The sequence below is a fragment of the Caldimonas sp. genome, assembly GCF_046291045.1.
Lineage (GTDB): Bacteria > Pseudomonadota > Gammaproteobacteria > Burkholderiales > Burkholderiaceae_C > Caldimonas.
In genome coordinates this window covers 1-103,384 of sequence record NZ_JBKBSL010000007.1, presented here as the reverse complement: position 1 = coordinate 103,384, position 103,384 = coordinate 1, and the positions used below count along the sequence as shown (strand labels likewise).

Annotated in this window: 89 protein-coding genes, 1 tRNA gene, 1 pseudogene and 1 riboswitch; of the genes and pseudogenes, 32 read left to right on the top strand and 59 right to left on the bottom strand. The window is 69.2% G+C overall.

Annotated features, from left to right (window positions below; all coding sequences use genetic code 11):
• From ACK4ZD_RS04255 to ACK4ZD_RS04235, 5 genes are all read left to right on the top strand, one after another.
• Positions 1 to 409, top strand: a 409-nt coding sequence (locus ACK4ZD_RS04255) for a DUF2345 domain-containing protein (RefSeq protein ID WP_409659114.1), incomplete at its 5' end; no start/stop codon positions are given.
• Positions 406 to 1,299: a DUF4123 domain-containing protein gene (locus ACK4ZD_RS04250; protein WP_409659112.1), complete on the top strand. Its 894-nt coding sequence runs from the start codon at positions 406 to 408 to the stop codon at positions 1,297 to 1,299. The genes ACK4ZD_RS04255 and ACK4ZD_RS04250, both read left to right, overlap by 4 nt.
• Positions 1,296 to 1,904 (top strand): DUF3304 domain-containing protein, encoded by a 609-nt coding sequence (locus ACK4ZD_RS04245; RefSeq protein ID WP_409659110.1) that lies wholly within the window; start codon positions 1,296 to 1,298, stop codon positions 1,902 to 1,904. Before ACK4ZD_RS04250 ends, ACK4ZD_RS04245 begins: the two co-directional genes overlap by 4 nt.
• Positions 1,905 to 1,931: 27 nt before the next feature.
• The gene (locus ACK4ZD_RS04240; RefSeq protein WP_409659108.1) at positions 1,932 to 2,549 is read left to right on the top strand and encodes a DUF3304 domain-containing protein; all 618 of its coding nucleotides are present in this window, start codon (positions 1,932 to 1,934) and stop codon (positions 2,547 to 2,549) included.
• A complete protein-coding gene (locus ACK4ZD_RS04235) occupies positions 2,536 to 4,497 on the top strand; it encodes a phospholipase effector Tle1 domain-containing protein (protein WP_409659106.1) in 1,962 nt (653 codons plus the stop codon). The genes ACK4ZD_RS04240 and ACK4ZD_RS04235 overlap by 14 nt, the downstream gene beginning before the upstream one ends.
• A gap of 42 nt (positions 4,498 to 4,539) precedes the next feature.
• Here the strand turns inward: ACK4ZD_RS04235 and ACK4ZD_RS04230 are convergent, their stop codons facing one another.
• From ACK4ZD_RS04230 to ACK4ZD_RS04185, 10 genes are all read right to left on the bottom strand, one after another.
• Positions 4,540 to 5,664 carry an FAD-dependent oxidoreductase gene (locus ACK4ZD_RS04230; protein WP_409659104.1) on the bottom strand — a complete coding sequence of 375 codons (1,125 nt, stop codon included), beginning with the start codon at positions 5,662 to 5,664 and terminating at the stop codon, positions 4,540 to 4,542.
• Positions 5,661 to 6,398 carry a DUF3047 domain-containing protein gene (locus ACK4ZD_RS04225; protein WP_409659102.1) on the bottom strand — a complete coding sequence of 246 codons (738 nt, stop codon included), beginning with the start codon at positions 6,396 to 6,398 and terminating at the stop codon, positions 5,661 to 5,663. Before ACK4ZD_RS04225 ends, ACK4ZD_RS04230 begins: the two co-directional genes overlap by 4 nt.
• Positions 6,399 to 6,444: 46 nt before the next feature.
• On the bottom strand, positions 6,445 to 8,598 hold the full coding sequence (locus ACK4ZD_RS04220; protein ID WP_409659100.1) for an FAD-dependent oxidoreductase: 2,154 nt from the start codon (positions 8,596 to 8,598) through the stop codon (positions 6,445 to 6,447).
• Positions 8,595 to 9,230, bottom strand: coding sequence for a CDP-alcohol phosphatidyltransferase family protein (locus ACK4ZD_RS04215; RefSeq protein WP_409659098.1), 636 nt, complete (start codon positions 9,228 to 9,230; stop codon positions 8,595 to 8,597). The genes ACK4ZD_RS04220 and ACK4ZD_RS04215 overlap by 4 nt, the downstream gene beginning before the upstream one ends.
• Positions 9,223 to 9,867 (bottom strand): ATP-binding cassette domain-containing protein, encoded by a 645-nt coding sequence (locus ACK4ZD_RS04210; protein WP_409659096.1) that lies wholly within the window; start codon positions 9,865 to 9,867, stop codon positions 9,223 to 9,225. Before ACK4ZD_RS04210 ends, ACK4ZD_RS04215 begins: the two co-directional genes overlap by 8 nt.
• Complete coding sequence (locus tag ACK4ZD_RS04205; protein ID WP_409659094.1) at positions 9,864 to 11,540, bottom strand: ABC transporter permease; 1,677 nt, start codon at positions 11,538 to 11,540, stop codon at positions 9,864 to 9,866. The genes ACK4ZD_RS04210 and ACK4ZD_RS04205 overlap by 4 nt, the downstream gene beginning before the upstream one ends.
• Complete coding sequence (locus tag ACK4ZD_RS04200; protein WP_409659092.1) at positions 11,516 to 12,706, bottom strand: ABC transporter substrate-binding protein; 1,191 nt, start codon at positions 12,704 to 12,706, stop codon at positions 11,516 to 11,518. The genes ACK4ZD_RS04205 and ACK4ZD_RS04200 overlap by 25 nt, the downstream gene beginning before the upstream one ends.
• The gene (locus ACK4ZD_RS04195) at positions 12,703 to 13,266 is read right to left on the bottom strand and encodes a DinB family protein (protein ID WP_409659091.1); all 564 of its coding nucleotides are present in this window, start codon (positions 13,264 to 13,266) and stop codon (positions 12,703 to 12,705) included. Before ACK4ZD_RS04195 ends, ACK4ZD_RS04200 begins: the two co-directional genes overlap by 4 nt.
• A gap of 126 nt (positions 13,267 to 13,392) precedes the next feature.
• Positions 13,393 to 14,688: a GGDEF domain-containing protein gene (locus ACK4ZD_RS04190; RefSeq protein WP_409659089.1), complete on the bottom strand. Its 1,296-nt coding sequence runs from the start codon at positions 14,686 to 14,688 to the stop codon at positions 13,393 to 13,395.
• A gap of 4 nt (positions 14,689 to 14,692) precedes the next feature.
• Positions 14,693 to 15,898: a GGDEF domain-containing protein gene (locus tag ACK4ZD_RS04185; RefSeq protein ID WP_409659087.1), complete on the bottom strand. Its 1,206-nt coding sequence runs from the start codon at positions 15,896 to 15,898 to the stop codon at positions 14,693 to 14,695.
• A 226-nt stretch (positions 15,899 to 16,124) separates the two neighbouring features.
• On the opposite strand from ACK4ZD_RS04185, the gene ACK4ZD_RS04180 reads away from it, so the two are divergent.
• The gene (locus tag ACK4ZD_RS04180; protein ID WP_409659085.1) at positions 16,125 to 18,638 is read left to right on the top strand and encodes an ATPase, T2SS/T4P/T4SS family; all 2,514 of its coding nucleotides are present in this window, start codon (positions 16,125 to 16,127) and stop codon (positions 18,636 to 18,638) included.
• 39 nt (positions 18,639 to 18,677) lie between these two features.
• Here the strand turns inward: ACK4ZD_RS04180 and ACK4ZD_RS04175 are convergent, their stop codons facing one another.
• From ACK4ZD_RS04175 to ACK4ZD_RS04150, 6 genes are all read right to left on the bottom strand, one after another.
• Positions 18,678 to 19,298, bottom strand: coding sequence for an ATP-dependent Clp protease proteolytic subunit (locus ACK4ZD_RS04175; protein ID WP_409659083.1), 621 nt, complete (start codon positions 19,296 to 19,298; stop codon positions 18,678 to 18,680).
• A gap of 108 nt (positions 19,299 to 19,406) precedes the next feature.
• Positions 19,407 to 19,706 (bottom strand): hypothetical protein, encoded by a 300-nt coding sequence (locus ACK4ZD_RS04170; RefSeq protein ID WP_409659081.1) that lies wholly within the window; start codon positions 19,704 to 19,706, stop codon positions 19,407 to 19,409.
• A gap of 5 nt (positions 19,707 to 19,711) precedes the next feature.
• Positions 19,712 to 19,966 carry a MoaD/ThiS family protein gene (locus ACK4ZD_RS04165; RefSeq protein WP_409659079.1) on the bottom strand — a complete coding sequence of 85 codons (255 nt, stop codon included), beginning with the start codon at positions 19,964 to 19,966 and terminating at the stop codon, positions 19,712 to 19,714.
• Between the two features lie 7 nt (positions 19,967 to 19,973).
• Positions 19,974 to 21,248, bottom strand: a complete 1,275-nt coding sequence (locus ACK4ZD_RS04160) for an NAD(P)/FAD-dependent oxidoreductase (protein WP_409659077.1) — start codon at positions 21,246 to 21,248, stop codon at positions 19,974 to 19,976.
• 67 nt (positions 21,249 to 21,315) lie between these two features.
• On the bottom strand, positions 21,316 to 23,163 hold the full coding sequence (locus ACK4ZD_RS04155; protein WP_409659075.1) for an aldehyde ferredoxin oxidoreductase family protein: 1,848 nt from the start codon (positions 23,161 to 23,163) through the stop codon (positions 21,316 to 21,318).
• A 12-nt stretch (positions 23,164 to 23,175) separates the two neighbouring features.
• Positions 23,176 to 23,652 carry a 4Fe-4S dicluster domain-containing protein gene (locus tag ACK4ZD_RS04150; protein ID WP_409659074.1) on the bottom strand — a complete coding sequence of 159 codons (477 nt, stop codon included), beginning with the start codon at positions 23,650 to 23,652 and terminating at the stop codon, positions 23,176 to 23,178.
• A gap of 311 nt (positions 23,653 to 23,963) precedes the next feature.
• Between ACK4ZD_RS04150 and ACK4ZD_RS04145 the strand changes: the two genes are divergently transcribed.
• Entirely contained in the window at positions 23,964 to 25,133 is a 1,170-nt protein-coding gene (locus ACK4ZD_RS04145) for a helix-turn-helix domain-containing protein (RefSeq protein ID WP_409659072.1), read from the top strand.
• 19 nt (positions 25,134 to 25,152) lie between these two features.
• On the opposite strand, the gene ACK4ZD_RS04140 is transcribed toward ACK4ZD_RS04145, so the two are convergent.
• From ACK4ZD_RS04140 to ACK4ZD_RS04130, 3 genes are read right to left on the bottom strand one after another with little or no spacing between them, the layout of a single operon-like run.
• Positions 25,153 to 25,929, bottom strand: coding sequence for a substrate-binding domain-containing protein (locus ACK4ZD_RS04140; protein WP_409659123.1), 777 nt, complete (start codon positions 25,927 to 25,929; stop codon positions 25,153 to 25,155).
• 47 nt (positions 25,930 to 25,976) lie between these two features.
• Positions 25,977 to 26,741 (bottom strand): phosphate ABC transporter ATP-binding protein, encoded by a 765-nt coding sequence (locus tag ACK4ZD_RS04135; protein WP_409659070.1) that lies wholly within the window; start codon positions 26,739 to 26,741, stop codon positions 25,977 to 25,979.
• On the bottom strand, positions 26,738 to 27,451 hold the full coding sequence (locus tag ACK4ZD_RS04130; protein WP_409659068.1) for an ABC transporter permease: 714 nt from the start codon (positions 27,449 to 27,451) through the stop codon (positions 26,738 to 26,740). The genes ACK4ZD_RS04135 and ACK4ZD_RS04130 overlap by 4 nt, the downstream gene beginning before the upstream one ends.
• Before the next feature lie 64 nt (positions 27,452 to 27,515).
• Here ACK4ZD_RS04130 and ACK4ZD_RS04125 point away from each other — a divergent pair, with 64 nt between their 5' ends.
• Complete coding sequence (locus ACK4ZD_RS04125; RefSeq protein ID WP_409659066.1) at positions 27,516 to 28,619, top strand: substrate-binding domain-containing protein; 1,104 nt, start codon at positions 27,516 to 27,518, stop codon at positions 28,617 to 28,619.
• Here the strand turns inward: ACK4ZD_RS04125 and senA are convergent, their stop codons facing one another.
• The gene (gene senA, locus ACK4ZD_RS04120) at positions 28,620 to 29,879 is read right to left on the bottom strand and encodes a selenoneine synthase SenA (protein ID WP_409659064.1); all 1,260 of its coding nucleotides are present in this window, start codon (positions 29,877 to 29,879) and stop codon (positions 28,620 to 28,622) included.
• A 215-nt stretch (positions 29,880 to 30,094) separates the two neighbouring features.
• Between senA and selD the strand changes: the two genes are divergently transcribed.
• Positions 30,095 to 31,153 (top strand): selenide, water dikinase SelD, encoded by a 1,059-nt coding sequence (gene selD, locus ACK4ZD_RS04115; RefSeq protein ID WP_409659062.1) that lies wholly within the window; start codon positions 30,095 to 30,097, stop codon positions 31,151 to 31,153.
• Between the two features lie 15 nt (positions 31,154 to 31,168).
• Here the strand turns inward: selD and dxs are convergent, their stop codons facing one another.
• Genes dxs through xseB form a run of 3 tightly spaced genes read right to left on the bottom strand, consistent with a single transcriptional unit; the run spans position 31,169 to position 34,202 of the window.
• Positions 31,169 to 33,064: a 1-deoxy-D-xylulose-5-phosphate synthase gene (gene dxs, locus ACK4ZD_RS04110; RefSeq protein ID WP_409659060.1), complete on the bottom strand. Its 1,896-nt coding sequence runs from the start codon at positions 33,062 to 33,064 to the stop codon at positions 31,169 to 31,171.
• Positions 33,064 to 33,957, bottom strand: a complete 894-nt coding sequence (locus ACK4ZD_RS04105) for a polyprenyl synthetase family protein (RefSeq protein WP_409659058.1) — start codon at positions 33,955 to 33,957, stop codon at positions 33,064 to 33,066. Before ACK4ZD_RS04105 ends, dxs begins: the two co-directional genes overlap by 1 nt.
• Positions 33,954 to 34,202 carry an exodeoxyribonuclease VII small subunit gene (gene xseB / locus ACK4ZD_RS04100; protein ID WP_409659056.1) on the bottom strand — a complete coding sequence of 83 codons (249 nt, stop codon included), beginning with the start codon at positions 34,200 to 34,202 and terminating at the stop codon, positions 33,954 to 33,956. The genes ACK4ZD_RS04105 and xseB overlap by 4 nt, the downstream gene beginning before the upstream one ends.
• A 302-nt stretch (positions 34,203 to 34,504) precedes the next feature.
• Between xseB and ACK4ZD_RS04095 the strand changes: the two genes are divergently transcribed.
• From ACK4ZD_RS04095 to ACK4ZD_RS04075, 5 genes are all read left to right on the top strand, one after another.
• Positions 34,505 to 35,605: an aromatic ring-hydroxylating oxygenase subunit alpha gene (locus ACK4ZD_RS04095; RefSeq protein ID WP_409659055.1), complete on the top strand. Its 1,101-nt coding sequence runs from the start codon at positions 34,505 to 34,507 to the stop codon at positions 35,603 to 35,605.
• Between the two features lie 129 nt (positions 35,606 to 35,734).
• Entirely contained in the window at positions 35,735 to 37,501 is a 1,767-nt protein-coding gene (locus tag ACK4ZD_RS04090) for an adenylate/guanylate cyclase domain-containing protein (RefSeq protein ID WP_409659054.1), read from the top strand.
• Between the two features lie 14 nt (positions 37,502 to 37,515).
• Complete coding sequence (locus ACK4ZD_RS04085) at positions 37,516 to 38,391, top strand: DMT family transporter (RefSeq protein WP_409659121.1); 876 nt, start codon at positions 37,516 to 37,518, stop codon at positions 38,389 to 38,391.
• Between the two features lie 2 nt (positions 38,392 to 38,393).
• A complete protein-coding gene (locus ACK4ZD_RS04080; RefSeq protein WP_409659119.1) occupies positions 38,394 to 39,242 on the top strand; it encodes a sulfurtransferase in 849 nt (282 codons plus the stop codon).
• A 92-nt stretch (positions 39,243 to 39,334) separates the two neighbouring features.
• Complete coding sequence (locus ACK4ZD_RS04075; protein WP_409659052.1) at positions 39,335 to 39,769, top strand: universal stress protein; 435 nt, start codon at positions 39,335 to 39,337, stop codon at positions 39,767 to 39,769.
• 8 nt (positions 39,770 to 39,777) lie between these two features.
• Here the strand turns inward: ACK4ZD_RS04075 and ACK4ZD_RS04070 are convergent, their stop codons facing one another.
• A complete protein-coding gene (locus ACK4ZD_RS04070; RefSeq protein ID WP_409659050.1) occupies positions 39,778 to 40,554 on the bottom strand; it encodes a ZIP family metal transporter in 777 nt (258 codons plus the stop codon).
• A 162-nt stretch (positions 40,555 to 40,716) separates the two neighbouring features.
• Between ACK4ZD_RS04070 and ppx the strand changes: the two genes are divergently transcribed.
• Positions 40,717 to 42,288 carry an exopolyphosphatase gene (ppx, locus tag ACK4ZD_RS04065; protein WP_409659049.1) on the top strand — a complete coding sequence of 524 codons (1,572 nt, stop codon included), beginning with the start codon at positions 40,717 to 40,719 and terminating at the stop codon, positions 42,286 to 42,288.
• 16 nt (positions 42,289 to 42,304) lie between these two features.
• On the opposite strand, the pseudogene ACK4ZD_RS04060 reads toward ppx, so the two are convergent.
• From ACK4ZD_RS04060 to apbC, 14 genes and pseudogenes are all read right to left on the bottom strand, one after another.
• Positions 42,305 to 43,084 (bottom strand): annotated as a pseudogene (locus ACK4ZD_RS04060) (heme ABC transporter ATP-binding protein); the annotation flags it as partial.
• Entirely contained in the window at positions 43,081 to 44,025 is a 945-nt protein-coding gene (locus tag ACK4ZD_RS04055) for a FecCD family ABC transporter permease (RefSeq protein ID WP_409659117.1), read from the bottom strand. The pseudogene ACK4ZD_RS04060 and the gene ACK4ZD_RS04055, both read right to left, overlap by 4 nt.
• An 80-nt stretch (positions 44,026 to 44,105) precedes the next feature.
• Positions 44,106 to 44,942, bottom strand: coding sequence for a hemin ABC transporter substrate-binding protein (locus tag ACK4ZD_RS04050; RefSeq protein ID WP_409659047.1), 837 nt, complete (start codon positions 44,940 to 44,942; stop codon positions 44,106 to 44,108).
• Between the two features lies 1 nt (position 44,943).
• Positions 44,944 to 45,981, bottom strand: a complete 1,038-nt coding sequence (locus tag ACK4ZD_RS04045) for a hemin-degrading factor (RefSeq protein WP_409659045.1) — start codon at positions 45,979 to 45,981, stop codon at positions 44,944 to 44,946.
• 21 nt (positions 45,982 to 46,002) lie between these two features.
• Positions 46,003 to 47,274: an HmuY family protein gene (locus ACK4ZD_RS04040; RefSeq protein WP_409659043.1), complete on the bottom strand. Its 1,272-nt coding sequence runs from the start codon at positions 47,272 to 47,274 to the stop codon at positions 46,003 to 46,005.
• 20 nt (positions 47,275 to 47,294) lie between these two features.
• Entirely contained in the window at positions 47,295 to 49,316 is a 2,022-nt protein-coding gene (locus ACK4ZD_RS04035) for a TonB-dependent receptor plug domain-containing protein (protein ID WP_409659042.1), read from the bottom strand.
• 134 nt (positions 49,317 to 49,450) lie between these two features.
• Positions 49,451 to 49,912: a phosphohistidine phosphatase SixA gene (gene sixA, locus ACK4ZD_RS04030; protein WP_409659040.1), complete on the bottom strand. Its 462-nt coding sequence runs from the start codon at positions 49,910 to 49,912 to the stop codon at positions 49,451 to 49,453.
• Between the two features lie 17 nt (positions 49,913 to 49,929).
• On the bottom strand, positions 49,930 to 52,053 hold the full coding sequence (ppk1, locus tag ACK4ZD_RS04025) for a polyphosphate kinase 1 (RefSeq protein WP_409659038.1): 2,124 nt from the start codon (positions 52,051 to 52,053) through the stop codon (positions 49,930 to 49,932).
• A 71-nt stretch (positions 52,054 to 52,124) separates the two neighbouring features.
• A complete protein-coding gene (locus ACK4ZD_RS04020) occupies positions 52,125 to 53,033 on the bottom strand; it encodes a UDP-2,3-diacylglucosamine diphosphatase (RefSeq protein WP_409659036.1) in 909 nt (302 codons plus the stop codon).
• 67 nt (positions 53,034 to 53,100) lie between these two features.
• On the bottom strand, positions 53,101 to 53,724 hold the full coding sequence (locus ACK4ZD_RS04015) for a molecular chaperone (protein ID WP_409659034.1): 624 nt from the start codon (positions 53,722 to 53,724) through the stop codon (positions 53,101 to 53,103).
• Positions 53,721 to 55,817, bottom strand: coding sequence for a 4Fe-4S binding protein (locus ACK4ZD_RS04010; RefSeq protein WP_409659032.1), 2,097 nt, complete (start codon positions 55,815 to 55,817; stop codon positions 53,721 to 53,723). Before ACK4ZD_RS04010 ends, ACK4ZD_RS04015 begins: the two co-directional genes overlap by 4 nt.
• Positions 55,765 to 56,406, bottom strand: coding sequence for a DUF3306 domain-containing protein (locus ACK4ZD_RS04005; RefSeq protein WP_409659030.1), 642 nt, complete (start codon positions 56,404 to 56,406; stop codon positions 55,765 to 55,767). The genes ACK4ZD_RS04010 and ACK4ZD_RS04005 overlap by 53 nt, the downstream gene beginning before the upstream one ends.
• Positions 56,399 to 56,911 carry a DUF3305 domain-containing protein gene (locus tag ACK4ZD_RS04000; protein WP_409659028.1) on the bottom strand — a complete coding sequence of 171 codons (513 nt, stop codon included), beginning with the start codon at positions 56,909 to 56,911 and terminating at the stop codon, positions 56,399 to 56,401. Before ACK4ZD_RS04000 ends, ACK4ZD_RS04005 begins: the two co-directional genes overlap by 8 nt.
• Positions 56,912 to 56,923: 12 nt before the next feature.
• Positions 56,924 to 58,015 (bottom strand): iron-sulfur cluster carrier protein ApbC, encoded by a 1,092-nt coding sequence (apbC, locus tag ACK4ZD_RS03995; protein ID WP_409659026.1) that lies wholly within the window; start codon positions 58,013 to 58,015, stop codon positions 56,924 to 56,926.
• Between the two features lie 150 nt (positions 58,016 to 58,165).
• On the opposite strand from apbC, the gene metG reads away from it, so the two are divergent.
• Positions 58,166 to 60,229: a methionine--tRNA ligase gene (gene metG / locus ACK4ZD_RS03990; protein ID WP_409659024.1), complete on the top strand. Its 2,064-nt coding sequence runs from the start codon at positions 58,166 to 58,168 to the stop codon at positions 60,227 to 60,229.
• A 16-nt stretch (positions 60,230 to 60,245) separates the two neighbouring features.
• Here metG and lolA read toward each other — a convergent pair whose 3' ends face one another.
• The 3 genes from lolA to ACK4ZD_RS03975 all read right to left on the bottom strand — a co-directional run bounded on the left by lolA (position 60,246) and on the right by ACK4ZD_RS03975 (position 64,018).
• Positions 60,246 to 60,857: an outer membrane lipoprotein chaperone LolA gene (lolA, locus tag ACK4ZD_RS03985; protein ID WP_409659022.1), complete on the bottom strand. Its 612-nt coding sequence runs from the start codon at positions 60,855 to 60,857 to the stop codon at positions 60,246 to 60,248.
• On the bottom strand, positions 60,854 to 63,253 hold the full coding sequence (locus ACK4ZD_RS03980; RefSeq protein ID WP_409659020.1) for a DNA translocase FtsK: 2,400 nt from the start codon (positions 63,251 to 63,253) through the stop codon (positions 60,854 to 60,856). The genes lolA and ACK4ZD_RS03980 overlap by 4 nt, the downstream gene beginning before the upstream one ends.
• A gap of 96 nt (positions 63,254 to 63,349) precedes the next feature.
• Positions 63,350 to 64,018 (bottom strand): Crp/Fnr family transcriptional regulator, encoded by a 669-nt coding sequence (locus ACK4ZD_RS03975; RefSeq protein ID WP_409659018.1) that lies wholly within the window; start codon positions 64,016 to 64,018, stop codon positions 63,350 to 63,352.
• 266 nt (positions 64,019 to 64,284) lie between these two features.
• On the opposite strand from ACK4ZD_RS03975, the gene trxB reads away from it, so the two are divergent.
• The 3 genes from trxB (at position 64,285) to rpmG (ending at position 65,910) form a co-directional block, all read left to right on the top strand.
• Complete coding sequence (gene trxB, locus ACK4ZD_RS03970) at positions 64,285 to 65,244, top strand: thioredoxin-disulfide reductase (RefSeq protein ID WP_409659016.1); 960 nt, start codon at positions 64,285 to 64,287, stop codon at positions 65,242 to 65,244.
• Positions 65,245 to 65,476: 232 nt separating this feature from the next.
• Complete coding sequence (gene rpmB / locus ACK4ZD_RS03965; RefSeq protein ID WP_409659014.1) at positions 65,477 to 65,710, top strand: 50S ribosomal protein L28; 234 nt, start codon at positions 65,477 to 65,479, stop codon at positions 65,708 to 65,710.
• Between the two features lie 29 nt (positions 65,711 to 65,739).
• Positions 65,740 to 65,910, top strand: a complete 171-nt coding sequence (rpmG, locus tag ACK4ZD_RS03960; protein WP_104303250.1) for a 50S ribosomal protein L33 — start codon at positions 65,740 to 65,742, stop codon at positions 65,908 to 65,910.
• A gap of 221 nt (positions 65,911 to 66,131) precedes the next feature.
• On the opposite strand, the gene ACK4ZD_RS03955 is transcribed toward rpmG, so the two are convergent.
• The 3 genes from ACK4ZD_RS03955 to purN all read right to left on the bottom strand — a co-directional run bounded on the left by ACK4ZD_RS03955 (position 66,132) and on the right by purN (position 69,478).
• Positions 66,132 to 67,355 carry a fatty acid desaturase gene (locus ACK4ZD_RS03955; RefSeq protein ID WP_409659011.1) on the bottom strand — a complete coding sequence of 408 codons (1,224 nt, stop codon included), beginning with the start codon at positions 67,353 to 67,355 and terminating at the stop codon, positions 66,132 to 66,134.
• Positions 67,356 to 67,563: 208 nt separating this feature from the next.
• Positions 67,564 to 68,820 (bottom strand): RsmB/NOP family class I SAM-dependent RNA methyltransferase, encoded by a 1,257-nt coding sequence (locus ACK4ZD_RS03950; protein WP_409659009.1) that lies wholly within the window; start codon positions 68,818 to 68,820, stop codon positions 67,564 to 67,566.
• Between the two features lie 31 nt (positions 68,821 to 68,851).
• Complete coding sequence (purN, locus tag ACK4ZD_RS03945) at positions 68,852 to 69,478, bottom strand: phosphoribosylglycinamide formyltransferase (RefSeq protein ID WP_409659007.1); 627 nt, start codon at positions 69,476 to 69,478, stop codon at positions 68,852 to 68,854.
• Positions 69,479 to 69,597: 119 nt separating this feature from the next.
• Here purN and ACK4ZD_RS03940 point away from each other — a divergent pair, with 119 nt between their 5' ends.
• On the top strand, positions 69,598 to 70,905 hold the full coding sequence (locus ACK4ZD_RS03940) for a tryptophan--tRNA ligase (protein WP_409659005.1): 1,308 nt from the start codon (positions 69,598 to 69,600) through the stop codon (positions 70,903 to 70,905).
• A gap of 17 nt (positions 70,906 to 70,922) precedes the next feature.
• Entirely contained in the window at positions 70,923 to 71,369 is a 447-nt protein-coding gene (locus ACK4ZD_RS03935; protein WP_409659115.1) for a DUF3717 domain-containing protein, read from the top strand.
• Here ACK4ZD_RS03935 and ACK4ZD_RS03930 read toward each other — a convergent pair.
• From ACK4ZD_RS03930 to ACK4ZD_RS03890, 9 genes are all read right to left on the bottom strand, one after another.
• A complete protein-coding gene (locus tag ACK4ZD_RS03930; RefSeq protein WP_409659003.1) occupies positions 71,335 to 72,729 on the bottom strand; it encodes an ATP-binding protein in 1,395 nt (464 codons plus the stop codon). The two genes, ACK4ZD_RS03935 and ACK4ZD_RS03930, sit on opposite strands and share 35 nt — an antisense overlap.
• Complete coding sequence (locus ACK4ZD_RS03925; protein WP_409659001.1) at positions 72,713 to 73,435, bottom strand: winged helix-turn-helix domain-containing protein; 723 nt, start codon at positions 73,433 to 73,435, stop codon at positions 72,713 to 72,715. The genes ACK4ZD_RS03930 and ACK4ZD_RS03925 overlap by 17 nt, the downstream gene beginning before the upstream one ends.
• Before the next feature lie 96 nt (positions 73,436 to 73,531).
• Positions 73,532 to 74,110 carry a Spy/CpxP family protein refolding chaperone gene (locus tag ACK4ZD_RS03920; RefSeq protein WP_409658999.1) on the bottom strand — a complete coding sequence of 193 codons (579 nt, stop codon included), beginning with the start codon at positions 74,108 to 74,110 and terminating at the stop codon, positions 73,532 to 73,534.
• 116 nt (positions 74,111 to 74,226) lie between these two features.
• Entirely contained in the window at positions 74,227 to 75,342 is a 1,116-nt protein-coding gene (locus tag ACK4ZD_RS03915; protein WP_409658997.1) for a hypothetical protein, read from the bottom strand.
• Between the two features lie 264 nt (positions 75,343 to 75,606).
• Entirely contained in the window at positions 75,607 to 76,176 is a 570-nt protein-coding gene (locus tag ACK4ZD_RS03910) for an N-acetyltransferase family protein (protein WP_409658995.1), read from the bottom strand.
• Positions 76,177 to 76,283: 107 nt separating this feature from the next.
• A complete protein-coding gene (gene cysW, locus ACK4ZD_RS03905) occupies positions 76,284 to 77,114 on the bottom strand; it encodes a sulfate ABC transporter permease subunit CysW (RefSeq protein ID WP_409658993.1) in 831 nt (276 codons plus the stop codon).
• A complete protein-coding gene (cysT, locus tag ACK4ZD_RS03900) occupies positions 77,111 to 77,968 on the bottom strand; it encodes a sulfate ABC transporter permease subunit CysT (RefSeq protein ID WP_409658991.1) in 858 nt (285 codons plus the stop codon). Before cysT ends, cysW begins: the two co-directional genes overlap by 4 nt.
• Before the next feature lie 52 nt (positions 77,969 to 78,020).
• On the bottom strand, positions 78,021 to 79,037 hold the full coding sequence (gene cysP / locus ACK4ZD_RS03895) for a thiosulfate ABC transporter substrate-binding protein CysP (RefSeq protein WP_409658989.1): 1,017 nt from the start codon (positions 79,035 to 79,037) through the stop codon (positions 78,021 to 78,023).
• A gap of 35 nt (positions 79,038 to 79,072) precedes the next feature.
• Positions 79,073 to 80,104: a sulfate/molybdate ABC transporter ATP-binding protein gene (locus tag ACK4ZD_RS03890; protein ID WP_409658987.1), complete on the bottom strand. Its 1,032-nt coding sequence runs from the start codon at positions 80,102 to 80,104 to the stop codon at positions 79,073 to 79,075.
• 226 nt (positions 80,105 to 80,330) lie between these two features.
• On the opposite strand from ACK4ZD_RS03890, the gene ACK4ZD_RS03885 reads away from it, so the two are divergent.
• The 3 genes from ACK4ZD_RS03885 (at position 80,331) to miaB (ending at position 82,274) form a co-directional block, all read left to right on the top strand.
• Positions 80,331 to 80,407 (top strand) — tRNA-Met (locus tag ACK4ZD_RS03885).
• Positions 80,408 to 80,512: 105 nt separating this feature from the next.
• Positions 80,513 to 80,896 carry a hypothetical protein gene (locus ACK4ZD_RS03880; protein WP_409658985.1) on the top strand — a complete coding sequence of 128 codons (384 nt, stop codon included), beginning with the start codon at positions 80,513 to 80,515 and terminating at the stop codon, positions 80,894 to 80,896.
• A 10-nt stretch (positions 80,897 to 80,906) separates the two neighbouring features.
• Positions 80,907 to 82,274, top strand: coding sequence for a tRNA (N6-isopentenyl adenosine(37)-C2)-methylthiotransferase MiaB (gene miaB, locus ACK4ZD_RS03875; protein WP_409658983.1), 1,368 nt, complete (start codon positions 80,907 to 80,909; stop codon positions 82,272 to 82,274).
• Positions 82,275 to 82,287: 13 nt separating this feature from the next.
• Here the strand turns inward: miaB and ACK4ZD_RS03870 are convergent, their stop codons facing one another.
• Complete coding sequence (locus ACK4ZD_RS03870) at positions 82,288 to 83,463, bottom strand: 7TM diverse intracellular signaling domain-containing protein (RefSeq protein ID WP_409658981.1); 1,176 nt, start codon at positions 83,461 to 83,463, stop codon at positions 82,288 to 82,290.
• On the bottom strand, positions 83,456 to 83,740 hold the full coding sequence (locus ACK4ZD_RS03865) for a hypothetical protein (protein WP_409658979.1): 285 nt from the start codon (positions 83,738 to 83,740) through the stop codon (positions 83,456 to 83,458). The genes ACK4ZD_RS03870 and ACK4ZD_RS03865 overlap by 8 nt, the downstream gene beginning before the upstream one ends.
• 80 nt (positions 83,741 to 83,820) lie before the next feature.
• Between ACK4ZD_RS03865 and hemA the strand changes: the two genes are divergently transcribed.
• The 3 genes from hemA to prmC all read left to right on the top strand — a co-directional run bounded on the left by hemA (position 83,821) and on the right by prmC (position 87,127).
• Positions 83,821 to 85,107, top strand: coding sequence for a glutamyl-tRNA reductase (hemA, locus tag ACK4ZD_RS03860; protein WP_409658977.1), 1,287 nt, complete (start codon positions 83,821 to 83,823; stop codon positions 85,105 to 85,107).
• Positions 85,108 to 85,169: 62 nt separating this feature from the next.
• On the top strand, positions 85,170 to 86,261 hold the full coding sequence (prfA, locus tag ACK4ZD_RS03855; protein WP_409658974.1) for a peptide chain release factor 1: 1,092 nt from the start codon (positions 85,170 to 85,172) through the stop codon (positions 86,259 to 86,261).
• The gene (gene prmC, locus ACK4ZD_RS03850; RefSeq protein ID WP_409658972.1) at positions 86,258 to 87,127 is read left to right on the top strand and encodes a peptide chain release factor N(5)-glutamine methyltransferase; all 870 of its coding nucleotides are present in this window, start codon (positions 86,258 to 86,260) and stop codon (positions 87,125 to 87,127) included. Before prfA ends, prmC begins: the two co-directional genes overlap by 4 nt.
• Here prmC and ACK4ZD_RS03845 read toward each other — a convergent pair.
• Both ACK4ZD_RS03845 and ACK4ZD_RS03840 read right to left on the bottom strand, forming a co-directional pair.
• Positions 87,105 to 87,317, bottom strand: coding sequence for a hypothetical protein (locus tag ACK4ZD_RS03845; protein WP_409658971.1), 213 nt, complete (start codon positions 87,315 to 87,317; stop codon positions 87,105 to 87,107). The two genes, prmC and ACK4ZD_RS03845, sit on opposite strands and share 23 nt — an antisense overlap.
• Before the next feature lie 139 nt (positions 87,318 to 87,456).
• Entirely contained in the window at positions 87,457 to 88,986 is a 1,530-nt protein-coding gene (locus tag ACK4ZD_RS03840; protein WP_409658969.1) for a S41 family peptidase, read from the bottom strand.
• Between the two features lie 145 nt (positions 88,987 to 89,131).
• Here ACK4ZD_RS03840 and ACK4ZD_RS03835 point away from each other — a divergent pair, with 145 nt between their 5' ends.
• A complete protein-coding gene (locus ACK4ZD_RS03835) occupies positions 89,132 to 90,928 on the top strand; it encodes a SulP family inorganic anion transporter (RefSeq protein ID WP_409658967.1) in 1,797 nt (598 codons plus the stop codon).
• 3 nt (positions 90,929 to 90,931) lie between these two features.
• Here the strand turns inward: ACK4ZD_RS03835 and ACK4ZD_RS03830 are convergent, their stop codons facing one another.
• Both ACK4ZD_RS03830 and ACK4ZD_RS03825 read right to left on the bottom strand, forming a co-directional pair.
• Positions 90,932 to 91,093: a DUF1328 domain-containing protein gene (locus tag ACK4ZD_RS03830; RefSeq protein ID WP_409658965.1), complete on the bottom strand. Its 162-nt coding sequence runs from the start codon at positions 91,091 to 91,093 to the stop codon at positions 90,932 to 90,934.
• A gap of 17 nt (positions 91,094 to 91,110) precedes the next feature.
• Entirely contained in the window at positions 91,111 to 91,443 is a 333-nt protein-coding gene (locus ACK4ZD_RS03825; RefSeq protein ID WP_409658963.1) for a BON domain-containing protein, read from the bottom strand.
• Positions 91,444 to 91,757: 314 nt separating this feature from the next.
• Here ACK4ZD_RS03825 and ACK4ZD_RS03820 point away from each other — a divergent pair, with 314 nt between their 5' ends.
• From ACK4ZD_RS03820 to ACK4ZD_RS03805, 4 genes are all read left to right on the top strand, one after another.
• Positions 91,758 to 92,273, top strand: coding sequence for a LapA family protein (locus tag ACK4ZD_RS03820; protein ID WP_409658961.1), 516 nt, complete (start codon positions 91,758 to 91,760; stop codon positions 92,271 to 92,273).
• Between the two features lie 17 nt (positions 92,274 to 92,290).
• Positions 92,291 to 93,244: a 5'-nucleotidase gene (locus ACK4ZD_RS03815; RefSeq protein ID WP_409658959.1), complete on the top strand. Its 954-nt coding sequence runs from the start codon at positions 92,291 to 92,293 to the stop codon at positions 93,242 to 93,244.
• A gap of 56 nt (positions 93,245 to 93,300) precedes the next feature.
• Positions 93,301 to 93,393, top strand: a riboswitch (cyclic di-GMP riboswitch).
• 77 nt (positions 93,394 to 93,470) lie between these two features.
• Complete coding sequence (locus tag ACK4ZD_RS03810; protein ID WP_409658958.1) at positions 93,471 to 95,216, top strand: ShlB/FhaC/HecB family hemolysin secretion/activation protein; 1,746 nt, start codon at positions 93,471 to 93,473, stop codon at positions 95,214 to 95,216.
• 46 nt (positions 95,217 to 95,262) lie between these two features.
• Positions 95,263 to 103,384 (top strand): filamentous hemagglutinin N-terminal domain-containing protein (locus tag ACK4ZD_RS03805; protein WP_409658956.1); only part of this gene is annotated, 8,122 nt, incomplete at its 3' end.

The following is a 103,384-nucleotide window of genomic DNA, read 5'->3' as shown; positions in this document are numbered from 1 at the left end:
TGGGGCGTACCGGGTGCACACCGGGCAGGCCATCGGCGTGCTGGCCGGTGCCCTCGAGCCCGGGGGCCTGAAGCTGCTGGCCGCGCAAGGGCCCGTGCAACTGCAAGCCCAAAGCGACCGCGTGGAGATCGCCGCGCGGCAAGCGCTCGATATCCAAAGCGCCCACAGCCACCTCGACTGGGCGGCGGCCAAGAAGATCAGCCTGGCCACCGCCGGCGGGGCGCGCATCACCTTGCAGGCCTCGGGCCTCACCGTGGAATGCCCCGGCACGATCCGGGTGCAGGCCGCGCAGAAGCGGATGGTGGGGGCGGAGCGGGTGGAGCACCCCTTGCCGCTGATGCCCAAGCAGGTGTGTGTGGAATGCTTGCTCAGCGCTCAGGCGGCTGGTGCGCCCTTTGCGAAACGATGACCGCGATCCCCCCAACTCGTGGTGCCAACAGCCTGTGGGACGGTTGGTGCAACATGCCGCCACCCTCGGACGGTGAGCATCGCTACATCCTCGTGAACCAGGCGGCATGGAACGCCCACCGCACGGTGATCCAAGGCCTCTGGTCATTGCCGCGCCAAGCCCTGCTCGGGCAAGGCCGGGACGCCTGCGAAGATGGCGCAACGCCGTTCGTGGTGCCGATCCAGGGCCGCCCGGACGAAGGGGCCCGCGCCTGGCCTTTGCGGGCCTTGTTCGACAGCGGCCAGTGGGCCTGCGCGCTGCATCTGATCGACTCGCCCCTGGCGCTTCAAGACCTGGCCCACGCCTTGAGCGAGCGCTGCCTGGCGTGCTTGAGCGATGGCCAGGAAATGCTGCTGCGCTACTTCGACACGCGCGTACTGGCTGCCTTGTGCGAGGTGCTGCAGCCCACCCAGATGCAGGATCTGGTGTCGTGCACGAGCGCCTGGTGGTTTGCCAACCGCCGGGGCGAATGGCAACGCCTCCCATCCCCGGGCGCACCCATCGAAGACCGCTTCGAAGCACCTTGGCAGTTCGATCCTGCGCAAGAGAATGCCCTGCTGGACGCCAGCCAAGCCGATGCGATGCTCGATCTGTTGATGCGGCAGAGGCAGCCAGCGCTGCAAGACTGGTCTCACGAGCAACGCCACAGTGTCGTTCGCGAACTGCTGCTGCAAGCCCGCAACTGCGGGCTCGAAGGCACGACCGATCTGGCTGCCTATTGCGCCGTCGGCTTGGCCCAAGGTGTTGACTTCGCGCTCGCAGAACCTTGGCGATCGGCCCTCCAGCGGGTCAGAGAAGGCCGTTTGACCTGGCTCCAGGCGATCGAGCAAGTGCAACAGGAGATGCCATGACCTTGACCCGTGCCGCGGTCTGCGCAACCGCCCTCGCCCCCATCCTGACGCTTGCCCTGACGGGTTGCAGCCCCGATCACTCCGGCTCGCCCAGGCACGAGCCCGCCGCCGCAGCGTACAGCCCGCCCATGCTCAACGGCCAGCGCCTGTACACCGGCCCGCACCGCACCCCACCCGGCATGAAAGGCCTGACCATCGTGGGCTACAACTACACCGACACCTATATCGACAGCTTCCGCGTCAATGGGGCGGGAGGGGGGAACATCAATGTCTCCAGCCCCACTTCAGGAGGCGGCGGCGGCACCTGCTGCGCCCCCATCCGCGCTGACATGCCCCTGCCGGCGCCAGTGGAGATCTCTTGGTCCAGAGATGGCGAGCCCACCGTGTGGTGCCGCCAAACGGTCCTGCTCGAAGGCCCGATCCGTGAGCCGGCCAACTACTTCGAGGTGCACTTCTACCAAGACGGGCACATCGAGGTGGCCATCAGCGATTACCCCGGGCCGCCGCGCGTCAGCCTGCCTCGACATACCCCTGCATTCCGCCACCCCCAGGGCAATGTGAACAACGACCACCAGTTCTCGGAGTGCCAGCATGAGCGGCCGTGAGATCCTGCAGGCGCAACAGGAGATGCCATGACCTTGACCCGTGCTGCGGCCTGCGCAACCGCCCTCGCCCCCATCCTGACGCTTGCCCTGACGGGTTGCAGCCCCGATCACACCGGCTCCACCGACTCGCCCAGGCACGAGCCCGCCGCCGCAGCCTACAGCCCGCCCATGCTCAACGGCCAGCGCCTGTACACCGGCCCACACCGCACCCCACCCGGCATGAAAGGCCTGACCATCGTGGGCTACAACTACACCGACACCTATATCGACAGCTTCCGCGTCAATGGGGCGGGAGGGGGAAATTTGGAGGTTTCGACACTCACTGCGGGCGGTGGGAAAGGCACCTGCTGCGCCCCCATCCGCGCCGACATGCCCCTGCCGGCGCCAGTGGAGATCACCTGGACGCGCAGCCTCCGCCAGGGCCCCTGGTGCAAGCAAACCGTCCTGCTCCAAGGCCCGATCCGTGAGCCGGCCAACTACTTCGAGGTGCACTTCTACCAGGACGGGCGCATCGAGGTGGCCATCAGCGATTACCCCGGGCCGCCGCGCATCCGTCTGCCACGCCACGACGTCGAAGCACGCCACCCCCAGGGCAATGTGAACAACGACCACCAGTTCTCGGAGTGCCAGCATGAGCGGCCGTGAGACCCTGCCCCTGCGTCAATCGGCTGCTGCACTTTCAGCCGCGGCGGCCATGGCCGAGCAGCCCGTGCAGGCGGCCTGCTCCGCCCTCGCGCCGCGCACGCCCAGCCCCGCATCGGCCGCGCTGGCTGCGGCCCACCAGGCCCGCATGCGCCCGGCCGGCTGCGCGCAGCGCATCAGCCTGGCGCTCTTCTTCGACGGCACCGGCAACAACCTCGATGCCGACGAACCGACCTCCGAGCACAGCAATGTGGCGCGGCTATACCGGGCACATCCTTTGGATGATCCAACCGCGCAGGTGTACGCACGCTACATCCCCGGCCTGGGCACCTACTTCCGCGAGATCGGCGACCCGGGCGGCACGCTCACCGGCGCCGGCGCGGGGGCCTACGGCCAGGCGCGGCTGGACTGGGCGTTCAAGGAGCTGGCGCAGTTGCTGCAACAAGCCGAGGCGCGCGCTGGCAACCCGAGCAATCCCATCGTCGAGGTGCGGCTGGCCGTCTTCGGCTTTTCGCGCGGGGCGGCGCTGGCGCGGGCCTTCTGCCGCGACTTGCAGCGCCGCTGCGAGCCCGCCGGCGCCGGCCACGTGCTGCGTCCCGGCGTGCTGCCGGGCTCGGGCCTGGCCCTGCGCGGCGGCTACCCGGTGCAGGTGTACTTCCTGGGGCTGTTCGACACGGTGGCCTCGGTAGGGGTGCCGATGTCGGCCAACAACTTCGCCCTCAAACGACGAGCCGGCCTGGACTGGCGCGACCTGGTGAGCCGCCGCCATGGCGACGGCCCGCAAGCGGATCTGGAGCGCCTGGCCTTCGGCGAGCCCGGGGCCGACCCGGCGAGCGGCCCGGCCGATGGCCATGCCGATTGGGCCGAGGGCCTGCAGATCCCGCCCCTCGTGGCGCGTTGCGTGCACATGGTGGCCGCGCACGAGGTGCGCAACTCCTTTCCGCTGGACAGCACTTTGCAGGGCGACGCCTACCCCAGCGGGGTGCAGGAAATGGTCTACCCCGGCGTGCATTCGGACGTGGGCGGGGGCTACCGCGAAGGCGAAGGCGGCAAGAGCGCGATGCTGGCCCAGGTGCCCTTGCGGGCCATGCTGCAGGCGGCCATCGAGGCGGGGGTGCCGTTGTTCTCGCTGGACAATATGCCGTCAGGACGACAACCTGATTTCGCCCTCGACCCCCAAGGCGCACGTGACCTGGCCGAGCTGATGCCGCTGTGGCGCGAGTACATGCGCGGCTTCGGCCACGCCCGGCCCTTGGGCGCCAGCGTGCTCGCCCATATGGCGGCGTACTGGCGCTATCGGCTGTCGGCGGCCTTGCACCGCGCCGGGGCCGCACCCACACCACAGCAACAGACCATCGAGCGCAACGAGCGCGCCTTCGCTGCGGACCGCGCCCGCCTGAGGCAGCAGCGTGACGAGGCGCGCCGCGACTACGGCCGCATCGCGCAGGCGCACGCCCGCGCAGAGCAGGCCTTGCATGCGGCGCAGTTGCACCCGGTGTTGCAGGCTCAAGTGCCGAGGCTGCGCGAGCAAGTGGCCACTTTGGGTGAGCAGCGGGAGGTGGCTCAGGACCGACTGCGCCGACTGCAGGCCCGCTTGGACACCGCGCCCGACGACAGCGGCCTGCTCGAGCGCCTGGCCCAGTTGGACGCCTGGCTGCTGGACGATGCACGAACCTTGCACCGCTGGCGCCAAGCGCAGCCACGCCGGCGCATGCGTCCGCACTACCTCGCGCTGGCCCAGGCGTATGAGGAGGTGGTGGTCCAGGGGCGCTGCCTGCCAGTCCAGTCGCCCCTCTATCGCTTCTTCGACCGCTATGTGCACGACTCGCTGGCCGGCTTCGACAAGGACAATACCCGCCCGAGCGACCCCCGGGTGCTGTATGTCGGGGGCGACACCAAGAAGCGCTACGCGGCGGTGCCACAAGCACAGGGCGAGGCGCTGCCGGCATGAGTGGGGCGGCCGGAGCACCGCAGGAGGCCTGCCAGCACCACGCTACCGCGCCAGCAAAGATGTTCCCTGGACGCCTTCCCGAAAGGACTCCACAAATGCCCGGTCGATGCGGTCCTTCCAGCGACCCACCCAGGCGCCGTGAGCGAACAGCGGGCCCCAGCTGGCCAGGGCCGTGCCGTCGGCGCAGGACAGCAGGGCCAGGGCAAAGCGCTGGGGACGGTAGGGTTGCAGGGCCTGGCCTGCGGCCCAGGCGCGCAGGTTGGCGGTGAGCACGGGGCCGGCGCGCACGGCGTAGACTCCGCTGCGGGGGTGGGGGGCGTCGATGCGACGGGACACGTCGCCCACTGCAAAGACCTCGGGGTGCGACACGGACTGCAGGGTGGCCCCGGTGGCGATGAAGCCATCGGACGCCAGGCGCAGGCCGCTGTCGGCCACCCAGGCCGGCGGCTGCACGCCCAGGGCCAGCACCGGCGCATCGCAGGGCAGGCGGCTGCCGCCCGACAGGCGCAACTGCCCGGGCTTGATCTCGACGGCGTCGTCGGCGATCACGGTGACGGCCCGCGACTTGAGCGCCGCCAGCGCCCGGTGGCGCAGCCCGCGCGGGAAGCCTGGCAGGAGGCCGGCGTTGCCGGCCACGAGCGTGACGCGGGCCTGGGCGACCAGTGCGCGGCGCATGGCCAAGGCCAGCTCGAAGCCGGCCGCCCCGCCGCCGATGACCACCACCTGCAAGCCTGGCTGCCGCGCCGCCAGCGACTGCAGGCGTGGCCACAGTTGCACGAAGCTGTGCAGGGGCCGCACGAACAGGGCGTGCTCGCGGGCGCCGTCGATGAGATCGCGCGCGAGTTCGCCCCCGGTATCGAGGCTGAGCGCGTCGTAGGCCAGGTCGTTGCCGCCGGCCAGCCGAAGCTGGCGGGCCTCGGGCCGCAACGCGGCCACGGCGTCGAGCACCAGGCGCACGCCGGCGCGGTGCGCCAGGGCGGCCAGGTCGATCTGCGCGTCTTCCGGGGCATAGCGGCCGGCGATCACGCCGGGCACCATGCCGGAGTACCACTGGGTCGGCTGCGGGGTGACGAGGGTCACCTCGACGCCCGGCAAGGGCCGTGCCGCGAGGGCGGCCAGCACCCGGACATGAGCATGGCCGCCACCGGCCAGCACGAGTTGTTTCATTCGGATCCTCCCGGGCGGTGCTGCAGGCCCCGCACGAAGGCGAGGGCCTGGCTGCCCGTGTTGTCGGTGTAGGCCCCGACCGCGATGGCGCGCAGCCGCGGGGCCTCGGTCGCTTCGTCGCCGAAAGCCCGCAGGAAATCGGCGGCCAGGTCGCGCGACTCCTGCCGCCAGGGCGTGGGGGCGGTCTCACCGCCGCGCAGCACCAGATAGCGCACACGGCGGCTGTAAGCATTGTCGATCCACGTGCCAGCGGCCAGGCCAGTGTCCCACACATAGCACAGCGTGGCGGCCGGCAGGTCTTCGCCACTGCGCGAGCGGGCCAGCCGCAGCAACTGGCGCTCGACGAAGGGCACGCGCTCCAGCGCATGGTCGAACAGGGCGCAGACCTTCACGGCAGTGTCGTCACCGGCCTGGGTGCGCAGGTCGGTGGAGGCGGCGAAGCGCTCGACACGCCACTGCCATTGCAACTGACCCGGCATACTGTCGGTGGGGTGCAGCAGGTTGCCGTAGGACGCCCGCGCCTCGATGCGCAGGCTCAAGGCGCCATCCGATTCGACGAGGCTGTAGCGGGTGCGGGGCAGGGTCTGTGCGGGCAGGCCCGCGAAGCGCCAGGGCAGCAGCGGCTGAGCGCCGGGTGCGCCTGCCCAGGGGGTCAGGTCGGCGGCCACACCGGCAGCGCCCAGCCCCAGGCTCAGCGGCAGGAGGGTTCGCAGCAGCAAGCAACGGGGGCGCATGGCAGGCAGAGTCAGCGGCGGCGGCAAAGTTCAGCCACCGCAACCATCACTCACCACGTCGCCAGGCGTGATAGCGCTCGACCCAGCGCAGCAGGGCTTCGGGCTTGTGGGCCTTCTTCCACTCGCCAGCGGCGTATTTGTTGGCCTCGGCCAGGGTGGGATAGATGTGGAGGGTGCCAAGGATCTTGTTCAGCCCCAGGCCGTGCTTCATCGCCAGCACGTACTCGGCCAGCAGGTCGGCGGCATGCTCGCCGACGATGGTCACCCCCAGGATGCGGTCTTTGCCCGGGACGGTGAGCACCTTGACGAAACCGTGGGCCTGGCCGTCGGCGATGGCCCGGTCGAGATCGTCGATGCCATAGCGCGTGACCTCGAAGGCCAAGCCCTGCCGCCGGGCCTCGTCTTCGCTCAGGCCCACGCGCGCCACCTCGGGGTCGGTGAAGGTGGCCCAGGGGATGACCGAATAATCCGCCTTGAAGGTTTTCAGCGACCCGAAGAGCGCGTTCACGGCCGCATACCAAGCCTGGTGCGCAGCCGTGTGGGTGAACTGGAAGGGGCCAGCCGCATCGCCGGCGGCGTAGATGTTCGGGTAGAGGGTTTCGAGGTAGTCATTGGTCTCGATGACACGCCCGGTGGGGATGCCCAGCGTTTCGAGACCGTGGCCTTGCAGGCGTGCCACACGGCCCACGGCGCAGAGGATCTCGTCGCCCTCGATCACGACCTCCCGGCCCTCGTGCTCGGCGATCAGGCGTTTCCCATCGGGGCCCGGCTCGCAACGCAGGGCGCGGTGGGCGGTGAGCACGCGCACGCCATCGCGTTCGAGCGACTCGCGCACCAGGCCGGCGGCGTCCTCGTCCTCCTTGAGCATCAGGCGCGGCGCCATCTCGACCTGGGTGACCTCGGCCCCCAGCCGCGCAAAGGCCTGGGCCAGTTCGCAGCCGATGGGCCCGCCGCCCAGCACGATGAGGCGGCGCGGCAGGGTGCGCAGGCTCCACAGGGTGTCGGACGTGAGGCAGCCCACCTCCTTCAAGCCCGGCAGATCGGGCACGAAAGGTTCGGCGCCGGTGGCCAGGATCACTGCACGGGTGGTCAGGGTCTGGACCGATCCGTCCTCGCGGGTGATGGCCACCGTCCAGGGGTTGACGAGGCGGGCCTGGCCTTGCACCACGTCCACACCCAGGCCGGTGTAGCGCGCCACCGAGTCGTGCGGCTCGATCTCGGCGATGACGCGGTGCACACGGTCCATCACCTGCGCGAAGTCGATCGCCGGCGGCGTGTCGGCCAGGCCATAGCGCGAGGCGTGGCGCATCTGGTGGGCCAGCTTGGCCGTACGGATCAAGGCCTTGCTGGGCACGCAGCCGTAGTTCAGGCAATCGCCGCCCATCTTGTGGCGCTCGACCAGCGTGACCTTGGCGCGCACGGTGGCGGCGATGTAGGCCGACACCAGCCCCGCCGCACCCGCGCCGATGACGACGAGATTGCGGTCGTAGCGGCGCGGGCGCACGCTGCGCCAGCGCGCATAGACGCGACCGCGCTGCACCGCGCTCACGATGTGGCGCGCGATCCAAGGGAAGACGCCCAGCAGCGCGAAGGAGCCCACCAGCGCGGGCGAAAGAATGCCGGCCAGCGAATCGATCCGCGCCAGCTGGGTGCCCGCGTTCACATAGACCACGGTACCGGCCAGCATGCCGAGTTGGCTCACCCAGTAAAAGGGCCAGGCCTTCATGCGGGTGAGTCCCATCGCCAGATTGATGATGAAGAAGGGCACGATCGGCACGAGGCGCAGCGTGAAGAGGTAGAAGGCGCCGTCGCGCTCGATGCCGGCGTTGATCTGCGCCAACCGGGCACCAAAGCGCTGTTGCACGGGCTCGCGCAGCAGGTAGCGCGCCACGAGGAAGGCCAGCAACGCGCCGATGCTGGAGGCAAACGACACGATCACCGTGCCGGCCGCCAGGCCGAAGAGCGCACCGCCAGCCAGCGTGAGCACGGCCGCCCCCGGCAGCGACAGCGCCGTGACGGCCAGGTAGACCAGGAAGTAGGCGCCGATCACCACCACGGGCTCGCGGGCGTAGAGATCGGCCAGGGCGGCCTGCTGGCGCTTCAGTTCATCGAGGCTGAGATAGCGCTGCAGGTCGAGCGCGAAGAAGGCGAGTACGCCGGCCAGCACCAACAACAGCAGCAGGAGCTTGCGCCCGTTCATGGCTTGTCCTTGTTTGAAGGGGTGGTGTGGTGGAACACCTGCCAGCCGGCAGCGATGCGCGTGGCCAGGGTGAGCCCGCACAGCACGGCAAAGCCGTAGGCCCACCAGGCGAAGTGCTGCGGCCACAGACACATCAGCGCAAAGCAGATCAGGGTCTCGGTGGCTTCGGTGAAGCCGCCGAGGTAGTAGAAGCCCTTTTGCGGGTAGGCCTCGCTGTGCAGGCCCTGACGTTCGGCCAGCACGGCGAACGCCAGGAAGCTGCTGCCGGTGCCGATGAAGGCCGCCAGCAGCACGGCCGCCGGCAAGGCATTGGCCGGCGGGTCGGCCAGGGCAAACGCCAGCGGGATGCTGGCGTAGAAGAGGAAGTCCAGCGTGATGTCGAGGAAGGCGCCACGGGGCGTGGGCTGGGTCAGGCGGGCGAGCGCGCCGTCCAGGCCGTCGCACAGGCGGCTCAGGAGGATCAGCGCCAGTCCCACCGCGGGCTGCGCCCCGGCGATCGCCACCGCCCCTGCCAGGCCGATGGCAAAGCCGCCCCAGGTGACGGCATCGGCGCCCAGGCCTGCACGATGCAGCCCCCGGGCCCAGCGGTGCAGCAGCGGCTGCAGCAGTCGCAGTGCGGCACGGTCAAGCATCGTCGGGCTTCGCGGGGTGGAGGGCAAGGACGCACGCGCCTTCGGGCACGTCAGCCGCATCGTGGGTCACCAGCACCGTGGGAATGCCGGCCTCGCGTGCCTGCGCAAACACGAAGGCACGAAAGCGCGCGCGCAAGGCCACGTCCAGGCGCGAGAAGGGTTCGTCCAGCAGCAGGGCCTCGGGCCGGGCCAGCAAGGCGCGCAACACGGCCACACGAGAGCGCTGCCCGCCCGAGAGCTGATGCGGCTGGCGATCGCCCAGGCCGGCCAGTTCGGCCCGCGCCAGGGCGGCCTGAGCCTGGGCGACGCGTTCGGCGCGCGGCCCGGCAGGCAGGGCGAAGAGCAGGTTCTCCAGTGCCGTGAGATGCGGAAAGAGCAGGTCATCCTGGAAAAGAATGCCCACGCGGCGCTGGGCCAGCGGCAGCGTGTGGATCTCGCGTCCGTTCAGGCAAGCCCTCCCCTGCGCCTGCAGGGCCGGTGGCAGCGTGCCGCACAGCCAGGCCAGCAGGCTGGACTTGCCTGATCCGCTCGGACCCATCACGGCCAGCACCTCGCCCGGCCCGACGGTGGCGCTCAAGCGGTCGATCAGCACGCGCGAGCCCAGACGCAGGCTCACGTGGTCGAGGACGAGGCTCACGCGAGTTCCTTTCGTGCGGCGCGATGCCCGATCCAGGCGGCCCCCGCGAAGGCCAGCGCCGGCACCAGCATCTGCAGGGCGGCAAAGGCCGCCATCGTGTGGCGCTGGCCGCCGGCGGCCAGGGTGAGGGCCTCGGTGGTGACCGTGGGCACACGCCCAGCCCCCAGGAACTGGGTGGGCAGGAACTGCGCCACGCTCACCGCCACCCCGACCGCCCAAGCGGCGGCCAGCGGTGCGCGCAGCAGCGGCCGCTTGATGGCCCACCAGTGGCGCCATTCGCTGCCGCGCAGCGAGACGGCCACCTGGCGGTAGCGCTCGTCATAAGCGCGATAGGCCGGCGCCAGCGCCACCCAGACATAGGGCAGCACGAAGACGCCGTGGGCCCAGGCGACCGCCCACCACGATCCGTCCAGCCCCAGCTCGAGTGCACCTCGGTACAGACCCAGCGTGAGCAGCAGCGAGGGCAGCACCATCGGAACATAGATGCACGGCGCGGCGCGCAAGTCCCAACGGGACGGAGTGGCCTCCAGCCAGGCCGTCACCAGCACGGTGGCCCACGAGGACGACACCAGCGCCAGACCCAGCGTGTGGCCCAGGGTGACCGGCTGGCGCAACACCTGCGTCCAGGCTTGGACCGTCCAGCGTTCGGGGATCAGATCGGGAAAAGGCCAGGCGCCGACGAAGGACACCCCCAGTACGGCCAGCATCACCAGCGCATACAGCCCAAACCCCAGACCGAGCAGCCCGGGGCCGGACACCCTGGCCGGCCCGTGCGAGGCCCCTCGATCGCCCGCCGTGGCGCGTCGGCGCCGCCAGGCCTGCGACGCGCTCCAGGCCAGCACGGCGGCCACCACGCTCAGCAGCCACAGCACGCACAGCACGCCCACGGCCGCCGCCCCCTGGGCTTGGCGCTGCGGCGACGCATCGAGCAGCCATTGCCAGGCCAGCACGCCCAGGGTCGGCGGGGTGGTGGGCCCCAGCACCACGGCCATGTCCACCACCGTGTAGCCATAGGCCAGCACGGCCGCCAAGGGCCAAGCGAGGCGGGGCAGCAACTGCGGCCACAGCAGGCGATGCCAGGCACGCACCGGCCCATAGCCCATCGAGATGGCCACCGCCAGTTCACGCTGCAGGCGCGCACCTTCATGGCCCTGGTGCAGCAGTGCGGCCACGTTCCACAGCAGGTAGGGCAGTTCCTTGGCCACCAGCGCCGCCATGAGCGCCAGCCCCCAGCCATCGTTCACCGTGGGCCAGGGCGGCGGGGCGTCCCAGCCGGCCCAGGAGGCGGCCAGGCGCATCAACACGCCGCTGGGCATCACCAGCAGCGCCAGGCCGATCGCAAAAGCCAGATGCGGCAGCGACAGCACCGGCCCCAGCGCACGCACCATCCAAGCCCAGGCCGCGCCTCCATGCAGTCGCGGCACCCACCACAGCACCACCGCAAGCGCCAATGCGGTGCTGCCCAGGCCCGTCACCAGACTGAGCCCCAAGGCCGGCAGGAACTGCACATCGGCCCACAAGGCCCGCCAGCCGTCGGCCGACGCCGCCTCGGCCGCCGCCGCGATCAGCGCCCCCGCCAGCGGCATGGCAAAGAGCACCCCTGCCGGCAGGCCCAACGCCAGCCTGGTCAGGGACGGCAGCGCCGGGCTCACACGCCGTAGCGCCGCGTCCATTCGCGCTCGATGGGTTCGACCCAGCTGGCATGCGGCTCAGGCCACGCGGGCGCGGGCTCGAGCACCACGCCGGGCGCGTCCGCAGCGCTGAAATGGGCGCGGTCGGACGGACTGAGCCGGTCCAGGGCCAACACGGTGGGGTCGCCCCAGTGGCGGATATCGGCCTTGCGGCCCTGGGCGCGGGGCGAAAGCAGGAAATTGATCATCACCTGGGCCCCTTCCTTGGCCCGCGCATTGAAGGGGATGGCGATGAAATGCGTGTTCCCGATCGTCCCGCGCCGATGCTGCCAGCTCACCACCGTGTCGGGCAGCAGACCTTGCGCAATGTGATTGGCCGCGGCATTGGGGTTGAAGGTGAGTGCGATCCACAACTCGCCATCGCCCAGCATCTGGCGCAGGGCCGCGTCGTTGGCCGGGAACTGGCGGCCGCCGCGCCACAGGTGCCGGTGGTGGACATCGAGCCAGGCCCACAAGGGGGCCGTGACTTCAGCGAAGGACTCAGGCTCCATGGGCCGCTCCAACACACGGCGGTCGGCGAGGCTTTCCATCAACACCTGCTTGAGGAAGGTGGTGCCGTGGAAGCTGGGCGGGCGGGGATAGGTGAAGCGGCCCGGGTGACGCACGATGAACGCGCTCAGTTCCTCCAGGCTGCGCGGCGGAGAGGGCACGCGCCGGCGGTCGCCGAAGAAGGTGAGCTGGGCCATGCCCCAGGGAGCCTCCATGCCTTCGACGGGCTCGGAGAAGTCCAGGCGCGTGGTGGGCTTGCCCTCGGTGTCCACCCAGCGGTGGTTGCGCAAGGCCTCGGCAAAAGGCCCGAAGAGCAGGCCCTCACGCTTCATCGCCAGGAAATTCTCGCCATTGATCCACACCGCATCGACGCTGCCCTCGCGCACCCGGCCGGCCTGCCGCTCGGTGCGCACGCGCCGCACCACCTCGGCGGTGTCGGTGATCTTCACGTGCTCGAGCCGTACGCCGTGGCGACGCATCAACTCGCCGCCGGCCCATTGCAGGTAGGCATTGATGCGGTCGCTGCCGGCCCAGGCGTTGAAGTGCACGGTCTGCCCCCGAGCGGCGCGTTCGACGGCCGCCCAGTCGTCGCGGGCCCAGGCACGGGGAATGACACCCACCAGGGGCAGGCTCAGCAGGTGGCGGCGGCTCAGGGTCATGGGCGGGAGGTCTGCGCAACGTTCACCAGTGCGATCAGGTCGGTCACGCCCGGGTCGATGCCGGCTTGCATCAGCAGCGTGGTCACCTGCCCGCGGTGGTGGGTCTGGTGGTTGAAAAAGTGGCTCAGGGCCTGCCAGGTGGGATGCTCGCGGGCCTCGCCCCGGGTGTTGGCGTAGCGCATGGGTCGCGACACGGCCTGCACCGTGAGGCGGGCCGCCACATCCTCGATGGCCGCGTCCATCGCGTCGCGATGCGCACGCATGGCCTCGAAGTCGTCGAAGAGCGGCATGTCCAGGCCACGGAAGACGCCCAGGTGCACGACCTCGGCCGGCAGCACGTCGAAGGGTGCACCCTGGTCCCGCAAGCGCCCCAGCCACAACTTGTCGGCCACGACCAGATGGTTCAGCGTGGCATGCAGGGAACCGAAGTAGGCCCCGCGGTCACGCTTGCGTTCGGCATCGTCCAGCCGGGCGGCGGCCTCATACAGCCGCTGGTTGAACCAGCGGTTGTACTGGGCCATCCAGCGGTAGAGGTCGGTCAGGTCGGCCGTTCGTGTCATGGGGGTCACCTCGGAGATCTGCGTCAGGACGGGCCCGAGTCTACGGGGCCGCCGCACCGGGGCGATCCGTCGGCCTACACCTGGATTCGGCGCAGACGGCAAAAGGTTACCTGCGCCGGCGCCCGTTCAGCGCCCGGCGGGCAAGTCGCCCCAGGCGGGGCGCGACGCACCGAAGCCCGAGGGGGTGCTGGTCGTGGCGAACAGGCGCGAGTCCAGCCGGCTGGAGACGACCTCGGGCGAGGCATAGAAGCGGAGCCGGTTGCGGCCGGCCCGCTTGGCCTCGTACAGGGCTTCGTCGGCCTGGTGCAGCAGGTCCACGAGGTCCACGCGCTGGGACTGCAGCATCGCCGCCGACGCATAGGCCACACCGATGCTCATCGTGCAGCGCAGGAAGCGGCTGCCGGTGTCGATCTCCAGGACCTCGAAGCTGTGACGCAGCCGCTCGGCGAAGACGCGGGCGCCGGGCACATCGGTGCCGGGCAGCACGAGGCAGAACTCCTCGCCACCCAGCCGGGCGAACAGGTCGGTCTCGCGCTTGGCCCGGTGCACCAGCGCCGACAGCGCCTTGAGCACCAGATCGCCGACCTGGTGGCCATGCTGATCATTGACGTTCTTGAAGTGGTCGATGTCCAGGACCAGCACGGTGACCGACTGGCCCAACTGGGCCGACAGCGCCATCAGACGGCTGCTGCGGTCCTCGAAGCCGCGCCGGTTGAGGGCCCCCGTGAGGGGATCGCGTACCGCCTCGGCCCGCAGCTTCTCGGCCAGACGGAAGTTGACCAGCAGCACGAACAGCAGGGCCAGCGTGCCCGAGGCGACGAAGGACAACATCAGCAGCCAGGCATTGGCCTCGGGCAAGGCTTCGCGCCAGTGCTGCGACCCTGCCTGTGCCAGCACGACGCCCCGTGTGATCCACCCAGCCGCCAGCACCAGGGCGCTGAGCAGCAGCCCGAGGTGGATCGCCAGGAAGCCCGGCCGCATGCTGCGCCAGGCCACCCAACCGACGTTCAACCACATCAGCGCTGCCATCGCCGAGACCCACAGAAGGCTGCCGAAGGGTCGGCCCGCAGCCCCGAACCCCAGGATGACGATCACCGCGATCGCCACCCCGATCAGCAGCCCTCGCGTTCGCATCGGCCGGCCCAAGAAGCGACGCAGCCCCTCGCCCAACAGACCGATCCCGAGCAACAGCATGCCTGAACCGAAGGCATAGACGATCCACCAGGCCGGCCCGGTCTGCAGCACAGCCCAACCGGACAACCCCATGCCCAGCACCACCCAGGCCATCGCGCGCGTCCACACCTCCGGGCCGGGCTGGCCAGCCGCCACCCGCCGCAGCAGGGCCAGCAGGCCCAGCACGATCAGAGACAGCAACACCTGGGCCAGCAACAAGCCCCAGTACTGTGGCGCGCCCAGGCTCATGGCCCTACCCTCCCGCCACGAGGACCGCAGGCTCGGTGCGCGGCCCCACGGCCAACGCCGAAGGGGCCAGCACGCAGCGGTTGCGCCCTTGCGCCTTGGCGTCGTACAGGGCGGCATCGGCCCGGGCGATCAGCTCGGCCCAGGAGGCCTGCGCACCGGGGGCCGAGGCCACGCCGAAGCTGGCCGTCAGCGGCAGGCGTTGCCCCTGCACCGAAAAGCCGTGGGCCGCCACCACCGCCCGCAGGCGCTCGGCCTCGCGCAGGGCCTGGGAGCCGTCGGCACCCGGCAGGACCACGGCGAACTCCTCGCCTCCGAGGCGACCCACGAGGTCGGCCTCTGGCACATGCTCGACCAGGAGGCGAGCAAAGTCCCTCAGCACCGCATCGCCCTGGGCATGGCCAAAGGTGTCGTTCACGCGCTTGAAGTGGTCGATGTCACAGACCAGCAGCGCCACCGGACGGCCCACCCGCCGGGCGAAGGCCAGCACGGTGGCCATCGCGTCGTCCAGACCGCGCCGGTTGAACACCCCGGTGAGGGGGTCACGGATGGTCAATTGCAGCAGGGCCTCGTTCATCCGGGCGGTCATCAACAGGGTCAGGCCGCAGATGACCGCCAGCACGCACAGCGTCGTGACCATGCTGGCGAGCTGGATCCCCGCCGTGCGGACAGACTCGGCCATCTCTGCGCCCACGGCAAGCCAAGCCAGCCCCAGCAGCCTCAGCACAGCCAGCACGGCGATCAGCCCGCAGGCGCCCTGCAAGAACCATCGCACCTCTGCCAGCACGCCACCGCCCACGCGATGCAGGGTCCACACCATCGCGCCCATCAGGATCGCAATGCCACCGGTGCGTATGGCCAGACGAGCCTCGGGACTGGGAACCACCGCGACGAACACCGCCGACAGCACCAAGCCCGAGAACAAGACCGCCCCGGCCAGTGCCCATGGACGCTCCAGGCGCAGGTACTGCCGCAACCCAATGAGCAGCAGCGCGTACCCCAACAGCAGCAGGGGCTCGCGTAGCAGCAGCCACAGCGCAGGCAATTGCTCGCCCTGGGAAATCAGGGCACTGCCCACGCCCAACGGGATGAAGGCGGCGGCCCAATACCCCGTCCCCTGGGATTCGGGCACATGCGGGATCGTCAGCGCCAAAACCAGGGCCAGCAGCAATCCCAACGCGGCGGCGGCCAAAGAGACGATGGAGAAGTCCAAACGGGTCGTCGATCGAAGAAAGGGTGAGAATTCAGTCCCATGCAGGAGCGTACCGCCCACAGTATGCCTATGCGAAGTGCGGCCCAACAAGTCATCGGCCAAGCGCTCAGTGCGCAAATATAAAGGGCAATGACCTGCCAGCTTTGCGCCTTGCAACGCGTGCAGGTGCGCGATACTGGTTCGTGATCGGGCAAAGTCCGAGGTCCTTCTCTCGGCGTGTAAAACCATGACCCACGACACAGTGCCGACACCCTTGGACGAACGGCCCGCGGCTGCCGTGCGTGAGAAATCTCAGCGAGCAGCGTTTTGCTGGCCTACGCCCCCCTTCGCAGCCTACCCAGCCGCGCAGGAGCAGTTGCAGCCGTTGGCATGCGAGATCGAGGGCCTGAACCAACGGGTTCTGTCGGGGCGACTCATCTTCTTCGTGCCCGAAGAAGGCGTGGCTTACGTGCAAGTGCCGCCGGCGCGCACCACGATGTCGCTGCGTTTCGATCAGTTCCGCTCGCTGTCGCTCAGTGAGGTCGTCCACGCCCAAACCCTCGGCGACCACAACGAGTGGACCGGCTTGTTCGACACCCGTCCGCGCACCCCCTTTCGGGTGATCATGCGCGAGGGCCATCCGCTGGAGGGGGTCACCATTGGCCACGTCGAGACCGACGCCGGGCTGTTTTTGTTCCCGCCCGTGGATGATCATGGCGGAGTGCGTCGGCTGTTCGTTCCAAGGCCAGCGTACGAGCGCGTCGAGCTTGGCCCGCGCATCGGCGATGTGCTCGTTTCGAATCAAGCGGCAACGCCCGAGCAGGTCGAGTTGGCCGTGCGAGAGCAAGAACATTTGCGAGAGCGCAAGCTGGGCGACATCTTGCTGACGCGCAAGATCGTGGACCCCGATCAACTCAAAGCCGCACTGGAGCAGCAAGCACGCATGCCGATGGTGCGCATCGGCGAAGCCTTGGTGTCCCTCGGTCTGATCACCCAGCAACAACTCGAAGAAGCCCTGGAGCAGCAACGACGGGATCGCAGCGTGCCGCTTGGCGAGCTGTTGGTGCGCATGCAACTGATTTCCCGTCAGGATCTGCAGCTGGCTTTGGCTCGAAAAATGGGCTACCCGCTGGTGGACGTAAGCACCTACCCCACCAACGTCGAGGCTTTGCGCAAGGTTCCTTTTGCCGTTGCCTCGCGCTTGGAGGCCTTGCCTCTCCTGGTCTGGGAGGGTCGGCTGGCCGTGGCCATGGAGGATCCCTCGCGGCACAAGGACATCGAGGAGTTGGAATTCGTCAGCCAGCTCAAGATCGTGCCGGCCCTCGCTCAGGCCGGCAGTCTGGGCCTGGCCATCCGCCAGGCCTACGAGAAGATCGGCTCGGACGTGTGGTCCTTGCATGCCCAGCTCGAAGCGCCCATCGAGTTCGAGCCGGAATCTGCCGGGCGGCTGGTCGAGACTTTGGAGCTTGACAGCTCATCGATCGACGATGACGACGAGCCCTCCATCGAGCAGTCGGACAACTCACTGGTGAGGCTCATCAACACGATGATCGTCGATGCGCATCAGCAAGGGGCCTCCGACATCCACATCGAGTGCTACCCGGGCCGAGAGAAGGTGAAGGTGCGCTTCCGCAAGGACGGCCTGCTGCAGCCCTATCTGGAACTGCCCCACACCTACCGCAATGCCCTGGTCGCACGCATCAAGATCATGTGCGATCTCGACATCTCCGAGCGCCGCAAGCCGCAGGACGGGAAGATCAACTTCGCACGCTTCATGCCCGGACACCGCCTGGAGCTTCGCGTCGCCACCATCCCCACGAACAACAACCTCGAGGACGTGGTGATGCGCATCCTGGCCTCGGCCAAGCCCATCCCGCTGGACCAGCTCGGCCTGGCATCCGAGAACCTCGAGCGGCTGCAGCAGGCCATGGAGCGCCCGCACGGCCTGGTGCTGTGCGTGGGCCCCACCGGCTCGGGCAAGACCACCACGCTGCATTCGGCGTTGAGCTATATCAACGTGCCCGAACGCAAGATCTGGACGGCCGAGGACCCGGTGGAGATCACCCAGCCCGGGCTGCGCCAGGTGCAAGTGAACCCCAAGATCGACTGGACCTTCGCCAAGGCCTTGCGCGCCTTCTTGCGTGCCGACCCCGACGTGATCATGGTCGGCGAGATCCGTGACCAGGAAACCGCGCAGATCGCGATCGAGGCCTCGCTCACCGGACACCTCGTGCTGTCCACGCTGCACACCAACAGCGCACCGGAGACCGTCACCCGCCTGCTCGACATGGGCATGGACCCCTTCAACTTCGCCGACTCGCTGCTGGCGGTGCTGGCGCAGCGCCTGGTGCGCCGGCTGTGCAACGAATGCCGCACCAGCCGCCCCGCTACGGCCGAGGAAGTCGAAGAGCTGCTCGCCGATTACCTGCACGTGTGTCCGAAAGACGACCCACGCTTCACACGCGAGAGCGTGCTGAACGGCTGGATCGCACACCACGGCCGAGACGGCCGCCTGATGCACCACGACAGCCCCGGCTGTGAGAAATGCCACCACACCGGCTTTCGCGGACGCGCCGGGCTGCACGAACTGATGATCGTCACCCGCGAGCTGCGCCACCTCATCCAGACCGGCGCACGCGCCGAGGAACTGCAGCGCCGCGCCCTCGGCGAAGGCATGCGCACCCTGCGACAGGACGGCATCCTCAAGGTGCTCGCTGGTGTGACCACACTGGCCGAAGTGCGCGCCACCAGCAATCTATGATCGACCGCCCGGCAACGCCGTCTTGGTTCGGCGACAGCCTCAGCCCAGCTCCGTGTACCGCTCGATGATGCGCGAGACGATGCCGTAGTCGATCGCCTCCTGCGCGTTCATCCAGTAGTCGCGCTCCATGTCGGCTTGCACCTTCTCTAGCGGTTGCCCGGTGGCCGCCGCCGTGTGCCGGGCGATGCGCTCGCGGATGCGCAAGATCTCGCGCGCCTGGATCGCGATGTCGGTGGCCTGACCTCCGGCACCGCCGCCGGGCTGGTGGATCATGAAGCGCGTGTTGGGCAGACACACGCGGCGCTCCCTGGGCGCGGCCAGGAAGATGTGCGTGCCGGCACTGGCCACCCAGCCCGTGCCGATGGTGGTGACCGGTGCACGCACGAAGCGGATCATGTCGTGGATGGCGTCGCCCGACTCCACATGGCCGCCCGGTGAGGACACCAGCACGTGGATCGGGGCATCGGACTCCTGCGCCATCGCGATCAGCTTCTCGCAGGTCGCACGTGCGACGGCGGGATTGATCTCGCCAAAGACCAGGATGAAGCGCGACTGGAAGACCAGGCGCTCGGCAAGGTTTCCCGCCTTGTCGGACTTCTCGGCCTTGTCGCCCGTTTCACTGCCCCGCACGGGGTCGTTCGGAAGAAAGACAGGATGCATGGTCGTCGTTTCCTGTACACACAACAATTTCCGCAACGATAGCGCATCAGGGCGCCCTGCAAGCTGCGCCACCGGCGCACTCGAACCACAGACCCATCCGCGCCAGCATCATCCCCCGCCACGCTGCATGTACAGGTCGAAGTGCCGCATGAAGGCCAGCCGCTGCACCTGCCCCACCCCCTCGAAGCGGAAGGACACGGACAGGCGCGGCAACTGCACCAGCGCGATCCGCCGCGGCGGTAGGATCTGCCAGCGCAGATGCAGGCAGCCGGTGCCGAGGTCCACCTGCGCCTGTCCCGGCAGGAGCCGCAGGGTGGCCTGGGCAACCGCGCCCGGCAGCCATCCCAGCCATTCGGCCTCGGTGCAGCCCATCTCCCGCTCAAAGCACTCGGGATAGTGCGACTGCATGGTCCTCAGCCCCCGGCGATGGGGGGCCAGATCGCCAGCACGTCGCCCTCTTGCAGGCGGCGGGTGGAGCGCTCCTGCGGCGGCACGAAGACACCGTTGACCAGCACCAGGTGCACGAGCTTCATCGGCAGGTTGAAAGGGGCCACGATCTGCTCGATCGTGGCCTGCGGATCCACCTCGAGCTCGATGCGGTTGTCGCTGCGTGCCTGCGGCGGCAGGTAATCGGTCAGCGTGGCGTAGAGCTTGAAGGTGATCTTCATGGGCACATCATGCCGCAGCCTTCGGCCTGGCGGCCTGCCACTGGTGTTGCGACTGCGCGCAGGCAAGGTAGGCCTCCATCAGCCGCGTGGGCTCACGCATCAGGCGGTCCTTCCACGCGCCCAGGCGCACCCGGCCTTCCACCAGGCCGCGCATCACCCCCACATGGTCGGTCCAGCCGATGCTGTTGCAGCCCACCAGGCGGTCACCGTCGAACTGCAGGCTCAGGTGCTTCCACAGCGTCTCGTCGGTGAGTTCGACGCGGTCGCCGCCAGGCACGCCCTGCCAATCGCCGAAGCTCGTGCTGACCAGCCCCAGGGTGTCGAGCACGTTGATCTGCGTCACGCCCTTGAGCACCGCCGCCTTGCCGGCCATGTTCATCGCCGCCACGTAGGCCTGGTCGGCCGCGTTGGGCTGGATGGCGCTGACGATGGTCCGGCCGGTCGCCAGATCCAGCGCCTCGGCGCAGTCGCCGGCGGCATAGATGCCCGGCACGTTGGTGCGCATGTGCTCGTCGGTCAGCACCCCCTGCAGGCAGGTCACGCCCGAGTTCTCGAGGAAGCCGATGTTGGGCTTCACGCCGGTGGCGCTGATGACGAGGTCCACGCTCAAGTGCTGTCCGTTGGACAGCCTGACTTTCAGCGGCGTGCCGCTCTCGATGGCCTCCACCCGGGTGCCGGTGAAGACCGTCACTCCCTTGGACTCCACCCAGCGCTTGATCATGCCGCCCGCGGTGGGCCCCATCATGCGCGGCACCATGCGGTCGCCCATTTCCACCACGGTGAGCTGCACGCCCCGCATGGCCAGCGCTTCCATGATGATGCAGCCGATGAAGCCGGCGCCCATCTGCAACACGCGCGCGCCCTTGGTCGCCAGGCGCTCGATGGCGCGGGCGTCGTTGAGCGTCCAACAGGCATGCACACCGGGCAGGTTCATGCCGGGGATCGGGGGCCGCACCGGGCTGGAGCCGGTGGCGATCAGCAAGGTGTCGAAGCCGGTCACGCTGTCGTCGTCGAGCGTGAGGCGACGCGACGCCGCATCGAGCCGCTTGGCCCGCTGCTGACGCAGCTGGATGTCCAGGCGTTGGAAGTGATCGGCCGTCTTGCGCAGGTAGGTGCCCGGCTCGCCGATCTGGCCGGTCAGCAGGTAGGGAATGGCCATGCGCGAGTACGGCGGCTCGCGTTCGTCGCCGATGAGGACGATCTCGTCGTGCGGGGCCTGCTTGCGCAAGGTCTCCGCGGCGATCACGCCGGCCGGGCCGGCGCCGAGGATGACGTGCTTCATGAGGGGCTCCAAAAACGAGGGGCGGCGCCAGCGCGCTGGGCCGCCCCACAGGGTCAGACAGCCGGGGTCACAGGCCCAGGCGGGCGCGCGTCTCCGGCTTGAGCTGGCCATCGGGTGTCCAGCCGCGCACCTCGTAGTACTTGGGCAGCATCTCGGGCAGCTTGCTGGTCAGGCCCTTGGCCGGCCCGGTCTTGGCCCCTTCGTTGAGCAGACGCGGCGGCAAGGTGTCGTCCTTGGCGGTGAAGCCGGCCCGGTTGTTGAAGTCGCGCTCCATGTTCCAGATGCGCTCACCCACCTCGTTGAGGTATTCGAGCGTGAACTCCTCGCCGCAGGCCGCCGCCACCTGCGGCTGCACGTCGGCCAGCCCCCAAGCGAAGCTGGTGAAGATGCAGATGCCAGCAGAGTCGAACACGGCCGTGGCGTCCTGGAAGGCCTTGACCAGCTCCGGCTTGCCATCGGCCACCAGTGGATCGGTCTTCATCGGGATACCCAGGATTTCGGAGGCCACGGTGTAGCTGCGCAGGTGGCAGGCACCGCGGTTGCTGGTGGCATAGGTCAGGCCCATGCCCTGGATGCCGCGGGCATCGTAGGCCGGGAACTCCTGGCCCTTGACGCTCATCGACAGCTCGGGATGGCCGTACTTCGCGCACAGCCGCTTGCTGCCCTGTCCGATCTCCTTGCCGAAGCCCACGCCCTTGGCCGTCATGTCGGCCAGCTCGCACAGGGCCTTGGCCGAACCGAAGGGCGCCTCGATGCCGATCTGCTCCTTCGTGAGCACGCCCATCTCGTAGAGCTCCATCACCGCGCCGACAGTGGCCCCGAAGGAAATCGGGTCCATGCCCTGTTCGTTGCAGATGAGGTTGGCGTACTGCAGCGCCTCCAGGTCGTTCACGCCGTTGGCCGCGCCCAGCGCCCAAGCCGCCTCGTACTCCAGGCCGCCGGAGGCGCCCCAGTACTGCGGCTTGTTCTCCACCGAGAAGTGGGTCTGGTCGATCTTGCTGATGCGTCCGCAGGCGATGGTGCAGCCGAAGCAGGCCTGGTTGGTCACGAGCTGGGGTTTGCCATCGCTCTTGCGCGGCGTGGCCATGGCCTCGGCCGAGATGTCCTTGGCCCCCTCGAACTGACTGTCGCGGTGGTTGCGCGTGGGCAGTGCCCCCACCTCGTTGATCACGTTCATCAGCACCTGGGTGCCATAGGTGGGCAGGCCCTGGCCGGTGACGGCGTTGTCGGCCAGGATCTTCTTCTTCTCGAAGGTGACCTTCATGAACTCCTTGGGGTTGGCGATGTTGCCCACGCCCCGGGTGCCGCGCACGGCGATGGCCTTGAGGTTCTTGCTGCCCATCACCGCGCCCACGCCGGAGCGGCCGGCGGCGCGGTGCAGGTCGTTGACCACTGCGGCGAACAAGACCAGGTTCTCGCCCGCCTGCCCGATGCTGGAGATGCGGGTGAGCGGATCCTGGTGCTGCTTCTTGATGATCTCCTCGGTCTCCCACACCGACTTGCCCCACAGATGGGCGGCATCGCGCAGCTCGGCCTTGTCGTCCTCGATGGCGAGGTAGACGGGCTTGGCACTGCGGCCCTCGAAGATGACCATGTCCCAGCCGGCCATCTTCAGCTCGGCCCCCCAGTAGCCGCCCGAGTTCGAGCAGGCGATGGCGCCGGTGAGCGGGCCCTTGGTGACCACCGTGTAGCGCCCGCCGGTGGAGGCCATCGTGCCCGTCAGCGGGCCGGTGGCCCAGATGATCTTGTTGTCCGGCGACAGCGGATCGACCTTCGGATCGATCTCGCTGGTCAGGTACTTGGATGCGAGGCCCCGCGAACCCAGGTACTGCTTGGCCCAGGTCATGTTCAGCGGTTCGCTCTTGCACTCACCGGTGGTGAGGTTCACGCGCAGGATCTTGCCAGCCCAGGACATGATGCGCTCCTTTCAGGCGGCTGCCGGTTGGTTGCCAAGCTTGTCGGCCCAGGCCTTCATGCGGTCCAGGCCGGTCCAGTTGGCGTCGACGAAGGTGATGGCCTGCGTGGGGCAGGCCTCGGCGCAGGCCGGCTCGCCGCCGCACAGGTCGCATTTCTGAACCTTGCCGGTTTCCTGCACGTAGTTGATGGTGCCGAAGGGGCAGGCGATGGTGCAGACCTTGCAGCCCACGCAGGTGGTCTCGCTCACCACCTTGGCACCCGTGATCTTGTCGATGGTGATGGCCTCCACCGGGCAGGCATGCAGGCACCAGGCCTCGTCGCACTGCGTGCAGGTGTAGGGCACCTTGCGGCCGGTGTGGTGGAAGTCGAAGACCTTGATGCGCGACTTGGACGTCGCATAGACCCCGTAGTTCTCGAAGCTGCAGGCCATCTCGCATTGCAGACAGCCGGTGCACTTCTCGGGATTGATGTGCAGAACCTTTTGCATGGCTCGCCTTTCGGTTGGCTGGTGGGTTCATGCGGCAGGACAGGGCATGAGACCGTCCTGACCCGGTGCTATGCAATCTTCTTCCTAGGCTGCCGGCCTGCAAACCTAGGCCTAACCCGGGTTTTCCGGGGGGTCTGGCGGGGCCGCTGTTCCAGGGTGGGACACCTGCCCCCGGGGCGGGCCCGCCTTGGCAAGCCGACACCCAGATGCCACACTGGCAGGCGGTGATCGCCCCCTGTTGCCGGGTCGCAGCCGGGGCCCGGCGATCGCCGCCGCGGGCGACGCGCCCGACCTGAAGGCCAGGAGACGCCATGCCCCCGTTCGACAGCCCCGCCGCACGCTCCCGCGAGCCCTGGGCACCCGCCGGCTCGGCCTTGGTGCCGGCCGCCCACGACAGCGCCATCGCGCGCAGCCATGAACGCTGTGCCGCCCTGGGCGTGGACGCCCGCGCCCTGCCCGACCTGAGCCCCGTGCCCCAGGCCCGCCTGCGCGAGATGCGCGAGCGCAACCAGCGGCTGTGGCGGCATGCGGTGCCGGTGATGGAGATGCTGTTCGAGCAGATCGTCTCGACCCGCAGCCTGGTGGTGCTCACCGACAGCCAGGGCACCATTCTGCACAGCCTGGGCGACGACGGCTTCATGGAAAAGGCCCAGCAGATCGCCCTGGCGCCCGGCGTGAACTGGTCCGAGGCCACCAAGGGCACCAATGCGATCGGCACGGCCCTGTTCGACGAGACGCCCACGCTGGTGCATGGCACCGAGCACTTCGTGCGGGCCAACCACTTCCTTACCTGCTCGGCCTCGCCCATCTTCGACCATGCCGGCCAGGTGATGGGGGTGCTGGACGTGACCGGCGACCAGCGTTCCTACCACCCGCACACGCTGGCGCTGGTGGGCCTGTCAGCCCAGATGATCGAGAACCACTGGTTCAGCGACCGGTTCCGCCAGGGCCTGCGGCTGCATTTCCACCCACGGGCCGAGATGCTGGGCACGGTGCGCGAGGGCCTGCTGGCGGTCTCCCCCGACGGGGCCGTTCTGGGGGCGAACCGCGCCGCCTTGCAGGAACTGGGCCTCAGTGCAGCGGCCCTGCGGGTGCAGGGGCTGCAGGCCGTGCTCGGGGTCACCGTGGGCGAGGTCATCGACCATTGCCGTCGCCACGGCGACGAACCGCTGAAGGTCGTGCCGCAGTGCCCCGGCCGGCCGGAGCGGGCCCTCCATCTGCGCGCCTTCTTCAACTGGCCCACTCTGTGGCCCAGTGTGCCGGCGGCCGCAGCGCCCCCGCCGGCGCTCGTCGAGCGGCCGCCAGCGCCCCCCGCCGCCGTCCCTCCTGCGGCGGCCACGCTGGAGGCGGTGGAGCTGGAGACCATCCGCCGCGCCGTCGCGGCCGCCGGCGGCAATGTCTCGAAAGCGGCCCGGCAACTGGGCATCGGGCGCAACACGCTGTACCGCAAGCTGCGCAAGGGCTCGCCAGGCGCCACCTGACGGTCCCGCCTGACCCTCCTCAGGGGGCGGCCTTCGCGTTGGGGAAGAACAGGGGCTCGCCACCGATCCGGTAGGCCGCGATCGCCGCCTGTCCGGCGTCGGACACCACCCAGTCGACGAAGGCCTGCGCCAGCTCCTGCTTCACATGCGGGTGGCGTGCCGGGTTGACCACGATCACGCCATATTGGTTGAACAGCCGCCGGTCCCCCTCGACCAGCACGGCCAAGTCGCCGCGGTTCCTGAACGACAGCCAGGTGCCTCGGTCGGTGAGCACGTAGGCCTGGCTGCTCGAAGCGATGTTCAGCGCCGGCCCCATGCCGCATCCACAGGCCTTGTAGCCGCTCACGCGGGTTTCGGGCGCATCGATGCCCGCGGCCTTCCAGTAGCGCAGTTCGGCCGCATGCGTGCCGCTCTTGTCGCCGCGGGAGATGAACGGTGCGCTGCCAGCCGCCACCTTCTGCAGGCCGGCCACGATGTCGCGCCCCTTGACGCCGGCCGGGTCGCTCCTGGGGCCCACGAGCACGAAATCGTTGTACATCACTGGAAAGCGCTTCAGGCCGAAGCCTTCGGCGACGAACTTCTCCTCAGCGGCCTGGTCATGCACGAAGACGACGTCTGCATCGCCCCGCCGGCCCATGTCCAGCGCCTGGCCGGTGCCCAGGGCCACCACCCGCACCTCGATCCCGGTGGCCTGCCGGAAGGCCGGCAGCAGGTGGGCGAACAGGCCCGACTGCTCGGTCGATGTCGTCGACGCCATGACGATGAAACGCTCCTGGGCCCAGGCCCCGAGCGCCATCCCTGCCACAAGGCCCAAGCCGGCCAGGCGGATCAGCCGCCCACGCGTCAGCACCATGGAAGTTCTCCCTTGAGGAAGAGTTGCGCTTCCCGCGGCAGTTCGCCGTGGAAAAAGCGGTCGACATCGACGTCGGCCAGCAGCCGGCCCTGCTCGAGGTAGACGACACGGGTGGCCAGGCGCCGAACCTGGCCCAGGTTGTGCGAGCTCATCAGCACGGTGAGCCCCTGGTCGGCGAACTGCTCGATCAAGGCCTCCACCTCGCGCTTGGCACAGGGGTCGAGGCTGGCGGTGGGTTCGTCCAACAGCAGCACGTCGGGCTGCAGGGCCCAGGCCCGCGCCAGCGCCACGCGCTGCTGCTGCCCGCCCGACAGGACGCGGGCCGGGCGGTCGGCCTGCGTATGCAGACCCACCCGATGCAGGGCGTCGTCGGCGCGCACCTTGCATTCCCGCCAGGGGAGGCCGGCCAGCCACAAGCCCAGGGCCACGTTGTGGCGCACACTCAGCCGAAGCATGTGGGGGCGCTGGAACACCATGGCCTGGCACCACGCCTGACCATCCTCGCGCCGACCGCAAACCCGGCGGCCTTCGGTCAGCGGCACCAAGCCATGCAAGGCCCGCAGCAGCGTGCTCTTGCCCGACCCGTTGGATCCCACGAAGGCGATGCGCTCTCCGGCACGCACCTGCAGGTTCAGACCCTGCAAGGCCGTCTTGCGGCCAAAGCGCACGCAGGCGCCCTCCAGTTCGATCTGCAGCGCCGGCTGCGCCGACGCCGCACGACTCACGAGTTGCAGGCAGGCCTGGTGGCCGCTCATGCGTAGGCCTCGTCCAGCCGTTCGCGCCACTGGCGCAAAGCGGCCATCAGCACGTTCAGCGCCAGCACCACCGTCAGCAGCACCAGCCCCAGCCCCAGGGCCAGCGGCAGATCGCCCTTGCTGGTCTCCAGCGCGATGGCAGTGGTCATCACCCGCGTGACGCCATCGATGTTGCCGCCGACGATCATGACCGCGCCCACCTCGGCAATGGCTCGTCCGAAGGCGGCCAAGGCCACCGTGGCCAAGGCCGTGCGTTCGTCCCAAGCCAGGATGAGCGCACTGGCCATACGCCCGGCCCCCAGTGAGCGCAACTGCTCGCCGTGATCGTTCATCGCGCTTTCCAGATGCTGGCGCACCAGCGCAGTGACGATGGGCAGCACCAGCACCACCTGGGCGATCACCATCGCGGTGGGGGTAAAGAGAATCCCCAATGGACCGAGCGGACCGGCACGCGAAAGCAGCAGGTACACCACCAGGCCCACCACCACCGCCGGCAGGGCCAGCGAGGTGTTGAGCAGCACGAGCACCGCGTGGCGCCCGGGAAAACGGCTCACCGCGATCCAGGCCCCCAGCCCCAGCCCCAGCGCCATCGCGAGGATGCTGGCCAGGCCGCTGACCTGCAGCGACAACGCCACGATGCTCCACAGGCGCGGATCGAAGGACAGAAGGAGCGCGATCGCCTGGGCGATACTGTCGGCAAAGGTGTTCATGCAGGGGCTCGGGTCATGCTCGGTATGCTAGGCATCCCTTCCCGTCTCGGCGATATGAAGCCCCATGCATAGGATTTCGCTGCGCTATGCGCTGTGCGCACCGGACGAGCCGGTCGAGGATCTGCACCACCCGCTGATGCGGCTGCTCGAGGCCATTCACCGGGGAGGCTCCATCTCGGCCGCAGCCCGCGAGCTGAACCTGTCTTACCGGCATGTGTGGGGCGAACTCAAGCGCTGGGAAGCCGAGCTGGGCCAGCCGCTGGTGCTGTGGGTCAAGGGGCAGCGCGCACAGCTCTCGCCCTTCGGCGACAAGCTGCTGTGGGCCGAGCGCCGCGCCCGTGCGAGGCTCGCACCTCAGATCGAGACCTTGCGCGGCGAGCTCGAGCGGGCCTTTGCCGTGGTCTTCGACGAGCAGGCCCTCGTGCTGAGCCTGCAGGCCAGCCATGATGAGGCCCTGCCGCGCCTGCGCGAGCGCGCGGCCCGCGCGGGCCTGCATCTGGACGTGCAGTTCAGCGGCAGCATCGATGCGCTGGACGCGCTCAACGAGGGGCGCTGCGTGGTGGCCGGCTTCCATCTGCGCCTGGACGCCGATCGCCGCTCGGCCACGGCACGCACCTACCGGCCCAGGCTCAGGCCGGGGCGCCACAAGCTCATCGGCTTCGCACAGCGCAGCCAGGGCCTGATCGTCGCGCGCGGCAACCCGCTGGGCCTGCGCGGCCTGGTGGACCTCGCCCGTCCCGGTCTGCGCTTCGTGCACCGACCGCGCGGCACCGGCTCGCGCGTGCTGTTCGAGGAGTTGTGCGCCGAGCAGGGCCTGGACGCGCGCTCGATGTTCGAGGCGGCACGCACCGAGCCCTCCCACGCAGCCGTGGCCGAGGCCGTGGCCAGTGGACAGGCCGATGCCGGCTTCGGCATCGAGATGGCTGCACAGTCGCGCGGCCTGGAGTTCCTGCCGCTGGCGCGTGAACGCTACCTGCTGGCCGCGCTCACCACCAGCCTGGAGCAGCCTGCGGTGCGGCAGCTGATGCGGGCCCTGCGCGATCCTCAATGGCAAATCGAGCTGGCCGCGCTGCCCGGCTACGCCCTCGACCATTGTGGGGAGGTGCTCAGCCTGCGTTCGGTGCTGCCCTGGTGGACCTACCGCCGCCCCAAGCAGGAGAAGGCCTGATCAGAGCGCGCAGGAGCGAAAACCGCAGAAAATGTCGTCGCGGTGCGGCATAGAGAAGTTGCGGAACTTTGGGTCTTTCAGTCGCCCGCGCGTGGCCCGTGAGCCCCCCTTGAGCACCCGGTGCGTGCCGAACCAGGGTAACGAGTAGTCGCGGTAGGGATCCGGCTCAAAGCCGTCGAAGGGCTCGAAGCGGCTGGCCGTCCACTCCCACACCTGGCCGTGGCGGAAGCCCTGCCGACGCCCCAGCCAGGCCGCGGCCTCCCATTCCGCCTCGAAGGGCAGGCGCCGCCCCGCCCAACGACACCAGGCCTCGGCCTCGTGGCAGCTGACATGGGTGGCCGGGGCGGCCAACGGCACCTGGGTGAGTGCCCCGAACTGCCGCGCCAGCACGCCGTGGCGTACCTGCTCCACATGGCGCGGTGCCGTGCGCGCTTCGCGCTGCACCCAAGCCCAGCCTTCATCGCTCCACCAGCGCCGGTCCTCATACCCCCCGTCGTCGATGAATTCGAGGAACTGGGCCCAGCTCACTGGCTGGGCGTCGATTTCGAACTCCGGCAGGCGCACCTCATGCGCCCACTTCTCGTTGTCGAACACGAAGCCCTCCCCGCGGGCGCTGCCCAGCGTCCAGCGGCAGTGCGGCACGGTGATCGGGTCGCGTGGGGCAAAGATTTCGGGGGGCGGCAGGTCGGGCATGAGCAGCCCCAGGGTCTGGGCCATGGTCGCAAGCGCCTCGGCGTGCATGTCCTCATGGAAGAGCGCAAGCCGGAAAAAGTACAAGCCCTCGTCGGTCTCGGGCGCGCCGCTCAGGAGATCCAGAGTGGCCTCCAGCGTGTCCACCAGGTACGCCCGCGTATCAAGCGCATCAGGCAGCGCCAGCGACCAGCGCTCGTCGTGCGAAACCTGCGAGGAGTCGTACCAGGCATCGGCCTGCGGCAGCTTGGAGGCGAGTTTGGGCCGCGTCGGGTCGGCCTGGGCGCCGCGATAGCGCTCGATGTTGCGCCCGACCCAATACTCCTGAAACCAGGCCACATGGCCCAGCTCCCACAGCGGCGGGTCGAGTTCGGGCAGGCAAGGCACCTGCAGCATGCCGGCCCGCTCAAAGGCCTCGAAGCGGCGCAGCGTGCAGTTTCGCGCATCGATCAGGGCCAGGGACAGGGCATCGCGCCCCACCTGGCGCAACAAGGGTGTGTCGATGTCGAGCACGTGGCTGGTTCCCTCGTCCAAGCAGTCCCGGTCCTCGCCGCCGCCGGCGGCGGCCATCGTGCGCCCTGCACGGCCCGGGGCCGACAACGGCAACTGGCACACCGTCCGACGCTGGGTCCGGCTGTTGCAGGCCATTGTCGCACCCGCATCGCAGCGTCATGGCAGGGCGAACCCTGCGACCCCGGGAACAGTGCAGGGCAACGCCTTTGCCCTTCGGCCCTGGGCCGCGCACTCGTCCTACACTGCGCGGGTCGAAGCCCTGGAGACCGGATGTGAGTGCTGCCCCCCTGCCCCCCCACCCCCGCCTGACCTCGCTCTCGCATGGCGGGGGCTGCGGCTGCAAGATCGCCCCGGGGGTGCTGTCCGAGATCTTGCGCTCCACGCGCGGCCTGCCGGTGCCCGAGGCGTTGATGGTGGGCATCGAGACGGCCGACGACGCCGCCGTCTACCGTCTCAACGACCACCAAGCCCTGGTCGCCACCACCGACTTCTTCATGCCCATCGTCGACGACCCGCACGACTTCGGGCGCATCGCGGCCACCAACGCGATCTCCGACGTCTATGCGATGGGCGGGCGGCCCATCCTCGCCCTGGGCCTCGTGGGCATGCCGGTCAACGTGCTGCCGCTGGAGGTGATCGGCCGCATCCTGCAAGGCGGCGAAAGCGTGTGCCGGCAGGCTGGCATCCCGATCGCCGGCGGGCACACCATCGACTCGGTCGAACCCATCTACGGCCTGGTGGTGCTGGGCCTGGTGCACCCCGACCGGGTCAAGCGCAACGCCGGGGCACGCCCCGGCGACGTGCTGGTGCTGGGCAAGCCCCTGGGCGTGGGCGTGCTCTCGGCGGCGCTGAAGAAGGAGGCACTGGACCAGGCCGGCTATCGTCGCATGATCGACACCACCACGCGCCTGAACACGCCCGGCATGGACCTGTCGGAACTGCCCGGCGTGCACGCCCTGACCGACGTCACCGGTTTCGGCCTGGCCGGACACGGCCTGGAGTTGGCACGTGCAGCCGGCACCCGGGTGGTGATCGACTGGGCGATGGTGCCGCTGCTGGAGGGTGTGCGCGAGCTGGCCTCGCGCGGCTTCGTCACCGGGGCCTCGGGCCGCAACTGGGCCAGCTATGGCGCCGAGGTGGATCTGCCCGAGGGCTTTGCCGACACCGACCGGGCCTTGCTCACCGATCCGCAAACCAGCGGCGGGCTGCTGGCGGCCTGTGCGCCCGAGATCGTGGACGAGGTACTGGCGGTCTTTCGCCGTCACGGGTTCGAGGCCGCGGCGGTGGTGGGCCGCATCGAGGCCGGCCCGCCGCGTCTGGCAGTGGCCTGACCGTCCCGCGGTGACCTACTGGTTGGCCGCCGGCTTGACCAGTTCGAGCTTGGCACCGAAGCGCTGCAGGATCGAGCGCTCGATGCCCTCGGCGTCCAGTCCGTGCAGAGCCAGCAGCCGGGCCGGGTCGCCGTGCTCGACGAATTCGTCCTTCAGACCCAGCATCAGCACCGGCACCGTCAGACCCGCCGCATGCAGGGCCTCGGCCACCGCACTGCCGGCCCCGCCCATGAGGCAGCCCTCCTCCACCGTCACCAGGGCGTCGTGGGTGTGGGCCAGTTCCTCCACCAAGGCCGCATCGAGCGGCTTGACGAAACGCATGTTGGCCACGGTGGCATCGAGCCGCTCGGCCGCGGCCAGGGCCGGGTAGAGCAAGGGGCCGAAGGCCAGGATGGCGATGCGCTGGCCGCGGCGGCGCACCTCGCCCTTGCCGAAGGGCAGGGCCGTCATGTCCTTCTTCACCTCGACGCCGACGCCCGCACCGCGCGGGTAGCGCACGGCCACCGGATGATCCTGCAGGTAGGCGGTGTAGAGCATCTGCCGGCACTCGTTCTCGTCGGCCGGGGCGAGCACGCTCACGTGGGGGATGCAGCGCAGGAACGCGATGTCGAAGGCGCCCATGTGGGTGGCGCCGTCGGCCCCGACGATGCCGGCACGGTCCAGGGCCAGCACCATCGGCAGCTTCTGGATCGCCACGTCGTGGATGAGCTGGTCGTAGGCGCGCTGCAGGAAGGTGGAGTAGATCGCGACCACCGGCTTGAGGCCCTCGCAGGCCAGACCGGCCGCAAAGGTGACGGCGTGCTGCTCGGCGATGCCCACGTCGTGGTAGCGGGTCGGGAAGCGCTGGTGGAACTCGACCATGCCCGAGCCCTCACGCATGGCCGGCGTGATGGCCACCAGCTTCGGATCGGCCTCGGCCATGTCGCACAGCCACTGGCCGAACACCTGGGTGAACGTGGTCTTGGGCGGCGTGGCCGGCTTTTGCAGCCCGCGCGCTGGGTCGAACTTGCCCGGACCGTGGTAGGCGATCGGGTCGGCCTCGGCCAGCTTGTAGCCATAGCCCTTCTTCGTGACCACATGCAGGAACTGCGGGCCCTTTTTGTCGCGCAGGTTCTCCAACGTGGGGATCAGCGCGTCGAGATCGTGGCCGTCGATGGGCCCCACGTAGGTGAAGCCGAACTCCTCGAAGATCGTGCCGGGCACCACCATGCCCTTGGCATGCTCCTCGAAGCGGCGCGCCAGTTCGAACAGCGGCGGGGCGTTCTTCAGCACTGCCTTGGCCCCCTCGCGAGCGGCCGCGTAGAACTTGCCGCTCATCAGGCGGGCCAGGTACTTGTTCAGCGCGCCCACCGGCGGGCTGATCGACATGTCGTTGTCGTTGAGCACCACCAGCATGTCGGCCAACCCCACCGCATGCTGCACACCCGCGTTGTTCAGCGCCTCGAAGGCCATGCCGGCCGTCATCGCCCCGTCGCCGATGATGGCCACGGCGCGGCGGTCCTCCCCCTTGAGTTTGGCTGCCAAGGCCATGCCCAGTGCCGCCGAGATGGAGGTGGACGAATGGGCCGTGCCGAAGGTGTCGTACTCGCTCTCGTCACGACGCGGGAAGCCGCTGATGCCGCCGAGCTGGCGCAGCGTGTGCATGCGCTCGCGCCGGCCGGTAAGAATCTTGTGCGGATAGGTCTGGTGACCCACGTCCCACACCAGCCGATCCTCGGGCGTGTTGAAGACGTAGTGCAACGCGATCGTGAGCTCCACCGTGCCAAGGTTGGACGACAGGTGCCCCCCCGTCTGGGACACGCTGTGCAGCACGAAGTCACGCAGTTCAGCCGCCAGGCGCTTGAGCTCGGTGCGCGACAGCCGCCGCAAGTCGGCGGGGCTGTGGATGGTTTCGAGCAGGGGGTGGTTCATCAGTGTTCCCGATCGACGATGCGCTCGGCCAGTCGGGCCAGGCAGGCCGTGTGGGCCAGGCCGCTGCGCGCCAGCGCGGAGTGGGCCTGGTCGCGCAGCTCGTTCGCGTGACGTCGCGCAGCCTGAAGGCCCATCAACGAGACGTAGGTGGGCTTGCCATCGTGGGCATCCTTGCCGGCCGTCTTGCCCAGGGTCTCGGAGGCCTGAGTCACGTCCAGGATGTCGTCCACCACCTGGAAGGCCAGCCCGATGGCCCAGCCATAATCCGACAGCGCCTGCATCGCCCCGGCGTCGGGCGCCCCGCAGGCCGCACCCATCATCACGCTGCCATGCAGCAGCGCGCCAGTCTTGCAGCGGTGCATGTGGCGCAGCTCGGCCTCGTTGAGTGTGCGGCCCACGGCCGCCAGATCGATGGCCTGCCCGCCGGCCATGCCGGCATGCCCGGCCGCGCGCGCCAGCAGGCCGCACAGACGCGCCTGCAGCGGCAGGGGCACTTCGGCCTCGTCCTGCGGGGTCAGCACCTCGAAAGCCAGCCCCTGCATCGCATCGCCGGCCAGCATGGCCTGGGCCTGCCCGAACCGCACGTGCACCGTGGGCTTGCCCCGACGCAGCACGTCGTTGTCCATGCAGGGCATGTCGTCATGGATCAGCGAGTAGGCGTGGATCAACTCCACCGCGCAGGCCGCCCGCAGTGCTGCCTGCGCATGACCGTCCACCGCCTCGGCGGCGGCCAGCACCAGCAGCGCGCGCACCCGCTTGCCGCCGTCGAGCACGCCGTAACGCATCGCCTCGCCCAACCCGGCCGGCGCGTCGGCCGGCACGAAGCGGTCGAGCGCGGCCTCCACGCGCTCGAGCGCCGCCGCGGTCCAGTCCTCGAACTGTGCCGGAGTCATGCCGCGTTCCAGGGCTTGAGCTGCCCGTCCTCGATGACCTTGACCTGGGCCTCCACCGCTTCGAGCCGGCCGCGGCAAAAAGCCAACAGCTCGGCCCCGCGCTGGTAGGTCTGAAGCAAGCGGTCCAGCGGCAACTGCCCGGACTCGAGTTCGGCCACCAGGCGCTCGAGTTCGGCCAGTGCCTCCTCGTAGCTGGCGTGGCTGGCCGCGCTGGCAGCCGGCGCGGGAGTCGGGGTCTTGGCCATGGGGTGGGGGAAAAAGCCTCTGATTGTAGTCAAGCCACCGGCGTGCGCACACCGCACCGCAAGGCCCCAGCCGCCCCACGATGCGGCATGCCGCACCGCGCCGTAGGGCCACCCGGCCAGGGGACACCCCCACCGGTAAAATGAACGGTTCTCCGGCCGCAGGCCCCGTCCCGGACCGACCAGGTCCCGCACACACACCAACGGAGGCTCTCGCCATGGACGGCGCCATTTTGGCCTGACCGGGGAAGATGGGCCCACCGTGGGTGGTGGTTGGACATTGGTTTTTGGAGATCCTGGGGATCATGTCAGACCTAAGCATTGCCCTTGAGCAAAGCCACACGCAACTGCCGGTTTCGGCCTATTTCAGCGACGAGCTGTTCCGTCGCGAAATGGAGCTCATCTTCCATGGCGGTCCGCGGTACCTCGGGCATGCGCTCGCGGTACCCGAGGTGGGGGACCACTATGCCTTGCCCCAGGAAGGCGAGGGCCGCGCGCTGGTGCGCTCGCAGCGAGGCATCGAGCTGATCTCGAACGTGTGCCGCCACCGCCAGGCCGTGATGCTGCGCGGGCGTGGCAACACCAAGAGCAACATCGTCTGCCCTTTGCACCGCTGGACCTACGCGCTGGACGGCCAGTTGCTGGGCGCGCCGCACTTCGCGCAGGACCCGTGCCTGAACCTCAACACCTACCGCCTGCGCGAATGGAACGGTCTGCTGTTCGAGGACAACGGCCGCGACATCGCCGCCGACCTGGCCGGGCTCGGGCCCCTGCAGGCGTTCGACTTCTCGGGCTACGTGCTCGACCACGTCGAGCTGCACGAATGCGACTACAACTGGAAGACCTTCATCGAGGTCTACCTGGAGGACTACCACGTCGGCCCCTTCCATCCGGGCCTGGGCAACTTCGTGACCTGCGACGACCTGCGCTGGGAGTTTGGCCGCGAGTACTCGGTGCAGACCGTGGGCGTGGCCAATGCCCTGGGCAAGCCAGGCTCGGACGTCTACCGCAAATGGCATGAGGTGCTGCTGAACTACCGCGGCGGTGAGCCGCCCTCGCAAGGGGCGATCTGGCTGACCTACTACCCGCACATCATGGTCGAGTGGTACCCCCACGTGCTGGTCATCTCCACGCTGCACCCCAAGGGCCCGCAGAAGACGCTCAACGTGGTGGAGTTCTTCTATCCAGAGGAGATCGCCGCCTTCGAGCGCGAGTTCGTCGAGGCCCAGCGCGCCGCCTACATGGAGACCTGTGCCGAAGACGACGAGATCGCGCTGCGCATGGACTGGGGCCGCAAGGCTCTGCTCGAGCGTGGCGACAACGAGGTCGGCCCCTACCAGAGCCCGATGGAAGACGGCATGCAGCATTTCCACGAGTGGTATCGCCGCCAGATCGGTACGCTCTGATCGTCCGCCGGCCCGTGCCGTGAGGCATCGGGCGGTTCAGGGCCTGCGCTGCACCCCCACCCGGCCGAGGCCGGGTGTTTCGTTTTCCGGCTGTCGCAAAATGCCGGACGTTGTCTGCCCCGACCGCTCGTGACGCCCGCCCCGCCCGACACCCACAAACGCTCGCTCAGCCGCACGTTGCCGCTGTCTGTGCTGCTGTTTACCGTGGTGCCCCTGGTGATCGCCGGGTTGCTGACGCTCACCGAAGGTGCCCAGCGGCTGCGCGAGGAACAGGAGCTGCGGGCCCGCCAGACCGCCAGCCTGCTGGCAGGACGGGTGACCCAGTTGCTGGCGGCGGCGCAGCGGCTGGCGCAGGCGATGGCCGCCTCGCCGGCCGTGGCCGCAGCCCTGCGGCAGCCCCCCGGCGACGACCGTGCCGTCGCCGAGCCCCTGCCCCGCATCGATGCGCTGGGGGGCGAATGGCTGGCGCTGGTGCGCAGCTTCCCGGAGGTGGACCGCGTCGAGCTGCTGGACGCGCGGGGCCGCGAGGTGCAGACCCACCCGCCCCGGGTGCGGGAGGCCGTGCCGGCGCGCCACCTCACGCCGTCGCAGCCTCCCTGGCACACCCGGGAGGACCTCGGCAGCGTCGAGGTGAGGGTCCACCTGGCGCAGGAGGAAGTCGAGGGCTGGGTGGTCGTGGGCGTCGCCGCCGGCGCATTGGCCCAGGCGCTGGACCTGCCGGCCCAGGATGGCGGCGAGCTGCGGGCCCTGCTGCGCGATGCGCAGGGCCGCGTGCCGGTCCTGGTGCGGCGCGTCGCGGGCCAGCCGCCACAGGTGCAGCCCCTGCCCGTGATGGAGGCGCTGGCCGCCGCCGACGCGCGCTCCCGCCCCGTGGTGGCCCGCTCGCCGCTGGGCGACAGCGGCTGGAGCGTGGAGGTCCAGGCGTCCCTGGACGCCTACCGCTCGCTGGTGCTGGCCGAGCTGCTGCGCTTCGTCCTCATGGTGCTGGTGATCTCGGCCCTGAGTGCCTGGCTGGCCTGGCGTTTCGCCCGCTCGCTGGCCCGGGCGATCCGGGAAGTGGCCCGTGCTGCACGGGCCATCCTGCGGGGCCACTACCTCAACGCCCACGTGGCGCTGCAGCGCGACGACGAACTCGGCCTGCTGGCCCAGTCCTTCAACCACATGAGCCGTGAGCTGGAGCAGCGCGAGCGCGAGCGCGATGTCTTCGGCCGCCTCGTCTCGCCCGAGGTGCGCGACCAGCTCGTGCAGGGCGAGCTGATGCTCGGCGGGCACGAGGTCGAGGTCACCGTGCTGTTTTCCGACATCCGCGGCTTCACCCAGTTGTGCGAGGGACTCCAGCCGCGCGACGTGGTGCTCACGCTCAACGAGCACTTCACGCGCATGACCCATGCGGTGCAGCGCTTCGGCGGCTACGTCAACAACTACATGGGCGATGCAATGGTCGTGGTCTTCGGTGCCCCCACGCCCGACCCTCACCGCGTGGAGCGCGCGCTGCATGCGGTCGTGGCGATGCGCCGGGAGCTGGCCGAATTCAACCGGGAACGCGCCAGCTATGGGGCCGCACCGCTGGAGATCGGCATTGGCCTGGCCAGCGGCACCGCACTGGCCGGACAGATCGGCTCGCCCGAGCGCTGCATCTACACGGTGGTGGGCGACACCGTGAACGTCGCGGCTCGCCTGGAAGGCCTGGCCAAGCAGGAAGGCGGCATGCTGGCCTTCGTGAACCAGGCCACCCGCGACCTGCTGCCACCGCCCCTGCGCGAATGCCTGCGGCCCCTGGGCGAGCGCGCCCTGCGCGGCCGCGGCACCCTGATCCCGGTCTGGGGCCTGCCCGAGGAGGCCGAACTGCCCGAGCCCGCCCCCCACCTGCTGCGACCCGAGGAAGAGATCCTGTGAGTGCTCCCGCCCTGATGGTCCTGTCGTCCCTGCTGTTCGCCACGATGGGCGTGTGCGTGAAGTACGCCTCCGCGTACTACGGCAGCGGTGAGATCGTGTTCTACCGCGGCATCGTGGGGGCCACCACCATCGGGCTGATGGTCTGGCACCGTGGCGGCACCCTGCGCACCTCGGTGCCCGGCATGCACTTCTGGCGCAGCGTCAGCGGCGTGCTAGCCCTGAGCCTGTGGTTCTATGCCATCGGCGGGCTGCCGCTGGCCACGGCCATGACGCTGAACTACATGTCCTCGGTGTGGATGGCGCTGTTCCTGCTGGGCGGGGCCATCATCATGGGCGGCGCGCGTATCGACGGCCGGCTCATCGCCGCGGTACTCGCCGGTTTTGCCGGCGTGGCCCTGATCCTGCGCCCCACCATCGACGACCACCAGCTCTGGCACGGCCTGGTCGGGCTGATCTCGGGCATGCTCTCGGCCACGGCCTATCTGCAGGTCACGGCCCTGGGCCGCATCGGCGAGCCCGAATACCGCGTGGTCTTCTATTTCTCGCTCGGGGGTGTGGTGGCCGGTGCACTGACGATGCTGGCCGGCGGCGCCAGCCCGCACACGCTCGAGGGCGTGGCCCTGCTGCTGGCCGTGGGCGTGCTGGCCACCGTGGCGCAGTTGCTGATGACCCGCGCCTACGCCACCGGCAAGACCCTGGTCAATGCCAGCTTGCAGTATCTGGGCATCGTCTTTGCGTTCCTCTATGGCGTGCTGCTCTTCCGCGACCCGGTGACATGGATGGCCGTCGCCGGCATGATCCTCATCGTGGTCGCGGGCATCGCCGCCACCTTCCTGCGCAGCAAGACGGCACCGCACGTGCCGCCCAACACCACGAGCACCGAGTCATGAGCCTGCCCACCCCGCTGATCTCTCCCGAGGCGCTGCGCGCCGCCTTGGCGTCGGACCCGGCGCCGGTGCTGATCGACGTGAGCTTCGACCTGGCCGACCCGGCGGCGGGCGAGGCCGCCTATCTGCAGGCCCATCTGCCGGGCGCACACTACCTGCACCTCGACCGGGATCTCAGCGCCCCCAAGACCGGCCGCAACGGCCGCCATCCCCTGCCCGCGCGCGAAGCCTTCGCACAACGCATCGGGGCACTGGGCATCGGCCCCGACACGCCCGTGGTGGTCTACGACCGCCAAGGCGCCATGTTCGCCGCGCGGGCCTGGTGGATGCTGCGCTGGCTGGGTCACCAGGCCGTGGCCGTGCTGGACGGCGGCCTGCCGGCCTGGCAGGCCGCCGGTGGAGCCCTGCAGGCCGGGCCCGTCGCGCTACCGGCTCCGCGGGCCTATCCGCTGCGGCCTGCCGCCGTGGCGATGCGCGATGCGCAGGCCGTCCTGCAGGCCCTGGGCACGCCCGGGCAATGTCTGATCGACGCCCGCGCCCCCGAGCGCTACCGAGGCGATGTCGAGCCGCTGGACCCGGTGGCCGGCCACATTCCGGGCGCGCTCAACCGCTTCTTCAAGGACAACCTCGACACCGACGGCCGCTTCCGCCCGGCGCAGGCCCTGAGAGCGGACTTCCGCGCGCTGCTGGGCGACACGCCGGTGCAGGCCGTGGTGCATCAGTGCGGCTCGGGCGTGACGGCCTGCCACAACCTGCTCGCAATGGAGGCCGCCGGGCTGCATGGGTCGGCGCTGTACCCGGGCTCGTGGAGCGAGTGGTGCGCCGACCCGACCCGGCCGGTCGAGCGGGGCTGAAAACCCGCCTTGCCCCTGCGCTTGATTTGCATCAACATGGTTGCGCGCCGGACGCGCAAGATGACTGCATCCATCATCGACAGGAGGTCACCATGTACAAGCGCATCCTCGTTCCCACGGACGGCTCCGAGATCACTCACCGCGCCGTCGCGACCGCGGTGAGCCTGGCCAAGCAGTTCGGCGCGGAGGTCTACACGCTCAGCGTCAAGGACCCCTACCCCTACAGCGCGATGTCGGAGATGCAGCCCACGCTGCCGCAGGAATTCCTCGATGCCCAGGAACGGGTGGCGGCCAAGAACATCGCAGCGGTCAAGGAGGCCTGCGCCGCCCAGGGCGTGACCTGCACCGGCCACACGGTGGAGTCGGTCAGCGTCTGGGAAGCCATCGTCGACTACGCCAAGCAGCACCAGGTCGACCTGATCGTGATGGCTTCGCACGGCCGCCGCGGCGTGCAGGCCCTGCTGCTGGGTAGCGAGACCAACCGCGTGCTGACGCACACCAACGTGCCGGTGCTGGTGGTGCGCTGATCCGCGGGTCAGTGGCCGTGGAACTGGTCCACCAGCACGAGGATCAGGCCCAGGCCCACGGCCAGCCACAGCAGTTGGGCGATGGTCTCGCGCAGTGACAGTCTGCGCTGCAACTGGGGGATCAGGTCGGCCACGGCCACATAGATGAAGCTGGACGAGGCCACCACCAGCAGGTAGGGGAACAGATCCTCCCAGGGCTTCACAACGAAGTAACCGACCACCCCGCCCACCACCGCCGCCAGGCCTGACACGGCGTTGTACAGCAATGCCTTGGCGCGCGAGAAGCCCGCATTGAGCAGCACGATATAGTCGCCCACCTCCTGAGGGATCTCGTGGGCGATGATGGCCAGGGCTGTCACCACGCCCAGGCGGGCATCGACGAGGAAGGCCCCGGCGATGATGATGCCGTCGCAGAAATTGTGGATGCTGTCGCCCACCAGCACGGTCCAGCCGCCCCGGCCCGCCTGCTCGTGGTCGAAGCCGTGGTGATGGTGGTCGCCGTCGCCCTCGTGATGGTGGCCGTGACGGTAGAGCTCGGCCTTCTCCAGCAAAAAGAAGAACAGCAAGCCCCCCAGCAAGGTCAGGAAGAGTTCGTGAGCGCCAGCGGAGCTTTCGAAAGCCTCGGGCAGCAGATGGATCAGCGCCGTGCCCAGCAGCACACCGGCCGACAGGCTCACCAGACTGCGCACCACCCGGCTCAGCACGCTCACCGTGAGGCTGGCGGCGATGACGACGGACAAGACGCCACCGATCAGGGTGGCCAGGACGATGTAGGCGAGCGTCATGGAAGCGCAGAAGTGGACAACAGCAAAGAAGGGCCCGCAGGCCCTTCGCTGTGCATCGATGCACGGGTGATCTTATCAATCATGTCAAGATGGCGCCGCCGCACCCGGCACGACCCGATTCCCGGGTGACGGCCGGCGGCCCTTGCAGGGACAATCACGGCCATGATCTCCTCCACGCCCTCTTCCGCCTATGCTGCCACGCCGGCCGTGCGGCGCCCCGATGCCTCGGCCGGCGAGGCCGGATCGCCACTGGCCGCCATCGACATGGGCTCGAACAGCTTCCGTCTGGAGATCGGCCAGATCGAGCGCGGCCAGTACCGGCGCCTGGACTACATCAAGGAAACCGTGCGCCTGGGCGGCGGGCTGGATGCACAAGGCATGCTCACCGAGGAGGCCGCCCTGCGCGGCCTGGCCTGCCTGGCGCGCTTCGCCGAGCGCCTGCGCAGCTTCCGCCCCGGTCAGGTGCGGGCGGTGGCTACGCAGACGCTGCGCGAGGCGCGCAACCGCGACGCCTTCCTGCGCCGCGCCCAGACCGTGCTGGGCCATCCGATCGAGGTGATCTCCGGTCGCGAGGAGGCCCGCCTCATCTACGTGGGGGTGGCGCGGCTGATGCCGCCCGGCGACGGCCGCCGTCTGGTCGTCGACATCGGCGGACGCTCCACCGAGATGATCCTCGGCGAAGGCCGCTCACCGCTGCAGGCCGAGTCCTTCCAGATCGGCAGCGTGAGCCTGTCGCTGCGTTATTTCGGTGATGGGCGCTACACGGAGGCGGCGTTCCGGCGGGCCCAAGTGGCCGCCGGTGCCGAACTGGAAGAGGCGCTGGACACCTTCGCCCCCACGCGCTGGCAGGAAGCACTGGGCTCGTCGGGCACGGTGGGCGCGGTGTCGCAGTTGCTGCTGGCCAGCGGGGTGACCGACGGCACGATCACGCCCGAGGGCCTGCGCTGGTGCATGGAGCGCTGCCTGCGCGCGGGCCGCGCCGAGCGCCTGTCCCTGCCCGGCCTCAAGGAAGATCGCAAGGCCGTGCTGGGCGGCGGGCTGTCCATCCTCTACACGCTGGCCACGCATTTCGGAATCGTCGCCTTGCAACCTGCCCGGGGGGCCTTGCGCCAAGGCGTGATCTTCGACCTCCAGGACCGCCTGCACGGCAGCCTGGACAGCGAGCACCCTCACGACATGCGCGACGACTCGGTCGCGCAAATGCAGTTGCGTTTCGGCATCGACCGGCTCCAGGCCGAACGGGTGCAGACCGTCGCCCGTACCCTACACGCCAGCCTGGCGCCCCAGGCCCCGATGGAAGTGCAGCGCGAACTGGACTGGGCCTGCGCGCTGCACGAGATGGGCATGATGGTCTCGCACCACGACCATCACCGCCACAGCGCCTACCTGCTGGGCCATGTCGATGCGCCGGGCTTCTCACAGTCGCAGCAGCGCCGTCTGGCCGACCTGGTGATGGGCCAGCGCGGGGGACTGCGCAAGCTGGAGGAGGCTTTGCGCGAGGAAACCTTCGCGCTGCAGGTGCTGAGCCTGCGCCTGGCGGTGATCCTGTGCCATGCACGCAGCCTGCCGGAGCTGTCGGCCCTCAGCGCCAGCCGCCACGGCCGCACCGTCGTGCTCAGCGTGGAGTCTGGCTGGGCCGAAGCCCATCCGCGCACGATGTATCTGCTGCGCGAGGAGCAAGCGGCCTGGGAGCGGATCGAGGGCTTTCGATTGAGTCTTCGCACTCGCAGCTGAGCGAGCTGTCGCTGAACAGCACCAGGGGCCGTCCTGTCCCGCGCGGGTCGTCGATCACCTTGGCCGGCAGCCCGTACACCGCCTCGAGCGCCGCTGGGTGGAGCACCTCGGTCACCGGCCCTTGCGCCACGGCCCGACCGTTCGACAGCAGCAACAGACGATCGCAGGCCTGGGCAGCAAGATTCACGTCGTGCAACACCACCATCACCGCCAGCCCCTCCTGCCGGGCGAGCCGCCGCACCGTGCGCATGAGCCCGGTCTGATGGCGGGGATCGAGGCTGGCGGTGGGTTCGTCGAGCAGCAGTGCGCGGTACTCGCCGGGCGCACGGCCGGCCAGCACCTGCACGAGGCTGCGCGCGAACTGCACCCGCTGCTGTTCGCCGCCGGACAAGCCCAGGTAGCGCCGCCCCGCCAAGCCCACCACATCGGCCTCGTGCATCGCCTGGTCGCAGCAGTCCCGCAGGGCCTTGGGGCTGAGCATGGGGTGCGGGTAGCCGCCCATGCCGACGACGGTGGCCACCTCCAGATCGAAGCCCAGCGACGGCGACTGCGGCAGCACGGCACGGCGCCGTGCCAGCGCCTGCGCGCTCCACAAGCCCAGCGGACGATCGTCCAGCGTCACCGCGCCGGCCCGTGCAGGCAGTTCGCCGGCCAACGCGGCCAGCAGCGAGGACTTGCCGGCGCCGTTGGCCCCGAGCACGCCCAGCACCTCGCCATGGCGCAGGTCCAGGTCCACCCCCCGCAGCACCACGCGACCCTGGCGCTCCAGGTGCAGGTTCCGCGCCCGCAGCATCATGACCGGCCTCGCGCCAGCAGCCACAGGAGGAAGGGGCCGCCCACCAGGCTCGTGACGATGCCGATGGGCAGTTCGGCCGGGATGACCACCAAGCGCGCCGCGGTGTCGGCCAGCAGCAGGGCCACGGCACCGAACACCCACGACAGCGGCAGCAGCCAGCGATGGTCGGCACCCACGGCCAAGCGCACGAGGTGGGGCACCACCAGCCCGACGAAGGCGATGGTGCCGGCCACGGCCACCAGCGGCCCCACCAGCAGGGCCGAGCTCAGCACGATGCGGCGCCTCAGCCGCTCGGGCGCATAGCCCAGGTGGCGTGCCTCGCGCTCGCCCAGCAGCAAGGCGTTCATCGCCCGCCAGTCGCGCATCAGCCAGGCCGACAGCCCCACCACCCAGGGCGCGAGCCAGGCCAGCAGCGTCCAGTGGGCACCGGCCAGGCTGCCCAGGTTCCAGAAGGTGAGGTTGCGCAGTTGCACGTCGCTGGCCTGGAAGGTGAACAGGCCGATCAGGCTGGCGCAGATCGCATTGATGGCCACACCGGCCAGCAGCAACCGGGCCATCCCCTCATGCCGGCTGCCCAGGCGGTAGGCCGCCAGGGTGGCCAGCAGACTGCCGAGGAAGGCTGGCACCGCCACCGTCGGCAGGGTCTGCGCCCCGAGCACGATGGCCACCACCGCGCCGGCCGCACCGCCCAGCGAGATGCCCACCAGGCCGGGCTCGGCCAGCGGGTTGCGGAACAGGGCCTGCATCGCCGCCCCGCAGACAGCCAACGCGGCCCCGGTCAGCAGGCCCAACACGATACGCGGCAGACGCACCTCGATCAGCACTTGGCGCCACAGGGCCTCATCGGCATCCACCGGGACCGACCACAGCACCGGCCCGAGCCGGCCCAAGGGCACGCTCACCGCCCCGAGGGCGGCCGACAGCAGCGTCAGGGTGCCCACCAACAGCAGGCCGCCGGCCAGCCATCGCGCCGGTGCGGGCCAGGGGGATCGCTGCAGCGCAAGCGCGTCGGCGGCCGCTCTCATGGCCCCTCCATGCCGGCACGCAGCCGCTGCAAGGCCTGTGGCAGCCGCGGCCCGAAACCCAGCAGCAAGAGGTCGTCCATCACGACGATGCGGCGTTGCCGCGCCGCCGGGGTGCCGGCGATGCCCGGCTGGGCAGCAAAGCGCTCCAGGCTGCCCGCGGCGGCCACCGAGGATTCGGTGGTGACGATGACCTCGGGCTGCAAGGCGCTGACCGTCTCGGCCGACACCGGCTTGAAGCTGCTGTGCGCGTGGAACACGTTGATGGCGCCGGCCAGGGCCAGCAGGGCATCGGCGGCGGTGTCGCGCCCGGCCGCCTGCAAGCGGCCGGTGTGGCTGCTCAGCAGCAGCACGCGCGGCCGCGCCGGCAGCGGCGCCAGCGCGTGCACCTGCCGAACGATGTCGGCCGCCAACGCGCGGCCCTGCTCGCCCCGACCCAGCGCCTGGGCCACCCCTTGGATGCGGGCCTCGAGCGCCTCGAGCGTCGCCCCTGCCGGCACCACCACCAGCCTCAGGCCCAGGCGGCGCAGTTGCTCCAGCGCGGCCGGCGGCCCGGCGTGCTCGGAGGCGAGTACCAAGTCGGGTCTCAGGCTGGCCACGCCCTCCACCGAGAAATTGCGGTAGTAGCCCACTTGGGGCAGAGTCCGCATCGACGGCGGGTACTGGCTGGACTGGTCCACCCCCACCAGCAGCGCATCGGCCCCCAGGGCATGGACGATCTCGGTAACCACGCCGCCCAGGCTCACCACCCGGGCCGGCCCGGCGGCCGCCGCCCGGGCCCCGGCCATCACCCACACGAGCAGCCATCGGCGGCGCCCGAGGTCGAGACGCTGCATCTCAGGCCGCCAGCGGTTGGGTGCACAGATCGGCGAGCAGCCGGCGCCAGGCCGGTCGCTCCGGCTGGCCGGGTTTGCGCGCGCCGAAGAACTGCACGATCAGCCCGCCGTCGGCGGCGTAGGCCTCCAGCGAGGTGACCCAGCCGTCGCTGGTGGGCTTGTTCACCACCCAGCACGAGGCGATCGCCGTGGTGTCCAGGTGCAGGTTGAAGCGCTCGTCGAGCACGTTGAACCAGGGACCGGTGCGCAGCAGCCGTTGCACCATTCCGGTATGGATTTGCACGATCCCGCGGTTGCCGACGAAGCACATGATGGGCAAGGCCGTGGCCGAGACCGCGTGAAGCATGCGTTCGACGGCCTGGGCGTCCACCGGCTGCGCCAGGTCGACGCCGGCGGCGCGCAGTGCGCCCAGGCGGGACACCTTGAACCGGCGCAGCATCGGGAAGAACTCGTGCGTGTCCTGCAATCCCAGCCAATCGGCACGCAAGGCGGCCGCGTCCTCAGGGGTGTCGGTCTCCTCGGCCAGCACCACTGGCGTGGGCTGCACCGGGCGCTTGTCCTCCAAGGCATGGCGGGCGACCAGAGCCTCCCAGGCCTGCACGTCGGTGGCCTCGGTGCGGTAGACCTTGTGCACCGCCACGCCCGCACCATCGAAGAACTGCAGGCTGTGGCGCTCGTGCTCGATCACCGCGTAGGCGTACACCCAGTGCTCGAAGAACAGCCGCAGGTCGATGTCCGGGCCCAGCACCAGGCCTACCGCGCCGTCGGCCCGGACGTCCTCGTAGCGGCCATGGCGCTCGTGCACACACCAGTCGTTGCGGCTGAGCGCCATCACCGGGCCCAGTGCAGGCAGCGCGCGAACGATGTCCTGGGGCGGGGCGTCCAGCTCGTAGGAGGTGACGCCGCAGCCGGCGGCCACCAGCTCGGCCTCGCTGGCGTGCAGCCGGGCGGCGCGCTCGCGCATGCGCAGCCGGGGCTGTTCGGCCACCAGCCGGTCGTGGCGCGCACGCAGGTCGATCATGCGGATCTGGGCATTCATCGTGCAGGTCTCCTGGCAGGCTCAGGGTGCGGGCTGGACGTCGAACTCGAAGGTCCAGGTCTGGGCGCTGGACGCCTCGCGGGGGTCGGCATAGGTGATGGAGGCCAGCCGCATGCGGGCGTAGGTGTTGCCCTCCCCCCCTCGCACCAGGGTGCCCCGATCGGGTCGGGCCTGCAGCAGGTGGGCCACCGCCGGCAATCCCGCGGCCTGGGCCGATGCCGCCGTGGGGTGGTAGACGTACCAGCCGTGATCCAGCGCGCCCGGGTAGGCGCCTCGATACGCGGGGTTCAAGGCCGAGGCCAGCGCATCGCGCACCCAGGCCTGGGCGCTGGCGGGGGTGGCGATGTCATCGGCCCGCAATTCGGCCAGGGTGTCGGCCAGGAGGGTCGTCGCCTGGAACTTCGCGGCCACCGGGTGGCCGCTGCCGTCGTAGAAGCCCGCTGGCGTCTTGCCGAGATAGCCGCCCACGGTGCCGCGGCCGGAGCTGCCGCCGTTGAGCTTGACGTGGTAGCGGTTGAAGGCGATGTGCCAGGTTCCGTTTTCGCTGCTGGGCGTGCCGGTGACGAGATCGAAGTAGGCCCAGCCGGCGCGTGCATCGACGGTGGCCTCGCGCACCGTGTCCGGCGCGCGCCGGTCCACCCACCGGAACGACGGATAGCCCGAGGTCGTGCCGCCGGTGCCGCCGTAGTAGCCCGTCACCTGTAGCGCGAACACCGGCGAGTCCTCGCTGCCAATGGCATCGGCCGAGGCGGTGTTGGTGGTAATCAGGAAAACGCGGAAGTTGGGATAAAGCCGGTGGTCGCCGCTGCCGCCCACCCCGTACTCGAAGGCCGCCGACTGGATGCCGTTGCTGCCGGTGAACACGCTGCGCGCACCGTCGGTTTGGTACACGGTGGACGGCAGGACGTTGCCGCTGGGGTCTGTGGTGGCACTCGTCCATGCCTGCAGCGCGCTCCAGGTGTGGTCGAAGGGGCTGCCGAAGGCGCCGCCCGCACCGCTGCCGCTGGTGCCACTGTTGGTCCACAGACTGGGCCCGCGCGCGCTGCCGGTGAGCTTCACGTCCCAGGCGTTGCCGCTGCAACCCGGCACCTCGACGCGTGCGTTGAAGTCATAGCAGACTGAGGTGCCGCCGGCCGGCGGCGTGACGGTCCAGGTGGCCTGCTGCGTGAACGCCGAGGCCGGTGTCGGGGAGGGGTCGGGATCGGAAGCCTCCTCGCCGCCACCGCCGCCGCAGGCGGCGAGGATCCATGAGGCGCAAAGTAGTGGCAGCAGCCGGTAGGGGGTGGGTGGCATGGGATGATCTCCTTGGGATCTCAGGGTTGGGCGCCCAAGCTCAGACGCGCGCCGAAGTAGACGAAGCGACCCGATGCCGGACTGAAGTCATGGGCCTGCGTGAAGTCGCGCTGGGTGTCGAACACGTTGTCCACACCGGCAAACAGCGTCAGCCCCGAGCGCAGCGTGTGGTTGACGCGCAGATCCACCGTGGTCCAGGCCGGAGAGCGCGCGCCGCCGGCGGTATCGACCCGCTCGTCGCTTTGGTGGCGCGCTCGCAGCGACCATTCCTGCCGCTCGCTCCAGGCCCAGTCGGCGCCCAGGCGTGCGATGTGGCGGGGCCGCCGTGTGAGCTCCTGTCCAGTGGCGAGATCACGGGTGTGCGTGTAGGTGTAGGCCGCCTGCAGGCGCAGCGGCGGCAGGGCCCGCCATTGCACGCCGGTCTCCAGCCCCTGCGTGCGGGCGCGCGCCACGTTGCGGTAGGTGTAGTGCGCGACGCCGTCGATCACCGTGGGGCGCGTCAAGTCGGTCTGGATGAGGTCGCGCACCCGGTTGTGGAACAGGTTCGCCTCCAGCCGCAGGCCAGCGCCCAATTGCAAGCTGGCTCCAAGCTGGGCGCTGGTGGACGACTCGGGCTGCAACTGCGGGTTGCCGATCACCCGGTAGCCCAGGGCGCTGTGATCGAACAAGTAGTAGCGCTCTTTCAGGTTGGGCACGCGGTAGCCCTGGCCGAGGCTGGCCCGCACACTGCCGTGCCAGCCGGATGGCCCGCCCAGGCGACGACGCAGGCTGAGCTTGGGCGCCGCATGGCCGCCGAAATCCGAATCCTCTTGCCAGCGCAGCCCCAGCAGCAGCTCCCAGTGCTCGTCGAGCACGATGTCGTTCTGCACGAACACTTCCCGACTGTGGCGGGCCACGCGGCCGTCGAGCACCACCTCCGACTGGCCGTTGTTCGTCTGCGACAGGCCCTCGCGGTGCAGATCGAAGCCCAACTGCCACCGTTGCCGCCCCCAAGGCGGCAGGTCGAGCTGCCCCCCCAGGTGGCTCAAATCCAGCTCGGCCCGGCGATGGCCGACGAGCGCAGCGTCGGACAACGACAGCGTGTGAGCGAGATAGCGTTCCTGCACCGCGCGCAGATCGATCGCCGCCCCGCCGCCCAGGTGCCAGCGCATCCCGCCCGACACCCGGTCCCGTCGCGCCTCCTCGGTCTTGCGTTGCGGCACGATGCGGGGAGGCACCACAAAGTCATAGCGCTTCTCGGCGTCCTCGCTGTAATGGTTGGCATCGATCCATACCTGCCCGTCGGTCACCGGATGCCAGGCCAGGCGCACCCCGGCTTGCCCGCGCCTGACTGCATCGCCTTGGCGCGCCCAAGCCGCCGGGTCCACTGCAAAACCCCGGTCGTCAGTGAGATCGCCGGCGACCCGCAGCCGCCACCGCTCGCTACCGCCTTGCACGCCCGCCTGGACGTGCCCTTGGCCCAGGTCCAGGCGCCGGCCCGAGGGGTTCTGCCGCCCTCGACTGCCGGCATCCACCACCACGTGACCGTCCCGCCCCGGCTCGATGCGGCGGGTGATCACGTTGATCACTCCGCCCATCGCCGAGCTGCCGTACTGCGCCGACGCCGCCCCCTTGACCACCTCGATGCGCTCGACGTCGGTGAGCAAGTACTGGCTGAGATCCACCGTGGAGCCGGTGCTGGCCGTCAGCGGCAGGCCGTCGACGAGCACCAGCACCTGGTCGCTGCCCAGGCCCTGCATCGACAGCTCGTAGCCCGACTTGCCATGGATCTCCCGCAGTTGCAGGCCGGCAACGTTCTCCAGCGCCTCCTTCAGGGTGCGCGCATGGGTGCGGCGCAGCTCCTCGGACCTCACCACCTCGGTGCGCACCGGGGTGTCGTCGGCGGATCGTTCCGTGCGCGTGCCCGTCACGACGATGGTGTCCACCGCCGCGGCCACCGGCTGGGCCTTCGGCCCAGCCGGGAGCAGTGCCAGTGCGAGCCCGATGACCCCCACCGGCATCGACCCCGGAGCGCCACGGCGGAAAGGCAACGGACAGGACACGGATCGGGTCTCCGATGGAACGATTAGATTTCGTAATGCTAATCGTTCTCATTCGCGACCTCAATCAATGTCTTATCTTTCCCAGGGCTTCCAAGCCCTCCCCCAATGCCCGGGCGGGGCCACGCAGCCCAGGCTCAAAGACAATCCACCGACTGCACCGCCTGCAGCACCACGGCATGGCCGCCGTTGCGCTCGCGCTGACGCAGCCACCACACGGCCCCCTTCTTGATCGACCAGGGCTGATCCACGCCGGCGAGCAACTGCGCGGCCACCAGCCCCAGCACCGGCTGGTGGCCCACGACGAGCACCGGCTCGCTGGCGTCGGGCCAGCGCACCGCGCGCAGCACGGCCTGCACGTCGGCCCCGGGCGCCAGCGCGGCCACCGTGCGAAATGGACGACCCAAGGCCTGGGCCGTCTGCTGGGTGCGCACCGCGGGGCTGACGAGGATGCGCGTGGATTGGGCCAAGCGCTGGTTGAGCCACTCGGCCATGCGCGCCGCTTGACGCTCGCCTTTGGGCGTGAGGGGCCGCGCCAAGTCGTCCTGGTCGGCGCGCGCCTGGGCCGCTTCCGCATGGCGCCACAGGATCAGGTCCATGGCCGACCTCAGCCCCGTCAGCTCGCAGACGCGTAGCGCAGCATCAGCGCCTGCTGGGCACTGGGTCCGTCGGTGCCGACGCGCTCGTAGTGGCCGTCCGGATGCTGGGTCCAGGCGTCGCGGGCATCGAGCAGGTAGGGCATCAAGCACTCATCGATCAGCCGCTGGCGCAGCGCAGCGTCACGCACCGGCCAGGCCACCTCGATACGGCGGAACATGTTGCGGCTCATCCAGTCAGCGCTGGACAAGTACAAGACCTCCTGGTCGTCCGAGCCTCCCCATCGGAAATACAGCAGGCGGGTGTGCTCGAGGAAACGGCCCACCACCGAACGCACGCGGATGCGTTCGGTGTGGCCCGGCACCCCGGCCGGCAGGATGCAGGCCCCGCGCACGATCAGGTCGATGCTGGCCCCAGCCTGCGCCGCCTGGACCAAGGCCTCGATCAGCGGCACGTCGGTCAGTGCGTTGATCTTGGCCACGATGCGTGCCGGCGCGCCGGCGCGGGCGGCCTCGGCCACCTGCTCGATGTGGCGCAGCATCTGCTTGTGCAGGCTGAACGGCGCCATCAGCAGGTGACGCGGGGTGCGCACGCGGGTGAGGCTGGCCAGCTGCTGGAAGACCACGTCGGCATCGGCCGTGAGCTCCGCATCGGCCGTGAGGCAACCGACATCGGTGTACAGACGTGCCGTCTTGGGGTTGTAGTTGCCGGTGGACAGGTGGGCATAGCGGCGTAGCACCGGTCCGCGGGCGCCTTCCTCGCGCCGCGTGACAAGCAGCAGCTTGGCGTGCGTCTTCAGACCCACGATGCCGTAGACCACCTGGGCGCCCACCGCCTCCAGGCGCTCGGCCCAGTTGATGTTGGCCTCTTCGTCGAAACGGGCCTTGAGCTCGACCACCGCCATCACTTCCTTGCCGCGGCGCGCAGCTTCGATCAGCAGGTCCATCAGCACCGACTCGCTGCCGGTGCGGTAGATCGTCTGCTTGATCGCCAGCACGTCCGGGTCGTGGACGGCCTCGCGCAGAAACTGCACCACGGGCTCGAAGGACTCGAAGGGATGATGCAGCAGCACGTCGCCGCGCTTGAGGCGCTCGAACATCGACACCTGCCTCGGCAGGTCGCGCGGCCAGGCCGGCTCGAAGGCGGGAAAGCGCAGATGCGGCGCGTCGGCCTGGTCGATGAGCTGGTTCAGCCGCACGAGGTTCACCGGCCCGTCCACCCGGTACAGCGCCGCCTCGGGCAAGCCGAACTGCCTCAGCAGAAACCCCGACAGGTCGGCCGGACAGGTGCGGACCACCTCCAGTCGGATGGCTTGGCCGAAGTGGCGGGTGGTGAGCGACGAGCGCAGCGCCTGGCGCAGGTTGGTCACGTCCTCTTCGTCGACCGCCAGGTCGGAGTCGCGCGTGACGCGGAACTGGGAGAAGGCCTCGACGCTGCGGCCCGGGAACAGCTCCTCCAGGTGCGCGCGGATCACGCTGGACAGCAGCACGAAAGCCTGCTGCCCGTCGGTCAGCTCCTGCGGCAGGCGGATCACACGCGGCAGCACGCGCGGCACCTTGACGATGGCGATCGAGTTGTCGCGCCCGAAGGCATCCTTGCCGCCGAGCTTGACGATGAAGTTCAGCGATTTGTTGGCCACCTGCGGAAAGGGGTGGGCCGGATCCAGCCCCAGGGGCACGAGCAGCGGACGCACCTGACGCTGAAAAAAGCGGTCCACCCAACGTCGCTGGGCCTCGTTGCGTTCGGCGTGGTTCAGGATGATGATGCCCTCGCGCTTGAGGGCGGGCATGACCTCCTGGTTGAACACGGCGTACTGGCGGTCGATGAGCTCATGCGCGGCAGCGGCCACCTCGGCGAGGTCATGCTCTGACACCCCGCCACCGGGCCGGCGGGCCGCCTCGAGGTAGTCACCGAAGCGCACCTCGAAGAATTCGTCGAGGTTGGACGAGACGATGCAGATGTAGCGCAGCCGCTCCAACAGCGGCACGTCGGCCCGCTGGGCCTGGGCCAGCACGCGGCGGTTGAACTCCAAAATGGCCCGTTCGCGGTTGAGCAGCTTCAGGCCGGCGGCGGGCATGCCGGCGGAAGCCGGCCCCGACGACACACGCTCGATCGGTAAGACGGGGGCGAAATCCGAATTCATTGGTTCAGTATATGACTGGCGCATGACGGCGCGACGACAAGCGGGCCGCCAGCGCCGGCCGCGGCAGCTCTTCAGGCCGGCACGCTGCGTGCCGGCACCGTCGCAGCAGCTCGGCCCGCCTGCAATTGCCCTCGCCGGGCGGCCCAGTCGAGAATTTCCAGGCGCCCGTCCGCATGTTCCACCAGGGCCGTGAGGCTCTCCACCCAGTCGCCGTCGTTCGCATAGAGCACGCCGTCGATGTCGCGCAGCTCGGCATGGTGGATGTGCCCGCACACGACCCCGTCGACGCCGCGCCGGCGCGCCTCACGGGCCAATGCTTCCTCGAAGTCGCTGACGTAGCTCACCGCCCGCTTGACCTTGAGCTTGAGGTACTTCGACAACGACCAGTACGGCAGCCCCAGACGCGCGCGCAGGGAGTTCAGATGGCGGTTGAGCTTCAGCGTGAACTCATAGAGCGAATCGCCGACGTAGGCCAGCCACTTGGCGCACTGGATCACGCCGTCGAAGAGGTCGCCGTGGGTGATCCACAGGCGCCGGCCGTCGGCGGTCAGGTGCACCCAGTCCTCGGCCACGTCCACGCCGCCGAAGTTGTGCTCCACGTAACGGCGCGCGAACTCGTCGTGGTTGCCCGGGATGAAGATCACGCGCGTGCCCTTGCGGGCCTTGCGCAGCAGTTTCTGCACCACGTCGTTGTGGGCCTGCGGCCAGTACCATTGTCGGCGCAGCTGCCAGCCGTCGATGATGTCGCCCACCAGGAAGAGCGTCTCACATTCCACCGTGCGCAGGAAGTCCAGCAGCGCCGCGGCCTGGCAGCCCGGCGTGCCCAGGTGGATGTCGGAGATGAAGACGGTGCGCACCTTCAACGCGCCATCGTCCGCCAGCTCCGCGGCGGCCTTCACGGTCTCGTCGGTGCATGGCGTCCCCAGGACCGCGCGGGCCACTTGCGGTTGGAAGAACTCGGTGGATGGGATCCATCGCATGGACCCGCATCGTGACGCGGCGCCGTGACGCCGCCACGTCAGGGTCGTGACAGCCCGATGAACGCGACTACTCGATCATGTCGAAGCCCTGCGCCTCCACCTGCACGAAGGCGCGCGTGAGCTCGGCCACGGCCCGGTAGACCCGGGCCCGGGGGTGTGCGGCCAGAGCATCGCACAGGGCCTCGGCCCAGGGTTGCACATGGGTGCGGAAGAAGCGTCTTTGCTGTTCCAGGTTGCACACCGCCGCATCCTCGCCGGCGATGAGATAGCGCATCACCTCGAACACATAGGCCACGTGGTCCTCGGTCTCGCCGCGGGCCTCGTCACGGGTCAGGCCCAAGGCCGCCAGATCCTGCCGCAGCGCCACGAGCGGCTTCTCGTTGAGAAAGCCGGCCAGGTAGTACGAGCCGTAGAGGAACACCTCGGGCTTGCCCACGCCCTGGAAAAGCGCATCGTATTCGTCGGCCACCTCGGCCGGTGTGGCTTGGCGCAGCGCAGCCACCAGCGCCTCCCAGGGCTGCTGCAGGAAGGCGCCCTCGACCGGCGCTTCGGTCACGGCCACCGCGAACTGCCGCAGCAGCCTCTCGTCGGGAGGCGCCACGTACAACCTCGACAGCACACCGTACATCTCGGCACGCGCCAGCTCCTCGGCATCGTCGGGCGCGGCAAAGGCGATGGCGGTGGTGCTCATAGATCGGTGATCCTCACTTCGTCGGACTGGCTGTACAAGTCGATCACGCGGCAGTCGCCGCACATGCGCAGCCGCTCCAGTGCGGCCCCCTGGAAGGCCGCGTGGCCGGCCAGCTTGCCAATCATCAATTCCACGGCCTTGAGCGTGCCGAAGGGCTTGCCACAGCGCACGCAGCGATAAGGCTCGACTTCATGCAGCACCCGCGCCCGCTTGCGCGCCTGGCCCGCCTCGGCGAGCCACAGTCGCGGCTGCAGCGTGATGGCCCGCTCGGGGCAGGTGGTCTCGCACAGACCGCACTGCACGCAGTGCCTCTCGATGAAGCTGAGCTGGGGCCGCTCGGGGTTGTCGGCCAGGGCTCCCTCCGGGCAGGCCCCCACGCAGCTCAGGCACAGGGTGCACTTGTCGGTATCCACCACCACGGTGCCGAACGGCGCGCCCGCCCGAGGCAGGGCGATCTCGTCCACGGGCTGCGGCGCCTGGGCCAGCAGGTGATCGATGGCCAGGTCCAGCGTGACGCGCTTGTCGGCCTGGGTGGCAAAAGTCGCCGGCTGCCGCACCGTGCGGACAGCCGGCGCGCGCAGGGCCTGGTCCAGGGCCGCCAGGTCGCGCGCATCGCGAGCCTCGATCAGCGCCACTGGCGTACCGTCGAAGCCCACTGCGTTGAGCACCCTGTTGGCCACGGCCGCCTGCGCCGCCAGCGCTTCGCGATATTCAGGCGCCTCCTCGTCGGTCAGCAGCACCCAGACATGGGCCGCCCCGTAAGCAAAGGCGGCCAGCCACAGATCCAGCCCCACGCTGGCGGTGTGCCACACCGCCACGGGCAGCACCCGGGCAGGCACCCCAAGGAGCGTCTCGTCCACCCGCGCGGCGCGGCCCAGATCCTCCACCAGCCGGGTGCCCGCCCCCTCGCTGTGCAGCAGCAGCGCCGGGCTGCGCCCGCCGGCCTTCAGGTAACTCGAGATCAGCGTGCGCAGCCGGCGGCCCTGGTCCACCGTGTCGGGGTAGGCATACGCCAGGGCACCGCTGGGACACACCGTGGCGCAGGCCCCGCAGCCCACGCACAGGTGGGGCTCGACGAAGATGCCGCCGCCATCATGGATCTCGGACCGAATGGCACGGGCCGAGCAGACCTCCACACAAGCGTTGCAGCCGAGCTTCTCGTTGCGGCTGTGGGCGCACAGCTTGCGCTTGTAGTGGAAGAACCTGGGCTTTTCGAACTCGCCCACCCAGTCCTTCAGCAGAAGCACGGCCTGCAGCAAGCGGGCCTCGTCTCGGCCAGCGTGCACATAGCCCTGCGGCGGCTGGTGCATCGCCAGGCGAGGGGCGTCGCCCAGGTCGAGCACGAGATCGAAGGTCTCGGAAACGGTCTGCGCTTCGCGCTGGAAATCGATGGCCCCGGCCGCCTCGCACACGCGCACACAAGCACGATGGGAGCGGCAGCGATCCAGGTCCACCTGGTAGCTGAAATCGATGGCCCCCTCCGGGCAGGCCTCGATGCAGGCGTTGCAGCGCGTGCACAACTCCAGGTCGATGGGGTTGTCGCTCGTCCAGCTCGCCTCGAAGGCCCCCAGCCAGCCGCGCAGCCCCGTCAGACGCCCGGCATGGACGGCCTGGGCGCGACGCTGCGGCAACGCCCCGCCACGCCCTTCCACCAGCACGGTCACCTCCAGCGCATCGGCCAGCAGCGAGGCTGCGCGCTGCGCGGCCTCGGCAGGGCCCACCACGAGGCAGCGCCCCGCACTGCGGTAGCTCACCGTGGGCACCGGCGCCGGATCGGGCAACTGGGCCGCCGCGATCAGGGCGGCCAGCTTCGGGGTGGCCTGCGTCGCGTCACGGGACCATCCCGCGGTCTCGCGGATGTTGACGAAACGGATCGGCCGCTCGGCCACCGGCCGGGCGCCCTCGGTGGCCTCGTTCAGCTCCAGGAAGAGGCGGCTCTCCTGGGTGCAGGCCACGAGCAGCTCCTCACCGCTGCGGGCCGCCCGCTGGAAAGCTCCGGCCTCGCGCCGGCACAGCACGGTGTGAGCCGACAGCTCGGCCTCAGCGCCCGCCTGACCCAGCGCCCGGTTCAGGGCCGCCTCGTCCAGGGGCATCGTGCGATTGCAACTGCAGATCAGGGTCTTCATCGTGGGCTGGCTCACGGCCCGCATCGGCGGCGGGCTCCGACGTGGCCGGATCCGGACACTGTGGCACGTTGCCGCCGTCGGCGCCATGGGGCTTTGCCTCGGGCCCTTCGTTCGGCGTGCGCTCCTCGCGCCACAGCCCCAGGGCCTGCGCCTGCACCATGCGGCGCAGCACCGTCTGCGACACCGGGGTGAACTGGGTGTAGTCCTCGATGTAGACGTCCAGCCCGTCCATCCGGTTGAAGTGCGGGTCGCTGAAGAGCTTCTTCAGCGCCGCATGCCGGACCGTCCGGTCGACGTCGGGGGCCATGAAGCGCGAGACATCCGCGCCTGGATCCAGCCGCTGCGCATCCTCCAGCGTGGGCGGCGGCGAGGCCGGCGCCGCAGCAGGGGCGTCGGCGGGGGCAGAGACTTCGGCCGGCACGGCCGCCGGCGGCCCGGGCGGCCCGAGCGGCACGGCATCGGGCACCGGCGGCTGTGCCGGCCCTGCGTCCGGCTGAGCCTGGCCGGCTTGGGCCTTGCGGCGCGACCAGCGCGCGAGGAAGCCTTCCTCAGCCATCGGGCCCTCCCGGCTCGCGCCGGCCGGGCCCCAGGAAGGAAGCCGGGCGCTGGCGCTTCTTGGGTTCGGGCCGGTAATGGTCGTCAGTGTAGGCCTGCAGCCAGGCGACCACCTCGGCCTGCAAAGGCACGCTGTCCACCCGCTCCTGCGCATCGAGCCAGCGGCCTGCCTCGTTGTACGACAGGCTCACCGCCTCGGGCCGGGCCCGGGACCGGTCGTCGGCCTCGGGGCGCCACATCACGAACCACACGGGACGGCCCGAACTGAGGTTCAGGTGGTAGCCCTCGCCCTCGTCGCGGAACAGCTCGACCGTCAAGCCCGGGTACAGCCAGCGCGCACACCGGCCATCGTCGATCAGCAGCCGCGGGGCCCGCCCGAAGCCGGGCTGCTGGGGCACGACCTCGACCACGCGGAAGCACCAGTCCTCCCAGGCGTTGGGCGCGCGCTCCCGCTCCATCACCACCGCCACCTCCAGGCGACTGCGTTGCGGTGCGGACGGCGTCATGCGCTCCCCCGCTCAGGTGGTTTTCGAAATCGAGATCGTCGGGAATTTGGACGAGTAGTCCTTGGCCTTCTCGGCGATCTTCACCGCGACCTTGCGCGCCACCTCCAGGTACAGGCGTGCGATCTCCCCGTCGGGCTCGCTCACCACCGTGGGACGGCCCGCATCGGCCTGCTCGCGGATCGACAGGTTCAACGGCAAGGCCCCCAGGTAGTCCACGCCATACTGCTCGGCCATCCTGCGGCCGCCATCGGCCCCGAAGATGTGCTCGGTGTGGCCGCAGTTCGGGCACACGTGCACGGCCATGTTCTCGACGATGCCCAGGATGGGCACGCCCACCTTCTCGAACATCTTGAGGCCCTTGCGGGCATCGAGCAGCGCGATGTCCTGAGGCGTGGTGACGATCACCGCACCGGTCAGCGGCACACGCTGGCTGAGCGTGAGCTGGATGTCGCCCGTACCCGGCGGCATGTCCACCAGCAGGTAGTCGAGCTCGCGCCAGTTGGTCTGGCGCAGCAGCTGCTCCAGCGCCTGGGTGGCCATGGGCCCGCGCCAGATCATCGGGTTGTCGGGCTCGATCAGGAAGCCAATGGAGATCACTTGCACGCCGTAATTCTCCAGCGGCTCCATCGTCTGGCCGTCCAGGCTCTCGGGGCGCCCCTGGATGCCCATCATCGTGGGCTGACTGGGGCCGTAGATGTCGGCATCCAGGATCCCCACGCTCGCCCCCTCGGCCGCCAGGGCCAGGGCCAAGTTGACCGTGGTCGTGCTCTTGCCCACCCCGCCCTTGCCCGAGGCCACCGCGATGATGTTCTTCACCTTGGGCAAGAGCTGCACGCCGCGTTGCACCGCGTGGGCGATGACCCGGGTGGTGATGTTGGCGCTGACGTTCTCGACGCCCGGCACCGTGCGCGCCGCGGCGATGAGCTGCTTGCGCAGGGCCGGGGCCAGGCTGCGAGCCGGATAGCCCAGTTCCACGTCGAAGCTCACGTCCCCGGCGTCGATCCGCAGGTTCTTCAAGGATTTGGTGCTGACGAAGTCGCGCCCGGTGTGGGGGTCGACGACGGTCCTGAGGGCGTCTTGCAGCGCTTGTTCGGTCGGGGCCATGGAAGGTCGGACGGTGGATGAAACAGGGTTTGGTCCAGTCTAGCGCAGGGACCGCCGGCCTGAGGACGGCAGGGGCACGCCCATCGCCCCGGCGGCCTAGAATCCGGGGTTTTCCCCCAGTCGCGTTCGCACCCGCAGCGCCACGCCACGATGACACGCCAGATCTTCGTCACCACCGCCCTGCCCTACGCCAACGGCAAGTTCCACATCGGCCACATCATGGAGTACATCCAGGCCGACATCTGGGTGCGCTTCCAGCGCATGCAGGGCCACCAGGTGCACTTCGTCGGCGCCGACGACGCCCATGGCGCGCCGATCATGATTGCTGCCGAGAAGGCCGGCAAGACGCCTCAGGCCTTCGTGGCCGAGATCGCCGCCGGCCGCAGGGAATACCTCGACGGCTTCCACATCAGCTTCGATCACTGGCATTCCACCGACAGCCCGGAAAACACCGAACTGGCCCAGGACATCTACCGGGCGCTGCGCCGCAACGGCCTGATCTACACCCGCGAGATCGAACAGTTCTACGACCCGGTGAAGAACATGTTCCTGCCCGACCGCTACATCAAGGGCGAATGCCCCAAGTGCGGCGCGAAGGACCAGTACGGCGACTCCTGCGAGGTCTGCGGGGCGGTCTACACCCCCACCGAGCTGAAGAACCCCTACTCCACGCTGACCGGCGCCACGCCGGTGATGAAGACCAGCGAGCACCACTTCTTCCAGCTCTCCTCGCAACGCTGCATCGACTTCCTGCAGCAGTGGACGCAGGACGGCAAGCTGCAAAGTGAGGTGGCCAACAAGATCAAGGAATGGTTCGCCACCGACGAGAACGGCCACGGCGGCCTGTCGGACTGGGACATCTCCCGCGATGCCCCCTATTTCGGCATCGAGATCCCCGATGCGCCGGGCAAGTACTTCTACGTGTGGCTCGATGCGCCGGTGGGCTACCTGGCTTCGCTGAAGAGTTACTTCGACCGGGGAGGCCCCCGGGCGAAATACGGCGAGACCCGCTCGTTCGAGGAATTCATCGCCGACCCAGCGGTGGAGCAGTACCACTTCATCGGCAAGGACATCACCTATTTCCACACCCTGTTCTGGCCGGCCATGCTGCACTTCAGCGGCCGCAAGACCCCCACCAACGTCTTCGTGCACGGCTTCATCACGGTCAGCGGCGAGAAGATGAGCAAGAGCCGCGGCACCGGCATCGACCCGCTGAAGTACCTGTCGCTCGGCATGAACCCCGAGTGGCTGCGCTACTACATCGCGGCCAAGCTCAACGCACGCGTCGAGGACGTGGACTTCAACCCCGAGGACTTCGTGGCGCGGGTGAACAGCGACCTGGTGGGCAAGTACGTCAACATCGCCAGCCGCGCCGCAGGCTTCATCGCCAAGCGTTTCGGCGGACGGCTCACCACCGGAATCGGCCCCGACGGCCGAACCCTGCTGCAAGCCCTGCGCGACGGTCGCAGCGGGGTGGCTCGCCTGTATGAGGACCGCGAGTTCGGCAAGGCCCTGCGCGAAATCATGCTGCTGGCCGACCGGGTCAATGAATACGTCGACCAGAACAAGCCCTGGGAGCTGGCCAAACAAGAAGGGATGGACGCCCGCTTGCACGAGGTCTGCACCGTGTGCATCGAGGCCTTCCGGCTGCTCACGATCTACCTCAAGCCGGTGCTGCCGGCCCTGGCCTCGCAGGTCGAAGCCTTCCTGAAGGTCGCGCCGCTGCAGTTTGCCGACGCCGACCGCGCGCTCGGTGCCCATACCATCGGCACCTACCAGCACCTCATGCAGCGCGTCGACCCCAAGCTGCTCGACGCCCTGTTCGAGCCGCCCGTCGTCGAGGCCCCCAGCCCCGGCGGGGAGGCGATCGCCCCCACCATCGGCATCGAAGACTTCGCCAAGATCGACCTGCGCATCGCCAAGATTGTGGCCTGCGAACACGTCGAAGGCTCCGACAAGCTGCTGCGCCTCACGCTCGATGTGGGCGAAGGCAAGACGCGCAACGTCTTCAGCGGCATCAAGTCGGCTTACAAGCCCGAGGACTTGGTGGGCAAGCTCACCGTGATGGTGGCCAACCTCGCCCCGCGCAAGATGAAGTTCGGTGTGAGCGAAGGCATGGTGCTGGCCGCCTCGCATGCCGACGAAAAGACCCAGCCGGGCATCTACGTGCTGGAGCCCTGGCCGGGCGCCCAACCCGGGATGCGAGTCAGGTGACCCCGGCGGGTCAGCGCTACTGTTCCAGCACATCCGCCCCCGGCGGCGGCGTGAAGCGGAAGCGTTCGGGCGCGAGGGTCACGTTGGCCTCGAATTGACGCATCGACAGCACGGAGACCTGGCCGAAGCTGTCGACGATCTCCAGGGCGGCAAGATCCTTGCCCCTGAAGCCCACACGCACCGCCTGGAAGGAGCTGTCGCGCGCCTTGGGCAGGGCCTCGGCCCATTGCAGGCCGTCGCGGTCGGGCAGCGCCTTGAGGGTGAAATCCTTGTCGAGCGAGCCGCCGGCCAGCAGCGCCGCAGGCGTGGCGCCCAGGGCGTCGCCCATCGCGCGCACCGTGACCTGGTTCAGGTCGGGGTCGTGCAGCCAGACCTTCTGCCCATCGGCCACGATGTGCTGCGCCATCGGCGGGGCATAGTCGAAGCGGAAGCGGTTAGGCCGCACGAACTCGAAGCGGCCCTCGCTGCTGCGCTTGCGCGCGCCATCGGGTGAGCTCACCGTCTGCGTGAAGCTGGCCCGGGCGCTTTTCACGTCCTGCACGAACTGGCGCAGACTGTTCACGGCATCGGCCCAGACCGGGCCGGCCAGTACGGCGCCCAACAGCGCCAGGAGGATTCGTCGTTTCATTCGTCGCGGGCCGCCGGCACGAGGACGTCGCGGCTGCCGTTGGTGGCCATGCTCGATACGATGCCCGAGCGTTCCATTTGTTCCAGCAAGCGGGCGGCACGGTTGTATCCGATGCGTAGATGCCTTTGGACGAGGGAGATCGAGGCCCGGCGGTGCTGCAGCACCACGGCCACGGCCTGGTCGTACATCGGGTCGGCCTCGCCGTCGCCCCCACCAGCGGCCCCTGCATCGCCGGCGCCACCCTCGCCGTCGAGCACCCCGCCCTCCAGGATGCCCTCGACATAGTTGGGCTCCCCCTGGCTCTTGAGGTATTCGACCACGCGGTGCACCTCGTCGTCGCTGACGAAGGCCCCGTGCACGCGCACCGGCAGCCCGGTGCCCGGCGCCAGGTAGAGCATGTCGCCTTGGCCGAGCAGGGTTTCGGCGCCCATCTGATCGAGGATGGTGCGACTGTCGATCTTGCTGCTGACCTGGAAGGCGATGCGCGTGGGGATGTTGGCCTTGATCAGACCCGTGATCACGTCCACGCTGGGTCGCTGGGTGGCCAGGATGAGGTGGATGCCTGCGGCGCGGGCCTTCTGCGCCAGGCGGGCGATCAGCTCCTCGATCTTCTTGCCCACCACCATCATCAGGTCGGCCAATTCGTCGATGACGACCACGATGTAGGGCATGCGCTCCAGCGGCTCCGGATCTTCGGGCGTGAGGCTGAAGGGGTTGGGGATCTTCTCCCCACGCTCGGCGGCATCGGCAATCTTCTTGTTGTAGCCCGCCAAGTTGCGCACGCCCAGCTTGCTCATCACCTTGTAGCGGCGCTCCATTTCGCCCACGCACCAGTTGAGCGCGTTGGCCGCCTGCTTCATGTCCGTCACCACCGGAGCCAGCAGGTGCGGGATGCCCTCGTACATGGCCATTTCCAGCATCTTGGGGTCGATGAGGATGAGGCGCACGTCGCGGGCCTCGGCCTTGTACAACAGCGACAGGATCATCGCGTTGATGCCCACCGACTTGCCCGAACCGGTGGTGCCGGCCACCAGCAGGTGGGGCATCTTCGCCAGGTCGGCCACCACCGGGCCGCCGACGATGTCCTTGCCCAGGCCGAGGGTGAGCAACGAATGCGCATCGTTGTAGGCCTGCGAGCCCAGGATCTCGGCCAGGCGGATGCTCTGGCGACGGGCATTGGGCAATTCGAGCGCCATCAGGTTCTTACCGGGGATGGTCTCGACCACGCGGATGCTCACCAGGCTGAGCGAACGCGCCAAGTCCTTGGCGAGATTGACGATCTGCGAGCCCTTCACGCCCGTGGCCGGCTCGATCTCGTAGCGCGTGATCACCGGGCCGGGCGAGGCCACCACCACACGCACCTCGACGCCGAAGTCCTTGAGTTTCTTCTCGATCAGGCGCGAGGTCATCTCCAGGGTCTCGGGCGTGACCGTCTCCTGCCGGCCGGTGTCGGCGTCGAGCAGGTCGACCTGGGGCAGCCTGGTGTCGGCCAGGTCGTTGAAAAGCGGCTTCTGGCGCTCTTTCTCCACGCGGGTCGACTTCGGCAATACAGGCACCGCGGGCTCGATCAGGATCGGGGCGTGCTCCTCGATCACCTGGCGCTCGACCTCCACATCGGCCTCGCGCTCGCGCATCGCGCGCTCGCCCAGGCGCTGGTCCTCCTTGCGTTCGCGGGCTTCCTCGCGGCGCAATCGCCAGCCGTCGATCCAGGCACCCAACCGCTCGGCCACCTGCAGCCAGGAAAAGCGCAAGGCCATCGAAAAGCCCGCCACCAGCAGTGCGATCCAGAACACCCCCGAGCCCACGAAGCCCAGCAGTTTCACGCTCAGCGTCCCCAGCCCGTAACCCAGCACGCCGCCAGCGTGACCTGGCAGGTGCGGTTCCAAGGCATACAGACGGGTCCATTCCAGGCTGGCGCTGGCGCCCACCAGCAGGGCCAGACCCAGCCAGAACAGCCAAGCCGGCCCCTGGGCTGGCGGCGCGGCCGCCGACGGCGGAACCTGGCCGCTGCGCAGCCAGCGCGCCAGCGCTCCGAGCCAGCCGCGCAGCGCGATGAGCACCAGCCACCAGGCCGAAAACCCGAAGAAGTAGTACAGCAGGTCCGAGACCCAGGCGCCCAGGACGCCCGCCTTGTTGCGCAAGGGGCCCCCATCGCCGGAGGTGGACCAGGCCGCGTCCCCCCCGGAGTGCGTCAGCAGGGCCAGCAGCAACAACGCCAGGCCCACCCCTCCCAGCAGCACCCCCGCCTGGGTGCGCCAGCGGGGCACCGGCGGCGCCGGCGGTGCCGCAGCGGAACGCGGCGCGCGCCTGTAGGGCGCGGTACGGGGTGACGCCGCCTGCGGCGTGTCGTCGTCGGAGGCGGCCTCACCGCCCAGGGAGCCAAGGGGAAATGCCATGCACGGATTGTGGATCAACCCGGGCCGACCCCGCGCACGTCCACGAGGCGACGCAACATCTGCTCACATCCGGAGGGCCGGTCGCCCGCGGCCCCGTCAGGCCGTGACCAGAGGCTCCTTGATGATGACCGAGCCATCGGGCTGGGTCTCGACGTAGTGGCGCTCCTCCAAATCCTTCATCACGCGGCTGACCATCTCGCGCGAGGCGCCCACGATCTTGGCCAGATCCTGGCGCGAGACCTTGTTGCGGATCAGCAGCGTGCCGCCGGTCTCCTCGGCCATGTCGAGCAGGGTGCGCGCCACACGGCCATAGACGTCCAGCAGGGCCAGGGACTCGATCTGGCGGTCGGCCGCCCGCAACCGCGCGACCAGGCCGCGCATGATCGCGTAGGACAGGCTGGAGTTCTCTGGCAGGCAGCGCGCAAACTCGGCCCGGCCGAGTACCAGCACATCGGTCTGGACCTCGGCACGCACCGTGGCCGAATGAGGTTCGTTGTCGATCAGGCTCATCTCGCCCACGTAGTCGCCCGGGTGCAGCATGGCCAGGATGACCTCGCGGCCGCGCGAGTCCGCCGTGAGCACGCGGGCCCGGCCGGTGAGCAAAATGAACAGCGCATTCGACTTGCGCCCCTGCTCCACGATGATCTCGCCGCGCCGGAAGCGCCGTTTGACGACCCCCTCGGCGACCTGCTCGGCCTGCGCATGCGTGAGCATCGAAAACAGCGGGACACGACGAATCAGGTCGAGGTTGGACAGCATTGCCATGGACGGCCCCCTTGGTTCGTATCGGTCATCATCGGTCTGGATTGCCACGCCTCAAACCCCGACGGCGCATCCGGACGAGCGCTTTCCTACAATGCCGCTTTGCAGTGAAACCGGCCGGCCTCACCTGTACAGCAGCGGATCGCCGGGATCAGCGTGAGTTATCGCACAACCGCGACTCTAACTGAAGCACTGACTTTCACCGAGAGCCGCGCCGGTGTAAGGCGCGCGAACACCGCCCAACCCTTCCACCTCGCAGAACCACCGCCATGAGCACCACCACCAAGCACGCCCGGGTCCTGATCCTGGGGTCCGGCCCGGCCGGCTACACCGCCGCCATCTACGCGGCCCGCGCCAACCTCCAGCCCCTGCTGATCACCGGCCTGGCGCAGGGTGGCCAGCTCATGACCACCACCGACGTGGACAACTGGCCCGCCGACGTGCATGGCGTACAGGGCCCCGAGTTGATGCAGCGCTTCCAGCAGCACGCCGAGCGCTTCAAGGCCGAGATCGTCTTCGATCACATTCATACGGCCGACCTGTCCCGGCGGCCGTTCACGCTCACAGGCGACAGCGGCACCTACACCTGCGATGCGCTGGTCATCGCCACCGGCGCCTCGGCCAAGTACCTGGGCCTGCCCTCGGAACAGGCCTTCATGGGCCGCGGCGTGAGCGGCTGCGCCACCTGCGACGGCTTCTTCTACCGCGAGCAGCCGGTGTGCGTGGTCGGCGGCGGCAACACTGCGGTCGAGGAGGCGCTGTACCTGTCGAACATCGCCAGCAAGGTGCATCTCATCCACCGCCGCGACAAGTTCCGCGCCGAGGCCATCATGGTGGACAAGCTGATGGACAAGGTCGCTGCCGGCAAGATCGAGCTGCACCTGTTCCACACGCTCGACGAGGTGCTGGGCGACGCCAGCGGCGTGACCGGCGTGCGCCTGAAGAGCACACAAGACGGCCGCACCAAGGATCTGGCCGTGCAAGGCTGCTTCATCGCGATCGGCCACCAACCCAACACCGACATCTTCAAGGGTCAGCTCGAGATGAAAGACGGCTACATCCTCACCCGCAGCGGCCTGGACGGCATGGCCACGATGACCAGCGTGCCCGGCGTGTTTGCCGCCGGCGACGTTCAAGACCATGTCTACCGCCAGGCCATCACCAGCGCCGGCACCGGCTGCATGGCCGCCCTGGACGCCCAGCGCTTCCTCGAGCAGCACCCTCGCTGAGCCCCCGCCGGCTGGCTCTGGGGCTGTTTTGTGGCTATAATGATGGTCTTTGCCGAAATTGGCCTTGGTCAGCAATGCTGCTTTGTCGCTTGAAAGCGATGGAAGGGCGCTTGCGGGCGGCCTGCGAGGCATTCGCAGGCCGGCCAGGCCGTCGAAGGGCAATCACCAGGGAATTGTGCAGCCCCTGCTCTGGTTGCCGCGTCGTGAACCGAGATTGAAACGGAGAAGCGTCATGGCACGCGTCTGTCAAGTTACGGGCAAGGGCCCGATGGTGGGCAACAATGTGTCCCACGCCAACAACAAAACGAAGCGTCGCTTCCTGCCCAACCTGCAGTACCGCCGCTTCTGGCTCGAATCCGAGAACCGCTGGGTGCGCCTGCGCGTGAGCAATGCCGCGCTGCGCCTGATCGACAAGGTCGGCATCGACCAGGTGGTCGCCGACCTGCGCGCCAAGGGCGAGCTCTGATCCACCCGCCCCACTAAGGAGAACGAACCATGGCCACCAAAGGCGGACGCGAAAAGATCAAGCTGGAATCCACGGCCGGCACGGGTCACTTCTACACCACCACCAAGAACAAGAAGACCACGCCCGAAAAGCTGGAGTTCATCAAGTTCGACCCCAAGGCGCGCAAGCACGTCGCCTACAAGGAAACCAAGCTGAAGTAAACGCGAGGGCAGGCCGCATCATCAGGTCTGTCATCCCGGTTCACCGGCAAAAGAAAACCCGCCTGCGGTAACGCTGGCGGGTTTTTTCATGGCTCGCATCCGGCGACGCAATCACCACGTCACCCACAACGCGGCACCGTCGCGGCCCGGGCCCCGCGATTTGCGCAGAAAAAAGGCGCCCCGCCGGGCGCCTCTGGGTTGGGTCAGCGTCGGCCTGCGTCTCAGGCGCGGGCTGCCCGCAGCTTCAGCGCGAACTCCTGCAAAGCGGCCACGCCGCTGTCCTCGGCCTTCTTGCACCAGGCCTGCAGGTCGGCCACGAGCTGCTCGGCCGAGACATTGGTGCGCGTCCAAAGCTGGCGCAGTTCCTCGCGCATGGCCACCAGCTTGGCCAGCGCCGGCGACTGTGCGCAGGCCCTGGCAATGTGCTGCTTGAGTTCGCTGGGAATGCGGTCGTCGTCACGGTGCAGCCAGCGCTTGGCCAAGTGCAGCTCCTTCCAGCGCGCGGTGTTCTTCGCCCCGGCCTGCTTGAGCGCACGCAGCTCGTCGCGGCAGGCCCGACGCAGTTCGCGAGCGTATTTGGCCATGACCTCATAGCGGTTCGCAATGACGGCTTCCAGCGTCTTGGCGTCGGCCACCGGCTTGACTTCACCCAGCTTGAGCAGGGGCGGGGTCTTGCGCACTTTGGCCAGGCCCAGCATCTGCAGACCGCGGATGTAGACCCAGCCGATGTCGAATTCGTACGCCTTCACCGACAGCTTGGCCGAGGTCGGATAGGTGTGGTGGTTGTTGTGCAGTTCCTCGCCGCCGATGAGGATGCCCCAGGGCGAAATGTTGGTGGACGCATCGGGCGCTTCGAAGTTGCGGTAGCCCCACCAATGACCCAGACCGTTGATGATGCCGGCAGCCGTGACCGGGATCCACAGCATCTGCACGGCCCAGACCGTCAAACCGATCGCCCCGAACAGGGCCAAGTCGATGATGAGCATCAGACCGACTCCCTGCCAGGTGTAGCGGCTATAGAGGTGGCGCTCGATCCAATCGTCAGGCGTGTTGTGGCCATACTTGGCCAGCGTCTCCTGGTTCCTGGCCTCGGCCCGGTAGAGTTCGGAGCCTTCGCGCAGCACTTTGCCGATGCCATGTGTTTGCGGGCTGTGGGGGTCGTCCACGGTCTCGCACTTGGCGTGATGCTTGCGATGAATGGCCACCCACTCCTTGGTCACCATCCCGGTGGTGAGCCACAGCCAGAAGCGGAAGAAGTGCGACGCGATCGGATGCAGGTCCAAGGACCGGTGCGCCTGCGAGCGGTGCAGGAAGATCGTGACGGAGGCGATGGTGACGTGCGTGACCACCAGCGTGAAGGCCAGGATCTGCCACCAGGCAGCCTGCAACATTCCGTTGGCGAGCCAGTCCACCAGGCTCTCCCACACGACGAGAATTTCGGACATTGAACCGATCCTTTCAACAACAAAAACGACGAGCCGCCCCACCCTCGTGGCGCAGGCGTCCCGGGCAGGCCCGATTGTAGGGGCGGGCCGCCCGGCGCGGGGACGATGGACCCGCGCAAATGCACGGAATCCGGCCGTACCGCACACGGGCTTGATCCGTGTCAAGGGCCCCGGGGCTTGAAGTGGCTCCCGTTGGAGCGCCGCGACTCTAGCGCCGTTCCCACACGGCGGCAAAAAAGCCATCGGTGGCATGGCGGTGGGGCCATAGCCGCAGGCTATCACCTTGCACCAGGCTGGCGGCCTGCGGCACCTTGGCCTGGGCCAGGGCCTCGGCGGCACCAAGCCCCCGGAATTCGGGATGCGCCTCGGTGAAGGACTGTGCGACCTGCTCGTTCTCCTCGCGCAGGACGCTGCAAGTGGCGTAGACCAGCCGCCCGCCCGACTTGAGCAGGCGCGCCGCACTGTCGAGGATGGCCCGCTGCCGGGCCTGCAGTTCAGCCACGGCCTGCGGCGACTGCCGCCACTTCAGATCGGGGTTGCGGCGCAGCGTGCCCAGGCCGGAACAGGGCGCATCGACCAGCACGCGATCCACCTTGCCGGCCAGGCGCTTGATGCGTTCGTCGCGCTCATGGGCGATCTGGACCGGGTAGACGTTCGACAGGCCGCTGCGCGCCAAGCGGGGTTTGAGCTTTTCCAGCCGATGGCCCGAGACGTCGAAGGCGTACAGCCGCCCGGTGTTGCGCATGGCCGCCCCCAGGGCCAGGGTCTTGCCGCCCGCCCCGGCGCAGAAGTCCACCACCATCTCGCCGCGCTTGGCGCCGGTGAGCAGCACGAGGAGCTGGCTGCCCTCGTCCTGCACCTCGACGTCGCCGCGGGTGAAGACCTCCAGCTTGTTCAGCGCCGGCTTGCCCTGCACGCGCAGGCCCCAGGGAGAGTACGGCGTGGGCACGGCCTGGATGCCGGCGGCCGCCAACTCGGCCTGCACCGACTCCACTTTGGCCTTGAGCACGTTGACACGCAGGTCCAGCGGGGCCGGTTGGGACAGGCTGTCCACGAGCGGCCAGAACTCGTCGCCCAAGGCGTCCTTGAGCGCACCGGCCAGCCAGTCGGGCAGGTTGTGGCGCAGCTTCTCGGGCAGCGTGGCCGCCTCCACGGCCTTCACCTGGGTCAGCCAGGCCTGCTCGATGGGGCCCGTCGCGGCGCGCAGCGTGGCGTCCCCGCCCTGCCAAGCCAGCAGCGCCAGGCGGCGCTCCAGGGCGCCGTGGCCCGATTGGGCAAAGTGCTGGAAGTAAAGCCGCCGCCTCAGCACGGCGTAGGCAGTTTCCGCCAGGGCATGCCGCTCGCGCGGCCCCAGTGTGCGGTGCTGGCGGAAGAAGGCAGACACCACCGCGTCGGCCGGCGCGTCCAGCTTCAGGATGGCGCGCAGGAGTTCGGTGGCGAGATCGACCAGGGCGTTCGGATGCATGGCGCGGGATTATCCCCGGCCACGGCGGGGCTCACAGCAGCAGTTGCGGTTCGCCGCCGCGGTGGGTGACGATCCCCTTGCGCAGATCCAGCGCCTCTTCGACCATCCAGCGCACGGCACGCGGATAGATGACGTGCTCCCGGGCCAGCACCCGTTCGGCCAGGCTGTCCTCGGTGTCGTCGGGCCACACGGGCACGGCCGCCTGGATGATGATGGGGCCGTGGTCGAGTTCGGGGGTGACCAGGTGCACCGTGGCGCCGGCCAGCTTGCAACCGGCCTCCAGGGCCCTGCGATGGGTGTGCAGCCCCGGGAAGGCCGGCAGCAGCGAGGGGTGGATGTTCACCAGGCGGCCCTGGTAGTGCTGAACGAAACGCGCCGTGAGGATGCGCATGAAGCCGGCCAGGGCCACCACATCGGGCTGGTGGGTGTCGATCACGCGGGCCAGTTCGGCATCGAAGGCCTCGCGACTGGCGTACTGGGTGTGGTCCACCACGGCGGTGGGGATGCCGCGGGCGGCGGCGAACTGCAGGCCCTTGGCGTCCGGGCGGTTGCTGATCACGGCAGCGATCCGGGCGCCCCATTGCTCGGCCTCACAGGCCTGGACGATGGCTTCCATGTTCGAGCCCCGTCCCGAGATCAGAATCACGATGCGTTTCATGGGGCGGCAGTGTAGCCGTTGCCTCTCCCGGCCCGCGCAGGTCCGGGACGCCACACCTACAATCCTGCGCTTGCACCGCGATGCCTTCGCGCCACCTCCTTCTTCGTGCAGCGCCTTCCATGACCCAACGCGTCCTCACCGGCATTACCACCACCGGCACCCCCCACCTGGGCAACTACGTCGGCGCGATCCGCCCGACCGTGCAGGCCAGCCTGGAGCCAGGCGTGGAAAGCTTCCTCTTCCTGGCCGACTACCATGCGCTGATCAAGTGCGACGAGCCCGAGCGCATCGAGCGCTCGCGCCTGGAGATCGCCGCGGCCTGGCTGGCCGCCGGGCTCGATCCACAGCGCGTGACCTTCTACCGCCAAAGCGACATCCCCGAAACGCCCGAGCTCACCTGGCTGCTGACTTGCGTGACGGCCAAGGGTCTGATGAACCGGGCGCACGCCTACAAGGCCGCCACCGACGCCAACGAGGCCGCCGGCGAGGACCCGGATGCCAACATCACGATGGGCCTGTTCAGCTACCCCATCCTGATGGCCGCCGACATCCTGCTGTTCAACGCCCACCGCGTGCCCGTGGGCCGAGACCAGGTGCAGCACATCGAGATGGCGCGCGACATCGCGCAGCGCTTCAACCACCTGTTCGGGCGCGGGCGCGACTACTTCGTGCTGCCGCAGGCGCAGATCGACGATCACGTGGCCACGCTGCCTGGTCTGGATGGTCGCAAGATGTCCAAGAGCTACGACAACACCATTCCGTTGTTCGAGGGCGGGGCCAAGGGCCTGAAGGAGGCCATCGCCCGCATCGTGACCGACTCGCGCGCCCCCGGCGAACCGAAGGAGCCCGAGGGCTCGGCCCTCGTGATGATCCACGATGCCTTTGCCGATGCCGCCCAGCGCGAGGCCTTCCGGGCCGACCTGCGCTGCGGCCTGGGCTGGGGCGAGGCCAAGCAGCGGCTGCTGGCGCTGATCGAAGCGCACATCGGGCCGATGCGCGAGGTCTATGACCGCTACATGGCTCACCCCGAGCAGGTGGAGGAGATCCTGCAGGCCGGCGCACGAAAGGCCCGCGCGGTGGCCACGCCCTTCCTGAAGGAACTGCGCCATGCCGTGGGCCTGCGGCCGATGGTGGCCGTGCCGCGCGTGCCCGCCAAGGCAACGCCGGCCGCCAAGGCCGCAGCCCTGCCGGACTTCAAGCAGTATCGCGAGAACGGCCTGTTCTACTTCAAGCTCACCGCGCCCGACGGCCGCGTGCTGTTGCAAAGTACCGGACTGGCCGAAGGCCGTGAAGCAGGGGCTTGGGTCAAGCGCCTGCGGACCGAGGGGGCTGCGGCGCTGGACGAGGCCCCGGTGTCGCTGGGCGAAGGGGTGGAGCGCACGGCGGTCGAGGCGGCGCTGGCCGCCCTGATGGCGGCCCAGGAGTGACTCTCGACGGTGGCACCGTGGCCGGGATCCACATCACCGACATCGAGTCGGCCATCAACTGGTGGCGCCAGCAGCGGCCCTCGCCCGACGGCGTGACGGCCTGTGCCGAGGTGCGCGCGCTGGCCGAGGTGTATGCGCTGATGGTGTACTACCGCCACAGCGAGTGCGACGAGCACACCATGCCGCCGAAGGCCAAGGCCGCCTGGCTGGCGTGGTACGCCACCACGCCCGACACGCCTTGCATCGCGATCTGCTCGACCAGCCAGGGCGACGAAGTGTGCAAGGGCTGCGGGCGCGACTTCACCGAGGTGCAGATGTGGCCCGAAATGAGCCCGGCCGAGAAGCGGGCCACCTGGCGGCGCATCACGCTGCAAGGCACGGCCTGGCGCTTCAACCGCTATGCCGAGCGCACGAACGGGGATGCCGCCGTCAGCCCGGCGCCCCCTGCGGCAGGCGCAGGCTGAAGCAGCTCCCGCCGCCTTCACGCGGCTCGCAGCGGACCTGGCCGTCATGGCGCTGCGCGATCTGGCGCACCAGGCTCAGGCCCAGGCCCACGCCGCCGGCATACTCGGCATGCCCGGGCAGGCGGTAGAAGGCCTCGAAGATGCGCTCGCGCTGGTCCTCGGGCACGCCCGGCCCACGATCGCACACCTGCACCCGGGCCTGACCGCCCTCGAGATCCACGCGCACCATCGGCGGCTCGCTGCCGCCGTAGCGGTGGGCATTTTCCAGCAGGTTGCGCAGGGCGCGGCGCAGCAGGCGTTCGTCGCCTGACACCACGACGGGTTCGCCTTCCACCTGGGCATCGACCCGGGCGCCCTCCTCGGCAGCCAGCGCCAGCAGATCGACCGGCTCGCGGCGATCCAGGGCCCGTGCGGCATCGAGCCGACTGGCCAGCAGCACCTCCTCGACCAGTGCATCGAGTTCGCGGATGTTCGATTCGATCTCCTGCCGGAGCGCGGCGCGCGACTCGGGACCGGCCGTCTCGAGCAGCGAGACGGCCATCTTCAGCCGCGCCAGCGGAGAGCGCAGTTCGTGCGAGGCGTTGGCGAGCAGGGACTTGTGCGAACGCACCAACTCCTCGATCCGCGCGGCGGCCCGGTTGAAGCTGGCCGCCACGGCCGCCACCTCGTCGCGGCCGCGCACCTTCACGCGGTGGCTGAGCTGGCCCGCACCGAAGGCCTCGACACCGCGCTTGAGCGCCTCGAGCTGACGGGTGAGCCGGCGCACCACCGGGTAGGCGCCCAACGACACGGCGGCGAACAGCAGCACCAGCGCGATCACCAGGCCCTGCGCGCCTTCGAACAGCATCCACGGCGGCGTCAGGGCCGGCGGCGCGGGTGCCGGCAGTTCACGCACCTCGCCCGATCCCGTCATCACGCGCTGGTCGCGGCGCCAGCCTCCTTCACGCGGCCCGGTGCGCGGCGGGCCACGCAGCACCCACAGCACGCGCCCGTCGTTGAGTTCCATGCGCCAGAAGCGACGAGGCCCTTCATCCAGGGCTTCGCGGAAGCTGGGCGATTCGGCAATGCGCTCGCCCTGGGCATCGTCCAACGCCAGCGGCATGCGCAAGCGGGCCGACCATTCCTGCAGCCCGGCCGCCTGCTGCTCGCGCGGTACGCCGGCCGGCGGCAGCGCGTGGGCGAACAGTTCGCCCCAGGCCGCCTGGCGCTCGGACGACACCGCGCTCGCCCGCTGGGCCTGCTCGTGTTCGATGTTGCGCTTGAACAGCCAGCCCGCCACCAGGGCGAACAGCAGCAGCACCGCCACGACGGTGAGATAGATGCGCAGGTACAGGCTCTTCACGTCAGGCGTCTTCCGCATCCTGCTTCTTGGCGAAGACGTAGCCCGCGCCGCGCACCGTGAGGATGCGCCGCGGATTCTTCGGGTCGTCCTCGATGGCCGCACGGATGCGCGAGATGTGCACGTCGATGGAGCGGTCGAAGGCCTCCAGCGCATGGCCCTTGAGCGCGTCCATGATCTGGTCGCGCGAGAGCACACGCCCCGGATGCTGAGCCAGCACCACGAGCATCTGGAATTGATACCCCGTCAGCTCGCACTCGCGGCCGTCCACGCGGGCCACGCGCGCGCCCAGGTCGATCTCCAGCCGGCCGAAGCGCATCACATCGGCCTCGTCCTCGGCCGGCCCGTTCGTCGCACGGCGCAAGACGGCGCGCACCCGGGCCAGCAGCTCGCGCGGCTCGAAGGGCTTGGGCAGGTAGTCGTCGGCGCCGATCTCCAGGCCCACGACACGATCCATGGGCTCACCGCGCGCCGTCAGCATCAGCACCGGCAGGGCACGGGTGCGCGGCTGCGCACGCAGCTCGCGGCACAGATCCAGGCCATCGCCGTCGGGCAGCATCAGGTCGAGGATGAGGCCGTCGAAGCCGTGATCCTTGGCCGCCAGCAGCGTACGGGCCGCGGCCAGCGTCGGCGCAGCCGTCACCAGGTAGCCGGCCTGGCGCAGGTAGTCGCCCACCATGCCGGTCAGGCGGGTGTCGTCGTCGATCAGCAGCAAACGTGCGGACATGGGTTCTTCACCACGGAGGCACAGGCGTGCACAGCATAGCGGCCCGGACCCGGCCGGGCTCACCGGCAAGGCCCTGCGCTGCGCTCACCCGCCCCGTCACCGGGCAGGCTCGGGCGGTCGCGCAGCGCCCTCATGACGGTGAGGCCGGCGCTGCGCCATCCGCTCGGCCAACCGGGTGCGCTGCTCGGGCGTGAGCACGCGACTGATCTCCAGCATCGCCTGGCTGATGCGCCGACTGCGCTGATCCATCAGCGCCACCTGCTGCTGACGCAAGGCCTCCACGGCGTTGGCATCGACGGTGGGCTGCGTCCAGACCTGGCGGGCCTGTTGATGCAGCGAGCGGTGCGCCTCGCGCTGCCCCTGCAGGTCCTGCGCTGCGGCCCGCGCGATGCCCCGGATCCGAGCGGCCTGATCGTCGGTCACATCCAGTCCGTGCAGCATGCGATCGACCATGCGGTCCACACGTGCCGGATCGGCGCCCAGACGCCAGCCCATGCCGCCATGCATGCCGCCGCCGTGCATGGCGACGTGGTGGCTGCGAACATCGTCATGCCGGCCCTGCCCGGCGTCGGGCGCGGCGGCGACGGCCGCGGCGGTGGCCGTCAGGGCCCCGGCGGCCATCCCGAGGAACAGCCCTCGCCTCAGGGGGAGGAATTTCGGGTTCGACTTGCTCATGCGCTCGCTCCTGGCTTTGCGCCGGGCCCTGTGCCCGGTGTCCATGAGCGTGACTTTGAGCCGCCAGGGTGTCGATGCTGTGCGGCGTACGTAAAGTTATGTGTAGAGAACGGCGCTCAGGCAGGCGCCGGGGTCCGCGGCCCCAGTTGCCAGCGTTCGGCATGCACGCGCAGCTCGGCCAGACGCCGCCGAAGTTCAGCATCGCTGCGGTGTTCGTCCCCCCAGAAGAAGGCCCCACGCGCCTGGAGTTCGCCGTGATGCCGCCGCGCCGCATCCTCCAGCCAGTCCAGGCGGTGCAGGGTCAAGGGCGTGCATGACTGCCCACTGAGGTCATCATGGACGTCGATCATGTGTGAGCGCCACTGCTCGGCCAGGAACAGTCCTGCCAGATCGCCGCGCAAGGCGGCGCGCCAGCCTGTCAACACCCCATCGAGCCAACCCAGCACGGACGCGTTGGCGCCTCGCTGCGCAGCCTCGGAGCGCATGCGCTCATAGGCCACCATGGCCACCTCCTTTTCCAGGCGGAACAGGGTGAGCGCCGCGGCGTCTCCCGCATCGCGGGCATGATCGAGCAGCACCGCCGAGAAGCAGCGGGTCTCGAAGCGTTCGGCCGGATGGAACAGGGGCTGGTCGTCGCCTCGGCCTGCGGAGTTGAACTGGCAGCGGGGATCGAAGGGGTACATGTAGCCGAAGTCGAACAGCATCACCTGCCGCCCGGTGTCCAGCAGGTTGCCGGGTGCAAGATCCCACTCGAACAGGCCCTGGCCCCAAAGCAGGCACAGGCTGTCGAGCACCTGGCCGATGCTGCGCTCGCTCCAATCCGACACGGGACTGCCATCGATCCACGGCGAGACGATGAGCCCCTGCCGGTACGAGGCATAGGTGGTCTCGATCAGTCCACACCAGCGCGGCTGCTGGGGCTGCGCGTGCCTCAGGCGCTCGATGTCCCCGCGCCGCATCACCTCGTTGAGGAAGGACAGCTCACCATCGGCGTTGCGCACGCGGGACTCGGCCCGCACCCGCTTGAGCGCCAGGGGGCCCCGTGGGCCTTCCAGGCGCAGCACCTGGGCCGTGAGCCCACCGTCGCACACGCGGGAGACCCGCGGGTCGTCTGTCGCCAACCGCTGCAGCTCACTGGGGGACCAAGGCAGGCCCTGCGCCTGGCCGATCTCGAGATCCCGGCCGCTGGCGATGAAGGCCTGCTGTGCCGCACGGCGCGCCGCGTCCAGCATCTCAGGTCCGCGGCATGGCCGGGGCGAACGGTGGCAGACAGAGGCGATGCTTCAAGGGCAAACCTGGGGCCAAAAGGGCCCGCATGATGACTCAGCCCCTCCCGGCTGTCCAGCCCCCAAGAGGGGACTGCGGCCTCGCCACGGATCCTTCGCTGCAAGCCCCTGCCGCCCCGTGTGTGGCGACGCCATGGCTGCGCGGACCTTCACGCCCGGCATGGCCGGCGGCGGGCCGGCAGCATCGTCCCGGCCGGTGCTTGCGGACCCTCAGCCCAGGCACAGCCGGACCACCGGGCGGTGTGGCTTGCGCCGAGCCACCTCGACGAAGCCGGCCTGGTCGTACATGGGCTTGGCGCCGAACCACAGGGACTCGGCGCTAGATCGCCCGGGCCGGTCGACCGGGTAGGCCTCCAGCAGGGTGACGCCCTGCCGCCGGGCGTGCTCGACGGCACCCTGCAGCAGCCCCCGCGCCACCCCCTGCCCCCGCATCGGCGAGGGCACGACGAAACAGACGATCGACCAGACCGGCTGTCCATCGACGGGCTTCATGATGGGCGAGCGGGCCAGCCTGGCATAGTCCTCGCGCGGGCCGAGCGACACCCAGCCGACCGGCACCTCCCCGTGGTAGCCGATGAGTCCCGGAGACCGGCCGGACTCCACGAGCGCCTTCAGGGCAGACCGGCGGGCCACGGCCCGATCGCCATGAGCCGAACCGAGGTCCCAGGGGCCGCTGAGGCGGTAGTACATGCACCAGCGCCCCCGGGCCACCGAACATCCCTTGCCGTTGAAGATCGTTTCCAGATCCGGCCCAGCGCCCGGGCGTGAGGGGATGGACATCGAGCTTCATGGGGAGGTTCTCGGGGCAGGATGCACGACGTGCATCCTAAACCCGCGCCGGATGCGACTCCAGGCCCTCGCCTCCGCGCCCGGGCCCGGTGCGCCGCTCAGCGACCCAGCGCCGGCGCCTCCAGCCGCTCCTGGCGCCACTCCATCACGCTCTTGAGCACCAGGCTCAGCAAGGCCATGCACGCCAGCACGGCAGCCGCCGTGAAGGCAGCGGCCACCTTGTAGTCGTTGTTGAGCTGCTCGACCAGCAGCGGCAGCGTGAGCGTCTGGTTCATGATCGTGCCCGAGACCACGGCCACCGAGCCGAATTCGCCCACGGCCCGCGCATTGGTCGTGACCACCCCGTTGAGCAGGGCCCACTTGATCTTGGGCAGGGTCACGCGCCAGAAGATCTGCCAGCCACTGGCCCCCAGCGTGAGCGCCACATGCTCCTCGTCGTTGCCGTGCGTCTGCATCAGCGGGATGAGGATGCGCGCCACGTAGGGCGAGGTGATGAAGATCGTGACCAGCACGATGCCCGGCCAGGCAAAGATGATCTGGATGTCGTGCGAGGCCAGCCACTGGCCGAGCAGCCCCTCCATGCCGTAGACCACCAGATAGCACATGCCGGCCACCACCGGCGAGGTGGCAAAGGGAATGTCGATCAGCGTGGTGAGCAGCCGCCGCCCGCGGAATTCGTATTGCGTGACGCACCAGGCCAGGGCGATGCCGAAGACCAGGTTGACGGGCACGGTGAGCACGGCCACCAGCAGGGTCAGGCCCAGGGCATGGCGCATGTAGCCTTCGGACAGGTTGGCCGCCAGCAGCGACCAGCCGCCGCTGAGCGCCTGGGTGAAGATCAGCACCAGCGGCAGCACGAGCAGCAGCGCCGCCACCCCCACACCCAGGCCGATGAGCGCCCATTGATGTCCGTGTTGCGGTCGCTTCATCCGGCGCTCCTCTGCCAACGCAGCACGCGGCCCTGCAGCACGTACAGGCCGAACATCAGCAGCAGCGAGGTCAGCAGGATCACCGTGGCGATCGCCGCGGCCGCCGGGTACTCGTATTCCTGCAGGCGCACGAAGATCATCAGCGAGCTGACCTCGGTCTGGAAGGGAATGTTGCCGGCGATCATCACCACCGCGCCGAACTCACCGAGGCTGCGGATGAAGGACTGGGCGCCTCCGGTGACCACGGCGGGGATCAGCGTGGGCAGGATCACGCGCCAGAAGATCTGCGCGCGCGAAGCCCCCAGCGTGCGGGCGGCCTCCTCCACCTCGGTGCCGAAATCCTGCAGCACGGGCTGGATGGTGCGCACCACGAAGGGCAGGCTGGTGAAGGTCATCGCGACCACGATGCCGGGATAGGCATAGGCGATCTTCAGGCCCGCCAGCTCGAACCACTGGCCCACCCAGCCGGTGGGAGCCAGCAGCACCGCCAGCGTCAAGCCCGCCACCGCGGTGGGCAGGGCAAAGGGCAGGTCGATCAGGGTGTCGAGCAGGCGGCGGCCGGGAAAGTCGTAGCGCACCGTCACCCAGGCCAGCAGCAGTCCGATCAGCACCGAGGCCGCCGTGGCGTACAGCGCGGCACCGAGGGTGACGCGGTAGCTGGCCAGCACGCGCGGATCGGTGACGGCCTGCCAGTACTGCACCAGGCTCAGCTCGGCCGAGTAGGCCAGCAGCGCCGAGACCGGAAAGAGGATGACCAGCGTGATGAAAAAGCTGCTGATGCCCAGGCTCGGTCCGAAGCCCGGCAGCACGGCGGGTCGGATCAACAGCAGCGAACGGGAAGCGGTGACGGCCATGGCAAGGCGGGCCCGGCACGGGCCCGCTCGGGTCGGCAGAACAGCGACGGGATCAGCGACGGCGGGCGAGCAACTGGTCCAGGATGGCGCCCGAGGCGAAGTGGGTCTCGCTGATCCTGTCCCACGGGCCCAGCACCTTGACGGGGTCGATCAGGCGGATCGGCGGAAACTTGTCGGCCGTGGCCTTGACCACCGTGGGCTCGTGCACGCGGTAGTTGAACGAGGTCAGCAGCAACTGGATCTCGCGGGTGTACTGGAAGTTCAGGTATTCGGTGGCCAGGGCGCGGGTGCCCTTCTCGTCGACCACCTTGTCGACCACGGCGACCGGGAACTCGGCCAGCACCGACACCGGCGGCACCACCACCTCCAGGCCCAGGGCCTTGAATTCGTCGCCGCGGGCGATGTTGATCACCTCGGACTCGAAGGTCAGCAGCACGTCGCCCTGGTTGTTCTGAGCGAAGGCCACCGTGGCGCCGCGGCCGCCGGTGGGGAAGTTCTGCACGTTGGCCAGCAGTCGGGCGACGAAGTCGCGCACCTGCGCCTCATTGCCCTTGAACTTCTCGTTCGCGTAGAGCCAGGCTCCCAGGTAGGTGTAGCGCGCGTTGCCGGAGGTCTTGGGGTTGGGGAAGATGAGCTTCACGTCCTCGCGCACCAGGTCGTCCCAGGACTTGATGTTCTTGGGATTGCCCTTGCGCACCAGGAAGGCGATGGTGCTGTAGTAGGGCGAGGCGTTGTTCGGGAACTTTTTCGTCCAGTCGGCCGAGACCAGGCCGCGCTTGGCCAGGATCTCGATGTCGGTGGCCTGGTTGAAGGTGACGGTGTCGACCTTCTTGCCCTGGATGATGTCCTGGGCCTGGCGCGAAGTGCCGGCATGCGACTGGTCGATCCTCACGTCTTGGCCGGTCTTCTTCTTCCAGTGCTCGACGAACTTGGGGTTGATCGCCGCGAACAGTTCGCGGGCGATGTCGTAGGACGCATTCAGGAGGGTGGGGCCGGACTGGGCCCAGGCGCCCGAGGCGGCGGCGAAGGCGGCAGCCACGAGGCCGGCACGCAGGAATTGCTTGAACATGATGACGGTCCTTTGGATTCCGGGAATGGGCAAGATCAGGCGGCTTCGGCCTCGAAGCGCGTCACACGGCGCGGCTTCAGGTAGGCGGTACTGCCGGGGGCCAGGCCGAGCTGCTCGCGCAGCGCCGCGAACCGGGCCCGCGGCATCTCGACATCGACATAACAGCCGTCGTCCAGCCGCTTGAACTCGATGCGGGTGTTGGGACCCACGGTCAGCGTCTGCGACAGCGTCACCGGCAAGCTGCCCTCCTCGGGCTGACCCAGGATGTCGAGCTCGTGCGGCCGCACATAGCTCACCTCGTCGGTGGCACCACCCGGCGCATGGCCGAAGCGGCCGTGGAAGAGGTTCACGTCACCCAGGAACTGCAGCACGAAGGGCGTGGCCGGGTGGTCGTAGACCTCGTCGGGTGTGCCCTGCTGTTCGATACGGCCGTGGTTCATCACCACGATGCGGTCGGCCACCTCCATCGCCTCGTCCTGGTCGTGCGTGACGAAGACGCTGGTCAGGTGGACCTCGTCGTGCAGCCGGCGCAGCCAGCGACGCAGTTCCTTGCGCACCTTGGCATCGAGCGCGCCGAAGGGCTCGTCGAGGAGCAGCACCTTGGGCTCCACCGCGAGCGCACGGGCCAGGGCAATGCGCTGTCGCTGCCCGCCCGAAAGCTGGTGGGGATAGCGGTCGGCGATCCAGTCGAGCTGGACCAGCTCCAGCAGTTCCGTCACCTTCTTGCGGATCTGCTCCTCGCTGGGCCGCGTGGCCCGCGGGCGCACGCGCAGCCCGAAGGCCACGTTCTCGAAGATGGTCATGTGGTTGAACAGGGCATAGTGCTGGAACACGAAACCCACGTTGCGCTCGCGCACGTCAGCCTCGGTGGCGTCCTCGCCATGGAAATGCACCGTGCCCGCATCGGGCCGCTCCAGCCCGGCGATGATGCGCAGCAGGCTGGTCTTGCCCGACCCCGAGGGGCCAAGCAAGGCCACCAGTTCGCCCGAGGGAATGTCCAGGTTCAGGTGGTCGCACACCACCGTCTTGCCGAAGGCCTTGTAGAGGTTGCGCACTTCGATGCTCATGCCAACTCCTGCGGGCATGGAAGCCCCGAGCCGATCGCCCAGACTGTGTGCATGACTGTGATCCGTCCCAAAAACACTGCGAGGAGTCGATGCTATCGGGGTGTCATCAGAAAGAGAACGAATATATAGTCCGTTGTTTATTACTTTTTGGATTGAATAGTGGACCCAAGCCCGTCCGCTGGCCCTTGGCAAGCTGTTCAAGGGCTGTCTATAATGGCGGGCTCTAGGCGCTTTAGCTCAGTCGGTTAGAGCGACGGAATCATAATCCGCAGGTCCGGGGTTCGAGTCCCTGAAGCGCCACCAGAATCCCGGCCCCAGTCTTCGGACTGGGGCCGTTTTCGTTTGGGCGGCCCAGGACGCATACTGGGTCGCAATCCCGCCAACAACTGCAGCCCCTGGATCTACACCATGTTTCGCTGTGTGCTGATCGGCCTGACCCTGTCGGCCGCCACCCTCGTTGCCCAGGCCCAGGCCGTCGTGGCGCGCCAGTTCCCCGCCACCGCCTTGCGTGGCGAGATGGTTTTCGGGCAACCCCCGGAGGTCGTGCTCAACGGCCAGCCGGCCCGCATGGTGCCGGCCTCGCGCATCCGCGGCACCAACAACCTGCTGCTGCTGTCGGGCTCCCTGGTGGGCGCAAAGGCCGTCGTGCATTACACGCTGGACCCACAGGGCTTCGTGAAGGATGTCTGGATCCTGCGCGAAGACGAGCTGAAGAAGCCCTGGCCGCGCACGCCCGAGGAAGCCCGGACCTGGCGCTTCGAGCCGATCTCGCAGACCTGGACCCCGCGTTGAAGGAGAGGCCATGAGCAGTTCCGCCACCCCCAAGAAGGTCTACATCAAGACCTTCGGCTGCCAGATGAACGAGTACGACTCGGACAAGATGGCCGATGTGCTGGGCGCGGCGCAAGGCTATGTGCCCACCGACGACCCCGAGCAGGCCGACCTCATCCTGTTCAACACCTGTTCGGTGCGCGAGAAGGCGCAGGAGAAGGTGTTCTCCGACCTCGGGCGCGTCAAGCACCTGAAGAAAAAGGGCGTGAAGATCGGTGTGGGCGGTTGCGTGGCCAGCCAAGAGGGTGCGGCCATCATCGAGCGCGCCCCGTATGTGGACGTGGTGTTCGGCCCGCAAACCCTGCACCGCCTGCCGGAGATGCTGGCGCGCCGTGATTCGCAAAACCGCCCCCAGGTGGACATCAGCTTCCCCGAGATCGAAAAGTTCGACCACCTGCCGCCCGCCCGCGTGGAGGGCGCCTCGGCCTTCGTCTCCATCATGGAAGGCTGTTCGAAGTACTGCAGCTACTGCGTGGTGCCTTACACCCGCGGCGAGGAGGTCTCCCGCCCCTTCGAGGACGTGCTGGTGGAAGTGGCCGGCCTGGCCGACCAGGGGGTGAAGGAAGTGACGCTGCTGGGGCAGAACGTCAACGCCTACCGCGGCAAGATGGGCGACACCGCCGAGATCGCGGACTTTGCCCTGCTGCTGGAGTACGTGGCCGAGATCCCGGGGATCGAACGCATCCGCTACACCACGAGCCACCCCAACGAGTTCACGCAGCGTCTCATCGACGTATACGCCAAGGTGCCGCAGCTCGTGAACCACCTGCACCTGCCGGTGCAGCACGGCTCCGACCGCATCCTCTCGGCCATGAAACGCGGCTACACCGCCCTGGAGTACAAGAGCACCGTCCGCAAGCTGCGCGCCGTGCGGCCCGGCATCAGCCTGTCGAGCGACTTCATCGTGGGCTTCCCGGGCGAGACCGAGGACGACTTCGCCAAGCTGATGAAGCTCATCGAAGACGTGGGCTTCGATGCGAGCTTCAGCTTCGTCTTCAGCCCCCGCCCCGGCACGCCGGCAGCCGCCCTGCACGACGACACACCGCAGGAGGTGAAGCTCCGGCGGCTGCAGCACCTGCAGGCCACCATCGAAGCCCACGTGCGTCGCATCAGCGACAGCCGCGTGGGCACGGTGCAGCGCATCCTGGTGGAGGGCCCGTCGAAGAAGGATCCGGGCGAACTCATGGGCCGCACCGAGTGCAATCGCATCGTCAACTTCCCCGGCGGCCCGAACGCGGCCCGGCTGGTGGGCCAGATGATCGACGTGCGGATCACGTCCGCCCTGCCGCACTCGCTGCGCGGCGAGGTGGTGGTGAAGGAAGCCGCGACGGCCTGCTGACGCGCCCCAAGGATCAGAGGCTGCGGATCAGCGCCCCGCTGCCGCGGCGGATCTGCCCGACGGCTTGGTCCAGCCGGTCGATCAGGGTCTGCGGGCGGCCCTTGAGGTCCTGCGGGATGCAGGCAATGGCCGCATGCAGGTGCAGCTGCTCCAGCGGCGGCAGTTCAGGATGGTGCTGCAGGCCCAGCTCCAGGATGCGCTGGGCCAGGGCCTGGGCCTCGGTGCGGCTTTGCACCTGCTCCAGCACGACGACGAAGCGCGCATCGTCCAGGCGCAGCGGCACGTCGGCCGGGCTGCACACCTCGCGCAGCACGCGGGCACAGGCCCTCATCGCCGCCTCGGTCACCTGGGCCCCATGGGCGCGCTGCAGGTCCTCCAGGTTGGCCAGGCGCAGCATCACCACGGCGCCGAAGGTGTTCATGCGCAGCGAACGCACCGACAGCGACATCAGCAGGCCCGGCAGTTCGCCGCCGTGCAGCAGGCCGGTCCAGCGGTCCAGGCGGGCACCGTCGCGGCGTTCGCCGGGGTCGCGCATCAGGTCGCGGGCGCTGAAGTTCAACGCATAGGTGAGGATCAGGATCTCCAGCCCCGCGCCGGCGAGCATGCCGTAGCGGTCCCACCAGCCCCCCGCAGGCAGCCAGCCTCGCTCGGTCGCGGACTCCAGCGCCACTCCCGCCGCCGCGGCCAGGAAGGCCGCCGCATACCAGCCGATGTAGGGCAGCCGCACGCCGCGCAGGGCCCACAGCAGGAACACCACGGACAGCAGCGCCAGCAGGTAGTAGGCCCGCTGGGCCAGGACGACCGAAGGCTCGCGGGCCAGCTCGGGCCAGACCACGTAGCCCGCGGTGAGCGCCACGCCAAAGGCCGCGACCACGACCGCCCAGCGGTCCGCCCGCCGGTTGCCCAGGGCCCGGGGCAGCACCCGCCGGGCGAACAACAGGCTCACGGCGGCCAGCAAGGTGCCCGACACCAGCAACACCGCCGGCCCCATCGCCGGATCCTGGGCGCCGAGGACGGGCTTGACGTAGCCCAGTTGCGCAAGCTGGTACAGCACCATCATCACCACGTGCAGGGCGTACCAGGCGTTGACGGCGTCGCCGCGCATCAGCGCCTCCCCCGTGGCGTAGGCCAGGGCCATGGCGGCCACTCCCAGGAAGAGCCCGAGCCAGAGCAGTTCCAGCTCAGCCATGCGCGCGCCCACCGAAGCCGGCCCAGGCCAGGGCCAGGGCCGTGGCGAGCACCATGGCGGCATAGGTGGCCACACGGCCGTCGGCCCCGAGCAGGACGAGCCCCCCCAGCAAGGCGGCGGTGGCGGCCGCCGCGCTCCAGCCCAGCAGGCGCGCCCAGGCCACGCCGCGCAGCCGGCGCCACCACAGCAGCTTGCTCAGGGTCGTGGCCGTCGCCGCCAGGCCCAGGGCGGGAGCGAAGAGGTTGAGCAAGTGCCACAGGGCGTCGAGGAAACCCATGGGAAGCGATTGATTTGCATCAAGAAGGCCCGGGGGCTGGCGGGGTGCGGGCCAAAGCCGTGAATTTTATAATCGGGCGCATGAGCGTCATTGCCCTGGGCCTGAACCACACGAGCGCACCGCTGGACTTGCGCGGACGTTTTGCGTTCACGCCCGAGCAGCTCCCCCCGCTGTTGCGCCAATTGCGCGAGCGCGTGCACCAGACCCGGGAAGCGGCCCTCGTCTCCACCTGCAACCGCACCGAGCTGTACTGCGCCGCCTCGCCCGAGCAGGTGGCCCCCACGCTGGAATGGTTCGCCGCGTTGGGCGGTGTGAGCGCCAGCCAGCTTCGGCATCACACCTACGTGCTCGAGGACGGCCAGGCGGCTCGCCACGCCTTCCGCGTGGCCAGCGGGCTGGATTCCATGGTGCTGGGCGAACCGCAGATCCTGGGCCAGATGAAACAGGCGGTGCGCCAAGCCGATGCGGCCGGCACCCTGGGAACGACACTGCACCAGCTCTTTCAGCGCTCCTTCGCCGTGGCCAAGGAAGTGCGCACCTCCACCGAGATCGGCGCGCACTCGATCAGCATGGCTGCTGCGGCCGTGCGTCTGGCCGGCCAGCTCTTCGAGGATCTGAGCGAGGTCAAGGTGCTGTTCGTGGGCGCCGGAGAGATGATCGAGCTGGCGGCCACCCACTTCGCCGCAAAGACGCCGCGCGCCATGGCCGTGGCCAACCGCACGCTCGAGCGGGGCGAGAAGCTCGCCGCCCATTTCGGCGCCGAGGCGCTGCGCATGGCCGAGCTGCCCAGCCGCCTGGCCGAGTTCGACGTGGTGGTGTCGTGCACCGCCAGCTCCTTGCCGATCATCGGTCTGGGGGCCGTCGAACGGGCGCTCAAGGCCCGCCGTCATCGCCCGATGTTCATGGTCGACCTGGCCGTGCCGCGCGACATCGAGCCCGAGGTGGGTCAACTCGATGATGTGTACCTGTACACGGTGGACGACCTGAGCACCGTGGTGCAGACGGCCGGCGAGAAGCGCCAGGCGGCCGTGGCCCAGGCCGAGGCCATCATCGAGACCGGCGTGCAAAGCTTCGTGCACTGGCTGGACCAACGCGCCAGCGTGCCACTGATCCAAGCGCTCAACGCCCAGGCCGACGAGTGGCGCCGCGTGGAGATTGCCCGGGCACGCAAGGCCCTGGCCCGTGGTGAAGACGTCGAGGCCGTGCTGGAAGCGCTGTCGCGCGGCATGGCCAACAAGATGCTGCACGGGGCCCTGGCCGAGTTGCACAGTGCGGACCCCAAGCACCGCCAGCACCTGGCCGAGACGGTCTCGCGCCTGTTCCTGCGCCGCGCCGCCACCGACCCCAGCCGGCAAGGCAAGCGCTAGCGCACCGGGCCCGCGTCCGGGCCGCCGCGGCCCGCCCCCCCCTTCTTCCTGCCCGCTCCCTGATGAAAGACGCCCTGCGCCAGCAACTCGACCGCACCCTGCAACGCCTGCAGGAGCTCGATGCCGTGCTGGCCGCGCCGGACGTGGTGGCTGACATCACCCGCTTTCGCGACCTGACGCGCGAGCACAGCGAGGTGTCGGCGCTGGCCGAGCGCTACCGCCGCTTCCTGCAGCGCGAGCGGGATCTCGCCGCTGCTCGCGAGATGCTGGCCGACCCGGAGCTGGCCGAGATGGCCGCCGAGGAGGCCGCCCAGGCCGAGGCCGATCTGGCGCGCCTGGAGGTCGAGTTGCAGCGCGCCCTGCTGCCGCGCGACCCTGATGACGCGCGGCCCGCCTTCCTGGAGATCCGCGCCGGCACCGGTGGCGACGAATCGGCGCTCTTCGCGGCCGACCTGCTGCGCATGTACCTGCGCTATGCCGAGCGCCGGGGCTGGCGCAGCGAGATCCTCTCGGCCAGCGAATCCGACCTGGGGGGGTACAAGGAGGTGGTGGTGCGTATCGAGGGCGACGAGGTTTATGGCCACCTGCGCTTCGAGTCCGGCGGCCACCGCGTGCAGCGCGTGCCGGCCACGGAAACCCAGGGGCGCATCCACACCAGCGCCTGCACGGTGGCCGTGATGCCCGAACCCGACGAGGCCGAGGAGATCCAGCTCAATCCGGCCGAGCTGCGCATCGACACCTTCCGCGCCAGCGGCGCCGGCGGGCAGCACGTGAACAAGACCGACTCGGCCATCCGCATCACCCACCTGCCCACGGGCCTGGTGGCCGAATGCCAGGACGACCGCTCGCAGCACCGCAACAAGGCCAAGGCCATGGCGGTGCTGGCCGCGCGGCTGCGCGAGAAAGACCGGGCCGAGCGCGCCGCGAAGGAAGCAGCCACCCGCAAGAGCCTGATCGGCAGCGGCGACCGCAGTGACCGCATCCGCACCTACAACTTCCCGCAGGGCCGGCTCACCGACCATCGCATCAACCTCACGCTCTACAAGCTGGGGGCAGTGATGGAGGGCGAGCTCGACGACGTGATCGAGGCGCTGCGCAGCGCCCGAGAGGCCGAGCAGGCCGCGGGGCTCCTGCAAGAGATGGGCATCGAATGACCACGGTCGCGCAGGCACTGCAGGAAGCCGCGGCGCTGGGGGTGGACCGGTTCGATGCGCAACTGCTGCTGGCCGAGGTGCTGGGGCTGGGCGAGCGCGAAGCGCGCGCCTGGCTGCGGGCCCACGACACCGACCTCCTGGATGAACCGCAGCGCCAACGCTTTCGGGCCTTGCTGCAGCGGCGCCGGGCAGGCGAACCGGTGGCCTACCTGCTCGGGCGCAAGGAATTCCATGGCCTGATGCTGCAGGTGGGTCCCGATGTGCTGGTGCCGCGGCCGGACACCGAGGTGCTGGTGGACTGGGCGCTGGAAGTCCTGAAGGGCTGGTCGGCCCCACGCGTGCTCGACCTGGGCACTGGCAGCGGGGCAATCGCCCTGGCCCTGGCGCGGGGCCGACCGGATGCGGACGTCACGGTGGTGGACCTCAGCCCACGGGCGCTGCAGGTGGCGCTGTCGAATGCGACACGGCTGGGCCTGGCGCTGCGCGGCCTGCAGGGCTCGTGGTGGCAGGCCCTGCCGGGGGGCGAAGCGCCTTTCGATCTCGTCGTGAGCAACCCGCCCTACATTGCCGAGGACGACCCGCATTTGGCCGACCTCGCGCACGAGCCTCGGCTGGCGCTCACCTCCGGGCCCGACGGGCTGGATGCCATCCGCGCGATCATCGCGGGCGCTGCCCCGCATCTGCGAGCCGGCGCCTGGCTGCTGCTCGAACATGGCCACGACCAGGCCGACGCCGTGCAGGCCCTGCTGCGCCAGGCCGGGTTCGAGGCCGTGGACAGCCGCTGCGATCTGGCGGGCCACCGCCGTTGCACCGGGGGCGCCTGGCCGGCGCACAGGCCAGCAGCTAGCGAATCGAGGAGCGCTTGAAGCGGCCGCCCGCCACGTTGCCGATGTGGCGGTCGGCTTCGTAGAGATCCCCGCTGCTGTGCTGCACGGCCACGCGGTAGCCTTGCTGGCCGAACCATTGCGCCCATTGGCGCACGCGCTGCTCATCGGGATGCCAGGGCCCCTTGTCGGCCGTGGACAGGCGACGTGGGCTGCTGCTGAGGAAACACACTCTCCACATGGTCTGCGCAAAAGGATGCACAGAAGTGTCATGATGTCCCGCTGCACGAGCGGGCGTCCGGCACGGCCGCCACCCTAGCAGGCCATGGACGGCCTGCCAAGCGAAGCTTGTCACGCCTCGGGCCAAAACTTCAGGGCGTCAGCAGCTTGATGCGCCGCGGCCCCTCGGGTGCGGGCGACCCAGCACGCACACCGGGCAAGGCAGCCACCGACCGGGCTTGCTGCGCGCTCACGCCCACCTCGGAGGGCGGACATCGGCCGTCGCGGCGGTAGGCCAACGCGGTGTCCAGCAAGGCCTCTCCGGGCCCCCCCAGGGGGGCCTCCAGATCGTCGGGCACGGTGCAGGTGGGCACGATGCCGGTGTCCGGGAAGCGCTCGCCCCGGTCGTTGCGGCCCTCGAACTCGATTGGGAAGTAGGCATAGGTGCAGTTGCGGTACTGCGTGAAGCCATAGGGTTTGCCGCAGGTGGGGGTTCCCACCAGCACGACCTCCACGCCCACGCCGCGTAGCCCGCTGATGAGAGACTCGCTGGCCGAGCAACTGTCACCGGTGGTCAGCACGAACACACGGTCCAGGCCGAGGGTGGGCAGGACCTGCCCGGCTCGCGGGTTGGTGTAGCCCCCCAGGCTGAGAAGGCGGTCGTAGAAGGGCACGGACTGGTTCTCGCGCGAACGCTTGTCGCTGTAGACGAGGCGTTCGAACACCCGTCCGCTGCCCCGGCTGCCGGCCACCATGTGCCCGAGCTGCGAGGCGATGGCCAGATAGCCGCCGCCGTTGTAGCGCAGGTCCAGGACGAGGTCGGCGATGCCGGCATCGGCAAAGGCCGCCAGCGCATCGGCGAGCTGGTTCTGGCCGGACGGGGTGGAGAAGTCGGTGAGGTGCACGTACCCCACGTTGCCCGGCAACACCGTGGCCTGCTGCACCGGTGACAGGGAGTAGACGGCGTGGGTGAAGCTCACGGTGCGCGAGACGCTGGCCGGGGTGTCGCGCACCTCCAGCGTCAGGGTGCCGCCGGCCGCGGCGGGGTACAGCGCCTCGATCTGCGCCGACGTGAGGCGCGGGCCCACCGCCGTGCCATTGATCGCCACGATCTGCGCCCCGCGCGCGAGCCGGCCCGCCGCTGGTGAGCCGGCTTCCACGTAGCTCACGCGCAGACGGCCCAGGCCGTCGTAGACATAGTTCGCCCCGATACCCAGCCCCTGACCCTGCTCGAAGGTGGCTTCGGCGGCGGACTGGCGGATCACGAAGCTGAAACGATCGCGGCCATTGGGCACGCCCAAGCGGGTGAGCTCGTAGAACAGATCCTGCGGCGTGCCGGTGTAGAGGTTGGGGTTGATGTCGGGCACCTCCCGATAGAACAGGTGCTTCTCGTGCACGATAGAGCGCACCCAGTTGCGATGCCGCTCGGCCGTGCAAGTGGAGGCCACCCAGTCCTGGTCGAGTGCGCCGCTGGCGTTGGTGCTGACCAGCCGGCCTGCGAAATTCGACGAGGGCGGGATGCCGCTGTCATCGTCCCCGCCGCCGCGCGAAGGAAAGGGCGAGACGCCCGGGTCGCCGCCTCCGCCGCCGCAGGCTGCGAGCAGCAACGCCAAGCCGGCGAGAGCCATGCCGCGCAGGGCTCGCCATGGGGATCGGGCGGGGGAAAGGGGCAGGTGCATCATCGGCATGTTCTCCCTGGGCTGAGCCGGCCCGGCAGCCGGCGGCGGGCCGTACCCTAGCAGATCGGCCCGCGCCAGGCATCACCCCCGGGGAGGGATGCGGCGTGCATGCAACGCCTATGATCGGGTCTGTCGCCCGGTGCCTCGCATGAGTCTGCCTGTTTCACCCTTGTCCGCCCGATGCCTGCCCCCACTGGCCCGACTCCTGGGCGACTGGGTCCATGAGGTGAACCCTGCGTCCTTGCGGGCCGATGTCCTGGCCGGCCTGCTAGGGGCCGTCCTGGTACTGCCACAGGGCATCGCGTTTGCCACCTTGGCCGGCCTGCCACCGCAGTATGGTCTGTACACGGCCATCGTGCCGTGCATCGTCGCGGCACTGGCCGGCTCGAGCCGGCATGTGATGTCCGGCCCGACCAACGCAAACTCCCTGGCCCTCTATGCCATGCTCGCTCCGCTGGCGGCCGCCGGCAGCCCGCCGTACATCCAGCTCGCGTTGGCCGTGACCGTGTTGGTGGGGGTCATGCAGACGCTGGTGGGTGCCTTGCGCCTGGGCACGATCGCCAACTTCATCTCTCCTTCGGCGTTGATGGGGTTCACCAGCGGAGCGGCGCTGCTGATCGCCCTGTACGCGCTGCGCGACTTGCTGGGCCTGCCTGCGCTGCAGGGTCAGGGCGCCGGTGCCGTGCTGGCCCACCTCGCACGCCATGCCGGCGACATCCAGTTCAACGCCTTGGCCGTGGGTGGGGCCACGCTGTTGACCGCGGCGGTGCTACGCCGGCTCAACCCGCGCTGGCCCAGCATGTTAGGGGGGTTGGCTGCCGGCACCGTGCTGGCGACGGCGCTGAACCAGCAGGGTGCGCGGCTGGGCTGGGAACCGGTGGCAGTGGTCGGGGCCATCCCATCCCCCTGGCCGGCTTTCGCGGTGCCCGCCGTGGACTGGTCCAAGCTGCCCGAGCTGCTGGGCTTGGCCGCCGCACTGACCATCGTCGCCCTGGGGCAGTCGATCTCTATCGCCAAGGCCGTGGCCCAGCGTTCGGGCCAGCGCATCGATGCCAACCGCGAGTTCCTCGGCCAGGGTCTGTCCAACCTCGTCGGCGGTTTCTTTTCATCGTATGTGAGCTGCGGATCGCTCAACCGCTCCATGCCCAACCTGGAGGCCGGTGCGCGCACCCCGCTGGCCGCGGTGTTTTCGGCCATGTGGCTGATGGGGTTGGTGGCCTTCAGCGCTGCGCTGCTGGCGCTGATCCCGATGGCGGCCATCGCCGGGCTGCTGCTGCTGGTGGCCTGGGGGCTGCTCGACCTGCCGCGCTGGCGGCGCCTGTACCTGCTCAATCGCACCGAGTTCGGCATTGCCGCGCTCACGATGGCGGCCACCGTCAGCATCCGCCTGGAGGTGGCCATTCTGCTGGGCACCATCGCCTCGCTGATGAGCTACCTGCACCGCACGGCACGGCCGGCCATGCGCACGATGGGGTTCACCTCGATGGACGACGGACGGCATTTCGAGGTGATCGACGGACACCCCGAGGGCGCGCTGCCCGAATGTCCGCAGCTCAAGCTGTTGCGGATGGAGGGCTCGATCTACTTCGGCGCCACTCAGCACGTGGCCGACACCTTGCATGCCCTGCGCACGGCACCGCACGCGCCCAAGCACCTGCTGGTGATGGCCAAGAGCATGAACTTCATCGACCTGGCCGGAGCCGAGCTGTGGCAGGCGGAACTGGCCGCACGGCGCGCGATGGGCGGCGACCTGCACTTCCACCGGCCTCGCCCCCAAGTGCTGGAGATGTGGGAACGCACCGGCTTCACCGAGGCCCTCGGGCCGGACCACATCCATCCCGACAAGCGCACGGCCATCGCGCGGATCTTCCAGACCCTGGACCCGCAGATCTGCCGCACCTGCCGCGCCCGCATCTTCTGGGAATGCGGCAAGCTCGACCCGTGAAATCTACCGTTTCAGCAACCCCACCACCAATGAAACAATGAAGCCAACGAGAAAGACGAAGAAGAGGATCTTGGCGATGCCCGCGGCCCCGGCGGCGATGCCTCCGAAGCCGAGGATGGCAGCCACCAGGGCGATGACGAAAAAGACTGCCGCGTAGTACAACATGGAGTGATCCTGCCGCCTCAGTTGACCGACGTCTTGAGCCGGATGTCGTTCTTCACGTCCTTCACGCCGCGGATGCTGCGTGCGATCTCGCCGGCGCGCTGGATCTCGGCTGCGCTGTTGGCAAAGCCGCTGAGCTGCACCGTGCCGCGGAAGGTCTCGACCTGGATGTTCAGGGCGCTGACCGTCTTGTCCTCGACGAAGGCAGCCTTGACCTTGGTGGTGATCCAGGTGTCGTCGATCACCTCGCCGGCGCTGGCGCGGGTGGGGGTGGCCGAGCAGCCAGTGGCGGCGATGGTGACGCCCAACGCCACCGACAGGGCGGTGATGCGCAGCAGTTGACTCGTGTGCATGGTGTGCTCCTTCCATTGGATCTCATTCGAGACGCCTTCGACCCGATGCCGAAGGCCGTGAGGAAACTCTAGGCCGGCCCCCTGCGCCCGCCTGTCGGCTGCCAGCGGCCTCACCTGTCGGCATCGACCGACAGGTCTTACATCTCGTGACATACCCCACCCTCCGGGGTGATGACATGCGTCTGGCGACGCGAGAGGCAGGCACCTCAGATGCCGGGCCCGGCCACGCACCGGTGCAGACTTCGACCCGAACATGCCATGATGTCGCCCCGGGGGCCGCCCGCGGGCGGCTCCCGTCATCTCGGAGGAAGCCCATGTCCCTGCGCACCGTCCTGCTCGGCCTGGTGCTCGCGCTGATCGCGCTGTTCGCCGCCTTGAACTGGCCCGCCATCGTCGCGCCCACGGAGATTTATCTCCTGGTGGCTCAGACCCAGGCCCCGCTGGGCCTGGTGCTGCTGGGCCTTCTGGCGCTGGAGGCGGTGGTCTTCCTCACCTACATCGCGGTGATGCAGGCCCAGCGGCTGACGGAACTGCGCCGCCTCGTGCACGAAGCGCGTGAGCAGCGCGAACTGGCCGAGAAGGCGGAGGCCTCGCGTTACACCGAACTGCGCCAGTGGCTCAAGCAGGAGCTGTCCATGCTACGCCAGGACGTGTCCACGGTGTCGGGTGAGGTCGTCGCACAAACGCGCCGTCTGGACGAAGGCCTGCGCCAGGCCTTGAGCGACAGCGGCAACAGCCTGGCCGCCGCCCTGGGCGAGATCGAGGACAAGCTCGACCGACGGGCCCTGGCGGCTGCGGACCCCACCGCACCGACCGACACCGCACGCTGACATCGGACCGCCCCATCATGCCCAGCACCCTGGACGGCCAACTCGTCGTGGCCATTTCGTCGCGAGCCCTGTTCGACTTCGAGGAGGAGAACCGGATTTTCGAGGCCCAGGACGACCGCAGCTACATGCAACTGCAACTGCAGCGCCTGGACGTGCCGGCCCGCCCCGGCGTGGCCTTCTCGCTGGTGAACAAGCTGCTGGCCTTCAACCGCGGCGCCCCTGGGACGGCACCGCGCGTGGAGGTGGTGATCCTCTCGCGCAATGACCCGGTCTCGGGCATGCGCGTGTTCCGCTCAGCACAGCATTACGGCCTGCCCATCCAGCGCGGCGTGTTCACACGCGGGCAGTCGCCCTACCGCTACCTGCGCCCGCTCAACGCCCACCTCTTCCTGTCGGCCAACGAGGCCGATGTGCGTGCCGCGCTCGATGCGGGCTTCCCTGCTGCCCGGGTCTACCCGCTGTCGGCGCGCGCGTCCGATGCGCACCCCAGCGAGGTGCGCATCGCCTTCGATGGTGACGCCGTGCTCTTCTCAGACGAAGCCGAACAGGTCTTCCAGAGCGACGGCCTCGACGCCTTCCAGGCTCACGAGACACACCGTGCCGGCACACCGTTGCCGGCCGGCCCCTTCAAGCCGCTGCTCGAAGCCTTGCATCGTCTGCAACGCGAGGGCACCCCAGCCATGCGCATCCGCACCGCCCTGGTCACGGCCCGCAGCGCCCCGGCGCACGAACGCGCCATCCGCACGCTGATGGACTGGCAGATCGAGGTCGACGAGGCCATGTTCCTGGGCGGCCTGCCCAAAGGCGAATTCCTGCGCGAGTTCGAGCCCGACTTCTTCTTCGACGACCAGATGCGCCACGTCGAGAACGCGGCGCCGCATGTGCCTTCGGGGCATGTGGCTTCGGGTGTGACAAATTTGGCATCCTCTGGCGCACAGGGCCACACCCCCCACAATGGGGGGTGCCCTTGAAAAATCGGGGTTGATAGCCTTGCGCCGCCTGAAAGGTTTCGTTCAGCGCAACCTCAGGTTCGACAAGGCAAACCCGGTGAAAACCGGGGACGCAAAGCCTCCGGTCTAAGGCCACCGTCATGAGTGGCGACGATAGCGGGGTTGCCGAAAACATCGGCGGCCCCCGTCATCATGTCCGCTGAGCCGATGCCCGCCTGTCGATGTTCATCGCGAATCACAGGCAGGCATGCAGACAACAAAATGGCGGGGAGCGCTGCTTTTGGCGGCGACGGTCGTGTTTTTTGCCGGGGCTTCCGGCCCGGCGCGAGCTCAGGATGCCGCTCAGTTGGCCAACCAGGAACTGCTGCGCCAGCAGGAGCGCGAGCGCGCTCTGCGTGAGCAGTTGGAGCGCAGCCCCGACGTACGGCTGCCGCGCCCCACCGGTGCAGCGACGGCCCCGGTCGAGGCAAGCCAGGATCTCCCGTGCTTTCCCATCACCGGCGTGACCTTGCGGGGCGATGACGCCGGGCATTTCGAGTTTGCTGTTCAAGCCTTGCGCCAACGGCTCGCCCGCCCCGAAGGAGCCGCGGGCCCACCGCCGCAATGCCTGGGTGCCCGCGGCATCGAAGCTGCGCTGCGCGAAGCCCAGAACGCCCTGATCGAGCGCGGCTATGTCACCACGCGCGTGCTCGTGGAACCCCAGGATCTCAAGACGGGCACGCTCGCCCTCACCCTCATCCCTGGGCGTGTGCGTCGCATCCTGCTGGACGACACCAGTGACCCGCGGGCCACCTTGCGGAACGCCCTGCCGATCCGGCCGGGCCAGCGGCTGAACCTGCGCGATATCGAGCAAGGCTTGGAGAACCTCCAACGCGTGCCCACGGCCGAGGCCGACATCCAGATCGCCCCGGGGGAGCAACCTGGTGAAAGTGATCTCGTGGTGCGCTGGACCCAGGGCTTTCCGTGGCGTGTAGCGATCTCGCTGGACGACAGCGGGTCCAAGGCCACCGGCAAGTACCAGGGCTCCATGACACTGTCCTACGACCACTGGTGGACTCTCAACGACCTGTTCTACCTGAGCCTCAACCGCGACCTGGGCGGCGGCGAGCCCGGCAAGCGCGGCACCCGCGGCCACACGGCACACTACTCCCTGCCCTACGGTTACTGGCTGCTGGGCCTCACTGCCAGCGCGTACGACTACCACCAGGCCGTGGCCGGGGCCAGCCAGACCTATCTGTACAGCGGCAGCAGTGCCAACGCCGAACTCAAGCTGTCCCGGCTGCTGCATCGGGACGCCACGCGCAAGACCAGCGTCTCGGTCAAGGCCCTGTCCCGCCAATCACGCAACTACATCGATGACACCGAGGTCGAGGTGCAGCGTCGCCGCACCGGGGGGTGGGAGGCCTCGGTCAGCCATCGCGCCTTCGTAGGCCGGGGCTCCATCGATGCCAACTTGGCTTACCGGCGAGGCACGGGGGCGTTTTCTGCCATGGCTGCCCCGGAAGAAGCCTTTGGCGAAGGCACCTCGCGCTTCAAGATCGTGGTGGCCGACCTGGCCGCCACGCTGCCCGCGGCCGTTGAAGCCCCCTGGGGTCGCCAGCTCCTGCGCTATGGCACGGCTTGGCGGGCCCAATGGAACCGCACCCCCCTGGTGCCGCAGGACCGGTTTTCGATCGGTGGGCGTCACAGCGTGCGCGGCTTCGATGGCGAAACCACCTTGTCGGCCGAGCGAGGCTGGCTCTGGCGCAATGAGCTGGCCTTTGCTTTGGCGTCGATCGGTCAGGAGGCTTACGTCGGCGTAGACCACGGCGAAGTGGGGGGGCCATCGTCCGAGCGCCTGGCCGGCACCCGGCTGTCCGGCGCCACGCTGGGGCTGCGCGGGGCCTGGAAGGGCCTGAGCTACGAGGTGTTTGCCGGCTGGCCGCTGCGCAGGCCCTCCGGATTCGAAACGTCGAGCACGACGGCAGGATTCAGCCTGCACTGGACCCACTGACGACGTCGGCACATCCGCACAAGAAATTTCGAGGGAATAGAACACCATGAACAAGCGCCTGTTTCGCCTCGTCTTCAACCGCCGCCGCGGGCTCCTGATGGCCGTGGCCGAAACCACTTCCAGTCAGGGCAAGGCCGTGGGCACGACATCGAGTGGCCAGGGATCTTGCGCCGCGATGCCTGCCGGGCGCGCCACCGCGCTCGTCTCGTCGCTGTGGTTCGCGGGCCTGGTGTCATGGGGGCCCGTGCAGGCGCAGATCGTGGCCGACCCGAACGCCCCCGGCGCGCAACGCCCCACCGTGCTCACGGCGCCCAATGGCACGCCGCTGGTCAACATCCAGACGCCCAGCGCCGCGGGCGTGTCCCGCAACGCCTACCAGCAGTTCGACGTGAACAGCCAGGGGGCCATCCTCAACAACAGCCGCACCCACACGCAGACTCAGCTCGGCGGCTGGGTCCAGGGCAACCCGTGGCTGGCCACCGGCTCGGCACGCGTCATCCTCAATGAGGTGAACAGCGCCAACCCGAGCCATTTGCGTGGCCCCATTGAAGTGGCTGGCCAGCGGGCCGAGGTCGTCATCGCCAACCCGGCGGGCATCCAGGTCAACGGGGGCGGCTTCCTCAATGCCAGCCGTGTCACCCTCACCACGGGCACGCCCATCGTCAGCGGCGGCGCGCTCGACGGGTTCCGTGTCACCCAGGGCCAGATCCGCATCGAGGGCGCCGGCCTGGACGCCAGCCAGGCGGACCATGCCACGTTGTTGGCCCGCGCGGTACAGGTCAATGCCGGCATCTGGGCGCGTGAGCTCACGGTGAGCACCGGCGCGCAGCAGGCGTCCGCCTCCACAGAGAACGCTGCAGCCACCGTGCCGCTCCAGGGCACGGGTCAGGCACCGGGCGTCACGCTCGATGTCGCCCAGCTGGGCGGCATGTATGCCGGCAAGATCGTCCTGGTGGGCACCGAAGCGGGCCTGGGCGTGCGCAATGCCGGCGTGATCGCGGCCACCGAAGGAGACCTCGTCGTGCGCGCCGATGGCTGGCTCGACAACCGTGGGCACCTGCAGGCCCAGGGCGACGTGGCGGTCCAGACCTCGGGCGCCCTCTCCAACAGTGGCAGCCTCTATGCCCACGCACAGGCGTCGATCGAAAGCCGCTCAGGCATCGTGCAGACGGCCGGCGGCACCATGGCCGCGGGTGGCTCGCTGGCGCTGCGGGCCACCGCAGAGGGCGCACAGGTCACCACGCAAGGCGGGTCCGTCCTTGCGGCAGGCATGACCCCGCAAGGGCAGCTCACCGCCCCGGGCCAGCTCACGGTGCAGGCCGCCCATGCTGCGCAGATCCACGGACAGGCGCTGGCCAACGAGCAGGTGAGCCTCTCCGCTGCACAGGTCTCTCTGGCCAACGGCCAGATCGGAGCCCGCCAGATCCAAATCCATGCCACCGACGGCGACATCGATGCCACCGGGGCCACCCTCGCTGCGCAAGGCCCACTGAGCCTGGAGGCAGCCCGGACGCTGCGAACGGACGCAGCCCAGGTCAGTGCCGACACCCTTGAGCTCCAGGCGCGCGACCTCTCGAACGTGCGAGGCGAGCTGGTTCACAGCGGCGGGCGCGACCTCACGCTGCGCATCGACGGCGTCGTGGACAACCGCGAGGGCCGCATCGCGACGGCCGGTCGCAACCTGGAGATCCAGGCCGATCGATTCGTGAACGTGCACGGCCGCATCGAGCACGCGGGCGATGGACGCCTGACCTTGCGCGCCGGGGCGATCGACGCTTCGCATGGCCTCGTCGCCACGGCCAGCCAGGCCGACATCCAGGCCGACACCTTCACCCACGATGGCGCAGCACTGCAGGCCCAAGGGCTCAGGCTGCAGGCCCAGGACGCCAGCAACCGAGGCGGCGACATCGCCCTGTCGGGGGCCGGAGCCTCGCATGTGGCGGTGTCCAACGGGCTCGACAACACCGGCGGATCCCTGGCCGCCAACGGCCGGCTGGACGTCACCGCCGGGTCGATCGGCAACGCGCAAGGCTCCATCACCGCGCTGAACACGCTCACCGTTCAAAGCACGGGCCGGCTCGACAATGCGGCCGGGGAGCTTGCAGCCGGGGGCAGCCTGAGTCTGGACGGCGCCGAGATCGCCAACACCGGCGGGCGGGTGCAGGCCGGAAGCGACCTGCGGCTGCAGGCCGAACGCTTCACCCACAGCGGCCACGTGGTGGCCGGCGGCAACGTGGACCTCCGTGCTGTGCAGCTGCACGCCACGGCCAGCAGCGTGATCGCGGCCGGCGTGCGTGCGCCGGGTGAGGGCGCGGACAGCGTGCCGCCCTCCGCCGACTCGGGCCATCTCCGGATCACCGCTTCGGACACCCTCGTCGCGCAGGGTCGCCAGATCGCTGCGGGGCAAGCGCACCTGCAAGGCGCCAGCATCGATCTGACCGGGGGGCTCACCACGGCTCAGCACATCGAGATGCGCTCTGCCGGCGCCATCGTGACCGATGGCGCCACGGTCTCCACCCCCGGGCGCCTGCTCATCGCGGGGCAAGGGGCCGCACCGGCGGCGACCTTGAGCAATGTGCAAGGGGTGCTCAACGCCGGGCAGTTGGCGCTGGGTGTGAACCGCATCGACAACACCCGCGGCGAGATCGTGCAGACCGGCTCGGTCGACATGGTCATGGCCGTGGCTGGCGGCATCGACAATTCGCAAGGCCGCATCGCGGCCCGCGGCGAGCACCTGGCGATCCAGGCCGGCACACTCGTCAACCGCGATGGCAGCATCGAACACCACGGCAACGGCACATTCGCGCTGGACGCCGGCAGCTTCGACGGCCAGGGCGGCCAGGTCTTTGCACGCGCGGCGCTCGATCTGCAAGCCTCGGCCGTGCAACACGATGGCGCGCTCATCGAGGCACAGAGCCTGCGCATCCAAGCCGGCACGCTGAGCAACCAAGGCGGCGCCATCGTGCAGGTGGGCTCCGGCACGGCTCAACTTGCCGTGCACGGCCGCCTGGACAACACCCAGGGCACGATCGCCAGCCAGGGGGCGCTGGATCTGGCGGCGGGCACACTGCACAACGACGCCGGACGCATCACCGTGGCGCAGGACCTCGTGATCGAGGCCGGCGCGCTGGCCAACACCGGCACACTCTACGCTGGCCGAGACCAGCAAGTTGCCGTGAGCGGGCGCCTAGACAACACCGGTGTCCTGGCCGCACAGCGACACACCGAGGTTCTGGCGGGCGAACTGCAGCAAGGCGCCAACGGACTGCTCGCCGCCGGTCTGCGCACCGACGGGGCCCTGGAAGGAGGCGGCCACTTGGATGTGCGCACCGCGCAGACCCTCGCCTCACAGGGCCAGGCCCTGGCCTCCGCAGCCGTGTCGCTGGACGGCGCCCAGCTCGACCTGCGCGGCAGCCAGGTGCAGGGTGCGAACCTCTCGCTCACCGCGGGTGAAGGCCCCCTTGACACCCGCGGCGCCCTCGTCGCGACAACCGGACAACTCCATCTGACGGCCCGTGGCGAGGACGGCCTGCTCAACGCAGGCGGAACGCTTTCGGCAGGCCGCCTGGTGGTCGATGCCACCCGCATCGACAACACCCGCGGCGTGATGGTGCAGACCGGCCACCACGACCTGAACCTGCAGGCCGAGACCGTAAACAACACCGAAGGCCGCATCGCCTCGGCCGGCGGCAACCTCGGAATTCAGGCGCAGACGCTGGACAACACGCGTGGAGCCGTGCATGCCACGGCCGGCAGCCTCTGGGTCGAAGCCACCGAGGTGCGCAACCTGGAAGGTGGGCAACTTCATGCCGCCCAGTCCCTCACGCTGGATGCCCGGCAACTGAACAACGGCGGCAGCCTGTACGCCGGCACCTCGCTGGATGCTGTGGTGACGCAAACCCTTACCAATCGCGGCGTGATCGCCGCACGGGGCCACCTCACGCTGGACGCCGGCCGCGTGGAATCCGCTGCCACGGGAGTGCTGGCAGCGGGCCTGGAGCGCAACGGCGCCCTCACCGGCTCGGCCACCCTCGCGGTGTCGGCCCGGCAGGATCTGCAGGTGCAGGGTCAGACCCTCGCCTCGGGCGCAGCCACGCTGACGGGTGCCTCGGTGGACCTTTCTCACGCGGACGCACGCGCGACCAGCCTCCACCTTCACGCCACCCAGGCCGGTGTGCTGACCCGTGACGCCACCGTGGTGGCCACCGGCGCACTGAACATCCAGGCCGCCGCATCGCTCGACAACACCTCCGGCCTGCTGGCGGGTGGGCAGCTCCACCTCGACGCACGGGACATCGACAACCGCGCCGGCGAGATCGTCCAGACCGGCCGCGCCAACGCCGTGGTGAGCGCTGCGGCCTCACTGGACAACAGCCACGGGCGCATCGCGCTCAACGCTGACGAGGCGCGCCTGTCAGCCGCCACCTTGACCAACACCCATGGCCGCATCGAGCATGCGGGCGCGCAAACCCTCCACATCGAGGCGAGCACCCTCCAGGGTGAGCAAGGCCTCATCGAAAGCAACGCCCGGCTCGAACTGAGCGTCGAGGGCACGGCCCGCCTCGATGGCGCCGAAACCGTGGCGCGGCAACTGTCCGTCGACGCCGGCAGCCTGAGCCATCGCCACGCGGTGATGTTGCAGACCGGCACGGGGCCCGCCTCGGTCACTGCAACCGGTGCCATCGACAACACCGGTGGAACCGTCTCCAGCAACGGCTCGCTGGCGCTGCATGCGAACACGCTGACCAACCAGGGCGGGGCCCTCGTGACGGCGAATGCGCAGCGGCTCGACCTGACAGTGTCCGGCGCGCTGGACAACACCCTGGGCCAGATGGCCGCCGGTGGCGATGCCGCACTGAGCGCCGGACGGATCGACAACACCAGTGGACGCATCACCGCCGCCGCCACCGTGTCCCTGCAGGCGAGCCAGGACCTGGACAACGCATCCGGCGTGATGGCGGCCCGAAGCAACGTCAGCGCCTCGGCCTCCACCATCGACAACACCCAGGGCACACTGGCCTCCGTTCAAGCCGGTGTGAACCTGCACGCCAGCGGCCTTCTGCGCAACGATGCAGGGCGCATCGAGGCGGCTGGTGCCATCACATTGGAATCCGCCGGCCTGAGCAACACGCTCGCCGCGCAGTCGGGCGGACGCATCATCGGCCAGACCCTTCAGATCGACACCCGGGGGCAGGCGCTGGACAACACCGGGGGCACGCTGGCCGCGCGCGGGGAGGCCACCCTCGACACGGGCACCTTCCACAACACCTCGGGCCTCGTGCAAAGCGGCGGCCACCTGCGCATCGACACCCACCACCAGGTGCTCATCAACGCCCTCACGAACAGCACCGGCGACACCGGCCTCGTCAGCGGCGGCGAGATGACCCTGCTCACCGGGGCGCTGGACAACGATGCCGGCTTCATCGGTGCCGCGGGCGATCTCACGCTGCGCACCCAAACCCTCACCAACACCAGTGGGGCGCTGGTGCTGGGGCAGTCCGGGCTCGACCTGCAGGCCACCGGCCTGGACAACCGCGCAGGCCAGGTGCAGGTGGCAGGCTCGATGACCCTGGACCTCGGCAACGGCACGCTCGACAACCGGGGCAGCCTGCTGCGCGCGGGCGACACCCTGCGCATCACTGCCGCCACGATCGACAACCGCGGCACCCTGGGCAGCGACCAGGGCATCGAAGCGGCCGACCTTCATCTGGCCACGGCCACCTTGCGCAACGCCGAGGGCGCCCTGCGCGCGGACAGCAGCCTGGCCGTTGCCAGCCAAGGCAGCATCGACAACACCGGCGGCCTCATCACCTCGCTGGGCGAGGTGGCCCTCATCGACGCCCAGGCCGACCGCACGCTGAGCCTCACCAACGAAGGCGGCACGGTCTCCGCAGGACAAAGTCTCCAAATCCAGGCCGACCGCCTCACCGGCACCGGCCGCATCGTCTCCGGCAGCCATGCCTCCGTTGCACTCGATGCCAGCCTGGCCCACACCGGTGAGATGGCCGCGGCAGGCCACCTGCAGCTCACGCTCGGCGGTGCGCTCGACAACAGCGGACACATCGAGGCCGGCGGCCAGCTCCAGCTGAATGCCGCGAGTCTGGACAACCGGGCCAGCGGCGAGATCATCGGCCACGATGCCCGCCTCACCGTGGAGGGCGCGTTCACCAACCGGGGCCTTGTCGACGGGGCGGCCGTTCGCGTGCAAGCCGACACCCTGCACAACCTCGGCACCGGGCGCCTCTATGGCAACCACCTGGCCCTCCAGGCTGTCAGCCTCACCAACGACACCGAAACCCTGGCCGGCGTGCGCGCCGATGCGGTGATCGCAGCACGCGAGCGGCTGGACATCGGTGCCACCACGCTGGTGAACCGCGAACATGCCCTGCTGTTCAGCGCCGGCGACATGGCGCTGGGAGGCTCCCTGGACGCGAACGGGCGTGCAGCGGGAAGAGCGGACCTGATCCACAACGCCAGCGCCACCATCGAGGCGCTGGGGAATGTGGAGATGCGCGCGGCCCAAATGCTCAACGCCAACATGCACTTCAGCACGACGCTCGTGGCCGGCGCCAGCACCCCTGCACTTCGACTCTTGCACAACGGCGTGCAGTATGAAGCCCATGAGATCGCCACCAATTTCGGCGCATTGAACCAGTATCTCGACCGAGCTCATTGGCGGGTGCTGTTGCCCTCAGAGCAGTACCCGTTCGATCGCTTCCCCGCGGACGTGGCCAGCTGGGCGGTTCCTGCGGGATCGTCCTTTTTCCCTTTCATGATCGCCACCAGTCAGTCCTGCCTGGGCGCCGACTCTGAGGGAGGCTGCAGCGCCACAGCCCCAACCTACGCGGACAACCACGGCATCTGGCAGCGCTTCGGTGTGGCCCCTCCACCCGCCTACGACGGACCGATCTGCGACAGCGAAATCAACTGGTGTACCCCTGCACAATGGACCACCTACCAGCAGGCTCAAAACGCCCGCATGGCCGCTTACCAAGCACTGGATGCGCAGATCACGGCCTACAACCAGAGCATTCCTGGTCGGCTGCTGCGCGAATGGACTGTGCTTGATGTGACGCGAACGGTCCTCAGCCCTGAGGTCACTTCCAGCGATCCAGGGCTCATCCGTGTCGGTGGTCACTTGCAGCTCGATGCGACGGTCAGCGCCGTCAACGACAAGAGCCAGATCATCGTCGGCGGGAACGCCGAGATCACCGGCCAGCATCTGCAATCCTTGGATGCCCAGGCGCTAGCCACCACCCGCACAGCAGGCCATGCGGTGCAGTCTTACATCGTGACGCACACGTTCCGAAGTGATGACCGGCGCTACCGCTTCAGCCCCTACGAAGCAGAGGAGTCCAACACCGTGAACCTTCCGGTGGCAAGGTTCCAAACGAACACGTCTGTACCACCAGCTCATGCGGCCCCCGAACCCAGGAGTTCCGGAGGAACACCGCAGCCCGTCCAGCAAGGACCTTCGCTGGCACACGCCTCGGTCACGCAACGCGCGGTGATCACCGAAGTCCCGGCCGTCACGCCCGCGCAGGCCGTCTCCCGCAACGCGCTGGCCGCAGCCGCCACGGGCGTGTCGGCCCCGCAGCCCGGCGCCATCGCCACCGCACCGGCCGGCGAACTGGGCCAGGTGCCGGACGTGGGTTCATCCGGCCCAGGAGGGCCAGGCACCCCGTCCGCACAGCCCGTGGCCTCGGCCGCCGAAACGGTGCAAGCCCTCGCCCAGGGGGCCCAGGCCATCATCGGCATCGACGTGAACCGCCAGGTGCAAGCCGCTGCCGGCCCCACCGCCGTTGACCGTGCACAGCAGGCCGTGATCCGCACCGTGACGCTGCCGGTCAGCGTGCCCACCAGCAGCCTCTTCCGTCCGCAGCCCGAGCCCGGCGCGCGCTACCTCATCGAAACCGACCCGCGCTTCACCGACCACCGCCAGTGGCTGGGCAGCGACTACCTGATGGAGCAGCTCCAGTTCGACCCGGCCATGACGCAAAAGCGCCTGGGCGATGGCTTCTATGAACAGCGCCTGGTGGCCGAGCAGGTGGCCCAGCTCACCGGCCGGCGCTTCCTGGACGGCCATGCCGACGACGAAGCCCAGATGCGCGCCCTGATGGATGCGGGCCTGACCTTCGCCCACGAGCACGCGCTTCGGCCTGGCATTG

Coding starts and splice junctions, on each gene's coding strand:
- ACK4ZD_RS04250 (WP_409659112.1), top strand. CDS start 406: ATGACCGCGATCCCCCCAACTCGTGGTGCCAACAGCCTGTGGGACGGT.
- ACK4ZD_RS04245 (WP_409659110.1), top strand. CDS start 1,296: ATGACCTTGACCCGTGCCGCGGTCTGCGCAACCGCCCTCGCCCCCATC.
- ACK4ZD_RS04240 (WP_409659108.1), top strand. CDS start 1,932: ATGACCTTGACCCGTGCTGCGGCCTGCGCAACCGCCCTCGCCCCCATC.
- ACK4ZD_RS04235 (WP_409659106.1), top strand. CDS start 2,536: ATGAGCGGCCGTGAGACCCTGCCCCTGCGTCAATCGGCTGCTGCACTT.
- ACK4ZD_RS04230 (WP_409659104.1), bottom strand. CDS start 5,664: ATGAAACAACTCGTGCTGGCCGGTGGCGGCCATGCTCATGTCCGGGTG.
- ACK4ZD_RS04225 (WP_409659102.1), bottom strand. CDS start 6,398: ATGCGCCCCCGTTGCTTGCTGCTGCGAACCCTCCTGCCGCTGAGCCTG.
- ACK4ZD_RS04220 (WP_409659100.1), bottom strand. CDS start 8,598: ATGAACGGGCGCAAGCTCCTGCTGCTGTTGTTGGTGCTGGCCGGCGTA.
- ACK4ZD_RS04215 (WP_409659098.1), bottom strand. CDS start 9,230: ATGCTTGACCGTGCCGCACTGCGACTGCTGCAGCCGCTGCTGCACCGC.
- ACK4ZD_RS04205 (WP_409659094.1), bottom strand. CDS start 11,540: ATGGACGCGGCGCTACGGCGTGTGAGCCCGGCGCTGCCGTCCCTGACC.
- ACK4ZD_RS04200 (WP_409659092.1), bottom strand. CDS start 12,706: ATGACCCTGAGCCGCCGCCACCTGCTGAGCCTGCCCCTGGTGGGTGTC.
- ACK4ZD_RS04195 (WP_409659091.1), bottom strand. CDS start 13,266: ATGACACGAACGGCCGACCTGACCGACCTCTACCGCTGGATGGCCCAG.
- ACK4ZD_RS04190 (WP_409659089.1), bottom strand. CDS start 14,688: ATGAGCCTGGGCGCGCCACAGTACTGGGGCTTGTTGCTGGCCCAGGTG.
- ACK4ZD_RS04180 (WP_409659085.1), top strand. CDS start 16,125: ATGACCCACGACACAGTGCCGACACCCTTGGACGAACGGCCCGCGGCT.
- ACK4ZD_RS04175 (WP_409659083.1), bottom strand. CDS start 19,298: ATGCATCCTGTCTTTCTTCCGAACGACCCCGTGCGGGGCAGTGAAACG.
- ACK4ZD_RS04170 (WP_409659081.1), bottom strand. CDS start 19,706: ATGCAGTCGCACTATCCCGAGTGCTTTGAGCGGGAGATGGGCTGCACC.
- ACK4ZD_RS04165 (WP_409659079.1), bottom strand. CDS start 19,966: ATGAAGATCACCTTCAAGCTCTACGCCACGCTGACCGATTACCTGCCG.
- ACK4ZD_RS04160 (WP_409659077.1), bottom strand. CDS start 21,248: ATGAAGCACGTCATCCTCGGCGCCGGCCCGGCCGGCGTGATCGCCGCG.
- ACK4ZD_RS04155 (WP_409659075.1), bottom strand. CDS start 23,163: ATGTCCTGGGCTGGCAAGATCCTGCGCGTGAACCTCACCACCGGTGAG.
- ACK4ZD_RS04150 (WP_409659074.1), bottom strand. CDS start 23,652: ATGCAAAAGGTTCTGCACATCAATCCCGAGAAGTGCACCGGCTGTCTG.
- ACK4ZD_RS04145 (WP_409659072.1), top strand. CDS start 23,964: ATGCCCCCGTTCGACAGCCCCGCCGCACGCTCCCGCGAGCCCTGGGCA.
- ACK4ZD_RS04140 (WP_409659123.1), bottom strand. CDS start 25,929: ATGGCGCTCGGGGCCTGGGCCCAGGAGCGTTTCATCGTCATGGCGTCG.
- ACK4ZD_RS04135 (WP_409659070.1), bottom strand. CDS start 26,741: ATGAGCGGCCACCAGGCCTGCCTGCAACTCGTGAGTCGTGCGGCGTCG.
- ACK4ZD_RS04130 (WP_409659068.1), bottom strand. CDS start 27,451: ATGAACACCTTTGCCGACAGTATCGCCCAGGCGATCGCGCTCCTTCTG.
- ACK4ZD_RS04125 (WP_409659066.1), top strand. CDS start 27,516: ATGCATAGGATTTCGCTGCGCTATGCGCTGTGCGCACCGGACGAGCCG.
- senA (WP_409659064.1), bottom strand. CDS start 29,879: ATGGCCGCCGCCGGCGGCGGCGAGGACCGGGACTGCTTGGACGAGGGA.
- dxs (WP_409659060.1), bottom strand. CDS start 33,064: ATGAACCACCCCCTGCTCGAAACCATCCACAGCCCCGCCGACTTGCGG.
- ACK4ZD_RS04105 (WP_409659058.1), bottom strand. CDS start 33,957: ATGACTCCGGCACAGTTCGAGGACTGGACCGCGGCGGCGCTCGAGCGC.
- xseB (WP_409659056.1), bottom strand. CDS start 34,202: ATGGCCAAGACCCCGACTCCCGCGCCGGCTGCCAGCGCGGCCAGCCAC.
- ACK4ZD_RS04095 (WP_409659055.1), top strand. CDS start 34,505: ATGTCAGACCTAAGCATTGCCCTTGAGCAAAGCCACACGCAACTGCCG.
- ACK4ZD_RS04085 (WP_409659121.1), top strand. CDS start 37,516: ATGGTCCTGTCGTCCCTGCTGTTCGCCACGATGGGCGTGTGCGTGAAG.
- ACK4ZD_RS04075 (WP_409659052.1), top strand. CDS start 39,335: ATGTACAAGCGCATCCTCGTTCCCACGGACGGCTCCGAGATCACTCAC.
- ACK4ZD_RS04070 (WP_409659050.1), bottom strand. CDS start 40,554: ATGACGCTCGCCTACATCGTCCTGGCCACCCTGATCGGTGGCGTCTTG.
- ppx (WP_409659049.1), top strand. CDS start 40,717: ATGATCTCCTCCACGCCCTCTTCCGCCTATGCTGCCACGCCGGCCGTG.
- ACK4ZD_RS04050 (WP_409659047.1), bottom strand. CDS start 44,942: ATGCAGCGTCTCGACCTCGGGCGCCGCCGATGGCTGCTCGTGTGGGTG.
- ACK4ZD_RS04045 (WP_409659045.1), bottom strand. CDS start 45,981: ATGAATGCCCAGATCCGCATGATCGACCTGCGTGCGCGCCACGACCGG.
- ACK4ZD_RS04040 (WP_409659043.1), bottom strand. CDS start 47,274: ATGCCACCCACCCCCTACCGGCTGCTGCCACTACTTTGCGCCTCATGG.
- sixA (WP_409659040.1), bottom strand. CDS start 49,912: ATGGACCTGATCCTGTGGCGCCATGCGGAAGCGGCCCAGGCGCGCGCC.
- ppk1 (WP_409659038.1), bottom strand. CDS start 52,053: ATGAATTCGGATTTCGCCCCCGTCTTACCGATCGAGCGTGTGTCGTCG.
- ACK4ZD_RS04020 (WP_409659036.1), bottom strand. CDS start 53,033: ATGCGATGGATCCCATCCACCGAGTTCTTCCAACCGCAAGTGGCCCGC.
- ACK4ZD_RS04015 (WP_409659034.1), bottom strand. CDS start 53,724: ATGAGCACCACCGCCATCGCCTTTGCCGCGCCCGACGATGCCGAGGAG.
- ACK4ZD_RS04010 (WP_409659032.1), bottom strand. CDS start 55,817: ATGCCCCTGGACGAGGCGGCCCTGAACCGGGCGCTGGGTCAGGCGGGC.
- ACK4ZD_RS04005 (WP_409659030.1), bottom strand. CDS start 56,406: ATGGCTGAGGAAGGCTTCCTCGCGCGCTGGTCGCGCCGCAAGGCCCAA.
- ACK4ZD_RS04000 (WP_409659028.1), bottom strand. CDS start 56,911: ATGACGCCGTCCGCACCGCAACGCAGTCGCCTGGAGGTGGCGGTGGTG.
- apbC (WP_409659026.1), bottom strand. CDS start 58,015: ATGGCCCCGACCGAACAAGCGCTGCAAGACGCCCTCAGGACCGTCGTC.
- metG (WP_409659024.1), top strand. CDS start 58,166: ATGACACGCCAGATCTTCGTCACCACCGCCCTGCCCTACGCCAACGGC.
- lolA (WP_409659022.1), bottom strand. CDS start 60,857: ATGAAACGACGAATCCTCCTGGCGCTGTTGGGCGCCGTACTGGCCGGC.
- ACK4ZD_RS03980 (WP_409659020.1), bottom strand. CDS start 63,253: ATGGCATTTCCCCTTGGCTCCCTGGGCGGTGAGGCCGCCTCCGACGAC.
- ACK4ZD_RS03975 (WP_409659018.1), bottom strand. CDS start 64,018: ATGGCAATGCTGTCCAACCTCGACCTGATTCGTCGTGTCCCGCTGTTT.
- trxB (WP_409659016.1), top strand. CDS start 64,285: ATGAGCACCACCACCAAGCACGCCCGGGTCCTGATCCTGGGGTCCGGC.
- rpmB (WP_409659014.1), top strand. CDS start 65,477: ATGGCACGCGTCTGTCAAGTTACGGGCAAGGGCCCGATGGTGGGCAAC.
- rpmG (WP_104303250.1), top strand. CDS start 65,740: ATGGCCACCAAAGGCGGACGCGAAAAGATCAAGCTGGAATCCACGGCC.
- ACK4ZD_RS03955 (WP_409659011.1), bottom strand. CDS start 67,355: ATGTCCGAAATTCTCGTCGTGTGGGAGAGCCTGGTGGACTGGCTCGCC.
- ACK4ZD_RS03950 (WP_409659009.1), bottom strand. CDS start 68,820: ATGCATCCGAACGCCCTGGTCGATCTCGCCACCGAACTCCTGCGCGCC.
- purN (WP_409659007.1), bottom strand. CDS start 69,478: ATGAAACGCATCGTGATTCTGATCTCGGGACGGGGCTCGAACATGGAA.
- ACK4ZD_RS03940 (WP_409659005.1), top strand. CDS start 69,598: ATGACCCAACGCGTCCTCACCGGCATTACCACCACCGGCACCCCCCAC.
- ACK4ZD_RS03930 (WP_409659003.1), bottom strand. CDS start 72,729: ATGCGGAAGACGCCTGACGTGAAGAGCCTGTACCTGCGCATCTATCTC.
- ACK4ZD_RS03925 (WP_409659001.1), bottom strand. CDS start 73,435: ATGTCCGCACGTTTGCTGCTGATCGACGACGACACCCGCCTGACCGGC.
- ACK4ZD_RS03920 (WP_409658999.1), bottom strand. CDS start 74,110: ATGAGCAAGTCGAACCCGAAATTCCTCCCCCTGAGGCGAGGGCTGTTC.
- ACK4ZD_RS03915 (WP_409658997.1), bottom strand. CDS start 75,342: ATGCTGGACGCGGCGCGCCGTGCGGCACAGCAGGCCTTCATCGCCAGC.
- ACK4ZD_RS03910 (WP_409658995.1), bottom strand. CDS start 76,176: ATGTCCATCCCCTCACGCCCGGGCGCTGGGCCGGATCTGGAAACGATC.
- cysW (WP_409658993.1), bottom strand. CDS start 77,114: ATGAAGCGACCGCAACACGGACATCAATGGGCGCTCATCGGCCTGGGT.
- cysT (WP_409658991.1), bottom strand. CDS start 77,968: ATGGCCGTCACCGCTTCCCGTTCGCTGCTGTTGATCCGACCCGCCGTG.
- cysP (WP_409658989.1), bottom strand. CDS start 79,037: ATGTTCAAGCAATTCCTGCGTGCCGGCCTCGTGGCTGCCGCCTTCGCC.
- ACK4ZD_RS03890 (WP_409658987.1), bottom strand. CDS start 80,104: ATGAGCATCGAAGTGCGCAACCTCTACAAGGCCTTCGGCAAGACGGTG.
- ACK4ZD_RS03880 (WP_409658985.1), top strand. CDS start 80,513: ATGTTTCGCTGTGTGCTGATCGGCCTGACCCTGTCGGCCGCCACCCTC.
- miaB (WP_409658983.1), top strand. CDS start 80,907: ATGAGCAGTTCCGCCACCCCCAAGAAGGTCTACATCAAGACCTTCGGC.
- ACK4ZD_RS03870 (WP_409658981.1), bottom strand. CDS start 83,463: ATGGCTGAGCTGGAACTGCTCTGGCTCGGGCTCTTCCTGGGAGTGGCC.
- ACK4ZD_RS03865 (WP_409658979.1), bottom strand. CDS start 83,740: ATGGGTTTCCTCGACGCCCTGTGGCACTTGCTCAACCTCTTCGCTCCC.
- hemA (WP_409658977.1), top strand. CDS start 83,821: ATGAGCGTCATTGCCCTGGGCCTGAACCACACGAGCGCACCGCTGGAC.
- prfA (WP_409658974.1), top strand. CDS start 85,170: ATGAAAGACGCCCTGCGCCAGCAACTCGACCGCACCCTGCAACGCCTG.
- prmC (WP_409658972.1), top strand. CDS start 86,258: ATGACCACGGTCGCGCAGGCACTGCAGGAAGCCGCGGCGCTGGGGGTG.
- ACK4ZD_RS03840 (WP_409658969.1), bottom strand. CDS start 88,986: ATGATGCACCTGCCCCTTTCCCCCGCCCGATCCCCATGGCGAGCCCTG.
- ACK4ZD_RS03835 (WP_409658967.1), top strand. CDS start 89,132: ATGAGTCTGCCTGTTTCACCCTTGTCCGCCCGATGCCTGCCCCCACTG.
- ACK4ZD_RS03830 (WP_409658965.1), bottom strand. CDS start 91,093: ATGTTGTACTACGCGGCAGTCTTTTTCGTCATCGCCCTGGTGGCTGCC.
- ACK4ZD_RS03825 (WP_409658963.1), bottom strand. CDS start 91,443: ATGCACACGAGTCAACTGCTGCGCATCACCGCCCTGTCGGTGGCGTTG.
- ACK4ZD_RS03820 (WP_409658961.1), top strand. CDS start 91,758: ATGTCCCTGCGCACCGTCCTGCTCGGCCTGGTGCTCGCGCTGATCGCG.
- ACK4ZD_RS03815 (WP_409658959.1), top strand. CDS start 92,291: ATGCCCAGCACCCTGGACGGCCAACTCGTCGTGGCCATTTCGTCGCGA.
- ACK4ZD_RS03810 (WP_409658958.1), top strand. CDS start 93,471: ATGCAGACAACAAAATGGCGGGGAGCGCTGCTTTTGGCGGCGACGGTC.